This window comes from Pseudarthrobacter defluvii, from assembly GCF_030323865.1.
Taxonomy (GTDB): domain Bacteria; phylum Actinomycetota; class Actinomycetes; order Actinomycetales; family Micrococcaceae; genus Arthrobacter; species Arthrobacter sedimenti.
Genome location: NZ_CP066362.1, coordinates 3527177 through 3637990, shown reverse-complemented (window position 1 = coordinate 3637990; position 110814 = coordinate 3527177). Strand labels below are relative to the sequence as shown.

The window sequence follows — 110814 nt, the reverse complement described above, 5'->3', positions numbered from 1 at the left end:
GCACGGCATGATCAGGCTCCCGGAACTGCTGCCCGCCGGAATCCCGGATTCAGTGGCTGCGGCGCTGGAACTCATCGACGTGGTCCCCCAGCCGGGCGACCCCAAAACCGACCCCACCTGGGGTGACCGGTCCCTCAGTCCGGCCGAGCGGTTGTACGCGTGGAACACCCTGGAGGTCCTGGCCCTCGGTGCCGGCAACCCTGCCAAACCCGTGAACTCAATTCCCGGCTCGGCCACCGCCAGCCTGCAGCTCCGGTTCGTTCCCGGGACGGACACGGCAAAGATCGAGTCCGCCGTCCGGCGCCACTTGGATGCCGCAGGCTTCAGCATGGTGGAGGTCGAGGTGGGCCAGTCCTTCCCCGCCAGCCGGCTTGATCCGGACAGCCCCTGGGTTTCGTGGGCCTTGACGTCCCTGGCGGAGACCACAGGGCGCAGCCCGGTGCTGCTGCCCAACATCGGCGGATCGCTGCCGAGTTTCGTCTTCGCCGAAGTCCTTGAACTGCCCACGCTGTGGGTTCCGCATTCCCATCCCGGCTGCCAGCAGCACGCCCCGGATGAGCATCTCCTCAAATCGGTGGCGCGGGAAGGCCTGCAGATTGCGGCCGGACTCTTCTTCGACCTCGCCACCACCCCCACCCCAGCCGGCAACCCCCGCCCCGGAGCCGCCGTTCCCGCCGGCTCCGCTTCCTGAAATCCCTGGAGCCCCCATGACCATCCCGCAGCAAAAGAACCAGCCCGGCGTCGTCCAGGCGGAGGGCACGCAGTCCGCCACCCGCGGGATCGTTGCCGCCACCATCGGGAACGCACTCGAATGGTTTGACATTGCCATCTACGCACTCCTGGCCATCTACATTGGCCGGAACTTCTTCCCAAGCCGCGATCCCGGCGTCGAGCTGATCCAGGCCTTTGCCGTGTTTGGCGTCTCCTACCTCATACGCCCGCTCGGCGGCCTGGTGCTGGGTTCATTTGCCGACCGGCACGGCCTGAAAAAGGGCTTGACCGTCACCATCCGGCTGATGGTCCTGGGGACGGCCCTGCTGGCCTTCATGCCCAGCTACGGAACCATCGGCATCCTGGCTCCGATCGGAATCGTCCTGGCCCGCCTGATCCAGGGCTTTTCTGCCGGCGGAGAGTTTGGTGCCGCCACCGCCTACCTGATCGCGCAGAACGGCAAGCGGAAAGGGTTCCTGGGCAGCTTCCAGTTCGCGAGCCAGGGCCTGGGCAGCCTGCTGGCCGCGATCCTGGTGGCCGTTCTCACCACCGTTCTCTCGGATGCCCAGATGACCGAATGGGGATGGCGCATCCCCTTCCTTTTCGGACTGCTGGTGGGCCCCGCCGGCTACCTGATCCGCAAGGAGATGAAGGAGGTTCCCCTACCGGAAAAGCCGGAGGACGAAAAGCACTCGCCCATCCGGGACGTGTTCGCCACCCAGAAGGTGGGCATGCTGATCGCCGCTGGCGCGCTGGCGGTTTCCACCGCCCTGAACTTCATTCTTCAGTACATGCCCACGTTTGCCATCAAGGAACTCGGCCTGGAACCCGGCATTTCCTTCACCTCGCTGATCATCACAGGCGTCATCCTGACCTTTGGAACACCGGTGGTGGGTCACCTTTCGGACAAGTTTGGCCGGATGGCCATCATGGTGCCCACCGTGGTGGTGCTGCTGGTCGCCGTCGTTCCCTTGTTCCTCTGGGTGATCAGCGCCCGGTCCTTCCTGGTGCTGGCCCTGGTGATGACCGTCCTCGGTCTACTAAAGGCGGCGTATTTCGGTGCCCTGCCGTCTGTCATGTCGGATTGCTTTGATGCCCGGGCCCGTGCGACGGGGCTCTCCTTCAGCTACAACACGGCTGTGGTGGCCTTCGGCGGCTTTACCCCAATGATCGCCTCCTACCTGGTGCAGCAGACGGGACAGGCGGTGGCCCCCGGCTGCTACCTTGCCGTCATCGCGATTATCAGCATCGTCGCCCTCGTGGCGGGCGTGAAGTTCCGCGGCATCCGCTGACCCCATTAGATGCCCGCTCACCTCTGGCAGGCTCCCATCGGACGCCCGCTCTCCTTCCACTCAAAAGGAGAGCGGGCGTTTCCGGCTGGGTGTCAAAGGTGACAGAGCGTGATGTCCAGAAACAATCGTAAAAGAACAAATTCTCCCAATCCCTTTCGGTCAAACCCTTGACCTTGTTTGTCACGCGCTGGTAGACCTAAAGGGCAGAAAGCGCTTCCTCGTAGTTCACATCCCTCGAAATCACTCGCGAGGGGTCGGAACGCCGTACGAATGAAACGTTCCAAAACCAGCGGTGTCTAAGCCGCCGCTGCATCAAAGGAGATGTTCTTTTGGCATACCCCTCAATGTGTTCCCCGAAATCCCGGGCAGGCGGGGCGTGGAAGGCGGCGCCGGCGGCAGCGGCCACCCTCGCTGCCGCCGCCCTGGCCTTTACAGGCGTCCCGCTTGCCGCCGCTGACCCTGGTGCGGGAAACCCTGCCGCTCCCGTGGCTCCGGCAAATTCGGGCCTCGCCCGGCAGGTGGAAAACCTGGACCGCGCCCCGGTTGCCGTCCTGACCGACCAGGGTGTCTCTCTGGGCTGGCGCATGCTGGGCCTGGACAAGGACAGTGTTGCCTTCCAGGTCATCCGCGATGGTGTGATCATCACCGATCAACCAATCCGGGACACCACCACGTATCTGGACCCGGATGGCACGAAGGACTCCAAGTACGTCATCAAGACCGTGGGCAACGGCAACGGGCAGGACAAACTCAGCGCCGAGTTCAGCCCGCTGGCGCAGAACTACCTGCCCATCAAGCTGGACAAGCCCGCGGACGGCGTCAGCAAGGACGGTAAGCCATATACCTACAGCGCCAACGACTCCAGTGTGGCGGACCTGGACGGTGACGGCGCGTACGAGATCATCCAGCTCTGGAACCCGTCCAACGCCCAGGACAACTCCAAGTCCGGCTACACCGGCAACGTCTACGTGGACGCGTACAAGATGGACGGCACCAAGCTGTGGCGGATCGACCTGGGGCGCAACATCCGCGCGGGTGCCCACTACACCCAGATGCTGGCGTACGACTTTGACGGCGACGGCAAGGCGGAGGTGGCATTCAAGACGGCGGACGGCACCACCGACAACGCCGGCACTGTCATCGGTGATCCCACCGCCGATTACCGCAGCAGCGCCGGCTACGTCCTGTCCGGGCCAGAGTTCCTCACGGTGTTCAACGGCGCCGCCGGAACCATCATGGACACGGTTCCCTACGACCCGCCGCGCGGCAGCGTTGCAGCCTGGGGTGACAACTATGGCAACCGTGTGGACCGTTTTCTCGCCGGAGTGGCATACCTGGACGGTGAACACCCGTCCATGATGTTCAGCCGCGGCTACTACACCCGCACCGTGCTGGTTACCTACGACCTGGTGAACGGCAAGCTGGCCAAGCGCTGGAAGTTCGACTCCGATGCAGCCGGAGCTGAGTACAAGGGCCAAGGCAACCACAACCTGTCCGTGGCGGACGTGGACCAGGACGGCAAGGACGAGTTCGTCTTCGGCTCCATGACCATCGACGACGACGGCGCGCCGCTGTACAACACCAAGCTGGGGCATGGCGACGCCATCCACACCGGCGACCTGGATCCCTCGCGCCCCGGGCTGGAGACCTTTGCCGTGCACGAGAGCATGAAGGAAAGCGGCAACCGGGGCGCCACCTTCCGTGACGCCGCCACCGGCGAGGTGCTGTGGAGCATCCCGGCGTTCAAGGACACGGGCCGCGGTGCCACGGGCGACATTGACCCGCGTTTCCCGGGCTCGGAGAGCTGGGCAGTGGGTGGGGATGCTGCCTGGAACTCCACCGTCGGGTACCTGATGTCTGCCAAGGGTGAGCGGATCTCGGACAAGATCCCGGCCGCCAACTTCATGGCGTGGTGGGACGGCGATTTGCTGCGTGAGATCGTTGACCACGATTTCAGCGCCGAGGTTGGCTATGGCGTCCCCACCATCTCGAAATGGAACTGGGAAACCGAGTCCAGCGACCGACTGCTGACTGCCACCGGGGCACGTACCAACAACTACACCAAGGGCAACCCGTCCCTGCAGGCGGACCTCCTGGGTGACTGGCGCGAGGAACTGGTGTTCCCGTCGGCGGACAGCACCGAGCTGCGGATCTACACCACCACCTCGCCCACTGAGGTCCGGCTGCGCACCCTGATGCATGATCCGATGTACCGCACGGGCGTGGCCCGCGAAACGGTTGGCTACAACCAGCCGCCGCACCCGAGCTTCTTCATCGGCGAGGGAATGCAGGCTCCGGCCGCGCCGGCTGTCTTCTACGCGGGCAAGACGAAGTAAACCTGCCCGGACGCAAGAGCGCCGCCCGCCTTGGGGGAAGGCGGGCGGCGCTTGCTTGTGGGGGACGGGTCAGTGACCGCCGAGGTTGCCGCCGACGGGCGGCAGGCCGCCTTCGGTGCTGCGGTCACCCTCACGCCGTTCGCCTGCGCTCAGGTTCTCGCCTGCCACCGTGTCATCGGACTCGCCGGTGGTGTCCACCAAACCGTTGGTCTGGTCGAACTGGTGGCCGATCCTGCTGTCGTCCAGGTCGGCGACGGAACCGGTGGAGCCGGCTGCCGCCGTCGTGCCCGCTGCGGGGACTCCGGTGCCCGCGTCCGCCGCGCCGGTGGTGGCACCGGTGGTCAGGGGCTCTGCAGGAACCACCGGTTCCGCCGGAACCACGGGGGTGGTCTCCGTAACCGTCACGTCAGTGGTCTCGGTCTTGTCCTTGTTGCTGCTGGCCGCCATCGCTGCTGCCGCGCCCGCAGCAGCTGCGATGCCTACGCCGGCTGCAATCTTGCCGGAGACGCCAGCCTTGCCGGAGTCACCACGGGATGCGCCCGCGTGTTCAACACCGGGGGTACCCACAGCGGAACCGGCGTTGACAGATCCGCGCCAGGCGCCGCTGGCGTAGCCCTCATCCTCGATAAATTCCTTGAACTTCTGCAGGTCCGATTCGGCCTGGCGGTCAACGACGTTGAGCTTGTCGCCCACCTTCTCGACGATGCCTTCGGGCTCGTATTCGAGAGTCAGCTGGATGGAGGTCTGGCCGCCTCCCACGTCCTCGAAATCCACCGCGCCGGCGTTCGTGGCGCCTTCGGTGGCGGCCCAGGCAACCCTGCGGTCCGGGACCTGCTCAAGGACTTTGGCTTCCCACTGCCGGCGGACGCCGCCGATCTCGGCCACCCACTCGAGCCGGTCGTCGCTGAGTTGCGTAACACTCTTGACGCCGCCCATGAAGTGCGGGAACTCCTCGAACTGGGTCCACTGGTTGTAAGCCGTGCTCACCGGTACGTTCACCAGAATGCGTTTTTCCACCTTCGTGCTCATAACGTCTCCTTCGCTTTGTTACCGGGAACCGATGACGTGGTAAAAATCATCAGCATGCTTACCAACATACCTTTTGGTCGGTTCGGTTTCCAGAGCGGGCGGTGCAAAAGGTGAAACCGGCGGTGCCTGGCCTACCTATGGCGCCACCACGACGCCATACGAGCCTTCGTTGAGGGCATTGGCCGTTGGGGAGGGAGCAACCACGCCGAAGTCGTAGCCCTTGGCACGGATTGCGTCGATGGTGCCGGCCAGGTAGTCCCATTGGGAGGCGGGGCAGGACAGCACGTCGTTGGCGTCGTGGAGCAGGACGATTGCACCGGGGGAAACTTCATCCAGTACGTACTTCTGGACTGCAGCTGCGCCGGGGCACTCGTAGTCGCCGGGTTCGCCGACCTCCCAGTGCCACTGGATGCCGCCGCTCATACCGATGCTCCTGATGTAGTCCATCGTGTAGGGGGTGCTGTTTCCGAACGGGAAGCGCATCAGCGTGGGCGTTGTGCCGGTCACGGCCTTGATGGCGGCGTTGGTGCTGTCGATTTCCTGCTTCTGGTTGGCCTGGGTGAGTTCCGGGAAATTGGAGTGGTTATACGAGTGGTTACCAATGGTGTGGCCCTCGTCCTTGATCCGGCGGACGAGGTCCGGGTACTGCTGGACATGGGAACCTTGGAGGAAAAACGTGGCCTTGACGCCCTTCGCTTTGAGGGTGTCCAGGACAAAGGCGGTGCGCTGGGGCGACGGCCCGTCATCGAAGGTCAGGCCGATCAGCGGCTTGTCGGCGGCGTTTGCTGCGGGGGCGCCCGCCAGCAAGCCCAGTACCAGGCTCGCGGCTGCCAGAGCCACGACGGCGATCTTGCTCTTCATGGTGCTCTTTTCCCTTCCCAAGGTTGCTTTCAACCTTGTTTAGGTGAGCACCCTATGGCGGGCTTAAAGCGGGTGTAAACAGGTGGCAGGCGTCGACTGGGTAACTTCTGTTTACGCGCCAAAAGGGCGTTATGCAGGCGTTACCTTCCGGTCCAGGAGGCCGGGAAAACGGACGACGGCGGCACGCTGCTTTCCAGGGAAGGGAAAGCCAGGTGCCGCCGTCGTTGGTCCCGGCTGGGGACGACGCGTCAGTCCAGGTGGTCGCCCACCAATGCCAGGTTCTGGATTACCGCAAGCCCAAACTGCGCGGTGTCATTGGTGGAGACCGTGGGCGCTTCATCCACCGGCAGCAATACGTACGGCGGTTCGATCTTCCGCAAGGTGAACGCGGATTCGTGGTTAAGGTGCTCCCCGCCCTCGGCAAAGCTCACCCAGGCCCGGGCTGCCAGGTCACGGTCCTGCAACCTCGACGCCGCATAGGCCGTGAGCCGGCTGTGCGCCTGGGTGAGGTAGATGCCCTCCAGTGGCTGGCCCACAGCTTCCACCTGCTCCTCCTTGGTGGCCAGGAACAGCCGGCAGTACTGCAGCCAGGCGCGCTCGAACTCCGGATCATCCACGAGATCAACCAGTTCGCTGCAGATCTCCACCAACCCGAACACGGCGCTGAGGTGTGACACCGAAATCTGCTCCCGGCCCGTATCGAACCGGCCCTTGTCCAGGTCATACAGTGCTTCGCCGGTGAGGAACCCGTACTTGAGCGCCCCGATGTCCGCCATGGTGCCCAGCAGCCGGTCCCGTGAGCGCGGATTGCAGGTGCGTTCCCAGTCCGTCAGCCAGGTGGCGGCGAGCGATCCCCAGTCCGTGCCGAGCCCGACGCCCAGGGCGCCGCGGTTGGGCCGGTAGGTGGCGGCGTCCGGCCGGACCTTGCGGACCGGGTCCAGGCCCAGGAAGTTCTGGTCGCTGTCCACGAGCTCGGTGAGCAGGTCCCCGGTGCGCTCGTCCGCCGTCAGATAGTAGTAGAAGCGGCGGTATGCGGGGGTGCTGATCCGCAACTGCTTGGCGCTGCAGCCCCAGTGCTGGACATTGTGCCGGGAGCCCAGCCCCTTCCATGGGCCCAGGTGGTACACGTCCACCTCGCCGGTGTGCCGCGTCATGGCCTCCGCGAAACGGAAAATGTCCGCCCGGCCCGAGCGCAGGTAGGAGTACCAGAGCCAGAGATCGGGGGAGAGCTCGGAATTGTCCCAGGCATAGCCGCCCACGTCATAACGCCAGACGTGCCGGTCGAAGTCGTAGGTGTGCATCACGTCGCCGTAGTTCCAGAAGCCGTACCACCGGCGCTGCTCCACCTGCCCGGCGTAGAAGTCGAACAGGAAGTCCAGCCGGTCCTCCAGGCGGGCACGCGCCGGAGTGCTGCGGTCCACAGGGGCCCAGTCGCCGAAAACCCCCACGGAGTGCAGGTATTCCGGAGTGGCCTGGAGCAGGGCCGGGGTGGAGGCGGAGGCAGCATCCGCGGCCAGGCTTTCGGTGGACGGGGTGGCCTCATAGGCGAACATGGTCAACTCGTGGGTACGGGCAATGCCCGTGGGATTGCCGAACCCCGGTTCATAGTCCTCGTACGTGATCTCAAGGCCCTCAAGCTGTTCCTCAAACGTGTCCTGGCCCAGGCCATCGTGGTAGAACCGCAGGTCCATGGGCTGCGCTTCGGGCGAGTAGAGCCAGGCGGTGACCGTTGCCTCGCCGGTGGCGGCGCCGCGGATGTCCAGCTGCCCCGGATGGGACTGCCAGAAGTCCTTGATCCCCACGCCCAGGCCGCCCCGGGTATCGCTGAGGGAACAGAAGCCCGCCGAACGCGTTCCGCCGGAGATCCCCACCCAACCGTGGCCGGCGGCGGTGCGCTTGCGCAGTTCGAAACCGTCCGCGTTGAGCTGGCTGAGGGTGTAGTCGCCCCAGGTGGGGATCAGGTGCAGGCGGCCGGAGACTTCCGGGTTCCAGGCATCCGCCGGGGGAGTGGGGCGGCCGGCGATCTGCGCCTCCCGCACCTCCGCGCCGGGGTCCCGGCGCAGTCCCGTGAGTCCGCGCACCGCCTCGGTGAGGAAGCCGCCGTCTGCGCCCGCAATGCGGATATGCCGGTCGTGCAGGTCGGCCTCCAGCGGCACGGTGAAGCGCACGCCGAGTCCGGCCAGGAAGTCCTGCTCCGCGTCCCCGTCCCAGATAAAGGAGTGCACCATCCGCACGCTGCGGGCATTGGCGTAGAAGTAGAACCGCACCACGAATGGCAGCCACTCCCGCTTCCCGTTGTCCGGCGCGTCCGGGCGGTGGGCGCCTTCCAGCCGAACCACCGCGCGGACGGGGCCGCTTTGTTCCAGGGCGACGGCGGTGACCTCACCCGTGAAGGCCTGCCGGCCCACCGTGCCCTCGCCTTCCGCAACGCCGTCCTGCAGGAGGCTGACCAGTCGTGCGTCGCGGGCAACTTCCCGGCCGTCCCGGGCCAGGCTGCTGAACAGGGTGGAGCCGCTGCGGTTGATCATCATCTCCAGGACGCCGGTGTCCACAACCAGTGCGTCGGCACGTTCGGTGACTCTGACTGAAGCACCGTCCGACGCCGGCTGGCTGGCCGCGGTGGTTGTGTCGCCGTCGGACGCCACCTGGTAGCTGTCCGACGGTGCCTCTGTTGCCGGCAGGGCGATGCCTGCCCACTTCAATGAGGAGTCCGGCCAGGTGGCCAGGGGCCATGCCTGGCTGGGCACCCGGGTGCCGGCCGCATCGGTAACTGTCAGGGACTCCACTCCGGGCACTGTCCCGCGTGGGAACGGCATGCCCCAGGTGGTTCCGCCGATTTCCGTAGGGGCCTGTTCGTCGATCCACCGGATGAGACTGTCCGCCATGTATCCAACTCCGTTGTCCTGAAAGCGTTTTCTGATACGTTTCAAAATAGCCTCGGAGATTCATACCCGCAAGGGGTGTTCCACGGAGTGGGAGGGTTGAGTGGATCTGGGGGAGGCTCAGCTCTTCGTGGTCTTCCCGTCGTCGTCCGCCCCTTCGGCAGGATCCTGGGGGTGGACGCGCAGGTCGCCGGGGTTGGCATTGGGGTCGCCTTCGGCGGGGGCCTCGCTATGGACCCGGTCGTCGTCGTCCTTGGCTGGGTTCTCAGTCATGGCTGCTCCTGTCACTTGTAGAGCGGGGATAGTTGGGTTGGCGCATCCCTCATTCAGCGCTTCGCTCCCGGACCTGTCAAGGATTACGACGCCGGCTTGCCAGCGGAAGGACGTGCGCGCGGGCGTCCTTCCGGGCGTACGGATGCCCGCCGTCCCAGCGACGGTGGGCATCCGAGCCTCTTGGCGCCTTGGCTGTGTAGCCGTACGTTCAGTCCAGCGGCAGCGTGACCGTGACGCTGCTGCCCCGGCCGGGGCTGGAGGTGATCTCCACCGTTCCGCCCGCTTCCTGAACGGCTACTGACATGAGCCGGAGACCGTAGCCGTGGTGCCGTCCGCTGGTGGCAAGGTTGCTGTCAAAGCCTGTGCCGTCGTCGGACACTGCCAGGCGGATGCCGTGGTCAACCGCCGCAAGCTGGATGGTGAGCGTGTGCGCGGAGGAGTACTTGAACGCGTTGCTCAGTAACTCGCGGGCCGACTGGTACAGGAGGGATGCGGACTCTGCAGGGATCTCGAGGCCCCAGTGCGGAGTGTCCCATTGAACGGCCGTCCCGCGCTGGCGCAGGGGTGCCGTCAGCCGGTCGATGCACCCTGCCACCCCCAGCATGTGGAAGTCCAACGGCTGACGATCTGTCAGCACGCCGCCAACGGTTGTGACTTCGCTGTCCAACGCTGTCTTGCTTCCCATGACTTCCTGCTCCCCAAAAGCTGGTTTTGCCTATGACTCCAGCGTGGACCCGCAACGTCTAGGGAGGGCAAGGTTTGCCTCAAGATCCCATCAATTTTGCGTGTGGCGGGGACGGGCCGGGCCCCCACCTGCCTGTCCCACCGACACGCGGGGTTGGGGTGAGGTCTCTGGTGTAGCGTTCAGGGAGTTCACCAGCCTGAGGGGGCAGCGCTTGACCATCGTGACCGTCCAAAAACCCGCGGAACCACTGACGCTGTTTTGGAAACTCATCATCACCCTCGCCGCGGTTGTTGGCGTTGGCACCTGCGCGGTCCTGGGGTTCCTCTACGTGAAGTTTTTCGTCCCAGTTCCCGGGACGGTGGAAGTGCTGGAGCGGCAGTTGACCAAGCTGGATGCCGTCCACGCCATCCAGGATGAGGACGGGGACGCGAGGATCGGTGAGTCGCGGCTCCTGGCGGAGTACGAGTCGATGACCTATTACGCTGCCCCCGGAATGGTGCCCGGTGTGGTGTGCCTGGTGGGAGAGTACCCGTACGACGAACACAACTATTGGGAAGCGTGCAACAGTATCGGTGACGGCCGGGACATCCTGGTGGAGGTGCCGGACCCCGGCAATAGGACAGTTGTCTTCGTGCCTGACCAGTTCGACCACAGCCCGCTGGAACGGGACGGGTGGGTGACGCTGCACCGCAACCTTTTGATCCTGCCCCTGGCCGAAGCACCGCAACCCGCAGAACCGTTGACCAGCAGCGCTGTGCAGCAGGAGACCGGCCAGGGGCAGGCAGTTCCTATGTGACGCAGGAGCCTCCTGCAGGCTCACACATCCGTCAGGACCGGCGTCGTGAGCCTGCCGTCCCGCATGGTGGCCACCACGTCGGTCAGCGGCACGAACTCGGTGTCATGCGTGACCATCACTGTCGCCACCGAAAACTCCGTGGTCACCTGCCGCAGGAGGGCGATGATGGAGGCGCTCCGTTCGTGGTCCAGTGCCGCCGTCGGCTCGTCCACCAGCAGCACTTTGGGGCTGCCCATCAGCGCACGGGCGATGTTCACGCGCTGGCGCTGGCCGCCGGAGAGTTGGTGCGGAAGTTTCCCTGCGCTGGCGGACAGCCCGACGATGTCCAGCAGTTCTGCTGCCCTGGACCCGGCCGCTTTGGCCGACTTTCCGCGCAGGTGGTGGCTGATGGTGAGCTGTTCGACGGCGGTGAGCGAGGGGAGCAGGTTGGGCTGCTGGAAGATGATGCCCACCTTTTCGCGCCGGAGTGTGGTGAGTTCCTTGTCCTTGAGCCCTGCAGTGTCGGTGCCGTCGATGACCACCTGCCCCGTATTGGGGCGGACCAGGGTGGCGGCGGTGGCCAGGAGGCTGGACTTTCCGGACCCCGAAGGGCCCACGAGTGCCACCAGCTGGCCGGCTTCCGCGGTGAGGCTGACCCGGTCCAGGGCGGTGGTGGTGCCGCCGCCGTCGGGGTATTGGAGGGTGACGTTGAGCAAGTTCAGGGGCGCGGGAGTGGACATGGAGAGTTCCTTTCAGGGGAGGGAAGAGGTCAGTTGCCGCCGAGCGCGAGGAGCGCATCGACCTTTGTCACCCGGCGCACGGCCAGCGCTGCGCCGGCCAGACCCAGGGCAACGATCCCGACGACGGGAAGCACCGTGGTGCCCACGTTCAACTGGAATGGGGCCGCCTTGGCAGCGAAGAAGCCGGCGGCTACACCTACGGCGCCACCGACGCCGGCTCCCGCCAGCAGGACGATGGCTGCCTGGGCCATCGCATCCCGAAGGATGTAGGAGCTGGGCGCGCCCATGGCTTTGAGGACGGCGATATCCCGGGTCCGCTGGATGGTCCAGACGGTCAGGAAGGCCACGATCACCAGGGCGGAGATCCCGTAAAGGAACGCCTGCATCAGGGTCAATGAGCCGTTCTCGCTCTTGAAGGAGCCCAGGGCCTGAAAGGATCCGGTGCGGGATTCGCTCACCGTGTTTGCCGCGCCGTTCGCCGCTGCCTCGTCCATCGTGGCCCCGTCCGCGTAGGTGACGGCGACGACGGTGGCCAGCTGTCCGGCGTCGGACACGTGCGCAGCCTTGGCCCATGCGGGCAGGGCCGTCCACACCACGCTGGTGTGTGCGTACCACTGGTCCGGCACCACGGCGGCGACGGAAAGCTCCACCCCGCCCAGGGACACCTTGTCCCCCTGGCCGACCGCCAGGGCCTCTGCCACCGAGGACCCCACCGCGGCGGTTCCGGCGGATACGTCCACGGGCGCCAGCGGGCTGCCGGGTGATACCCCGAACAGTGCCACGTTCGCGGTGCCGGAGCCGTCCGCCGTCTGCGCCCTTGTCTGGGTGATGCCCAGCGGCTCGGCGGACTGGACTCCGGGCTGGCTCTCCCAGCTGTCCACCTGCGCGGCGGTGACTGAGCTTTCGGTGTAGGACGCCTTGGGGACGCCGGAGCCGGGGGCGCCAAACGCCACCAGGTCCACCGGCTTGGCAGCTGACGCGCCCAGCTTCCCGATGGCGGAGGTGGACTGCTCGGCCAGGCCGGCCGTTAGCCCGGAAAGCATGACCAGCAGGAGGGTGATCAGGGCTACGACGCCGCCCATCATGGCGAACCGGCCTTTGGCGAAGCGGATATCGCGGATTGCCAGGAACACGTTGTTTCTTCTCTCAGCAGGGGTGGATGGTTTCAGTACCTCCACTCTTCCGGCGGTTTCCCGCGCGGGCATCGCGGGGATGGTTGATCCGGGGGAATGGAAGGGTTGATCCCGGGGTCAACCTTTTGGTTGATCCCCTCCGCGCTGTCCCGGCATAAGCTGATGCAATGCCCTCCACGCCCCTGCCGCCAACTCCGGAGACGGCCCCATCCAGCGGGCTTCTGGGCGCATTGGAAAACGCATCGTCGGCGGCCATCCTCCGCGTGCTGCGGGTCACCCTGCACACCGGATTCGCCCTGCTGCTGGCCGTCGGCCTGGTCCGGATGCTGATGGCCGGAGGCCCGCTCCGCTGGGTGTGGGCGGGCGCCGCCGTCGTCCTCGCTGCCGTCTACCTGACCGGCACCGTCCTGGAGAAGCGGCACGCGGAAGGCCGCATCGCCTTCGACCCCCGCCGCCACGGCCTGCTGTGGTTGGGACTGGTGACGGTCCTGTGGGCGTTCCTGCTCGCCGGAAGTGCCGATTTCGCCTGGCTGGCCTTCCCCATCTTTTTCCTGCACCTGCACCTGCTTCCGCGGCGGCCGGCGCTGCTGACCATCGCTCTGATGACGGTGGCGGTGATCGCCTCCCAGTGGGCAGCCAGCGGTGCCCCCATACCCCATGCGGCCGCCGTGGTCGGGCCCGTCCTCGGCGCGGTCTTCTCGGTGATCACCGGTCTGGCGTACGCCGCGCTCTACCGTGAGGCCGAAAACCAGCGGCGCGCAGCCGACGAGCTGCGCCGCACGCGGGAGGAGCTGGCGCGGTCCCAGCACGAAGCCGGCGTGCTCGCGGAGCGGGAGCGGCTGGCCCGTGAAATCCACGACACCCTGGCGCAGGGCCTGTCCAGCATTGTGCTGCTGGGGCGGGCGGCGGAGCAGTCGCTCGCGGACGGAGATGCCGCTACTGCGTCCGGCCGGCTGGCGCTGATGCAGCAGACCGCGGCGGACAACCTGGCCGAGGCCCGCAGCTTTGTCCGAGGCCTCTCCTCGCCCCAGCTCGAAGGCACCTCGCTGGTGGAGGCCCTGCGCCGGCTCTGCGACACGACGGAGACCTCAGCCGCGGCTTCAGGCTTGGAGCTGCGCTGCCGGCTGGAGGTGGACGGCGAACCGCAGGAGCTGCCCCAGCCCGTCCGCGTCACCTTGCTGCGCGCGGCCCAGGCGTCCCTGGCGAACGTCCGCGAACACGCCAGGGCCGCCACCGCCGTCGTCAGCGTCGCCTTCCTGGGCACCGAGGTGACCATGGACATTTACGACGACGGCACGGGCTTTGATCCGTCAGCTCCGGAAGGTGCAGCGGGCGCAGCGGACGGCAGCGGATACGGGCTGCGCTCGCTGCACGAGCGGGTCACGGCTTTGAACGGCTCGCTGGCGGTGGAGTCGGCGGCGGGTGAGGGTACGGTGGTGGCCATCCGGCTGCCTGTGGAGGAACAGTGAGTGAAGTGCGTGTCCTGCTGGTAGACGACCATCCGGTGGTCCGCGCCGGGCTCCGCGCCATGCTCACAGGATTCGAAGGCATCTCGATTGCCGCCGAGGCTTCCGATGGCAAGGCCGCGCTGAAGGAACTGGCGCGGCTGACGGCACTGGGCGAGGGGCCTGATGTTGTCCTGATGGACCTGCAGATGGGGGAGGGGATGGACGGCGTCACAGCCACTGCCGAAATCCGGAAGCTCGCCGCGCCGCCGCCGGTGCTTATCCTCACCACCTACGACACGGATGCGGACATCCTCGCGGCGGTAGAGGCCGGGGCGGGCGGCTACATGCTGAAGGACGCCCCGCCGGAGCAGCTGCGGCAGGCCGTCCTGCAGGCCGCTGCGGGCGGCACCGTGCTGGCACCCCGCGCTGCCGCGCTGCTGATGGACCGGATCAGCAATCCGGGCACATCCCTGACCCCGCGCGAGGTGCAGCTGCTGGAACTGCTCGCCACCGGCCTGTCCAACCGGGCCATTGCAAAGCAAGTCTTCATCTCAGAGGCCACCGTAAAAACGCACCTGGTGCACATTTACGGCAAGCTCGGAGTGGACAACCGCACCGCCGCCATCGCCGCCGCCACCCAGCGGCGGATTATCCGGCCGCCGGGTGCCAACGGCTGACTTTCGCGAAAGCGCGAGGGCGTGGCCCGGCACCCTGCCGCGTCCCGCCGTCGTCCATCATCCGGATGGCGCGGAGGGCCCTACCCTGCAGTAGGTTTATGTCACTGCCCTTCAGGTGCCATTGCCCTTCCGGTGTAACTGTTCAAAGGAGAACGAATGTCCCGTCCGGTTCCAGCAGTTGATGCCCTTCTTGCCACATACGGTGCGGCCGACGCCTGCGCCGCGGACCTCCTGTGTGACAGCCACGATCCCAACAAGGTTGCCTTCACGGTGGTCGCGGCCGACCTTTCGGCGGAGGACATCACCTACGGCGAGCTCCGGGAGCGCTCGGAACGGGGAGCCGCGGCCCTGGCGGAGCTTGGCGTCGGTCCCGGTGATGCGGTGGCCACGCTGATGGGAAAGTCGGCGGACCTTGTGGTGATGCTGCTGGCCATTTGGCGGCGCGGGGCAGTCCATGTGCCGCTGTTCACGGCGTTCGCGTGGCCGGCCATCGAACTGCGCCTCAAAGCCTCCGGCGCAAAGGCGGTGATCACCGACGCCGACCAGCGGGTGAAGATCCAGGAAACCGCGGCCGCCGTGGTGGTGGTCGGTGCGGAAGCATCACAGCCGGACCTGGCGCTAACGCCGCTTCTGGCCAAGCAAGAGCCGGGAATCGCGTCCGAGGCGGTGGGCGGGGACGGCGCGCTGGTGCTGATCTTTACCTCCGGAACCACGGGTGCCCCCAAGGGGGTGCCGGTGCCCGTCCGTGCGTTGGCCGCGTTCCGCCAGTACGTCGAGCTGGGCCTGGACGTCAGTGAAGAGGATGTCTTCTGGAATGCGGCGGACCCCGGCTGGGCCTACGGCCTGTACTACGGCATTCTGGGGCCGATGGCGGCGGGGCGGCGGAACCTCCTGCTGCAGGCGGCGTTCTCGCCGGAGCTCAGCTTCAAAGTGTTGGAGGCATTTTCCGTCACCAATTTCGCGGCGGCTCCCACGGTGTACCGGACCATGCGCGCGAAAACCGACGCCGCAACGGGCCCTTTCGGCCTTCGACGTGCCTCGTCCGCCGGCGAACCGCTCACCCCGGAGGTGATCAGCTGGTCCCGGGAGGTGCTGGGCGTTCCGGTGCGGGACCACTACGGGCAGACCGAACACGGGATGATGATCATCAACGCCTGGCATGACGACGTGCGGACGGAGCTGAAGCCGGGTTCCATGGGCCGTCCCCTTCCGGGATGGAGTTGCGCGGTCCTCAAGGACAACGCAGATGAACCGGCTGCGCCGGGCGAACTGGGCCGGGTTGCGGTCAACGTGGCGGAAAGTCCCATGATGTGGTTCAGGGGGTACCAGGACGCGCCGGAGAAGACCGCCGAACGGTTCAGCCCGGACGGCAGGTGGTACCTGACCGGTGACGCCGGCATGGTGGACGAAGACGGCTTTTACTTCTTCTCCTCCCGGGATGACGACGTGATCATCATGGCCGGCTACCGGATTGGCCCGTTCGATGTGGAGAGCGTCCTGGCCACCCACCCGGCGGTCCTGGAAACTGCCGTGGTGGGCGCTCCGGATGAACTCCGCGGCGAAGTCCTGGAGGCCTACGTGGTCCTGGCGGAGGGGACCACGGGCAGTGATGCCCTGGTGGCCGAGCTCCAAAACATGGTCAAGACGCAGTTCGCCGCACATGCCTATCCGCGCCGCATCCACTTTGTTAAGGACCTGCCCAAGACGCCGTCGGGAAAGCTGCAGCGCTTCATCCTGAGGCAGCAGCGGGCCGCCGAACTGGGGAGCTGACAGGGGCGGAAGGGACGACGGCGGGCAGAAACTTCCAGCCGTTCCGGCGCCTTTTGCTTTGGGTGCTGTTAGCGTGGAGGCCCAGCCACAGAAGGAGGAGCGATGTCCATCAATTCACCTGATTCACTGCCTGAGGATGAGCCGCAGGAGGATTCGCCAGCCGGCAAGGGCAAGGCCGACGGCGGGATCCCGGGCGGGAAGGACGGCGTCGGCATTTCCGATGGCGCCGCGCCGAACACTTTCGAACCTGAAGAGGACCCGGACGCTGCTGCCGATCCCGCCGACTAGGGGGCCTGAAAATCACTGCTCAAGGTTGGATCAAGATTGGCCCAAGGCGTCAGTTTTTGGTCTAGGCCCAACCTACTGGCCGGTAATTTGTAATTGCTTCCGCGTCAGTTCCCCGGCAGGAAGCATCAGGAGCCCTCGCGCTGGAGCTTGACTCGCGCGGGGGCTCCCCCCAATTAAGGCTCTGGTTTTTAGCGGGCCTGTTCCACCCGATTGAAGTGCTCAACCACTGGAAACGGCTCGTAGAAGCGGTGCAGCAGCGCGCGCCACTGCTGGTATTCGGGAGATTCGCGGAAACCAACAGTGTGGTCCTCAATCGACTCCCACTCCACGAGGAGCAGATAGGTGCTGGGCGTTTCGACCGACCGGGAAAGGGACAGCGAGAGGAAGCCTGGCATGGAAGCGATGATGGGGCGGGCCTGTTCGAATGCGGCCTCGAATTCCTCTTCCCGGCCCGCAATGACAGGGAGCAGCGCATGTTCAGTGATCACGGGAGCCAGTCTTGCAGATATGTGCGTGCGGGATCCGGCTGCACCGTGCTGAAACGTGTTCGCGGGCGCTCACGATGGCCGGTACTATCGCTCCGGGACCCATATTGCGGTCTGGAAGGGGACTACTAGTGACGGGCACTCACACAGCAACGCCAGCTCTCATCGATCCGGTTGGGCGGGACGAGTTACTGCGGGACTACGGCTTGGCCACCCGGCTCGACGAGGCCCCGCTGGCCGCAGTCGCGGAATCGTCCACCGGGCCCCTTGAGAATCTCGTCGAGCTCGCTGTTAGGCTCTCCGGCGTCCCCTACGGCGTGATCAACGTGGTCACGTCCGACGAACAGCGCCAAGTGGCCGCCGTCGGGATTGATGCCGGGATCTGTTCCCGGAACGACTCCATGTGCTCCAAGGTCTTCCTCTCGGGGGAGGCCACCGTGGTTCCGGATGCCTCCCTGGACCCGCGCTTCGCGGCAAACCCCTTTGTGACCGGAGAAATCGCCGCCGTCCGGTTCTATGCGTCCGTGCCGCTGGAAACGTCCTCCGGGTTCGTTATCGGGTCCCTGTGTGTCTTCTCCGATTCGCCTGCGGTGCTGAGCAAGGAACAGCAGGACATGCTGGAGGTCCTGGCCCGCCAGGCCGTGCAACTGCTCGAACTCCAGCGCCGCACCCTGCAGCTGCACACCGCGCTGAATGACGTGCGGGAAAGCAACGCCAAACTGGCGGAGTTCGCCGGCCGCGTCAGCCATGACCTTCGCGGCCCCCTCACCACCATGCTGGGCTACGTGGAAATGGGCGAGGACGACTTGGACACCGACCACCCCGCCGCAGAGTATTTCCAGCTCATCGGTGCCAGCGGCCACAGGATGCTCGCGATGCTTGAAGACGTCCTGAGCTACTCACGGATGGGCGGAATCATCCAGCGGCAGCCCGCATCCCTCCATACCGTGGCCGTTGAGGTGGCCAATGACCTGGGCCTCCCGTTCGGACCCGACGCTGCCGTGGACAGCGAGGACCTGAAGCTTCACGTGGACCCCGGCCAGCTGCGCACCCTGCTGCAGAACCTGGTGGCCAATGCCGTGAACTATCCGAGCCCGGACCGGGACCTCAAAGTGCGTATCAGCGGCATCTCCAACTATCACGGGGTCACGGTCCTGGTGGCGGACAACGGCAAGGGCATTGCCGTGGAGCACAGGCAGCGTGTGCTGGAGCCTTTGGTCCGGCTCTACCGGGAGGGCGACGGACAAGGGTCCGGTCTGGGACTGGCGATCTGCCGGCGCATTGCCGAGGCGCACGGCGGAGAGCTGACGCTCAAGGAGACGCCGGGCGGCGGAACCACGGCAGTGATCAGCTTCCCGGCTGACTTGTAGGGACTTTAAACGGCTCCGGGCCGGCCGCGGAGTGCGGCCGGCCCGGAGGCTCGTGGTGTTGCTTAGTTCAGGTCGAAGCGGTCCAGCTCCATGACCTTGGTCCAGGCGGCCACGAAGTCGTTCACAAACTTCTCCCTGGCGTCCCCGCTCGCGTACACCTCTGCCAGCGCCCGCAGCTGCGAGTTGGAACCGAAGACCAGGTCAACCGAAGTGGCCGTCCACTTGAGTTCGCCGGTGGCAACGTCGGTGATCTCGTAGGCGTTCTCCTCGGACTCGGAAGCCTTCCACTTGGTGCCGGGCGAGAGCAGGTTGACGAAGAAGTCGTTCGTCAGGACCTGCGGCTTGTCCGTCAGTACGCCATGGCTGGAACCGCCCACGTTGGTGCCCAGCGCGCGCATGCCGCCCACCAGCGCCGTCATTTCCGGTGCGGAGAGGTCCAGCATGTACGCCTTGTCCAGCAGGAGGGTTTCCGGCTGGAGCTTCAGCCCCGGGCGCAGGTAGTTGCGGAACCCGTCGGCCTTCGGCTGCAGGTAACCGAAGGATTCGACGTCGGTCTGCTCCTGTGCCGCGTCCGTGCGGCCCGGACGGAACGGCACCGTGACGGGGAACCCGGCGTCGGCCGCTGCCTTTTCCACGGTGGCGGCGCCGCCCAGGACAATCAGGTCCGCAAGCGAAACCTTCTTGCCGCCGGACTGTGCCGCGTTGAACTCCTCCTGCACCCGCTCCAGCACCGGAAGCACGGCATCCAGCTGCTCCGGCTCGTGCGCCTCCCAGCTGCGCTGCGGCTCCAGCCGGATGCGCGCGCCGTTGGCACCGCCGCGGCGGTCGGTCTTGCGGTACGTGGCGGCCGATGCCCAGGCCGTGCCGGCCAGCTGCGGGATGGTCAGGCCGGAGTCGAGGAGCTTCGCCTTGAGCTGGGCGATGTCCTGCTCATCGATCAGTTCATGGTCGACGGCGGGAACGGGATCCTGCCAGAGCTGCGGTTCCGGAACCCACGGGCCCAGCATGTGCGGGCCTACGGGGCCCATGTCGCGGTGCAGCAGCTTGTACCAGGCCTTGGCGAAGGCCAGCGCGAATTCGTCCGGGTTCTCCAGGAAGCGCCGGCCGATCTTCTCGTAGGTGGGGTCGAAGCGCAGCGACAGGTCTGTGGTCAGCATGGTGGGGCGGTGCTTCTTGTTGGAGTCGTGCGCGTCCGGGATGATCTCGGGGGCGTCCTTGGCCACCCACTGGTGGGCGCCGCCGGGGCTCTTGACCAGTTCCCATTCGTACTCGAACAGGATCTCGAGGAAGCGGTTGCTCCACTGCGTGGGCTTGTCCGTCCAGGTGACTTCCAGGCCGGACGTGATGGTGTCGCCGCCCTTGCCGCTGCCGTAGGTGCTGAGCCAGCCAAGGCCCTGCGCCTCGAGGTTGGCACCCTCGGGCTCGGGGCCCACGTGTGCGTCTGCAGGGCCGGCGCCGTGGGTCTTACCGAAGGTGTGGCCGCCGGCGATCAGCGCGAAGGTCTCTTCGTCGTTCATGGCCATGCGCTTGAACGTCTCGCGGATGAACGCGGCAGCAGCCACGGGATCCGGGTTGCCCATGGGGCCTTCCGGGTTGACGTAGATGAGGCCCATTTCGGTGGAACCGACGTTGTCCGCCATGGTGCCTTCACCGGTATACCGCTCGTCACCGAGCCAGGCGTCCTCGGGGCCCCAGATAATCTGTTCGGGCTCCCATACGTCCTCACGTCCGAAGGCGAAGCCGAACGTCTTGAAGCCCATGGACTCAAGGGCAACATTGCCCGCGAGGACCAGCAGGTCGGCCCAGGACAGTTTCTGGCCGTACTTCTGCTTGACGGGCCACAGCAGGCGGCGGGCCTTGTCCAGGTTGGCGTTGTCCGGCCAGCTGTTCAGCGGCGCGAACCGCTGGCTGCCGTCGCCTGCGCCGCCGCGGCCGTCATGGACGCGGTAGGTTCCGGCGGCGTGCCAGCTCATGCGGATCATCAGGCCGCCATAGTGGCCGAAGTCCGCCGGCCACCAGTCCTGGGAAGTGGTGAGGACCTCAGTGATGTCCCGCTTGAGCGCCTCGACGTCGAGCTTCTGGAATTCCTCCCGGTAGCTGAAGGAGGGGCCCAGCGGGTTGCTTGCCTGGCCGTGGGTGTGCAGTACGGAGAGGTCCAGCTGGTTGGGCCACCAGTCCTGGTTGGTCCGCGGCCGGTGACCCTTGGGCTGGGGCGAATCGATTGCCGGGTTTTCACTCTCACTGCCCTGGGCGGTGGCACTGCCATGGGCCACCGGGCACCCGCCCTCAACCTTCTGGTCCAGGCCCTGTGCGCTCCCGGGAGTGGGGACCGGAGGATGGTCTTGGGGTTCGGTCATGTGCTTTTTCCTTCCGTTGGGCCGAGGCCGCGGTTGGACTCGGGCAGCCGGTGCAACCCTCCTATTTGAACATGGACCGCTGACAGCGCAAGTCACGCCTACGCCATGGGTGAAACCTGTGGGCGAATCGTCCTGATCGAACGCAGCTGGCTCCTCGCTTCCGAAGCGATTTCCTACGAACGGAATATCTGCCGGACGCCGTGGCTTGTCGCCAGTGGGTCCTCGTTGGCCCATTGTCCCGGCGCGATGCAGCGCGCGGGCCTCCGCCAAAGCGTGAGGCCGTGCTGACGCGCGGACACACCCAGCACCCAAACCAAGAGGAGTACCATGACCATCGAATCAGGAACAGCAGCAGGCAACGGACGGACGGCCCTGGTGGTAGGCGCCACCGGCATCGCGGGGTCCGCCCTGGTGGATACCCTGGTTGGTGCAGGCTGGGGCGTCCTCGCCTTGTCCCGGCGGCCCGGACCGGAGCGTGCCGGCGTCAAGTGGCTTTCCGCGGACCTGACCTCGGCTTCCTCCCTCGCCGCCGCGCTTGCTCCGGAGAACCCCTCACATGTCTTTTTCACCGCATGGTCCCGGCGCGCCACCGAGGAGGAGAACATCGCCGTCAATGCGGGCATGGTGCGTGACCTCCTCGCCGCACTGCGGGGAAAGGACGTGGCGCACGTCGCCCTGATGACCGGGCTCAAGCACTATCTGGGACCGTTCGAGGCGTACGCCGCCGGGGAAATGCCGGAGACACCCTTCCATGAGGAGGAACCACGCCTGACGGTACCCAACTTCTACTATGCCCAGGAAGACGAGCTTTGGGCCGCGGCCGGGGAGCAGGGGTTCACCTGGTCGGTACACCGCGCCCACACCGTAATTGGCCATGCGGTGGGCAACGCCATGAACATGGGCCTCACACTCGCGGCGCAGGCCACCCTTTGCCGGGACAGCGGGGAGCCGTTCGTCTTCCCCGGATCCGAAACCCAGTGGAACGGCCTGACGGACATGACGGACGCGGGCCTGCTCGCCGAGCACATGGTCTGGGCCTCCACTACTCCCGTGGCCGCCAACGAAGCCTTCAATATCGTCAACGGCGATGTGTTCCGCTGGCGCTGGATGTGGCCCAAGCTGGCCGCCTACTTCGGCGTGAAGTGGGAGGGATACCAGGGGGAGCCCCGTCCGCTGGAACAGTCGATGGCCGGCCGGGAGGACCAATGGCGGCGAATTGCCGGGGAAAACAACCTTCGCGAACCGGAGCTGGACCGCGTGGCGAGCTGGTGGCACACGGACGGCGACCTGGGGCGGAATATCGAGGTGGTGACGGACATGGGCAAGAGCAGGGATGCCGGCTTCACAGGGTACCGGCGGACGCTGGACGCGTTTACCTCACTGTTTGACCGCTATCGTGCCGATCGCCTGATTCCCTGATCACCCGGTCACGGCCGGCCAGCAGACCCATCAATGCCAGCACCGCCATGGCACCGGCGGTGGCGAACAACGGAAGCGTCCAGTCTGCGGTGACGTCATGGAGTGCGCCGAAAACCACTGGACCCGCGGCGCCAAGCGCGTAGCCCACGGATTGGGCCATTCCGGACAGTGATGCCGCCTGCGGGTGGCTCACGGTCCGGAGGCTGAACAGCGACAGGGCAATGACGATGAGGCTCCCGCAGCCCAAAGCACCCAGGACAACCCACAGCAGGATGAGGTCCGGGGCCAGGGCCAGGCCGAGGAAGGTCACGAACACCAATGCCCCGCTGGCAAAGGAGACCAGCCGTTGGTCCGATCCCCGGTGGAGGACGCCGCCTGTCCCCAGGCTGGCGAACACGCTGATCAACAGGAAGACGGAAAGGTGCACGCCGGCAGTGGTGGCGGGGGTCCCGCGGCTTTGTTCGATGGTGGGCAACCACGCCATCAACACGTAAAAGGCGATCGACTGCAGCCCCATGAAGGCAGTCACCTGCCAGCCCAGGGCCGATCCCCAGGGCGACCGGTAGGCGGCTTCGGGCTTGGCGGATTGCTGCTTGCTTGCCGTGTGCCGGCGAAGCCAGGGCAGGAGCACCGCCATGGCGAAGAGGGCCAGTCCCGCCCAGACTCCCAGGGCGAGTCGCCACCCTGCCGGGGACGTCTGCGCCACGGGTACGACGACGGCGGCCCCCACTGCTGCGAAGGCGGCCTGGGCAGCGGTGTAGCTTCCGGTGACCTGGCTGACCCGCAACGGAAAGTCCCGTTTCACGAGGGAGGGCACCAAGACGTTGAGAAACGCTATGGCCACGCCGATCAGTATCGTCCCCGCCCAGATCAAGCCGGGCACGGGCAAGGAGCGAAGCACGATGCCCCCGGCGAGGATCAGCAGGGACATCCACAGTGCCCGGTCCAGGCCCAGGCGGGAAGCGAAACCGGGAGCCAATGGCGAGAAGACCGCGAAAGCGATCAGCGGCAGGCCGGTAAGGAACCCGGCTGCGGCGCTGGAGAGTCCCAGGTCGCTGCTGATGTTGACCAGGACCGGCCCCACGCTGACAAAGGACACCCGAAGGTTGACGGTGATGAGCAGGACACCGATGAAGGCCATTCCAAACCTGGCAGTGCGTTGTGGGGCGTTCTTTGTGGCGGCAGGCATCGTTCGTTCTTCCATCCTTCGGTGAGCGGAGCGCTCCCAGCGCCCCACCGGTTCTCTCACATGGACGTACCCACCGGCGCCTCCGAATCTCCCGCAGGACCGTTGCAATACGCCGTGGGAGAACTGCCGTTTTTCCCAGCCATCTGGCAGGATCAACTGCCCTTTCCGGACGTACACTGACCTTCGCACGAGGTTTTGTGGACACTCCGTCAGGTGAGGGCTCTGCGTATGCTCTGGAAGTTGCTTGTCGAATACCTGCGGCCGCACCGGCCGCTGCTGGCCGCCGTCGTGGTTTTCCAGCTGGCGCAGTCCATCGCGTCGCTGTACCTGCCCACGCTGAACGCGGACATCATCGACCAGGGCGTGGCCCGGGGCGATACCGGCTACATCCTGTCCACCGGCGGCGTCATGCTGCTGGTCACGCTGGCGCAGATCGCCTGCACCGTCATTGCCGTGTACTTCGGTGCCAAGGCCGCAATGGGGCTGGGCCGGGACTTGCGCGGCGCCATCTTCGAGCGGGTGGGACAGTTCTCCGAGCAGGAAGTCACCAAATTCGGTGCCCCCAGCCTTATCACCCGCTCCACCAACGACGTGCAGCAGGTGCAGCAGCTGGTCCTGATGTCCGCCACGCTGATGGTTGCGGCGCCCATGCTCAGCATCGGCGGGGTGATCATGGCCATCCGGCAGGACGCCCAACTTTCGTGGCTCATCGCTGTGTGCGTCCCGGTGCTGCTGATCGCCGTCGGGCTTATCGTGACGCGGATGGTGCCGCTGTTCCGGAAGATGCAGGCCCGAATCGACACCGTGAACCGCGTGCTGCGCGAGCAGCTCACCGGCATCCGCGTGGTGCGGGCGTTCGTGCGCGAGGACGTGGAGACGGAACGCTTTGCCGGAGCAAATACCGACGTCACCGACGTGGCACTCCGCGCCGGCCGGCTCATGGCCCTGATGTTCCCCACGGTGATGCTGGTCCTGAACGTCTCCAGCGTGGCGGTGATCTGGTTCGGCTCGTTCCGGATCGAGGACGGGTCCATGCAGGTGGGCACCCTGATCGCGTTCCTGAGCTACCTGATGCAGATCCTGATGTCCGTCATGATGGCCACATTCATGGCCGTGATGATCCCTCGCGCCTCGGTGTCCGCGGACCGCATCGGCGAGGTGCTGGGCACCAGTTCCAGCGTCCTGCCGCCGGAACGGCCGGTCACCAGCGCGGTCCGGCGGGGTGAGTTGGAAATGCGCGACGTCGGATTCGCCTACCCGGGTGCCGAGCATCCGGTGCTGTCGGGCATCAATTTCACTGCCCGTGCGGGGGAGACGACGGCGATCATCGGCAGCACCGGTTCGGGCAAGACCACCCTGGTGAACCTGATGCCGAGGCTCTTCGACGTCACTTCCGGAGCCGTGCTGATGGACGGCGTGGACGTGCGCGACCTGGACCCGGACCTGCTGTGGGGGCACATTGGCCTGGTGCCGCAAAAGCCCTACCTGTTCTCCGGCACCGTCCGCACCAACCTGTTGTACGGCAACCCGGACGCCACCGAGGAGGAGCTGTGGACCGCGCTGGAGATTGCGCAGGCGCGCGATTTCGTGGAGCGCATGGAAGAGGCGCTCGACGCGCCCATCTCGCAGGGCGGCACCAATGTTTCCGGCGGCCAGCGGCAGCGGCTGGCCATCGCGCGGGCACTGGTGAAGCGGCCCGAGCTGTACATCTTTGACGATTCGTTTTCCTCCCTGGACACGGGGACGGACGCCCGGCTGCGGCAGGCACTCAAGCGCAATATCGCGGGGGCCACCCTGGTGATCATCGCCCAGCGCGTGTCCAGCATCGTCGATGCGGACCAGATCCTGGTGCTCGACGACGGCAGGATCGTTGCGCACGGGACGCACCATGAGTTGCTGGAGACGTCGGAGACGTACCGCGAGATTGTTTCGTCCCAGCTCGCAGCGGAGGAGACGGTATGAGCCAGCGACCCACTCCGGGGCCCGGCGCCAAAGCCGCGCCTGGTTCCGGAAGCGGCCAGGCCGCCGTCGTACGCATTCCAAGGCCGCGCGGCGGCCCCGGGCACGGTGGACCTTTTGCCGGGATGAACGTGCCCGCGGAGAAGGCCATGAACTTTGGCGCCTCTGCCAAGCGCCTGTTGGGCACGCTTCGGCCGGAACGGTTCTGGCTGATGCTGGTGTTGCTCATGGCCGTGGCGGGCGTGGTGCTGCAGGTGATCGGGCCGCGGCTGCTGGGCGAGGGCACCAACCTGATATTCGCCGGCGTGGTGTCCAAGCAACTGCCGCCGGGAATGACGCAGGCGCAGCTGATTGCCATGCTGCGGGCCTCGGGGGAGAACCAGAAGGCGGACATGCTCAGCGCCATGACGCTGACGCCGGGCATGGGGATCGACTTCGGGGCGCTGGCGGGCGTGCTGACGTGGGCGCTGGTGCTGTATGTGCTGGGGTCGGCGTTCATGTGGGGCACGGCGTATGTGCTGAACGGCGTGGTGCAGCGAACGGTGTTCGGGCTGCGCGAGCAGATTGAGGCGAAGATCAACCGGCTGCCGCTGCGGTATTTCGACTCGATCCAGCGCGGCGAGCTGCTCAGCCGGGTGACCAACGACGTGGACAACATTTCGCAGAGCCTGCAGCAGTCCATCAGTCAGGCGGTGACGTCGGTGCTGACGGTGGTGGGCGTGCTGGTGATGATGTTCATCCTCTCGCCCACCCTGGCGCTGATCGCGCTGGTGACCATCCCGCTGACGCTGGGGATCACCACGCTGATCGCCAAGCGCTCGCAGAAGCTGTTCGTGCAGCAGTGGACCAACACGGGCGAGCTGAACGGGCAGATCGAGGAGACCTACACCGGGCACGCGCTGGTGAAGGTGTTCGGCCGGCAGCGTGAGGTGGGGGAGCGGTTCCGGCAGAAAAACGCCGAGCTGTATGAGGCGAGCTTCGGCGCGCAGTTCATTTCCGGGCTGATCATGCCCGCCATGACCTTCATCGGGAACCTGGTGTACGTGGGAATCGCCGTGGTGGGCGGCCTGCAGGTGGCGTCCGGAGCAATGCAGCTGGGCGACGTGCAGGCGTTCATCCAGTACTCGCGGCAGTTCACGCAGCCGTTGGCGCAGCTGGGGTCGATGGCCAACCTGCTGCAGTCCGGGGTGGCCTCCGCCGAGCGCGTGTTCGAGCTGCTGGATACTGAAGAGCAGTCTTCGGATCCTACTGGGGCTTCGTTGCAGAGCCCGGACGGTGCTTCGCGTGGGCGGCTGGTGTTTGAGGATGTGTCCTTCTCGTACTCGCCGGACAAGCCGCTGATTAGTGGGCTTTCCCTGGTGGCGGAGCCCGGGCAGACGGTGGCCATTGTTGGCCCGACCGGGGCGGGCAAAACCACCCTGGTGAACCTGATGATGCGGTTCTACGAGCTCGACGGCGGCCGGATCACGCTGGACGGGGTGGACATCACCACCATGAGCCGGCACGACCTGCGCTCGCGGATGGGGATGGTGCTGCAGGATACGTGGCTGTTCGGCGGCACCATTCGGGACAACATTGCATACGGGCGGCCTACTGCTACTTCTGCCGAGGTGTTGGAGGCGGCGCGGGCGACGTATGTGGACCGGTTCGTGAAGTCCCTGCCCGAGGGGTACGACACCGTGCTGGACGACGAGGGTTCCAACGTGTCCGCTGGGGAGAAGCAGCTGCTGACCATTGCACGGGCGTTCCTGGCTTCGCCTTCTGTCTTGATCCTTGACGAGGCGACGTCTTCCGTGGATACCCGGACCGAGGTGCTGGTGCAGAAGGCGATGAGCGCATTGCGGTCCGACCGGACGTCCTTTGTGATCGCGCACCGCCTGTCCACGATCCGCGACGCCGACCTCATCCTGGTGATGGAGGCCGGCCAGATCGTGGAGCAGGGGACGCATGCTTCATTGCTGGCCGCATCCGGGGCCTACTCACGCTTGTACGAGGCCCAGTTTGCGGCGCCGGTGGCGGAGGTCTAAGCAGAGGGTTCAAGCCGCGGTTGCATGCTTACAAGTAACCCTTGACGGTGGCTCGAAGTGCCTCAGTGTGCTCATATATTTCCTCGAGGGAATTAATGGGGACCCGGGTTTCTTCCTTGCTGTCGTTAAAGATACCGAGATACTTCTGCGTCCGGTTGAAGTGAAGACGGGCAATGGGCTTGCGGTTGTTATCGTCCAGAAGAACTGCGAAGTAAGACTTCGCGTCGCGCTGAGCGACGCGAACTGGCTTCACCTCGCTGCAAACAATGGCGCGAACGATCTGGTAGCCCTCAATCTCCTCAAGTGTCGTCTCCAAACCATCAGCCTCAGCGAGGTCAGCCTCTGCAACTGGAGTGCTGGTGACAGCAGCGGGTACCGTGGCTTCATCGGTCTGGGGGAACCCGGGGTTTCCAAGGGCCTTTTTCAGCCGCTCGTTGACCTGGTCATTCAGGAATTGCTTGGTGGCTTTTCCGACCAGCGTGGTGAATTGCTCTCGAACCTTTTGTGTATACGGTCCGGAGTAGACCCGCGCCGTCAGGAACTTGACCCATTCATCCTCTGGCTCCTTGAACTGTGCGGCCAGAGTCCGTTTAAGTTCACCAATGTATTTCAATTCGCCAGCGGCGCTGATGATCGAGTCCAGGTCGAAGACGTCTTTGGAGAGTTTTTGGAGCTCGGGGATCAGGGACTGGTCGATGTCGTTCAAATCCAGCACGAGGAAGGGCTTCGCATCCATGCGGTTTGGTGCGTCCAAGTCAGTGAAGAACTGATAAACCTCGCCGTTGGTCAAGATGGCTATACGAGCGTTGGTAACCGCGAAGTACCGGAAGAGCTGTGAGGCATGTTCGATCTTCACGGGTTCGGTCGACTTCTTGCACTCGATCAGAATTTGGACTTCGCCGTCCTTGACGATGGCGTAGTCGATCTTCTCGCCCTTTTTGAGGCCCACGTCTGCGATGAACTCCGGGACGACTTCTAGGGGATTGAAGACGTCGTAGCCGAGGATTGTCGAAATGAAGGGCATTACGAAGGCGTTCTTCGTTGCTTCCTCCGTCTGAATAACGCCTCGCTGCTGGCGCACCTTTGCCGCCAGCGCTGAAAGTTTCTCTGCAAACTCCATGACTTACCCCCAGTAAGGCCGTTAGTGATGGACACAACTGTGTGTCCATCAAGTTCAAGCTGATGAACCAAAAACTTACATCTGTACAGCGAAATTTCCATGCATTGGCGAAAGACCGTCATCATGTTGCAAGCCGCCCCTAGTGATGGCAGCCGGATAATTCGAACCCGTCCACAAACAGGGCGAGGCGGACGGCCCCAAGGAACCTTCGTCGGCCTCTGGGCCCACGCCGGGAGGGGCATGCCGTGCCCCGCGTGCAGGGCTGTGGGCGTCGGAATCAAAATGTCGGACCCTAGTGGCAGGCTTTGGTTATGGAAACCAGGGCGGTTCTGGAAAGTGGAAGCAAGGTCGATCTGGCCGCTGCTGTCACATCCCTCGCCTCGCTGGCTGGTGAGCTTGCCGCCGTCCTGGCTGGCTCCACGGCCACCCCGGATCACGCTGGTCGGGTCGAAGCGGATCCGCTTCGCGAACTTGCTGATTCGTGCTTGGACGGTCTGGGCGTTGTGGCCCGGATTGAAGCCGTCACTGCAGCGACAAAAGTTCACCTGCTGGCGACCTATGCAGACGCAGCAGACGCGCTAGAGGCGCCGGCGGAGAGTGCGTACGAGTCATCAGCGCGTGAGATGAGCCTGGTAGCGGAAGTCGCCTGCGTGCTGACTGTTGGGGAACGGGCTGCAGCGGCTTTGCTGGGTGACGCCCACGCTTTGACCACTTCCTTACCGGCCGCACTCGATGCCTTGCAGGCCGGGGAAATCTCATGGCAGCATGCCCGGATCATCGTTGATGAAACCAGCGGTCTCAAGAACGCCGCTGCCGCTGCACTTGTTGCGCACTTCCTGGACCCGGAAGCCCCAAACGCAGCCAGGGGCGCCGCGGCGGGGGAGTTGGCACCAGCCCGGTTCCGGCGGAAGGTGCGTGCTTGGCGGGAGCGCCATCATCCCGAGTCACTCGAAAGCAGGCATGCGAAGTCGGTTGAAGACCGGCGGATGGAGTACAGCCCGGACCGCGACGGCATGGCATGGGTCTCCCTCTACATGGCTGCGAACAAGGCGTGTGCCATCTGGAACAAGTCGTCTGCCTTGGCCCGCGGACTGCAGGGGCCGGATGAACCCAGGACCCTTACCCAACTCAAGGTCGACGAGGCGGCCCGATTGCTGCTCGGCGAGACCGGCCAGCTCGCCGGAGGCGGACCGTCTATCAAAGCGGACGTGCTGGTTACGGTCCCGGCCTGCTCCCTCCTCGGTGCCACCGACGAACCAGCCGAACTCGATAACTACGGGCCGATCCCGGCGTCGATGGCCCGCAGGCTCGTCGCTGAGGGTGCCGGCTCGTTTTACCGGGTCCTGGTGGACCCCAGCGACGGAACTCCGCTTGAACTTGGCCGCACAAACTATCGGCTCACGGAGCCGCTCAAACGGTGGTTGCGGATGCGCGATGGAAAATGCACCTTCCCCGGCTGCAGCAACCCCAGCCCGGACAATGAGGCGGACCATCTCAAGGCCTGGGAACATGGAGGATCCACCGGAATCAGTAACTTGGGACAGTTGTGCCCCAAACATCATCGACTCAAGCATCGAACCGGCTGGAGCCCGGGTCCGGCAACAAGCAATGAGCCACCCGGTTGGATCTCGCCCACCGGCCGCCGCTACAACGCCGAACAACCGGACCGGGAGCCACCACTCTGGCCACCAGGCTTCCTACCGGAGGGAACAAGCCCACTGGAGTCAATTGTGGACTTCCTTATCGCCTTATAGGACGCCGCCCGTCGGCCCGGTCCCTGCGTTCTGGTGCCTCCGTGCTGCTGCGTTGCCCGGATTGGCGCGCGGTCGGTCCAAGCGGTATCGGCCATGCCCCAGTTCCGTTGTTCCCTCTCGTTCACCACTCAGCAACCAAGGGGCCTTACGCCGTTTCGGCAGGTCAAGCAGTCTTTTCACGCACCCTTCCGCCCGTCGCGTCAACCGGGCAACAAATCCCGAGGTACCAGGAGTACTCCCGTGTTCGTGAAAAGCACCCTCGCCGCCGTCGCCCTGCTCGCCACCCTGGCTGGGGCGGCACCAGCTCCAGCCCAAGTGCAGGCCGAGGCACCCAAGCCCGCGCCCGTCGTCGTCGGCCAACCGCTTGCCGGGACGCACGCCCACAACGACTACGAGCATGACCGCCCCCTGTTCGACGCACTGGAACACGGCTTCACCAGCGTTGAAGCGGACGTCTGGCTCGTAGACGGTGAACTCCGCGTGGCCCATGACCTGGCCGACGCCAAGCAGGGGGTCACACTCGAAAGCCTCTACCTCGGTCCGCTCCAGGACCTGGTCCGCAGCCAGCCCGGCCACAGCGTCTACCCCAAATGGGACGGCAGCCTTCAGCTCCTGATCGACATCAAGAGCGAAGGCGAGGCCACCTACGCCGCCATCGAGCAGGAGCTGACCGACCACCGGGACATCATGAGCCGCTACACCAACGGCAACGTCAAGACCGGCCCGGTCACCGCGGTCATCAGTGGCAACCGCCCGCTGACCACGATGCAGGCGCAAACCCAGCGCTTCAGCTTCTACGACGGCCGCGCCACCGACCTTACGTCCGGACTGCCCGCGGCCCTGATGCCGCTGGTCAGCGACAACTGGACCAAGCTCTTCACCTGGCAGGGCGTCGGCCACATGCCGGAGGCGGAGCGCACCAAGCTCCGCAACTTCGTCGCCACCGCGCACGCCAACGGCTACCGCGTCCGCTTCTGGGCCACCCCCGACCAGCCCGGCGCGGCACGCGACGCCGTCTGGACCGAACTCGCCGATGCCGGCGTGGACCACATCAACACCGACGACCTCGCCGGCCTGCAGCAGTTCCTCACCGCCCGCGGCGCATAAGCCCCCGTCCAGACCCTCACGAGAAACAGGACCACCACCTTGCCTTCAAAGACAGTCAACATCACGACGGCGGCGCTCACCCTGGCGTTCGGCCTCCTTGCCTCGCAGCCCGCCTTCGCCGAAACAGCACAGGCGGACAGCACCAGCGACGGCAACCAGGCCTTCACCTTCGCCGCCATCGGCGATATCCCCTACGGAGCCAGCGAGATCGCCAAATTCCCCTCCCGGATCCAGGATCTCAATGCGGACAAGGACCTGAAGTTTGTAGCACACGTGGGCGATATAAAGAACGGTTCCTCCGTCTGCTCGGACGAGTACTTCTCCTACATCCGCACCCAGTTCGACACCTTCACCCATCCGCTGGTCTACACCCCCGGTGACAACGAGTGGGTCGACTGCCACCGCACCAACAACGGCGCCTACAACCCGCTGGAGCGACTGGACAAGATCCGGGAGGTCTTCTTCAACCAGCCCGGCAAAACGCTTGGTACCACCATGCCGGTGAAGTCGCAGGAGAACCTGGGCCTTCCCGAGGACGTCCGCTTCGACAAGAACCGGGTGGCGTTCTCCGTCCTGAACGTCCAGGGCAGCAACAACTCCCTCCTGCCGTGGACCGGCCTGGGCAAGACCGCACCAACGCCGGAGCAACTGGCCGAAGTGGAGCACCGGACGGACGCCGTGATCGCCCAGATCCACCAGACCTTCACCGACGCGAGGCGCAGCAACGACCGCGCCGTGGTGCTCATGCAGCAGGCCGACATGTTCGATCCGTCGCTCCTGGCCGACGCCACCGCCAACCCGGACACCGTCTCCGGCTTCCGCGGGATCGTGCAGGCCATCGTCCAGGAAACCAACAACTTCGACGCCCCGGTGTACCTGGTCAACGGCGACAGCCACGTCTTCGCTGAAAACCAGCCTCTCGCCGCCAGTTCCCCGTGGCTGGAGATTTACGGCTCACCGGCCGCGGACAACCTGCAGCGCATCACCGTCGACGGCGCCAACAATGCTGTGGACTACGTCCGCTTCACGGTGGCGGGCAACAGCGCCAAGGGCGCAGACGTCCTGAGCTGGGAAAAGGTCCCCTTCAGCCAGTAGGCGCCACCGGAAAGCGGACGACGGCGGCGCCCACCCGCCGTCGTCCGCTTTGGTATTTAAGGCTCTGGACACAGCTGGCCCCCGGATCTATCGTGCAGGGGTGGCGGCTGCCTGGCTGGCAGGAAGGCCAGATCTGCCGGTCCGCCGTTGCGGCCGTCCGTGATGAGGAGGAAGCAGATGGAACACTTTCAAGAGGTTGAAGAGACCGTTGACGTCGCAGTTCCGGTGCGGACCGCGTACAACCAGTGGACCCAGTTCGAATTCTTTCCGCATTTCATGTCCGGAGTGGAATCGGTGATCCAACTGACCGACAGAACCAACCACTGGGTCACCAAGGTGGGTGGCGTCCAGCGGGAGTTCGACACCGAGATCGTTGACCAGGAGCCCGACGACCGCATCGCCTGGCGCAGCACCGACGGCAGGTCGCACGCCGGCATCGTCCGGTTCACGCCGCTGGACGCGGGCCACACCAAGGTCAAAGTCCATCTTGAATGGGCGCCCGAGACCGTCACCGAGAAGGCGGGGGCGGCACTCAAGGTCGACGAGATGCAGGTCAAAGCCGACATGCGGAAGTTCAAGGACTTCATCGAATCGCGCGGCTCGGAAACCGGCGGCTGGCGCGGTGACGTCAAGGACAGCGGGCCCGGCGGGCAGCTATAGAAATTAGGCAATTGCAGCAAGCGGACGACGGCGGGTGCCCACCAGCCGTCGTCAGCTTTCCTGGGTGCCGGGGGTGGGTCGCTGGAGGCGAAGCTCCATAAAGACGCTGTTCGGGTCCAAGACGTAGTCCGCAAAGGGCATGCACTCGGTGAAGCCGTGCCGCGCATACAGGCGGCGGGCGGGAGCAAAGTAGTCCTCAGTTCCGGTTTCCAAAAAGACGCGCTCAAGGTTTCGCTTCCGGGCGTCCTCGAGGATGTGTCCGAGCATGAGCGTGGCCACGCCGCGGCCCCGTGCAGTCGCGGTGGTGCGCATCGACTTGATCTCGCCGTGCCTTTCCGTCCCGGCGGGGGAGGCCAAGAGCTTGAGGGCGCCGCACCCCAGCAGGTTGCCGTCCTCGCGGGCCGTCCAGAACGAGATTGACGGTACGGACAACGCGGAATGGTCCAGGGCGTGCACGCTTTCGGCCGGCGAGGTGGCGTACATGTCGGCCAGGTGTTCACTCAGGAGCAGTTGGACATCGTCACGTGCGGGGTCGTCGCGGTCAATGGAAATCACCGCTCCAAATTTACCCGTTGCGGACCGTGCGGGCGGTGTGCCAAGATTCCCATGATCGTGACACGAGCCGAGGAGGTGGGACCCATGAAAGCTGTATCCGTAATGGGTGCTCCCTCGCAGCCTACGATCCGCGGCTGACCCAGCCGCTACCGGGAGCGCCGAACAGGCAATTCGCGAAAGGCGACTCCCATGAACACAACATCTTCTTACCTCCCGCACGCCACGCCGGCGGGGAATTCCCGCCGCGCACTGGTCCTCGGCGGCGGCGGCTCCACCGGCAACGCCTGGTTGATTGGCGTCCTGGCCAGCCTGGCTGATGCCGGACTGGACGTGACCAATGCCCACATGGTCATCGGAACATCTGCAGGATCCACGGCTGCCGCCCAGATCGCCGGCTCAACTCCCGCGGAACTCTATGCCGCCGTCCTCGATGCTCCCCTTCCGCAGCGGCCCCGTCCCGCAGGAACCCCGGCTCGCGGGGGCCCGGTGCCGAACCATCTAGAGCGGACCGGCAGGATCATCGCCGTCTCCACGGACGCCTCCGACATGCGACGCAGGATGGGTGCGGCCGCACTCGACCTGGCGGCTGACTACGACGGCTCCGAGCGGTGGCGGGCAACTGTCGCCGCGCGCCTGCCCCGGCAGGAATGGCCAGACCACGAGCTGCTGATCACTGCGGTCGATGCCAGTACCGGGGAACCGGCGGTGTTCCACCGCAACAGCGGCACCGATCTGGTGGACGCTGTGGCGGCCAGCTGCTCCAGCGCCTCCGCGTACCGGATCGGGGACAACAGCTATATCGACGGCGGCTACCGGCGCAACGAGAACGCCGATTTGGCCGCCGGGTACGGTCTGGTCCTGGTGCTGTCACCCTTCGGCGGCAGGACCCGCATGCCACTTGAGTGGGGAATGCAGTTGGCAGCGCAGGTTGAGGAACTGCGTGCCGGCGGCAGCAGAGCCGAGGTGATCGGTCCGGACAAAGATGCTGAGCACATGTTCGGACCCAACGCCATGGACCTGTCCCTGCGGCCGGCCGCGGCCCAAGCTGGACATAACCAAGGCAAAGCCCTCGCCGGGAGGCTTACGGAATTTTGGCAGTGAGGGGAAGGGGGAAAGAAAGAGCCTCTTTTCGTGCGTTCCCTGAATAGTCATCTGCATTTCCGCAAAAGGGAAGAATAAGGTGCTGGGCTGGTCGCCGGAAATAAACGGCAAGGCGATGTTCTCTGCCGGGTTGTACTTCGTGACAAGACGTTGGGTGCCTGAAGTGCCGGATTTGCGGGGGCGCTTGCAGGACTGGATAAAGAAATAAAAGTGGGTATGGTATTGGGTAACGCAAGCAAAGAAAGGCGTGATTCCGATGTCCGGAAAATCCCCCAAAAGCGGCGCCGCTAAAAAGGTCGGCAAGTCAATTCTCGAAAAACGTGCCGAAAAAAGAGCCAAAACTGAAAACAGTGAGCTGAATTTCACCAAACCGCGCAAGAATCAGCGCTGACCATGCCAGCGGGCGGCCGCCGGGACACCTAGCCTGGGGCCGCCCGCGCCAACACGGCAGAAACGAAGGGCAGCCATCAATGGCGTGACCCCCAAGGACAACACCATGCTGACCCCATTCAACGCGCTCGTCGTCCCCACGCGCCTCACCCAACCGGTCCACATCAAGCCGATCCACCTCGACGAGACGGCCTTCCAGAAGATCGCATCAGGCGGCATCGGCCTCCTCGCGGGCACCGATTGGCACGTCTACCTGGACAGCCACACTGACAGGACGTTCATGAATCCCCGCGCTGAGGTGCTCATTCGGGAGGCTGGAACCGACCTCGACGGAACGATCCAGGGGACGGCCCTTTTCTTGGGCCTGGACAGGCGGGATAAAGAATGCGACGCTCCCCGCCACCTCATCAGGCTTGCCGAGCAGCTGTTCGACCTGCCGCTCGCCGCCTAGCCGGCCCAGCGCTCAACGGCGCGTGCTGGGCCACACTGCCGGGAGAGCGGACGACGGCGGGTTCCCACCCGCCGTCGTCCGCGCCCTATGGCCGTTAGTCCTCGATGGTAACGCCGCGCCAGAAAGCGATCCGGTCCTCAATGTGCTTGGCGCGCGGCTTCGCCTCGGGGTAGTACCAGGCCGCGGCCTCGTTCAGCTCACCGTCCACGTCCAGAGTGTGGTAGCTGGCCGTGCCCTTCCACGGGCAAAACGTGTTCTTGTCGCTGTCCCGCAAATAGGCGGGATTGACGGCCTCGCGCGGGAAGTAGTGGTTGCCCTCCACCACCACGGTGTCCGACGATTCGGCGATGACTTTTCCGTTCCAGACAGCCCTGACCATGAGTTCCCTTCCGTCGCTGCCGCCCCGTGAAGGATGCGGTTGTACGGATGCCAACGGGTTGGTCGGAGGCATTGTTCCCGGGCGGCGCTAGCGCGGGCTTTTGTCGATCACGCAGAACCGGTTGCCGTCCGGATCTTCCAGGACCACGAAGTCGGGGTCGTCCGGGTACGAATCCCAATCAACCCGCTGCGCACCGATCGATACCAGCCGCTCCACCTCCGCGGACTGGTCGTCCGCATAAAGGTCCAGGTGGATCCTTGGATGGTGCTGGACAGGAGTTTCACTGAGCATCAGGGACAGCTCCGCACCGGGGCCCGACGACGGCACAAGGGTCACCCAGGTTTCGTCGCCTTCTTCCCGGGGGACATAGCCAAGGGCGTCATGCCAGAACTTGGTGGCAGCGGCGACGTCGTTGACGCCGAGGACAATGGTTCCGATGGTCAGCATCCGCCCAGCCTAGACCCGGCCGGTGCGGCCCGGCTAGGGATGGCCGGCAGGGGAAAGGCCCGGTTCCGCGGTGGAACCGGGCCTGCCCCTGCCTGTCGTTACGCTGCCGGTGCCGACGGCACTACGCTGCAGTCCGCCGTCGTTCCTTCCAGCTGGGGTGCCCAGCCGTCCGTACCCTGCAGGTAGTTCCGGACCGTGTAGTTGCCCGCCTCCGGCCCGGGCAACTGCGGGCGGTCAGGGGTCACCTGGGCTCCCGGTCCGCGGTTGTTGTACTCGTGGAACCGAGCCTCCCGCCAGGAGAAGCCGCTCATGTCCGTCCACGGGCTGCCGGAAATATGCGCCCCGAGCCACGAATCCCGTACCAGGACCTGGGCCACTGCCTTCGGGTCGCCACTTGGATGCCACGGCCTGCCGAGGTGGACGCTGTCCCTGGCGGCGTCGGACACCAACCGGCACTGGTCGAAAAGGTAGCCGTACTTGATGGACAGATCCTGGCTTCCGGCGGTGACATACCCGTTGTTCGTGGTGGAACCCCGGTCCAGTGACTTGATCTCGCAGGCGCTGAACACGGCGGTGCCGCGGCCGAAGATGAAGTCGACGTCCCCTTCCACATAGCAACGGTCGAAATAGAAGCGGGCCGGGACGCCGGCGCCGGGCGAGTTGACCAACAGGGTGTCCTGGTTGCCCAGCAGCCTCACCTGCGAAAGCACGGACCGGTCGGCAGTGATGTGCAGTGCCACGGCCTGGCGGTCCTTCATGCCCATATTCGCGGCTTCATCGAAATCATTGCTGATGGTCAGGTTCCGGGCCACAAAGTCCGGCCCGTCGATCCGGACCGACGCGCTGCCGGACGTCCCGTAATTCCCGCTGCCGTCCGGCTTGGGCGTGCCCGACGCGTTGTTGAACACGAGCAGAACGTCCTCCGGCCTGCTGCCCTGCCCCACCAACGAGACCCGGGGCTTGTTCGCCGGCACCCGGAGTGCTTCGCGGTAGGTTCCGGGCTGGATCCGGATGACTGTCCGCTGCGTACTGCCGGATGGAATGGAGTCGACGGCCGCCTGGACCGTAGCGAACGCTTTGCCAGGCCCCACGTCCAGGGTTCCCGGCACATCCACCGGGCGCTCGCTGGGCCAGAACATTGCCATCAGGGGGTCTGTGCCGGCGTCAATGTTCAGGAAGTAGCCCGGCGGCACAATCTCTTTCTGCTGCAATTCGCGTGCCACAAGGCGTGCAACGGAGAGTGCCCCTGCCGCCTGGAAATGGGTATTGTCCTCCGAACCCTGCGGATACTGCGGGTGTTCGCCGGGAGCCAGGAACAGGAACTGCCTCTTGGTCCCCTCCGGACCCATCTTCTGCCACAGCTCCTTGGAAGAGACCGTCAGGTCCACCAGCGGCGTCCCCGTCGCTGCGGCGAGGTCCCGCACTGCCTGTGGGTACGCGCCGTGCGAATCCTGGGCAGTACCGAAGGAATCGAAGCGCCGCCGTTCCACGGACGTCACCAGGACCGGCTTGCCGCCGCGTGCCCTGGCACCGTCAATGTACCGGCCCAGGTACTCCTTGTAAGTGGAGTCCGGAAGCGTTCCGCGGCTGGGGTCTGAAACTTTTTCATCGTTGTGGCCAAAGGAGATCAGGAGGTAGTCGCCCGGCTGCATCAGGGCGAGCACCCTGTCCAGCAGCCCTGCGTCGGCGAAGCTTTTCGAGGAGGCTCCGGACCACGCGTAATCGAACACCGTGGCCTGAGGCCCCAGGAGGAGGGGGAGTGCCTGGCCCCACCCCGCGCGGGGCCGCTCCGACTGCTGGTACGCCGACGACGTCGAGTCCCCCACCACGAAGATGACCGGTTTGGTGCGGGGTTTGGTGGGGTCGGGGCTGGTTTGGGCAAGCGCGCTCGCCATACTTGTTCCCGACAAGGCCACGGACCCCGCGGTAAGGGCCAGCGTTGCCAGGACGCTGCGCCGGCTGGGTTGCATGGCAGCCATCAGGAGTCGGCCCCCGAGGTAAAGATGGGGCCGGTGGAGTTCTGCAGCAGGGCCGGCACAGCCTGGGCCGGGTGGACTTGGGTGCGGAAGGCGGGTGCCCAGGAGGTGTCTGCTGCCAGCTGGTCTGCGGGCGCGGCAGCGGCGTTGTACTCAGCACGAATGTCAGTGATCTTGCCGTTCACAGCATTGCCGATGGTGGTGATCTCGGTTCCCTTATAGCGGCCGATAATGTCCGCGGCGGTGATCCCGTGCGGCAGGGTGAAGGCGTTGGCTTCCGCATACAGATGGGAGCTGAAGCCGGCGCCGAGGCTGTACTCGTAGGGGATGGGGCTGTCCGCCGCTACCTTGTAGTGGTTGTTGTAGACGTCCACCTGGCCAAAGCGGACCCGAGGAGCGCGCTGGCCCACGTTCTCGAAGACGTTGTGGTGGATGGTCACCCGGAGCTTGCCCGGGTCGCCCCGCGTGGCTGAGTCGGTGGAGCCGATCAGGAGCAGCTTGTCGTGGTCGGAGAAGCGGTTGTAGGACATGGTCACCAGGTCCGAACCGTTGGTGACATCCACTGCCCCGTCGTGCACCTGGTAGGGGCGGCCGAAGTAGAGTGGCTGCGAGCTGTCCAGGTTCGGGGCGTCCGTGAACGAGGAGTGGTCGATCCAGACATGCGTGGCTTTGTTGATGACCTGCAGCAGGTCGTATTCGCTGTTCCAGTTGCCTTCGGCCCCGTCTGTGGGGTCCCAAGCGGGGAAGCAGTCGGCGGAGTCCCGCAGTGTGAGGTTGCGGACGATCACGTTGGTGGCACCGTTGATGCGCATCGCCGCGCCCGTGATGCTGCTGTCCGGAGTGGCTCCTACGATGGTGGTGTTGCTGGGGATGTCCCAGCGGATGGTTTTCGCCTGCTTGGCGGCGGCCAGTCGGCGGGCGGCCTCTTGCGGGCCCGCGGGCTCCTGGTCGCGGCCGTAGGTCGCGGGGTCGAAGTCGGTCAGGTACTGCTCCAGGCTGTACCCGGTGCCCTGTGCGTAGTCCTGGCAGGTCAGGGGTGAACCATCCGCTGCCGTGTTCGCGTTGATGGTTCCGTGGACACGGACGATCTTCGGCTGGGTACCGGCTTCCGCGAAGGCCGCCAGCATTTCGGCCTTGTTGTGCACGTCGTATACATGGGCAGCTGATGCTGTTGAACCGCCGGTGGTTCCTGGTCCCTCGGCCGCCCAGCCATCGCGCGGAGCGAGGATCTGGCGTTCCAGTGGTGTCTGCGCCGTCTGGGCTGCGGGGTCGGCAGCAGGGTTTGGAGCCGCCCATGCCTGGGTTGGAATGATGAGGGCGCCGGCTACTGCCATTGCTGCGGCTAAAGACAGGTGGGCATGGCGTTTTCGCATGTTCTCTCTTCCGTCATTGGAATGAACTGCGCCCCCGGTCCGCGGTCCACTATGACGCCGATCACTGGAGGGCGCTGACAAGGACCCTACCGAGAAAGCGGTTTCTCGGCAATAGAAGTGGCTGATGTTTTTGGAGAGGCGAAAGGGGCGGCCCTCCTCCTTGGTGGGCGGGCTGTGCTCCCAGCTAGACTCGCGGGCATGGGGGAAAACACCGTAAATCATGAACGCCAACCGTCGCATCGGGGCAAAGTTGCTGCCGCCGTCGTGCCCTTATGCGGACTGGTGGCGGTGCTTGCCGGGGGCCTGATCGCTTACCTGAACCGTGACTTTGTGGGCTGGTTCGCGTACGCACCGCTGAGCAATCAGCCGTTCAGCGTGCCCGGTGCCGCCTTTATCACGCGGGGCACCCAGTTCGGCCTGACCCTGGCAGTGGCGGGGCTGCTGATTCTCGCGTTCTGGGCGGGATACAGGCTGGGCCGGAGGGGATCTACGCGGCCGTAGCGAAGGGTCGAATCTCCGGCAGGGTCTCGAACTCCGGTTTGGCGAACCAGTAGCCCTGGAACAGGCGGATCCCGGCTGCCTTGAGCACCCGGAACTCTTCCTCTGTCTCGATGCCCTCCGCGAGGACCTTGATGCCGAGTTCCCTGGCGATACCCCCAATGCCGGCCACCACTGCCTGCCGGGCCGGGCTGGTGTCGATGCCCCTGATCAGCTTCATATCGATTTTCATCAGGTCCGGCTGGAAGTCCACCAGCAGCCCCAGTCCCGCATGCCCGGCGCCGAAGTCGTCGATGGCCGTGGTGAAGCCGTGCTTGCGGTACTCGGTAATGATGTTGGTCAGATGGCCGGTGTCGGTGACTTCCTCGTTCTCTGTGAACTCGAACATGATGGACGACGTCGGGAAGCCGCAGCGTGTCGCAGCCAGGAGCGTGGCGCGGAGGCAGGCTGCCGGCTCATAGACTGCGTTGGGCATGAAGTTGATGGACAGCATCAGCTCTTCATCCGCCGGGAACAACCGGGATGCCAGTTCGATGGCCTTCACCCGGCAGTCCTGGTCAAAACGGTACCGTTGTTCCGGCAGCACTCTTCCCAAGACCTCGTACGCACCCTCGCCGGACAAGCCCCTGACCAGGGCCTCATAGCCCCAGACGCGGCCCGCCTCGGCGTCGTAAATCGGCTGGAAGGCCATGCTGAAAGCGAAGTCCAGCCGGGAAGATGCGGTGCAGCCGTCACAAGCCAAAGTGGGGTCCTCTCTAGGGTTACTCAAGAGTAGGACACCACACCACCTGCTGGGAGAGGTCCCGGACAGGAAGGAGCAGAGGTCAGGGACTGGGTTTGTTGATGGGCTTGTCCAACGCCAGGCTGATGGTCTGGCCCGGCACCAATTCGCCGCTGGGCAGGTCGGTGAAGTCATACCAAGCCCCGGCGGTGCCCGAGCTCGGACGGTTGGCTGAGCGCAGCTGGTCAACACCGAAGCGGAAGGCAACTTGCCGCTCGATGTCGCCCGGCGCGGTGGTATAGGTCAACGGGATGCCGTTGGCGTCGGTGGTGAAGGTTCCCTGGGCACCCTTGATCTTCAACTCGCCCGGAATCAGGCGAACCTTCGTACCGGCAGGAATGGGCTGGTCCCCCGCCAAGGATGGGTTGTACAGCAGGATCTGTGCAGTGGTGGACCGGTATTTGTAGCCAAGGCTGTCGAACGAATCGCCTTCCACCGTGGTGTAGTAGACGGTTTGGCCGAACGAGTTCTTGATCTCGGCTCCGGCCCCCGAGCGGCTGTCCACCGGGTTTTTTTGCAGGCGGATGGCCCTTCCGGCCTGGATGAAGAAGACGTTCCCCTTTTCGTAGGCGAACGGAACCTTATTGGCTTCCGCCAACTGCTCCTCGGTCAGGTTGAACCGGTAGGTGATGCCGGCCAGGCTGTCGTCGGGTTCCACTGTGTAATCCATTGGAATGCCGTTTACTTCGCCCGTGGCAGCGCCCATTGCGCCCCGCGTTGGACCGGCCGGCATCAGCCGGAGCTTCGTGCCCGCAGGGATGACGGCTCCGGGCTGGAGCCCGTTGAACCCGGCCACCTTCGCCTCCGAAAGCTTGTAGGCCCTGGCCACTGCCGCGAGCGTGTCGCCGGAAACGGTGGTGTAGAAGTCCACGTTGCCAAACGAGTCCCGAACAGTTTCCCCACTCAGCGAGGGCTTCGCGGCCGAAGACGCAGTGGGGGCGGTGGGGGCCGGGGTGGACTGGACGGCTGCCGCAGGCTCTGCCGGGTGATCGGAGTAGGTGCATCCGGCCAGCCCGAGCGACAGAGCAACGAGGAGCGCCGCCGGCCGAGTCAGGGGCACGCCCGTCGTCGTCTTTGAAGTACTGCTTCCCGCCATGAATATGCCCCCAATAAGTCCAGCTGCGCCCGGCCAAGGCCCACAACGGACCAAAGCGAGCCTAGCGGATGAACCGTGGGCGCGCTGCAGGAGCCGTCAAAAAAGCAAGCGGACGACGGCGGGACGCGCCCGCCGTCGTCCGCCGGGGAAGCTGCGAAGCGGCTTAGTCCTCGTAGACCGCGATGAAGCGGCCCACCACGCCGCCCCTGCGCAGCTTGTCGATGGCGCCGGGGATATCCGACTGCTTGATGAGGTTCATCGGGGGGTTCAGCTCGCCGGACTTCATGAGGGCGTAGAGGTTCTCGAGGTCCTCCTTGGTGCCGGACTTGGAGCCCTTGATGGACAGCTGGTTGATGATCAGCGGGTAGGTGTTGATGGTCGCTTCGAGGCGTCCCATGCCTACCTGGACCAGCGTGCCGAACTCGGCGAGGGTTTCAAGCGCCGCGGACGTGGTGGTGCCGAAGCCGGCGTAGTCCACGATAAGGTCCAGGTTCTTGTCCTTGAAGGCGGTAATGGATTCGGCCACTCCGGCGAGGCCGATCTCGCCGGCGAGCTTTTGCGTCTCGGGGTTCACCTCGGCGCCATAGACCTCTGCGCCTGACAGTGCTGCGACGCGGGCACCGATGTAGCCCAGTCCACCGAGGCCGATCACGCCGACCTTCATGCCCGCCTTGGCCCCGCCCACAGCCATGATCGCGTGGTAGGCGGTGAGGCCGGCGTCGGTGGCCATGGCACCCAGCTCGAAGGAGACCTCGTCCGGCAGCTTCACCAGGTTGTCATCGGTGGCGAGGAGTTTGGGTCCGAAGCCGCCGTCCCATTTGCCGTAACCCAATGCGTCGCCGTCCTTCATGACGGGGGAGAGGCCAACCCGGTCGCCAACCTTCCAGTGCTCCATTCCGGGACCCACTTCCGTGATGACGCCCGCATTCTCGTGGCCCATGGTGCGCGGGAGCTCAGGGAACAGCGGCATCCAGCCGGCGTCGTCGATGGCGGTGACGTCGGAGTGGCACACCCCGGCGGCCTTGACGCTGACCACCACCTGGCCAGGACCTGCACTGGGGTCAGCCACTTCGTTCAGCGTCAGGGGGTTATTGGTACCGGTGAACTGCCATGCCTTCATGGGGCATCTCCTTCGGATCCGTTGGATAAGTTCATGCATTTGCATGCAATTCCACACTACGCCTGTTCCGGCCCAGCGTAGTCCGGCCGTGACGGAGGGAACATGGCTGCTGGTCGTGATCAATGCGTCGGATATTTCCGACGTATACTGGGCTGGTGCTTCCCGATGTCTTCGCCGCCGTGTCCAACCCGGCGCGGCGCGTCATCCTGGACGAACTGCGGCAGGGGTCACGCACCGCCGGTGAACTCACCGGCCTGCTGCACCTCAGCCGTCCGGCCGCGTCCGAGCACCTTGCCGTGCTCCGGGGAGCCGGCCTGGTGCGGGAGGAACGCCAGGGCAGGAACAGGGTGTACTACCTCCAGCCTGCCCGGCTCGCCGAGATCGGCGGCTGGGTAAAGCACTTCGAGCAGTACTGGAACCAGCGGCTGGACGCCCTGGGGGACCTTTTGGACGAGGAGAAACCTAAATGACTGAGAACGCCATCAGGCTGGAACGCCGCTACCCACACCCCGTTGCCGCTGTCTGGGCCGCGCTGACGACGCCGGAACTCCTGGCCCGCTGGTGGGCTCCGGGCAACATCGCGCCCGTGGTGGGCCACCGCTTCAGCATGGACATGGACGCCTGGGGCCAGCAGCAGTGCGAAGTGCTCGCTGTTGACCCCGGCACGTCCATCAGCTTCCACTTCTCCGAAGGCCAGCTGGACACCACCATCACCTGGCGCCTTGAGCCCGTGGACGGCGGCACCATAATCCACTTCGAGCACGCCGGCTTCCAGTTGGACACCCCTATGGGCCGCCACGCCATCGAGGGCATGGGTCATGGCTGGCCCGGCCTCCTGGCCCGCATTGACGGGGTTCTTGCGGGGGTGTCCTGACCTCTCTGCCTGCTGCTACGCTCCACGTAGTTGGCCCGTCGTTGCGCCTTTGGGTTGACCATCAGCTTCGGTTGTGAGCGAAGGAACCACCATGACGGTTGCCCAGATCCAAGTGGACCAGCGCGTGATCGGGATCGATTCCCGGCGCTTCGCATCGGTTGAGAAGGCGCTGGTGGAGCTCATCACCAACAGCGATGACAGCTACGCGCGGCTGGAGAGAGCCGGCGACACCGTCACCGGCACGATCGTAGTCGGCTACCAGCGGCACCACTCAGGGGCGGTGCTGATGGTGACCGACCAGGCGGAGGGCATGTCCTTCGAGCAGGCCGGCCGGATCCTCAGCTACGGCGGCGCCCACAGCCCGCTGGCCCGCGGGGAGGGATCAGGCCGCGGCTACTTCGGGCGCGGGCTCAAACAGGCCATCTTCGGACTGGGCCACGGCTGGATCGAGACCATTCGAAGTGGCCGGTTCACCCGGATCGACATCTTCCGGGGCCGGAATGGCGGCTACCTTTATGACGACGACGGTACGGACCGCCAAGCGTTCGCTGCGGACTACGCCCGGCTGGATCTTCCAGACGGCGCCAACGGCACCCGGGTCACCATCGTTGTCGACAACCCGCACGCCACCATCACCCAGCAGGCAACACTGCTGCAGCTCCTCGCGGACAACATCTACCTGCGGGACGTACTGGACCGGCGCACGGTGGAGTTCGTGCACGGGCACCCTGGTGACGGGGATTACGCCAGCCACAGCGTCCGCTTCATGGAACCGCCGGCTGTCACGTTAGTGGGCCCGGATGAGCCGGGCAGCTTCAGCGTTGACGGTGCGGAGTACGCGTTCACCGTCACGCTTAAGCGGGCGCAGGACGTCGAACTGACACTGAAGGGCGATGAACGGACCGCTGGCCTGGTGGTGGAGTCCGGCATGGCTGTGCTCGACTGCCAGATGTTCGAATACGAGAACCAGGTGGGCACCGAGTATCTTTTCGGGACGGTGCGTTGCCCCGCGCTGACCGAAATGCTTGGCAAAGGTAGGGCCATCATCAGTGACGAGCGTGAAGGCCTGAACCCCAAGGACCCGTTTGTCGCGGCGTTCTCGCGGGCTGTGAGCCGGATGATCGCGGCCCCTGTCCAGGCAGAGAAGGAAAAACTCACTCACCTGGAACGGGCCACTACATCCGGGCGAACCGCCGAGATGATCGAGCACCTGCTTCAGCACATGAGCGAGGCCGCCATCCTGGACCTGGGCCTGGAGACGGCACCTGGTGTCCGGAACGGGGACGGCGCGCAGCCGCCAGAGTCACCATTACCGGCGGCACTGCGGTTCACAACGCCCTTCTATTACCGGCCGCCGGTGCATCCGTTCCACGTTGCCCTGCTGCTGGATCCACACCAGCTGCCCGTTGGCGAAACTTTGGCTTTCGAACTGGACCTTCCGCCCTCGATCCACCTTGACCCGCTGCCTGCACCGGTTCCAGTCGGCACCTTGGCGGAAACCCTTCGGCTCGAATGGACGGCAACGGGGGACAAGGCTGGAGACCACGGGGAAATCACCGCCCGTGCCGGAGACTACTGGGCGCTGTGCGAAGTGGTCATCGCCGAGCACGCCTCACACCGCAGCGCAAACCAACCTCCGCACCAAGCCGTCGCCGCCCCCGGAAGGCCGCCGGGACCGCACCGCCAGGTCCGCCATCCGAGCAGAGACCACGGCGTGGACCTTTTTACGGGCTACGACTTCCGCAGCCTGCACAACAGCACGGACCGTGCCGTGTACAGCGAAGTGGAGCGAAAAGTCATCATCAATACCGCAGCCCCCACCGTCTAGCTTTATGTCGACGGGCGGGGCCGCTTCCGCGACTCCGCCCGTTTGTTGCTCGCAGAACTCTTTCTTGACGTGATTTCGGACGAGCTGGCAAGGCGCAGCGTTGAGCAGCATGGCCATGCCGGGGACCTCGAAGCTTTCAGGAACGCCAAACGCGCAATCATCGGCCGCTACGGCAGCGAAATACACCGCACCTTCCTGAACTGAGGCGGGGCGGGACCGGCGCATCAATGAGTGCGGGGCGTTTACTGCCCGACCGGGAAGGGTAACGATGGGGTATGACTGATACCGGAGACGGCGGCGCCAACGACCCCTTTGACGGCAATGACGAGCTCGTGGCCGGAGCGGATCCCGAAGCAACGCCTGAAACCATTGCCGAGGATGTCCGCCACGACATCCAGCTGGGCCAGGTCCAGGACGACGTAAGTCACGTCCTGGAAGAACGCTTCGAGGAAGCAGGCATCGATGCCCGTCCCGAAGAAGTGGACGACCTGGCTGAGGAAATCGAGCGGGACGCATCGAGTTGAACCACGGCGCCTAAAGCCGGCTCAAGCGGGCGGGCCTGAAACGGCGGGTAACGACCTGGACCAGTGCGCTGGCCGTGTTGGGCGCATGGCTCTGAGGAGTCATACCGGTGGTCCAGGTGGCCCGTCCCGTCACATGCCCGGTCAACTGCAGGCCAACCTGAATTGGGGAGAATTACTGCATGTGCGGCAGATACGTGATGTCCAAGGCCACTGGTGACCTTCTGAGTTACTTTGACGCCCAAGAAGTGGAAGGCACTCCGCCCCCGCCAAGCTGGAACGTGGCCCCAACGGAGCCGGTGCCGATCGTGGCTGAGCGGCTGGACGAAGGCAGCATGGAACGGCACCTGCTGGTGGCCCACTGGGGCCTGGTCCCGTCCTGGGCCAAGGACATCAAGATCGGCAACAAGCTGATCAATGCCCGCAGCGAGAGCATCCTGGAGAAGCCGGCATTCCGCAAGGCAGCTGTGAAAAGACGCGCCATTCTTCCTGCCGACGGCTACTACGAGTGGCAGAAGACGGAAGACGGCAAGAAGATCCCCAACTACCTTTACTCCGAGAAGGAGCCGATGCTCGGCTTTGCCGGCCTGTACGAATGGTGGGCCGATCCTTCAGTGCCGGAGGATGACCCGGGCCGGTGGCTCCTGAGCTGCACTGTCCTGACCACCACCGCCCAGGACGCCTTGGGCCATGTCCACGACAGGTCCCCGGTGATCATCCCCCGCGACCGTTTCGCTGAGTGGCTGGACCCGGACCTGACGGACAAGAACGATATCCAGCACCTGCTGGACTCGCTTCCTGAACCTGTCCTGGTGCCGCGCGTAGTGAGCACCAAGGTGAACAGCGTGCGGAATGACGGGCCGGAACTGATCGAGCCTGCTGAGTGACGACGCTGTCGCGGACCCGGAGCCAGTCAACTGCTGCTTAGGGCCAGTCGGCCCGGGTGAAGCGGATCGGGCTGCGCATGGTGAGCAGGCAGTCGGACGTCCAGTCCGCCACTTTGTGCTGTACATCCAGTGATTCCGGCGCGGCAACCTGCTGCGCGTCGCGGTTTGCGGCGTCCGTAGGACTTTCAACTGTGCTTTTCATTTGTCCCCCTTGGCAAAGCATGTGTGCCAACCCTAGGCAGCGCTGAATGCCATGGGAAGAGGGTTAATCCACCAGCGGGATAAACTGCGCAAATCTTGAGGAAGGATGCAATCTCCCCGGGCAAGGAGCCCCAGCCCGCTCACTTTCCCGCACGTGAGAAAACGGCGTCGAAGAAGGATGCGAAGGCATCGGCCTTGGCCTGTGCCTCGGACTGCGAAGTTGTCTGGCTGCTTGCCTCAATGGACAACGTCCCCCTGCGTGCTCCACTGCGGACAGACCATGCACCCGTTCCGTCGGCCAGCTGAAATGCGACGGCATAGGTTGAGTCGGCGGTGATGGTGCTGGTGAGTGCGGCAACAGAGGACCAGTCCCGGCTGCCGCCACCGAATGTTTTCTCCTGGATGCTGGTGCAGCCTCGAATATGCTCTGCCCGGGAGTCGAACGGATAAGGCGGAGCCAAAGATGATGGCATGTTGATTACGGTGAAGTCGGTGTAGTCCATCTTGCTGGCGCCCTGGATCTGGCCCTGGCCATAGACGGAGCCGGCCAGGGCGGCGGTGTAGGACTCGTCATCAAAGGTGCAGGGGGAATCGGACGAGGGAACTGATGCGCCTGGGGTAAAGCCGGGAGGTGGGCCGATTATCGTCGCCTGCGGCAGGCTCACCGGTTCCCCGCCGGGGCCCGTCATGCCTTTGAGCAGCGCCACCATCTGGTCAGGCGTCATTGAGTTTGGTGCCGGCGGAGGTGCCGACGGGGGGCCTATTGCGGCCTGGTCAATGAGCTCCCTGGCAAGGCCGGCCATGGCGTCCAGCGCGGGCTTGGCGTCGGCCTCCGAGTTGAGGTTTGCGACTGCGAGGTTGAGCGTAATGGACAAGGTGCCCCGAAGGACGCGCAGTCCCACGGAGCCGAAGTCCCCCTGGCCTTTCGGCTTGGAAACCTGCGTGAAAGCGTGCTGCTTTTCCCCTATTGGGGGAGCGGCCAGCAGCCGGATTGCCGACGTGGAGGCGCGCCCGGACTCTGTGTATGTCAGGTCGAACCGGCCGCAGCGGGACACCAGGTCGTCCGTATAGCCGAAGTCGGCCTTGCTGATGGCATCCTTTTCCGCGCTCCTCAGGACCACCGTGATGGTGGTGGTTGGCCCCGACTGACCGCCGGCCGGCGGCATGCCGCCCTCAGCGAAGTTGATGTCCTTGTCTGCCCATCGTTTAAAGGGGTCCTGCGGAACGAAGGCAATGCACTCGCTGGGCGTCGACTCCATCGTCGTTGAGGGAAACGATCCGCTCACCGCGCCGCTGCGCAGGCGGGTGGAATCCTGGGCTGCGGGAAAGGGCAGGTTCCGGCTCTTGCCCACTCCGTTGATGATGGCTGTGAGTTCCGCGTCGGAAAATGCCTTGGACGGCCCCGCCGGCGCTGTTCCTGACGGCGGCGAGGACGTCTCAGGTGCAGGAGCCAGGCTGCCGGAAGGACTGCCGGTTGGCGCGCCGCCGCCGGAGGAGCATCCGGCCAAAACCAGCAGGACGGCCGCCATGCAGCCGAGCCGGCGCCTGCTGCTTCCTCCTGCGGCAGCACCGCCACGCTTCGCGGCTCCACGAGCAGCCATCGCCGGCCTCCTTTGCCTGCACCAACGCTAGGCTCCGGCTCCCCAAGGTAGCTAGGGCCGTAGGACCCGGCCGGGCGCAGGGCCGGCAGGAACCGCAGCGCCGGGAGCCATCAGCGGGACAACCTCCAACCGGGTTCCAGGCCCCGCGATCACCAGGACCTGCTGCCCGGCAGTGGCCTGCAGTGCCGCCACGACCTGCCGGAGGACGTCCCCAGCCGCTGGCGAAAGCTCGGACGACGGCGGAAGCCCGGCGCCGCCGTCGTCCGCCCTCAGCCACGTGGTCACCTTCGCCCCGGTAGCGTCAGCGATGCCGCGCGCCAGGGCCTCCGGGTCCAACGCATCAGGGCGGTAGCCGCTGACCAGGGTGACCCGCTCGATCACCCGCTTGTGTGCAGGGGCCGCCGCGGCAAGAAGGGTGCGGTCACGGCGCCACAGCGCGAAGTGGTAGCCCGCCACGAGCCCGGCAGCCACCAGGAGGCCCAGGGGCGCCCGGATGCGGTCCAGGACGCTGCCGCCGGTGACCTCGCCCAGCAGGTATTCGAAGAGCCGGTAGCCAATCACCAGCAGCGTAATGAGAGCGACCACGGCGCTGACGCCAAAGAACGCCACCAGGTACACGCGCCGGCCGGGCGGAATCTCGTCCGCGCTCCGCGGCTGATGCCGGGGCTTCCACGCCAGCCACCACACCGGTGCACCCACCGCGAGGGAGCTGATGCCGCCCAGGAGCAGGGTCCGGGTTGCCCCGCCCGCCAAGGGCGATACGGCTGCAGCCAGCAGCGCGTTGACCACCACGCCAATGCCCGACGCCGCAGCGGCAAGCGCCACCGCGGACGTCACCAGGAGGCTGGCCCGCCGGGTCCTGGTGGAGCGGTGCACGGACGTGCTGCGGTGGTAGCGCCACACCAGCGCCCCGATGGCGGCAGCGGCGATGGCCGGGGCGAGTGGTTCAAGCAAGTTGTCCATGGGATCGCTGCGGTCGAACGCCAGCCGCAGGAGGACGAACAGGATGACGCCCAGCCCGCCAAGGGCGGTGATACCGGCCAGGAAGATGCCCACGCCAATGATGGCGACGTCCACCAGGCCGGTCTGGAAGCGCCGTCCGCCCTCCCGGAACCAATGCCACCACCACACCAGCGCGCCGCCAGCTGCCCAGACCAGGGACCGGAGTACGTCAAACCACCAGGGCTCAAAGGCGGCGGTTGCCGTGAAGCCGCGGATCGCGACGTCCAGCAGTGCGCTGAGCGCAGCGATCGCGGCACCGGTGCCCAGCAGCAGCCCAAAGACCGAGCCGACGACGGCGCGCACGTCCTCGAGGTGGCGCGATGCCTTGACTGGGTGCTTCCACATCCACCGGTGCCACCACCAGATGGCGCTCCAGACAAGTCCGTTGGCCAGTGGGGACGGCCATTGGCTCTCCTGGGTGCCAATGAAGGACGTGGCAAGATCCAGCAGCGACGTGCTGGCGATGATGAGCGAGACGGCGTACATGCCGGTCAGGTAGAGGCCCCAGCCGGGCGCCCGCCGCTCGGCTTCGTCGTCGAGCCGCCGCCACACAAACCACCACAGCAGCAGTGCCAGCGGGCCGCCGATCAGGGTGAAGGCCAGGGACAGGGCCAGTCCGGTCACGTCCCCGGAAACCAAGGTGGTCGCTGTACGGAAAAGGCGCTCCAGCAGCCCGCTTACACCTGACGCCGTGATGACCACCAGGGCGAACAGCAGGACGTAGAGGATCAGCCGGCGGAGGGTTGCCAGACCGCCCGCCGGGGCGGGGACCGTCGGTGCTGCCGGCGCCGTCATTGCTTCACCGGCGCAACGGTGCAGTCCACCAGTGGGTACGGCGGCTGGTCGATCAGCCATTTCCCGTTCACCCTGAGGAGTGAGAACGCGTCCTCCACTTCATACTCAGAGGGGCCAAAGGGTCCGCCCTGGGACGACCTGACAATCGAAACCCGCACTGTGGCTGAATCGGTGCGTTCCGTCGTCGAAACCAGGACGACGCGGGCCGGTGCCGGCTCGCTGACGTAGGTACCCCGGCACCGGCTCTTTGCATTCTCGGTGAGGTACGAGGCAGCCGTGGCGGCGTCGCCGTCGATCAGTGCTTTGCTGTATCTCTGGACCACACCGGCCGGGCTTGCCTCATCAAGCGCGGCAGGCTCGCCGCGGGTGAAGACCACGGCCAGCGCCACCACCACCAGCACCACCACCACGCCCACCAATGCGAGCAGGACCCTGTCCGGTCTTCGCGCAGTGCGCTCACTGGCGGCAGTCTCGTCCATGGCGACAGTATGGGGCAGCGGGAGCTGTTCCGCTCGTGTCTTTAGGCCCGTTTTTGCCGCGCCGCGGCGGAATCTTCAAGATAATTAGGAAAAAGGGTTGTTTGAGTAAAAATCTTCACTATAGTTGTGTGAGTAAGCTCACCCAGTGAAAGACAACCGATGACCACCGAGAGTAGCACCACCGCACCGCCGGCCACCAGCGAACTGCTGGCGACGGTTGGCAACAAAGTGCGGGCCATGCGCAAGGAAAAGGGCATGACCCTGGCCAAGCTCTCGGACGTCACCGGGCTCAGCCAGGCGATCGTCAGCCAGATCGAACGCGGCATGGCCAACCCGTCCTTCACAACCCTCGCCCAGCTGGCCCATGGACTGGACATTCCCGTGGGAAGGTTCTTCATTGGCCAGGACCAAACCAAGTCACCCGTCGTCCGCAGATCCGCACGGCGGAACCTGAAAAACGTCACCCGCGAATCCGTGGGGGAGGCAGTTCACGAACTGCTCACCCCGGACCGTGACGGCACCATCGAAGCGCAATGGATCATGACGCCCCCAGGGCATGACACCAGCGCAACACCCTTTACCCACAGCGGGGAAGAGTTCTGCTACATCATCTCGGGCCGGAAGGACGTCTACTTGGACGGCGTCTGCTACAGCCTGGAAGAAGGCGACTCGATCACCTACCCGGCAGAAACCCCGCACTGGTACAAGAACAGCTACGAAGAGGTATGCGTAGCCATCTGGGTAAACGCACCACACAAGTGGTAGGCCTGCCGGTCCCCGCCGGCGCCTGCGTTTCCCCCTAACTGTCCGGACCCAATCTGTGGCCCCGGGCAATCCTTGCCACCTTCGCATCCTGCGCCTCCTCCAACAGGCGTCGCTGCGTCATACCCTCCTGCGCCCTCCCCGGCGCCAGCGTAAGGACACTTCCATGCTCGATATCCAAGCGACGGACAACGCCGTACCGTCACCCCGTTCCGCCACTCCATCCCCCCGCAACCGCGACAAATTCACCCCCGAAGTGCGTAAGGGACTCCTGGGCCTCGGCCTGGGAAACGCCCTGGAATGGTACGACTGGATGGTCTTTGGCCTCCTGTCCGCCTTCATCGGCCCGAATTTCTTCCCCAATACCGAACCCCTCTCCGCCACCCTGAACGCGCTGGCCGTGTTCGCCGTCGGATTCGCCTTCCGTCCCCTCGGCGGCATCCTGCTCGGCACTCTGGCCGACCGGATCGGCCGCCGCCGCGTGATGCTGCTGTCCATCATGCTGATGGCCGGCACCACGCTGGTCATCGCCGTCACGCCCAGCTACGCCACCATCGGCGCCTGGTCCGGCATCATCCTGGTGGCCTGCCGCGTCCTGCAGGGCATCTCCACCGGCATCGAAGCCCCGCTGTCCACCTCCCACGCCGTTGAACTGGCTCCGGAAGGCCGCGAAGGCTACGTGGCCGGCATCATGTCCTTCTACGTCAACATCGGCATCCTGCTCGCCTCCCTGGTCAGCTTCGTCTGCAGCCTGGTGATCGGCGGCTCGGCCATGGGGGAGTGGGGCTGGCGCATCCCGTTCATCATTGGCGCACTCTTCGGCTTCGTGGTGCTCTACCTCAGGCGCTCGCTGCCCGAAACACTCAAGGAAGAAGAGCGCGCCGCCAACACCGCCAAGACCGTGTGGTCCGGTGTGGGCAAGCACTGGCTCTCCGTCCTGGCCATCATCTTCGTGGTGGGCGCCGCACAGGCCTACAACTACGCCTGGAACGTGGGCCTGCCCAGCGCCGCCCGCAGTGGCTTCAAGGAAGACCCCACCGCCGTCTTCGCCCTCACCACCATCCTGGGCGTCGTCCTGGTGGTGGGCAGCTGGATCATCGGCAAGCTGGCCGACGGCCGGTCCATGTCCCGCTGGTTCCTGGTGACCCGCGTCCTGGCCATCCCCTCCGTGTTCCTCATGCTCCTCTACGTCCAGCCCGGCATCGGCGGGTTCGCAGCAGTCCTGCTGGGCGGCTCGATCGTCCTGGTCCTGAACATGACCCTCTACAACGTGGTCAGTTCCTCCCTGATGCCCAAGAACATCCGTGGCACCGGTGTGGCCCTGGGCTACGGCATCGGCGTGGCCGTCTTCGGCGGCACGGCCTCCTACCTCCTGGTCTGGCTGCAGTCCCTCGACCTCACCTGGGTCTTCCCGGTCTACGTAGCCGTCCTCTCCATCCTCAGCATCGTTTTCTACCTCGCCGCACGCTGCACCAACGGCATCTTCGTCGGAAAGTAAGGACTTCCCCCATGAACAACACACCCAGCTTCGCCGCGCCCAAAACCGGGTCCCTGGAGCTCTCCACCACCACGGCAGACCTCACCGCGCCGGTGATCTCACGGTCCAATGTCCTGGTGGTTGGTGGTGGCCCCGCAGGCGTGGCCGCCGCCGTCACCGCTGCCCGCTCCGGTGCAAAGGTCACGCTCCTGGAGCGCTACTCCTCCCTGGGCGGCCTGGCCTCCGGCGGCATGGTGCTTGTCCTCGATGACATGATCAACGGCCAGGACATCACCGTCACCGGCATCGTGTCCGAATACGTGGAACGCCTGCAGAAACTGGGCCTGGCCGTCGTCCCGCCGGCGGAGGACCGCCGTACTTCCGAGGAACTCTGGAACAAGTGGGGCCGCTACGGCACCTTCGACTTCCACTCCCACACCAACCCCAAGCCCATCTGCTACGCCGCCGCTTTCGACCCGGACGGGTGGAAGCGAATCTCCAACGACCTGGTCCGCGAGGCCGGCGTGGACCTGCGGCTGCACTCCTGGTTCTCCCGCCCCATCGTGGACAACGGCGTCATCAAGGGCGTCATCTGCGAAACCAAGCTGGGCCCCCAGGCCTTCATGGCGGACGTGGTCATCGACACCACCGGCGACATCGACGTTGCCTCCCGCGCCGGCGCCAGCTACGCCAAGGACAACTACCTCACCACCCTGGTGTTCCGGCTGGGCAACGTGGACACCGCGGCCGCTGAGGCCTTCGAACAGGCCAACCCCAAGGAAGCCCGCGCCATCAACCGCAAGATCAAGCGGCTCCTGGGCGGTGCCTGGGAGCTGTGGTGGCTCAAGACCCCCATCGACGGCGTGGTGTGGTGCAACGCCCCGCACATGACCGGCTTCGACGGCGTGGACCCGGCAGACATGACCGCCGCAGAGTTTGCCGCCCGTGACAAGATCTCCGAGGCCGTGGACTACGTCCGGGCCAACCTGCCCGGCTTCGAAAAGTGCTACATGCTGGACGTCGCCTCCCAGATGGGCGTCCGCCAGACCCGCCTGCTGCAGGGTGAGTACGTCATGACCAAGGAAGACGTCACCTCCCGCCGCCACTTCCAGGACAGCGTGGCCCGCGGCCGGGACTACTACTACCCCTACCGCTCGCTCCTGCCCAAGGAAGTGGATCAGCTCCTGGTGGCCGGCCGCCACTACTCCGCCACCCCCGACGCGCAGAAGATGTCCCGCGAAATCCCGCCCTGCATGGCCATGGGCCAGGCCGTCGGCGTCGCCGCAGCGCTCGCCGTCGAGTCCGGCGTGCTGGTCCGCGACGTGGCGGCAGCCGACATCCAACTGGGTATGCGCCGGCACGGTGCGGACCCCGGCGACGTCCCGTCGTCGAACGCCACCCTGGACACCGAAGCGGCGGTCCTGGCGTGAGCGCGGCAACGGTAGAGCGGGTGGACGAACGCACGACGGCGCCAGGCGGCAGTGCGGCCGGCTCGCCGGTGCCCCTTCCGCTGGAGGGCATCCGGATTGTGGACTTCACCCAGGTGTTCATGGGCCCGTCCTGCACCCAGCTGTTGGGCGACTACGGTGCCGACATCATCAAGGTGGAGCGGCCCGGCGCGGGCGACATTTCCCGCAACTCATTCCCCGACCAGGACGGCCAGGACAACCCGATCTTCCTGTCCATCAACCGCAACAAGCGCAGCGTCTCCGTGGATACCCGCACCGATGAAGGCCGCGAGGTGCTGCACCGGCTGTTGGCCGACGCCGACGTGGTGGTCAGCAACTTCCGCTCCGGCGTGATGGAGCGGATGGGCTTCGGCTACGAGGAGCTCAAGGTTAAGAACCCGGGAATTATCTGGGCCTCCGGCACCGGCTTCGGCCCCGTGGGACCGTACTCGCACAAGGGCGGGCAGGACGCGATCGCGCAGGCCTACTCCGGCGTGATGTGGCGGCGCGAATCGGATGACCAGAAGCCGGCCATCTACCCCACCACGCTCTGCGACTACATCACGGGCATGCACCTAATGCAGGGCATCCTGCTGGCGCTTCGCACCCGGCAGGCGTCTGGTGTGGGGCAAAAGGTGGAGGTGACCATGTACGACTCCATGCTGCACCTGCAGATGCAGGAGGCCTGCATGCAGCTCAACCGCGGCTACGAGGTCAACTGGGGCGCCATGCCGCTGAGCGGCGTCTTCGAAACCACCGACGGTGCCGTGTGCATGGTGGGCGGCTTCACCCCCGACCCGCTGGCACGGATCTCCGACGCCCTGGGCCTGGACGAGGACCTCACGGAACGGCCCGGATTCGCCACCCTTGAGCAGCAGTTCAAGAACAAGCCCGCCCTGCAGGCCATCTTCCGGGAGCATTTCGCCACCAACACCACCGAATACTGGACCGGAAAGCTGGAGGAACAGGGGCTGCTCAATGCTCCTGTCCACACCCTGGAACAGGCGCTCGCCGATGCGCAGACCGAGGCGAACGGGATGATCGTGGAGGCCGAACATCCGGGGGTGGGGACCGTGAAGATGCTGAACGCCCCCATCCGGCTCTCCGCCACCCCGCCCGTTGTCCGCCGCGTCGCACCCCGCCTCGGCGAGCACAACGTGGAGGTCCTGCTGGAAAACGGCTTCGACGCGGACACCATCGCGCGGCTGCAGGAACTGGGGGTGCTGCGGTGAGCGCTTCCGTGGAAGAAAAGGTGGACCAGGTCACCCTGACCATCGATAACCACGTTGCCACGGTGGTTATCGACCGGCAGCACGTCCTGAACGCGGTCGACGGCACCGCGCAGGCCCGGCTCAACGACATCTGGGAACAGCTGGAGCAGGATGCGTCCGTGCGGGCTGTGGTCGTCACCGGGGCAGGGCCCCGCGCGTTCTGCGTGGGCGCGGACATGTCTGCCTCCGCCGTGGACAAGACCGGCCTGGAGTACTGGGCCGGCCTGGACCCCAACGGGTTCGGCGGCCTGAGCCTGCGCACCACCCTGGACATCCCCGTGATCGCCAAGGTCAACGGCTACGCCCTGGGCGGCGGGATGGAAATCGTCCTGGGCGCGGACATCGTGGTGGCGGCGGACAGCGCCAAGTTCGGATTGACGGAGCCCAGGGTTGGGCGGTTGGCGCTCGACGGCGGCATCCACCAGCTGCTGCGCCGCGTCCCCTACACCCAGGCCATGGGCATGCTCCTCACCGGCCGGAAAGCCGACGCGGCCGAGATGCAGGCCATGGGCTTGGTCAACGAAGTGGTGCCGGCCGAGGAGCTCGACGCCGCCGTGCAGCGCTGGGTGGACCAGATCCTCGCCTGCGCCCCCACCTCCGTCCGGGCGGTCAAGCAGATGGCTGCCCGGACTTCGCACCTCACGGCCGCCGAAGCGCGCGGCCTCCGGCTGCCGGCCCTCATGGCGGCCCTGGACAGCGAAGACTCCGCCGAAGGCGTCCGTGCGTTCCAGGAAAAGCGGCCGCCGGTGTGGCCGGGCCGCTGAACACACGTTTCCCACTAAGAGTTCCAACAGAAGAAGGACCACTCATGCCGCAATCCGCCGCGCCTGAAAAGCGTGAATCCCTGCCCCCGGGCGTGTGGGGCGTCGTTGCCACCCCGTTCCAGGGAAGCACCCTGGACGTGGACCTGGATAGCCTCTCGGACCTCGTGGAGCGCTACGAAACCATCGGCGCCACCGGCCTGACCGTCCTGGGCGTGTTCGGCGAAGCAGCCGCACTCACGGCAGAGGAGCGGCGGCAGGTCCTGGAAATCGCCGTCGAATGCACCAACCTGCCTTTGGTGGTGGGCGTGACGGCCCTGGCCACGCGGCCAGCCATCGAGGAAATCCGCGCCGCCCAGGAAGCGGCCGGCCAGCGGCTCGCGGCCGTCATGGTGCAGGCCAACTCGCCGAAACCGGACGTGGTGGCCGCGCACCTGGACGCCATCCACCGTGCCACCGGTGCCAAGGTGGTGCTGCAGGACTACCCCCTGGCCAGCGGCGTCAGCATTTCCACCGACGTGCTGGTCGCTGTGGTCAAGGCAAGCCCCGCCGTCATCGCCATCAAGGCCGAGGCGCCGCCCACCAGCGTGGCCATCGCAACCCTCAGCGCCGCCACGGGCATCTCGGTGTTCGGCGGACTTGGCGGTCAAGGCCTGCTGGATGAACTCCTGGCCGGCGCGGCAGGAGCCATGACCGGCTTCTCCTACCCGGAAGCGCTCATTGCCTGCGTCCGGGCCTGGCAGCGGGAGGGTTATGCAGCCGCCGCAGCCCAGCTGGTGCCCTACCTGCCGCTCATCAACTTCGAACAGCAGGCCAAGGTGGCACTGGCCATCCGCAAGGAATGCCTGCGGGAACGGGGCTGGATCAAGGACTCCGGCGTCCGTGCCCCTGCGGCCGCATTCCCGGAAAACCTGCGGCACGCCATGTCCGCACACCTCCGCGAAGCTGCCACGGCATTGAAACTGACCCGTACCCCCGTTTCGGCCGGGAGCCTCTGATGGATTTGGGTATCGCAGGACGGACAGCCCTGGTGGCGGCCTCCACCGGGGGACTGGGGCTCGCAGTGGCGCGGGCTCTCGCCGCCGAGGGAGCCAAAGTTGCCATCGTGGGCAGGCGCCGGGAACGAGCACAGGAGATCGTGGCGGAGCTGCAGGCCGATTCCGGGGATCTGCAAGGCTTCAGGGCCATCGCCGTCGAAGCCGACCTCACCGCGCCCGGGGGAGTGGAGGCGGCCGTAGCGCAGACCGAAACCGGCCTGGGGCCCATTGACATCCTGGTCCTCAACGGGCCAGGACCCAAGCCCGGCGCGGCCGCCACGCTCGGGTCCGAGGACATTGCCGCGGCGTTCGAAACCTTGGTCAGGCCGCACCAGGCGCTGGTGTCCCTGACCCTTCCCGGCATGCGGGAGCGGCGGTGGGGGAGGATCCTGGCCGTCGGCTCCAGCGGCGTGGCGGCACCCCTGCCCAACCTGGCCATCTCCAACACCGGCCGCGCCGCGCTGGCCGCGTACCTCAAGACGCTGGCTGCCGAAGTGGCGCTGGACGGGGTCACCGTCAACCTGCTCCTGCCGGGCAGGATCGCCACCGACCGGGTCACCGAACTGGACCAGGCCGCCGCCAAACGCCGCGGCACCACCCTTGAGGAGATCCGGCTCGAATCCCGCAAGACCATCCCCGCGCGGCGGTATGGGGAACCCGCCGAATTCGGTGCCGCTGCCGCCTTCCTGTGCAGCGCCCCGGCGTCGTACATCACCGGCGTGGCACTCCGGTGCGACGGCGGCCTCATCCGCAGCCTCTAGCCCCACCCACCATCTTCCAAAGGAACGCCATGACCTCCACAGCACTCGACCCACACACCACTACCCACGCCCACCTGACGGCCCAGCACCTCATCAACGGCCAGTGGCTGGGCGAGGCAGAAACCCGGCGGATGAACCCCGCCCGGCCGGATGAGCTGGTGGCGCTGTCACCCAGCGGGACCGCCGCAGACGTTGACGCCGCCATCGCCGCCGCTGCAGCGGCGCAACCAGGTTGGGCGGCACTGCCCGCGCCCTCCCGCGGCGCCATCCTCCTCGCCGCCGGAAACCTGCTGATCGAACGCCAGGCCGCCATCGCCGAAGACCTGGTCCGCGAGGAAGGCAAAACCCTGGCCGAAGCCAAGGGCGAAGTAAAGCGTGCCTCCGACGTGCTGCGCTTCTTTGGTTCACTCGGCTGGGCCGCCACCGGCGAAGTACTGCCCAGCGGCCTGCCGGACACCACCATCACCACCCGCCGCGAACCACTGGGCGTCGTCGGCCTGATCACCCCCTGGAACTTCCCCATCGCCATCCCGGCCTGGAAGACGGCGCCCGCGCTGATCAGCGGCAACGCCGTGGTGATCAAGCCCGCCGAGCTCACCCCACTGTCCGCCACGCATCTGGCGCGCGCCCTGCAGGACGCGGGGCTGCCGGCCGGCGTGTTCAACGTGGTCCACGGCAAGGGCCGCGTGGTGGGCGACGCCCTGGCCCGCGACCCCCGCGTTGCCGGGATGTCCTTCACCGGATCCACCAAGGTGGGCCTCGGCCTGCAGGAAATCCTCAACGGGCGGCGCGCCCGGGTGCAACTGGAGATGGGCGGCAAGAACGGCGTCCTGGTGCTTGACGACGCCGATCCCTGCAAGGCAGCCCAAGTGGTGGCGGCCGGTGCCTTCGGCCTTACCGGCCAGGCCTGCACCGCCACGTCCCGTGTGTACGTCACCCCCGACATCCGGCCCGCATTCCTCGAGGCGCTGTTGGCGGAAGCCGCCAAGTACGCGCCGGGTGACGGCCTGGAGTCCGCGATGGGTGCTGTGGTGAGCCAGCAGCAATTCGAGCAGGACCAGGCAGCGGTGCGTGGCGCCGTCGACCGCGGCGCAACACTCCTGCACGGAAAGTACGACGGCGACTCCTCCGAAGCGCTGTTCTTCCCCGCCGCCGTGCTCACCGACCTGGCCTTCGACGATCAAGCCGTGACCGAGGAGATCTTCGGGCCTGTGGTGGCCGTCCTGGAAGTGCCAGACTATGAGGCGGGCCTGGCCGCCATCAACGACTCCCGCTACGGCCTGACCGCCGGCATCTGCACCGACTCGCTGGCCCTGGCCACCGACTTCTCCGCCCGGGCCCAGGCGGGCGTCATCAAGGTCAACCGGCCCACCGCCGGGCTGGACCTGAACGTCCCTTTCGGCGGCGTCAAGGACTCCTCCACCAACACGTTCCGCGAACAGGGCAGGTCCGCCCTGGAGTTCTTTACCTGGGGCAAAACCGTCTACACGGGTGTGTAGCCTCCATGACGTACGTGATCGCCCAGCCCTGCGTGGATGTGAAGGACAAGGCCTGCATCCAGGAATGCCCGGTGGACTGCATCTACGAGGGCGAACGCTCCCTCTACATCCACCCGTCCGAATGCGTGGACTGCGGTGCGTGTGATCCCGTGTGCCCGGTGGAAGCCATCTACTACTCGGACGACGTGCCGGATGAGTGGGCCGACTACGTATGGGCCAACGTGGAGTTTTTCTCCGAGCTGGGGTCACCGCAGGGGGCGTCAGCCCTGGGGAACCTGCACCGGGACCATCCGGTGATAGCAGGGGAACCCGTTCCTGCCCGGTAGCTACCCCTCACTTCACCCGCCGCAATGGCCGCCAAGCCCTCCCGCTTGGCGGCCATTGCTGCGTTGGGCCCCATGTTTCGCACTTATTACAACGCGGTTGCTTTTAGTGCAACGGACTCCGTTTGGGCTAGCTAGGCACCGAGGCGTCGCGACTCCAGTCAGGACGCCCGCCATTTCGACCATTAATCATTCAGCAACCTATTGACTGTGGTGCGCGTCACGGCCTATCTTGAAACAACCACGTTGCAAGCAATGCAACTCCAACTTTTATTGGTGGTTTCATGAGTACCGAACAAAACTCACCCTGGGCAGGAGTGGTTGCCGCTGACGCCAACCCTTCGGCCCGGGCTGGCCAGGGCGCGGACAACGCTGTGGCCAGCAAGGATGTCCGACGCCGGGTGGTCACCGCGAGCTTCATCGGCAACTTTGTCGAATGGTTCGATTACGCGGTGTACGGCTACCTGGCCGCAGTCATTTCCTCAGTGTTCTTCCCCGAAGCCGACCGGCAGACCGCGCTGCTGGCTACCTTCGCCGTCTTTGCCATCTCGTTCTTCGTCCGTCCCCTGGGCGGATTCTTCTGGGGCCACATCGGTGACAAGCTCGGCCGGCGCAAGGCCCTGTCCCTGTCCATCGTCATCATGTCCGTCTCCACCTTCTGCATCGCCCTCATCCCGGGCTACGGAACCATCGGGCTGCTGGCCCCGGTGCTGCTGCTGCTGGTCCGCGTAGTCCAGGGCTTCTCGGCCGCAGGTGAGTACGCAGGGGCATCCGCCTTCCTGGTGGAATACGCACCGGCCCACCGCCGCGGCCTCTACGCCGCCGTCGTCCCCGCCAGCACCGCGGCAGGCCTGCTCCTGGGCTCGTTGATCGCGGCACTCCTCAGCTCGGTGCTGAGCACGGACCAGCTGCACGAATGGGGCTGGCGGCTGCCATTCCTGCTGGCGGCTCCCATGGGCCTGATCGGCCGCTACATCCGCACCAAGCTGGAGGACACCCCGGCCTTCCGCGCCCTGGCTGATCAGGAAGAATCTGCTCCCAAAGCGCCCGCGCTGGCCATGTTCCGGACCTACCGCAAGCAGCTCATCATTGCCTGCGGCGCGGTGCTGCTCAACGCCGTCGGCTTTTACGTCATCCTCAGCTACATGCCCACCTACCTCTCCGAGGAACTGGGCTTCGGCCCCACCGAATCCTTCCTGGCCACCACCATCGCCCTGGCCAGCTACATCGGCTTCATCTTCCTGACCGGCATCGCGTCGGACCGCTTCGGCCGCAAGCGCATGCTGATCACTGCCTCCGTGCTGTTCATGCTGCTGACCGTTCCCGCTTTCATGCTGCTGGACACCGGCAACTTCCTGGTGATCGTCCTGGTCCAGATCCTGCTGGGCGGCATGCTCACCCTGAACGACGGAACGCTGCCCAGCTTCCTGGCCGAACTGTTCCCCACCAAGGTCCGCTACAGCGGCTTCGCCGTCAGCTTCAACCTCTCCAACGCGCTCTTCGGCGGCACCGCACCGTTCATGGCCACCCTGCTGATCGGCATGACCCAGAGCAAGCTGGCCCCCGGCTGGTACCTCGTGGCCGCCTCCGCCGTGTCCCTGATGGCCGTGCTGTTCGCGGCCGAAACCTCACGGAAGCCCCTCAAGCACCTCTGACCAAGAGGTCTCCACAAACCATCCTCATTACGCAAACCAACACCGGCTGCACAACCGTGGCCGGCACCCATTAGAAAGGCACACCTTCGTGACTATCACCGCTGACAACGCGTCCTCCATCGCCGAACTCGAGCGCCTCAAGGTCCTGCACATCGGTTCCAAGGGCAAGCTCACGTTCTCCGACGCGGAGTTCGAGCGCCGCCTGGGCGGCCTGCGCAAGATCATGGCCGCCAAGGACCTGGACGCCGTCATCCTCACCAGCTACCACGGCATCAAGTACTACTCCGACTTCCTGTACACCACGTTTGGCCGCAACTACGCCCTCGTCGTCACCGCAGACGACTCGGTCACCGTCACCGCCAACATCGACGCCGGCATGCCGTGGCGCACGTCCTACGGCGAGAACATCGTCTACACCGACTGGCGCCGCGACAACTTCTACTTCGGCCTGCAGGAGGCCCTGCGCCAGCGCGGCGTCAAAGCCAACCGGATCGGCGTCGAGGATGACTTCCTCCCCGGCCTGACCCGCGAGAAGATCGCCGCCGCCTTCCCGGGCGCCCAGCTGCTGGATGTTTCCCAGGACGCCATGCGCCAGCGCATGATCAAGTCCGCCGAGGAAATCGAGGTCATCAAGCACGGCGCCCGCATCGGCGACCTCGGCGGCGAAGCCATCCGCAACGCCATCCGCGAAGGCATCAGCGAGTACGAGGTTGCCCTGATCGGCACCGAAGCCATGGTGCACGAGATCGCCCGCACGTTCCCGCACCGCGAGGTCCGCGACACTTGGGTGTGGTTCCAGTCCGGCATCAACACCGACGGCGCCCACAACTGGGCCACCACCCGCAAGCTGCAGCAGGGCGACATCCTCTCGCTCAACTGCTTCCCCATGACCTCCGGCTACTACACCGCACTGGAGCGCACCCTCTTCCTGGGCCAGCCGGACGAGCGGTCGCTGGAGCTGTGGAACATCAACGTGGAGGTCCACAAGCGCGGCCTGGAACTCATCAAGCCCGGCGCCGTCTGCAAGGACATCGCTGCCGAACTCAATGAGATCTACATCAGCCACGGCCTGCTGGCCAACCGCACCTTCGGCTACGGCCACTCCTTCGGCGTCCTCAGCCACTACTACGGCCGCGAAGCCGGCCTGGAGCTGCGCGAGGACATCGACACCGTCCTGGAACCCGGCATGGTGGTCTCCATGGAGCCCATGATCACAGTGGCGGACGGCCTGCCCGGCGCCGGCGGCTACCGCGAGCACGACATCCTGGTCATCGGCGAGGACAACTCTGTCGAGAACATCACCAAGTTCCCGTTTGGTCCCGAGCACAACATCATCGAGGGATAACCCATTGAAGAGTGAGAGCGGCGCCGTGGACTGAGCAGTTCAGGCCACGGCGCCGCTTTCGGCGTCTGCCGCCAACGATAGGGAAAGATGGTATCCACCATGACTCCTGCAAAGACCCCCGACAGCAACGGCAACGGAAGCGGCACCAACGGCGGGCCGGACGCGAAGGGCGCCTCCGTCGTCGTCAATGCCATCGCCGTCCTGCGCACCTTCACCGCGGATGAGCCGCTGCTGGGTGTCACGGAGATTGCCAACCGGGTGGGCATGCACAAAAGCAGCGTGTCCCGGATCCTGGCCACGTTCGAGCAGGAAAACCTGGTGGAGCGGGACCCGGAGACCAAGCGCTTCCGGCTGGGCCTGGGGCTCATCGCCGTCGCCGGACCGCTGCTGGCGGAAATGGAGGAACGCCGCGTTGCCTACCCGGTCCTGCGGCAATTGACCGAGCAGACCGGCGAGACCAGCGCCCTCATGCTGTGGAACGGGGATGAGGCCATCTGCGTGGAGCAGATCGCAAGCCACCACCAGATCAAGCACACCACGCCGCTGGGCGCCCGCTACCGGGACGCCATGAGCGCCTCCGTCCAGGTCTTCCTGTCCACCCTTCCGGCCGAGCGGGTGCGGGAGCTGCTGAGGAGCGGCACCATCACCTTCCCGGGAATGGACGACGACGGCCTGGCGGCTTACGAAACAAGGCTCCGGGACGTGGAGCAGCGGGGATGGGCGGGAAACTACGGCGAATCGTCCATGGACGAGGTGGGCGTGGCCGCGCCCGTCCGCGACCACCGCGGTGACGTGGTGGCCGCCGTCCTCATTCCCGCGCCCCGGTTCAGGGTGTCCAAGGAGCAGTTCGAGAGCCTGGGCGAGGCCTGCGTTGCGGCGGCCGCCAAGGTGACCACGCGCCTGGGCGGCAGGCCGGCAAACTGACGCCGGCAGGCCTGTACAACTCATAGCCGCCCACGGGAGACTGACGCCATGCGTAAACTGGCCTTTGGCATGAACGTGAGCCTTGATGGCTACATCGCTGCACCCGGCGACGACCTCAGCTGGAGTACGCCGAGTGACGAGCTGTTCCAGTGGTGGTCCGACCGGGTGGGGGCGACGGGCCTGGCGCTGTATGGGCGAAGACTCTGGGAGACGATGAGCTCCCACTGGCCCACCGCCGACCAGCAGCCGGGCGCCACACCGGCGGAGGTCGAGTTTGCCCATCGCTGGCGCGACATGCCGAAGGTGGTCTTCTCCTCGACGATCAGCACGGTGGACTGGAATACCCGTTTGGTCACCGGCGACGCGGTCACCGAGATCAGCCGGCTCAAGGCCGACGACGGCGGGCCAATGGATATCACCGGTGCCACACTCGCCGCGGCGGCCATGCGGGCCGGGCTGATTGACGAGTACGCGATGGTCACCCATCCGGTCCTGGTGGGCGGCGGCACACCGTTCTTCACAGCCTTGGACAAGTGGGTGAACCTGAGCTTGCTGGAAACCCGGACGTTTCCCGACGGTGTGGTCCTCACCAGGTATGAGACCAGGCGCTGAGCCGGGTGCCTGACACCGCATCAGCTCCACCGCAGTGCCCGCTTTCTCGCCTGACCCCGGAAGTCGCTTAGTTCCCGGCGAACTTCTTGAGGCAATCCGGGGCTACAACCCTGTTGGTGCTGGCCGGGTTGTTGACCAAGGCGGCGGCCGGCCGGGTGGGACGTCGCTGAAGGTCTCCTCCGCAGTTGGGACAAGAACCATTCGGAAAGCGTCCGACGCAGTCCGGACACCACGTGCACTCGAACGTGCAGATGTACGCCTCGTCGGATGGAGAAATGTCGCGGTCGCAACACTCGCAGTTCGGGCGGATCTCAAGCATCAGGCAACTCTACAGGGGCCCACCTGACCCGCCGTTCACCCGCAGAAGCCTAAGCGCAGGCAGGCATTGCAGCGCACCCGCCGCAGCTTCCCCAAAACGGCTGGTAGTTTGAAAGACGCCGATCACAGCAGGGGGACTTGTGAAAAGTATGCGCAGCGCAGTCGTCGCGACCGGGATGGCCGTGTCCGTGGCCTTGGCTGGTTGCAGCGGACCATGGGGAAGCCCGCCGGAGTCAGCGCCACCTACTGACGGCGGAACGTTTGAAACCCTTGAGGACTTGAGGGTGGCCTTGGAAGGAGCAGGCTTTCAGTGCCCGGAACTCCAATTGGCCAACCATGCGAAGTACGCATCCACATCAGGGTACTGCGGGGAGATCGGAATGGCCCTGTATCCGAACGATGCCTCCCAGGACGCCCAGTTGGCGATGAGGACGCCCCAGGATCAGACGGCTGTGAACGTCGGCAGGAACTGGACGGTCACAACGGCTGCGCCCGACCAGGTCAAGAAGTGGCTGGGCGGCGCCATCGTTGGTGCTGACGGGTAACACGCTCCCGTCTCCCTTTTGGTGAAACAGGGGATGACGGCCCGTCGCGGACTCGATCATCACGGCAGCCCGGCCATCCTGGCCGCCAGGTGCAGTGCCGCCAGCCGGCCCGTGCCGCGCGGATCACCGCCGCACAGCTCGAAAATCCGCTGCAGCCTGTGGTGCATCGACTGCCGTTCCAGGTGCAGTTCGCGGGCGGACTGGGCCGTATTGCACCCGGAGTCCAGCCACACCTGCAGAGTCTCCAGAAGCTGGGATTGCCGCTGGGCATCATGCTCCAGCACGGCCCGCAGCTGCCGGTTGACGAACGCCTCACGCGCGGAGGTATCGAGGCACGTGAGGGCGAGGCTTTCCACGGCGGTATCCTGGGCGTCAACCACCACCAGGGCGCGGGCCGTAGACCGCCGGCGCGGCGAGGCATTGCGGCGCCGGATCTGCCGCACGTCCAAGGCCCGGCGCGCCTCCGCCAGTGACCAGGCCGCTTCCGCAACACGGGCTACGGGGGGGCCCACCGCGATCACGGCATCATGGTCGCCCTCCAGTCCCCGCAGGGATTCCAGAAGCTGCCGCCGCTCACCCGGGGGCTCGGTGCAGGGCAGGCCGATCATCACCACCAGCTCGGCGTCGTCCAGGTACGCGGCGCAGGGGATCCGCCGTGAGCTCAGGAAGTTTTCGACGGCGCCCCGCAGCTCCTGCGGTGCCGCGGCATGGATGGCCGCCACCACAGCCGGGGAATCCGTGGGAAACCCGGCCCCGGGAGCCAGCTGCTCGAGGCGCCACTCCGGAGCTGAATTAAGCACTGCCCGCATCAGTTCCGCACCTGCGAGGGCATGCAGCCCGGGAGGCGTATGCTGCAGCAGCGCCAGGCCCAGGATGTCGACGGCGCGTTCCCCGGCCACCTGCGCCAGCGCCGTATCAGCCGTTGGCGGGACCAATACCTCCAGCCGGCCCATCAGGACGCCGCGTACGGGGATGTCCACGCTGATCACTCTTCCAGCAGCAGCCCCGCTGAAGTCGCCATGCCCGCCCGGCCCGGAGCCGGCGTCGTCCGCTGCTCCTTCCTCCACCGCCCGGGCCCCGCCTCCGGCAGTGACCTCGCCGTTCCACCCCTCCGGCACTGCGCTTCCCATGGTGACGCCCCACGGGGATGTGAGCTTCACGGCGGAACCGGTGATTCCCGCCAGCACAGCCAGGATCTTGTCCAGCGAGGCGCCGTGGGCCAGCTCCGCGGCCATGGCGCGGGTGGCGGCATCGGCCTGCTGCAGGTGACCCACGGACTCGCTGACCAGCATGGAGTTGATGGCCTGCATGACGCCGACGAAGGGCACCACCTTGCGCAGCTCCACCACGGGCAGGCCGAACTCCTCTGCCTTGTGAAGCATGTCGGCCGGAATCTCCGGCAGCGCCCCGCCGGTCTCGATGGCCAGGGCCGCAATGCCGCGCTGTGCCAGCTCGCGCACGTAATCTTCACGCCTGGCGGGCGTGGCCGTGGCCAGCGTGATGCCGCCGCAGAGCAGCAGCTCGCCGCCGCGGAGCAGGGGAGCGATGTCCAGTACTTCGCTCGAGTGCACCCAGCGGACGGGCTGCGCGTCGGCCACCACGCCCAAGGGGTGGACCACGGGGTCGGCGGCGGCGAGGGCGGGATGGGCGAGTATTTCGCCAAGAAACACTGACACGACGTTCCGTAACGTAGTAGGAGATTCTGCTAGACAGATCGTATCTTGTTCCTTGTGATGGGGGCCACATAGCCTTTTGGTACTTATCCACCTCACGGAGGCCCCCATGCAAGAAAAGCTTTCAACAGCCACGCACGGCCAACCTGCCCAGGCAACCGAGGACCACAACGCCGTGGACCACGAAGCCTGGCTGCAGCCCATTCCCGAATCCGCACGCACACGCAAGGTATCCGGCCAGTTCTGGATCTGGGCGGGCGCCAACCTGGCTCCCATCAACTGGGTGCTGGGGGCGCTCGGTATCCAGCTGGGGCTCGGGCTCGCGGACACCATCACCGTCCTGGTGCTGGGCAACCTGATCGGCATGCTGCTCTTTGGCTGCTTCGTCCTTTTGGGCCAGCGGACCGGAGCCACCGGCATGGTCCTGGCCCGGGCAGCATTCGGACGGCGCGGCAACTACCTGCCGGCCGCAATCCAGGCCCTGCTGGTCATCGGCTGGTGCGCGGTGAACACCTGGATCATCCTGGACCTGGTCATGGCACTCTTCGGAACCCTGGGCTGGGTTGACCCGGAAGCGCCCAACTACGGCTGGAAGATCGGCGTCGCCACCTTCATCATGGCCCTCCAGGTGGCCATCGCCTGGTTCGGCTACAAGGCCATCGCCGCCTTTGAAAAGTGGACCGTGCCGCCCACCATCCTTATCCTCGCCGTCATGTCCGCCGTGGCCTGGTTCGGAATGGACATCAACTGGGGCTACGCCGGACCGGCCGGCGCCATCCTGGAAGGCTCCGAGCGCATCGCCGCCATGAGCGCCGTCATGACCGCCATCGGAATCGGCTGGGGCATCACCTGGTTCACCTACGCCGCGGACTACTCCCGGTTCGTCAGCACCAGCGTCCCCAAGAAGAAGGTCTACCTGGCCTCAGTCCTGGGCCAGTTCATCCCCGTGGTGTGGCTCGGCGTCCTGGGCGCCAGCCTGGCCACCAACAGCGGCGAGATCGATCCCGGCAAGCTGATTGTCCTGAACTTCGGCGCCATGGCGCTGCCGGTGCTGCTGATGGTGCTCCATGGGCCCATCGCCACCAACATCCTGAACATCTACACCTTCTCGGTGGCCACGCAGGCTCTGGACATCTCCATCAGCCGCCGCAAGCTCAACCTGTTCGTCGGCGTCTTCTCGCTCGCCGCCGTCGTGTTCTTCATCTTCCAGGAGGACTTCGCCGCGGTGCTCGACGCCTGGCTGATCGGCCTGGTCGCCTGGGTGGCAGCCTGGGGCGGGATCATGCTGGTGCACTACTTCTGGCTGGAGAAGCGCTGGCCCGGCGGCACGGAGCGGCTGTTCGACGGCGTTGGCACCAAGCGGCTGCCCGTCGTCAACTGGGCGGGGGTCATCTCCCTCGTGGCCGGGATCTTCGCGACGTGGCTGTTCATGTACGGCCTGATCCCCGTCATGCAGGGCCCCATCGCTGTCGCGTTGGGCGGCTGGGACCTGTCCTGGCTGGCCGGCGGCCTGACGAGCGCCGGGGTGTACGCCATCCTGGGCCCGCGGCAGCACATCCGCTACCTCGCCCTGGAACCGCGCACCACAGCTGAAGTAAAGAGCCCGACGGCGGACAGCACGCCCGCCCTTCCCGCCCTCTAATTCCTTCTCTTCGCACACCCTGGCGGGCGCCCTGCGCCCGCCAGAAAGGATTTTCCCGTGAAACAGCCCGCCATCGCGGATCCCCTGCACCCCATCATCTGGCCCAACGGCGCCAAGGCCGCCGCGTCCTTCACGTTCGATGTGGACGCCGAGTCCTGCACCATCGCCCACGACCCCACCAGCACCCGGCGCATGTCGCTGATGACGCACCAGTCCTACGGACCCAAGGTCGCGGTGCCGCGGCTGCTGAAAATCCTCGAGCGACAGGACATCAAAGCCACTTTCTTCATCCCCGGCTTCACCGCCGAGTCCTACCCGGACGTAGTGCGGCAGATCGTGGACGGCGGCCACGAGGTGGCGCACCACGGCTACCTGCACGAACCCATGCAGGGCATCGACGCCGCCACCGAGGCCAGCTACATCGACCGCGGCCTGGAGGCGCTGGCCAAGGTGGCCGGCATCCGGCCAGTGGGCTACCGCGCCCCGTGGTGGGAGTTGAACTGGCACTCTCCGGGCCTGCTGGCGGACCGTGGCTTCCTCTACGATTCCAGCCTGCTCGACGGCGATGCGCCCTACCGGTTCGCAGTCGCCGCCGACGATCCCCGCGACATCGTGGAGATTCCCGTGGACTGGACCCTGGACGACTGGGAGCAGTACGCCTTCTACCCGGGAGTCACCGGCAGCGGCGTGATCGAGAGCCCGGCCAAGGTTTTGGAGATGTGGACGCTTGAGGCCGAGGCACACCACTCCCAGGGCAGCTGCTTCGTCCTCACCAACCATCCGTTCATTTCCGGCCGGCCGTCCAAGGCGGTGGCGCTGGAGCAGCTGATGGAGCGGGTGAAGGCCATGGACGGCATGTGGGTCACCACAATGAAACAGATCGCCCTGCACACCAAGGCCACGGTGAACGAGGTCCACACCCACGCGCGGATTGAGGTGCCGGTATTCCCGGGCGCAGGTGCACAGTTTGAGCCGGCCGTGGTGCGGCAGGGGGTGCTGGCCTAGAGTGGCCGAAGGGGCTGGCGCCGCCGGCCGGGAGGAGTTCTCGCATGGACGTCAAGGACAGCGATATGGAGCAGGAACTTGCCTGGCAGGTCCCGCTCTACGAGCAGATCCACCGGAACCCGGAACTTGGCCTCGCCGAGCACGCAACATCCGCCGCGGCAGCGGACTTGCTTGCCCGCTGGGGCTTTGACGTCCGGCACTTTGGCCGCACCGGCGTCGTTGGCGTTCTTGCCAACGGCGCCGGTTCCTGCGTCCTGGCCCGGGCGGACATGGACGCCCTCCCCGTCACCGAGGCCACCGGCGCAACCTATGCCTCCGCCAACCCGGGGGTGATGCACGCCTGCGGCCACGACATGCATGTGGTGGCCCTGCTTGGTGCGGCAAAGTACCTGGCCGAGCACCGGGAAGCCTGGCAGGGCACCTACATTGCCCTGCTCCAGCCGGCGGAGGAGACGGCGGCGGGCTCGCAGGCAATGCTCGACGACGGCTTGGCCGCCGGAATCCCGCGGCCGGACATTGCGCTGGCCCAGCACGTCATGCCCACCCAGGTGGGAACCATCGGCACCACGCCGGGGCCGGTGCTGTCGGCGGGTGATTCCATCCGGATCACCGTCCACGGCCGCGGTGCCCACGGGTCCATGCCGCATAAGTCGGTTGACCCCGTGGTGCTGGCAGCCTCTATCGTCCTGCGCCTGCAGACAGTGGTGTCCCGGGAAACCACACCGGGGGAGTTCGCCGTCCTGACCGTCGGCTCGGTGAATGCCGGGGCCACGGCCAACATCATCCCGGACCGCGCCGAACTGCTGCTCAACCTCCGCACCTACAGCCTGGAGGTGCGGGCCGGCATGATTGCCGCCATCGAGCGGATTGTCCGCGGCGAGTGTGCGGCGGCCGGCTCGCCGCAGGAACCGGAGTTCGAGTACTACGACCAGTACCCGCTGACCAGCAACAATCCGGAAGCCAACGCCCGGGTCACGGAGGCGTTCACCAGGACCTTCGGCGCGGATGCCGTCTACCGCACCGCACCGCAGACGGCCTCCGAGGATTTCAGCCGGATCCCCGACGCCTTCGGTATCCCCTACGTGTACTGGATCGTGGGGTCCGTGCCGCCGGACATCTACCGCCGGGCTGTGGAAGCGGGCAGGGTGGACACGGACATTCCGGCCAACCACTCGCCGTTCTTCCTGCCGGCGGTGGATCCCACCCTTCGCATCGCCACCCAGGCGCAGGCCACAGCGGCGCTGGCTTACTTGGGCGCCGACGCCGGCTGACTGGTTGCCGCCAGCAGCGACTGCATCTGCGCCGCGGCGTCGCTTCCGGGCGCCGGCGTGTAGACCACGATGTGCAGGTCCGGCCGGTCGGACGGGGACACCTGGTGGTGCTCAAGCTGCAGCACTCCGACGGCGGGGTGGTGGAAGAGGCGCTCGCGGGACTCGAAGCCCAGGATGTCGTAGAGGTCCCAGCCCTGCCGGAAATCCGGGCTTGCTTCCTTGAGCCGGTCCACCTGGTACTGGATGTCAGGGTCGCCCAGCCGCTGCCCTGTTTCGGCCCGGAACTCGGCCAGGAACCGCTTGCTGGTGGTCTCCCAGTCCGGCAGCAGGTTCCGGACGTAGGGGTCGGTGAACACCAGCCACAGCAGGTTCCGGTCCGCTGGCGCCACAGTATCGATGTTGGGGTAGAGGGCCGCATACGCCCTGTTCCAGCCCGCCACGCGCCAATCCGGGAACAAGGCAAAGGACGGATTGGGATCCAGAGCATCCATCAGCCGTTGGATGTGGGGCGGGGCGGTATCGGCGGCGGGGCTGGCTGGGGCGGCGGAAGCGTAGCCGCCAAGGGACAGGACGTAGCCGAGGCCGGTACTTGAAAGGTGCAGGGCACGGCTGACTGCTTCCAGCACCTGGCGGGACGGGCTGATATCCCTGCCCTGCTCCAGCCAGGTGTACCAGGTGACACTGACGCCGGACAGGAAGGCCACCTCTTCGCGGCGCAACCCCCGCTCGCGGCTGCGGCCAATTGGCGGCAGGCCGTAGTCCGCCCGCAGCGCCTGGTCCCGGCGGGCCCTCAGGAAGAGGCCAAGTTCTTTGCGCCGCCCGGGATCACTCACCGGTAAATACTATTACTCTGGTACTCCCACTACTAGTAGCAGCGCTGTCTTCCGTCCGCGTCGCCCAAGCAAGAGGATGGTAAGCATGCCCGCACTTCGCTCAAAAACAGTCACCCACGGCCGCAACATGGCCGGAGCCCGCGCACTTTTACGCGCCTCCGGCGTCGCCAACTCGGATATCGGCAAGCCGATCATCGCCGTGGCCAACAGCTTCACCGAATTCGTTCCCGGCCACACCCACCTCGCTCCGGTGGGCCGGATCGTCTCGGACGCGATCCTCGCCGCCGGCGCCGTGCCGCGCGAGTTCAACACCATCGCCGTGGACGACGGCATCGCCATGGGCCACTCCGGCATGCTCTACTCGCTGCCGTCCCGCGACCTGATCGCCGACTCCGTGGAGTACATGGTCAACGCCCACTGCGCCGACGCCCTGGTGTGCATTTCGAACTGCGACAAGATCACCCCCGGCATGCTGATGGCCGCGCTGCGCCTGAACATCCCCGTGGTCTTCGTCTCCGGCGGCCCCATGGAAGCCGGCCGCGTCACCCTCACCGACGGTTCCGTCCGCTCCCTGGACCTGGTGAACGCGATCGCCGACGCCGTGGACGAGTCCATCTCCGACGCCGACATCAACCTCATCGAAGAGAACGCCTGCCCCACCTGCGGTTCCTGCTCCGGCATGTTCACCGCCAACTCGATGAACTGCCTGACCGAGGCCATCGGCCTGTCCCTGCCGGGCAACGGCTCCGTGCTGGCCACCCACACCGCCCGCAAGGCGCTGTACGAGAAAGCCGGCGCCACCGTCGTCGAGCTCGTCAAGCGCTATTACGAGGGCGGCGACGACTCGGTGCTGCCCCGCTCCATCGCCACCGCCAAGGCGTTCGATAACGCCATGGCGCTGGACATCTCCATGGGCGGGTCCACCAACACCATCCTGCACCTGCTGGCCGCGGCCCAGGAGGCCGGTGTGGACTACGGCCTGGCCGAGATGGACGCCAAGTCCCGCCAAGTGCCCTGCCTGGCCAAGGTGGCACCCAACGTGGCCAAGGACAAGACCTACTACATGGAGGATGTGCACCGTGCCGGCGGCATCCCCGCCCTGCTGGGCGAGCTGAACCGCGGCGGCCTCCTGCACAAGGACGTCCACTCCGTGCACTCCAACGACCTGGACGGCTGGCTGGACGACTGGGACATCCGCGGCGGCAAGGCCACCGAGGAAGCACAGGCCCTGTGGCACGCTGCCCCCGGCGGCGTCCGCTCCTCCACCGCGTTCTCGCAGTCGAACGAATGGACCTCCCTGGACACCGACGCCGAGGGTGGCTGCATCCGCTCCGTGGAGCACGCGTACTCCAAGGACGGCGGCCTGGCCGTGCTCCGCGGCAACGTGGCTGTCGACGGCGCCGTGGTGAAGACCGCCGGCGTGGACGAGTCCATCTGGACGTTCTCCGGACCGGCAGTGGTGTGCGAGTCCCAGGACGAGGCCGTGGAGAAGATCCTGAACAAGTCCATCAAGGAAGGCGACGTGGTGGTGATCCGCTACGAAGGCCCCAAGGGTGGTCCGGGCATGCAGGAAATGCTGTACCCGACGTCGTTCCTCAAGGGCCGCGGCCTGGGCAAGAAGTGCGCCCTCATCACGGACGGCCGCTTCTCCGGCGGCACCTCCGGCCTGTCCATCGGACACATCTCTCCCGAGGCTGCCTCCGGCGGCGCCATCGCACTGGTGGAGGACGGCGACATCATCAGCATCAACATCAGCGAACGCTCGCTGCAGCTGGAGGTCTCGGATGAACTCCTGGCGGAGCGCCGCGAAAAGTTGCTGATCAACGGCGGCTACAAGCCCAAGGACCGGGACCGGCAGGTGTCCGCCGCGCTGCGCGCGTACGCCGCGATGGCCACCTCCGCGGACAAGGGCGCCGTCCGGGACGTGTCCCTGCTGGAGCGCTAGCGCACGCGCCGGGCGGGGGGAGGGGCAGGTCCTCTGGCCCTCCCCCCGCCCGGGCATACAGCGCCACACTTAAGGGGTCAACGTCAGGCCCAAGGAGGGTGTGGTGCGCAGGTTTCCGGCAGCCCTTGTCCTGGTCACCTTTGCCCTCGCCGGGTGTGCGCCGCAGCAGGGAACCCCGCAGCCGGCCCCTTCAGCTTCCGGCCCTGCCAGTACCTCCACGGCGGCGACGGGCGCACCTGCCGCGCCAACGCCGTCGAACGTTCCCTCCACGCAAGCTCCGACGGTGCCCGGCAACGCCGAGGAAAAATGGACAACGTTTACGACGGCGGATGGCGCCATGGCGTTCGACCTGCCGGCCGCCTGGAGCGTCAAGGATCCGGCGGGGGAATTGGCCGAAGGCGGCGGGGCTTACGCGGAGGTTCGCAACCAGGCCGGCAAGGTGATGGCGACGCTGCGCACCAACATGGCCATCGGATCGTCCTGCACGCAGAAGTACCCCTACGAAGTCCTGGACACGGCGGACCTGCCTGCCCTGGCACAGGACGGTGTGGTGCCGCAGTTCGCCTTCGAGACCCGCGGGAATGCCGGCACGCCGGTGCCTCCGGGCGTCCAGGCGGCAGGATACGGCATCACCTCCGGCCCCATGCCCAGCGGCCCTGACGCCTGCCCCATCCTGCATTTCTTCCACTGGCCGCCGAACAGTGCCATGTTCGGCGCGTTTTACGATCCGGCCAACAACGCAACCCCCGGCGACCCGTCGTTGCCCTATCCCGAACTGGCGAAAAAGTACAGGGAAACCGCTGAGTACGCAGACATCAGGAGGATGATCACCTCGCTGCGGCCTGTTGCCAAGTGAACCGGATACCCGCACTGGCCAGCCACGACAACGGGCCGAAGGGCCCCATCCGGTGTCATACCGCTCCGGTACCCTTTTCACATGGCGGGCGGAGCGGTTGACTATGGAGCGGAAGTCATCCTGCTCGCCGGGGCCGGCCGCGCCATCCTGCTGCAGCTTGCCAACCCGTCGGTAGGGCGGGGGGTCGCGGAGAACAGCACCTTCGCCCAACGCCCGCTGGACAGGCTCAACAGCACGCTGACCTACGTCTACGGGACTGTGTACGGCAATGAAGAGCAGGCCAATGAGGTCCGCCGCCGGGTCAACCGGGCCCATGCGCCGGTCCGCCGGGCTGGGGATGGATCTTCCGCCGGTTACAGCGCCTTCGACCCCAAACTGCAGTTATGGGTGGCGGCCACGCTGTACGACACCGCCAGGACCGTCATCGAAAAGATTTATGGACCGCTCGACGGCGACACCGCCGACGCCGTGTACCAGCACTACGCCAGGCTCGGCACCGCCTTGCAGCTGCCGCCGGACATGTGGCCAAAAGACCGCGCGGCGTTCGCCCGCTACTGGCAGGAACAGCTCACGTGCCTGTCCGCAGGGGACGGCGCATTGAGTGTTGCCAAGGACCTGCTGCACCCGGCCAACGTCCCGTGGTGGTACCACGCCATCATGCCCACGGCCAGGTTCCTGACGGCCGGCTTCCTTCCGGCCCCCTTGCGGCAGGACTTCGGCCTCCAGTGGAGCGGCCGGCATGAGCGGCGCTTTCACCGGACCATGCGTGTCCTGGCCTTTGCCTATCCCAAACTGCCGGCACGGCTCCGGCACTCCTACCGGGATTACTGCCTCAATAAGCTCGACCGGGACCTGCGGGGAAACCGCCCGGCAAGCCAACGTCAGGGGATTAGTGCGTAATTCAACTCCAGTGGAGCAGCGGATCGACGAACGCGCCCGCCGCTTCCTGGCTACCGCCCCCGCGGGCGGTGCCAAGGCGAAGCTCACCGAGTTCGTGGTCTTTGGCCTCAAGCAAGGGTGGGCCTGCATTTTCGGCGCCACCCTCCTGGCCGTGCTGATGACCGCCAGGCTCTGGTACCAGGATGATGCTGGGCTGGCGCGCAACGACTTCCTGACCGTCGCCGCCGTCGTAATCCAGGTCCTGATGGTGGTTTTCAGGCTGGAAACCCTTCGCGAACTGCGGGTCATCGTCCTGTTCCACCTGGTGGGGACCGTCATGGAGCTGTTCAAAACGGACATGGGTTCCTGGTCCTACGAGGCCGAAGGCGTCCTGCGCATTGGTGCCGTGCCGCTCTTCAGCGGGTTCATGTACGCCGCTGTTGGCTCCTACATGGTGCGCGTCTACCGGCTCTTCGACCTGAAATTCGCGGCCTACCCCCGCCGCTGGATCACCGCAATCCTCGCCGCAGCGATTTACGCCAACTTCTTCACCCACCACTACATTTGGGACCTGCGCTGGGTGCTGCTTGCCGCCGTCGTGGTGGTCTTTGGCCGGTGCGTGATGCACTTCCGTGTATTCCGCCGGGAATTCCGCATGCCGCTGGTGGTCTCGTTCCTGCGGGTGGCGCTGTTCATCTGGCTCGCGGAGAACATCGCCACGTGGTCCGGAGCCTGGCAGTACCTCAGCCAGCTGGACGGCTGGCATCCCGTGGGCCTGGAGAAACTGGTGGCCTGGTTCCTGCTGATGATCATCTCCGTGGTGCTGGTGGCGTGGGTCTACAAGCCGCAGCCGCCGGAAACAGGCACCACATCACGCCCGGAGGTTTCGCCGGCCGCGGTGCCATAAAGGGGTTCTGCCAAAACCGGTTTCAGCAGGGCCCTCGCTAGGGTTCCGTACTCCCTGTTTCATGGAGGCATGGCCCCCGAAACAACTGTCACCAGGACGCGTGCGCCCCAAGATCCGGCCGGGCAGCACCCGGCCCACTGGGGCGGCGTTTATGCGATGTCGCTGTGCGTGTTCGCCCTGATCGCCTCCGAGTTCATGCCCGTCAGCCTGCTGACGCCGATGGCCGCTGAGCTGCAGGTCTCGGAAGGGATGGTGGGCCAGGGCATCGCCATCTCCGGCCTGATTGCCGTGCTGACCAGCCTGTCGGTGTCCACACTGGCTGGCAGCCTGGACCGCAAGACCCTGCTGCTGGGGCTGACCGGGGTCATGGCGGTCTCCGGTGCAATGGTTGCGTTGGCTCCGGGGTACCTGCTGTTCATGATCGGCCGGGCCCTCATCGGGGTAGTGATTGGCGGATTCTGGTCCATGTCCGCAGCGACCGCCATGCGGTTGGTCCCGCCCCACGAGGTGCCGCGTGCCCTCGCGATCTTCAATGGCGGCAACGCCTTGGCCACCGTCCTGGCCGCGCCCCTGGGCAGCTACCTTGGGTCGGTCATCGGCTGGCGTGGAGCGTTCTTTTGCCTGGTCCCCGTGGCGCTGCTGGCACTCGCCTGGCAGTGGATCAGCCTTCCATCCATGCCGGGCAGGACACGTCCTGCGGGAACCGGGGGCATCTTCGCGGTTTTCCGGGAGCTCAAGTGCAAACCCGTCGCCTGGGGGATGGCCGCCTGCGGGTCCTTCTTCATGGGGCAGTTCGTCCTGTTCACCTACGTCCGCCCGTTTCTGGAGACGGTGACCCGCGTGGATGCGGCCACGGTATCCCTGGTTCTCCTGGTGATTGGTGCCGCGGGATTTGCGGGCACCCTGCTAATCGGCCGTTTTTTGGGGAAGCGGCTGTACCGGACGCTGGTTGCCATCCCGGTGCTCATGGCGATCATCGCCGCCGCCCTCGTTCCTACCGGTGACTGGCTCGCCGCCGTCGTGGTTCTCCTGGGACTTTGGGGCCTGATGTCCACCTCCGCGCCGGTGGGGTGGTGGAGCTGGATCGCCAAGGCCATGCCGCACAACGCCGAGGCCGGTGGCGGATTGATGGTGGCCGTCATCCAGACCTCGATCGCCCTCGGTTCAACTCTGGGCGGAGTCCTGTTCGATTCCGCCGGCTACCGCGGCACCTTCCTCGCCAGCGCAGGGATCCTTGCGGCGGCGTCCGTCCTGGCGTTCCTGACGTCCCGCGTTACAGACCGAACTGCCGGAACATCCAACACACTGTCCAGCAACCCCGACTAACAGGAGGAGAACATGAAGTACACCAAAAGCGGCGGCCAGACCGGCGCCGGACCGGCGGAATGGTTCACCGGAACCGTTCAGATCGACGGCATCCGGAACCCTGACGAGCAGTCGGCCATCGGCTGTGCGCATGTGCGGTTCGCCCCCGGTGCCCGCACCGCCTGGCACCACCATCCCAAGGGCCAGACCCTCTACGTGACCGACGGGGTTGGGCTCGTGGCCCGGCGCGGCGGCGAAGTCCAGGAGATCCGTCCCGGCGATGTGGTCTACATCGAGCCGGGCGAGGAGCACTGGCACGGGGCCACCCCGGAGCGGTTCATGGCACACGTCGCCATGCAGGAGGCCGATGCGGATGGGCAGGTGGTCACGTGGCTCCACCACGTTACCGACGAGGAATACGGCGCCTGACCCCTCTGCAGATGAAAGTGGGCGGACGACGGCGGGAGGTCCCGCCGTCGTCCGCCCACCTTTGCTGCGCGGTAGGTCAGTCCTCGTAGGTGTTCGCGATGTAAACATCGCACGGGGCGTTGTGCGCCACGCTGTTGGCCACGCTGCCCAGGAGCCGGCCAATGCCGCGCATCCTCCGGTTGCCCACTACGATCAGGCGCGCGTCCAGGCGGATGGCCTCCTTGATGAGGGAATCGGCCGGCTTGCCGCGGGAGGCGAAGTGCGTGATTTCCACCCCCGGATGCGATGCGGCCAGGGACTTGGCCACCATCTCCGAGCTGTCGGCGTTGGAGATCCGGACCTTGTCCGATCCCACGCCAAAGGTCTCCGCGTTTTCAATTTCAAAACCTGTCACCACGTGCAGTGACGCTCCCAGCGATTCGGCCAGGCCAAGGGCTACTTCCGCAGCCTTCCGTGCTGACGGGCTGGCATCCACACCTACAACAACTACATTGGCCATTCACTCGCTCCTTCGTATCGTCCTGCTAAACGTCCATCTGTCAGTCTAGGGACTACCCGCGTGGAGCCCGCCTAATCGTAGACTCTGAAAGCGGGTCCCGACGGGACGGACGGGAAAGCACGATGGTTATGGGGGGAACATGGGTAAGGTGGCCAACCAAGCTGGGCAGGACCTGACGGGCCTGCCGCCGGTCTACGTCGACGTTCCGGACAAATCCGGCATGCCGGGCCCTGGCACCCAAAAGCTCCTGAATGTCGGGCTCACCGAAGAAGAGGCATTTGTTGCCGCGGAACCGGCCCCTGCCATGTTCGGCACAAAGGCGGAGAAGCGACGAAGCGACATATTGGGCGTCACCTGGATCCTGCTGTGCATCATGGGCGGAGCCCTGTTTGGGGTGTACGGGGATGCAGTCGGGGACGGCGACACCGGGCAAGCGGCCTGGGCAATGACGGTGCTGGCAATCCTCGTTCCGTGCACGCTGGTGCTCAGCTTCTATCCCCACTGGAAGAGCCGGCAGCGCAGGAAGGATTACGGGAAGCGCCACCAAACCTGGGTGGCCCGATTCATCGACAAGTGGCCCCTGCGGGAGCGGCTACTGGACGTGGACGCCATCCCAGACGTCTGGCAGCGGGTCAGCAGCAAATCCATGGCGGACACCTTGGAGGCGGACCGGGCGGCGATCCTGGCGCAGGCATCACCAGGAGACTCTGCAAGGCTGCTGGCGGAGGCCCTGGCTGCGGTGGCAACTTGGGCGGTGGCGTCGTGGTCGGATCCCGCGCTGTATCGCGCTGCCCAGCAGGCTGTTGACCGCTTCGGCGAGCTGGCAGGATGGCGGCCGGCGGACGCTAAGCCGCTCGATCCGCCGTCGAACCTTTCCTAGCCTTCGCGCCTGTGCAGCAGTGGGTCACGCCGAAGCCTCATGTCTGTAGGCTGGCGGAATGACCGCACCCCAGATCTACGTCAGCTTTCCAGGAACGGCGCGTGAGGCACTCGGATTCTATGCGTCCGTTTTCGGTGGTGAGCTTACCCTCCACACAAATGCGGAGTTCGGCCGGGCGGATGGTGCCCCGGATGCGATAGCGCACGGCGAACTCAGCGGCGTTGTTGCCTTGGCGGGGTCGGACACGCCTCCGGGCGGGACGAGCGTCCGGTTTGAAGGCCTAATGCTCTCCTTGCTCGGTACTGCCGAGCCTGCAATTCTCCACGACTGGTTCAACAAACTCAGCCTTGGCGGCCGGGTGGTTGACCCTCTTGCGGCCAAGCCTTGGGGCGCCTCTGATGGCCAGGTCATCGACCGCTACGGGCTCCACTGGCTCATTGGCTATGAGCCCGGCGCCGACGCGTAGTGCCAGCCCAAGGGCTGCGGGGCCGCCGAGCTCCTAGCTGCCCACCTGCGCCTGCGCCGTTTCGACGATATTTTCAGTGACCGCCCACGACGCCAGGAGCTTCAGGGCCTCAGCGGACGGGCTGCCCGGGGTCGCGGGATAGACGGTAAGGGTATGTCCGGGGTCCTCTTCCAGCCCCAGGACCTGGTAGTTCAGCTCAAGAAGGCCCACCACAGGGTGCTGGAAGAACTTGGTCCCGGCGTAGTGGCGGCGGACGTTGTGGGCGGCCCACAGGGTGCGGAACTCGTCGCTGCGCATGGACAGCTCCCCAATCAGTTCGGCGATGCCCTTGTCATGCGGGTTGCGGCCGGCCTCGCGGCGGAGGATGGCCACGTTGGTGTTAGCCGCCCGGTCCCAGTCCGTGTAGAAATTGTGGGCGCGCGGATCCAGGAAGATGAACCGGGAGTGGTTGGCCGGCCGGGACGGATTGCGGTACATGTCCGAGTAGAGGGCGTAGCCCAGGGTGTTGGCGGCCACGATGTCCAGCCGGTTGTTGCCGATGAAGGCCGGCGCGTCCGTGATGGCGTCCAGGAGGTACTGCAGCTCCGGCCGAACCTTTGACGGGGACGCAGCACCCCCGCTCGCCGCCCGCTTGCGGCCCGATGTGTTGGCCGCGCGGGCCAGGTCGTAGAGGTGGTCGTGCTCGGCGCGGTCCAGTTCCAGGGCGCCGGCAATGGCATCCAGGACGCTGTCCGAAACACCGCTGAGGTTTCCCCGTTCCAGGCGCGTGTAGTAGTCCACGCTGACACCGGCCAGCCGCGCCACCTCCTCGCGCCGCAGCCCCGGCACCCGCCGCCGGCCACCGTACGGTTCGATGCCTGCCTGCTCCGGGGTGATGCGCCCACGGCGGGAGGACAGAAACTGCCGGACCTCGGCTCGGTTATCCATAAGGAAAACGTTACGACGACCGGCGCAACGCTAAGGAGGTACTGCCAGAACCAGTTTCAGCAGGACCCTCGCTAACGGTTCACGGGCCGGGTTTGATGGGATTGTCCGCTTTCAGCCTTTCACTCTTTGGAGGACCCAGCATGCGCGCAACCATCATGCACGCCCCCGGCGACGTCCGGGTCGAGGACCGGGACAAGCCCGCCATCCAGCAGCCCACTGATGCCGTCATCAAGGTTGTTGCGGCCTGCGTCTGCGGGTCGGACCTGTGGCCCTACCGCGGCGCCGACGTCCTCCACGAGCCCAGGGCCATGGGCCACGAGTACGTGGGAATCGTCGATGATGTGGGCGCGGACGTGAAGAACATGCAGCCGGGCCAATTCGTTGTGGGGTCCTTCTTTGCCTCGGACAACACCTGCGGGATCTGCCGCTCCGGCTACCAGACCGGCTGCGTGCACCGGGAGGGCGTGGGCGGCGCCCAGGCCGAGTACCTGCGCGTCCCGCTGGCAGACGGCACCCTGGTCGCCACCCCGGAGATGCCCGACGCCGGCAAGGTTCCGTCGCTGCTGGCCGCCTCCGATGTCCTGGGTACAGGATGGTTCGCTGCCAAGGCGGCCGAGGTGGGGCCCGGCAAGACAGTGGCGGTAGTGGGCGACGGCGCCGTAGGGCTTTTGGGAATCCTGGCGGCAAAGCAGATGGGCGCCGAGCGGATCATTGCCATGTCCCGGCACGCTGACCGGCAGGCGCTTGCCCGGGAGTTCGGGGCCACTGACGTGGTGGAAGAGCGCGGCGATGCGGGGGTGCAGAAGATCAAGGAGCTCACCGAAGGGCTCGGGGCGCACTCCGTAATCGAAGCTGTGGGCACGCAGGAATCAATGATGCAGGCCATCCAGGCCACCCGCGCCGGCGGCCACGTCGGTTTCGTGGGCGTATCGCATGACGTGGCGCTGCCCGGCCGCGAGCTGTTCTCCTCGCTCGTGCACCTGCACGGCGGTCCCGCTCCGGTCCGGGAGTACCTGCCCGAGCTGATCAACCTCATCCTGGCCGGCGACATCAATCCCGGAAAGGTGTTCGACCTCGAACTCCCGCTCGACCAGGCCCCCGACGCCTACAAGGCCATGGACGAACGGCGGGCCATCAAGGTGCTCCTCCGCCCATAACCAGGTTCCGCCCAGGAACATCGCCAAAGGTAGGACTCAGAAGACCAGGCACAACAGGGCCACCCTGGCCCACCCATTTCCGGGGTTTGCTCCGAACAAACCCCGGTAGCATTTAGAAGTCCCCCCAACAGATCACAGGAGAACCATGACTACCGTCAAGGCTTATGCATCCCCGTCCGCCACGGAGGACCTGGTGGCTACCACCATCGAACGCCGCGAAGTGGGCCCCCACGATGTCCTGATCGACATCAAGTTCGCCGGCATCTGCCACTCGGACATCCACACGGTCCGCGGCGACTGGGGCCCCCAGCAGTACCCCCTGGTTCCCGGCCACGAAATCGCCGGCATTGTCACCGAGGTTGGCTCCGAGGTGACCAAGCACAAAGTAGGCGACCGCGTTGGTGTTGGCTGCATGGTCAACTCCTGCAAGGAGTGCGTCAACTGCCAGAAGGGCGAGGAGCAGTACTGCCTCAAGGGCAACGTCGGAACCTACGGCGCTGTTGACCGGGATGGCACTATCACCCAGGGCGGTTACTCCACGCACGTGGTGGTCACCGAGGACTTCGTGGTGAACATCCCCGAGGGCATCGAGCTCGACGTCGCCGCACCGCTGCTGTGCGCCGGCATCACCACCTACTCCCCGCTGCGGCACTGGGGTGCCGGCCCCGGCAAGAACGTCGCCGTCGTCGGCCTCGGCGGCCTGGGCCACATGGCCGTCAAGCAGGCGCACGCCATGGGCGCCGAGGTGACTGTCTTGTCACAGTCGCTGAAGAAGCAGGAGGACGGCCTGAAGCTGGGCGCCGACCACTACTACGCGACCAGCGACGAGAACACCTTCTCCGATCTCGCCGGCTCCTTCGACCTGATCATCAACACGGTCAGCGCCTCGATCGACATCAGCGCCTACCTGGGCCTGCTTAAGCTCGACGGCGCCCTGGTCAACGTCGGTGCCCCCGCCGAACCGCTCCCTGTCAACGCCTTCGCGCTGATCGGCGGCCGCCGCTCCTTCGCCGGCTCCATGATCGGCGGCATCCGCGAGACCCAGGAGATGCTCAACTTCTGCGCCGAGCACCACCTGGGCGCCGAGATCGAGGTCATCCCGGCAGAGAAGATCAACGAAGCCTACGAGCGCGTCCTTGCCTCGGACGTCCGGTACCGGTTCGTGATCGATACCGCCACCCTCTAAAGCACCACCGCGTTCGGCGGGCCGGCTCCCAAAAGGGGCCGGCCCGCCGTCGTTATTTGAGGCGTCAACGCAGCTTCGCTCCGCGCCCGGCGCACCCAGCGTGACCCCGCACCCTCCGCCCCTGCAGCATCGCCGGGGTTCATGGGCCCGGCCCGCGGAGACCCAGCGTCACCTCCAGCGGCCGTGGGAGAACCGCTCGTTCGATGCGGCCCTGACCAGCCTTTCCCACCTGCGGGGAGGGGCCGGGCCCCGCAACGTCACGGTGCGAGGCTTTTCAGGATTGACGCTGCCGGGCCCTCTACCGCGTATCGGTAATTCATGCCGGCCCATAGGTTCAGCCAGTCCGGTTCCCCTGCCGCCGCGGCCGCGGCGCGCAGGGGAGTGGTGAGGTGGTGGATTTCGGGATAGCCGTAGGGGGCGTCGCCGTCGTGGCGGCGCATGAATTCGTTGTGCAGGCCCCTGGCGCTGCGGCCCGAGAAGACCCGGGTGACGGCCGTGGTGGTGAAACGGTGCGACGACGACAACGCGGCCCGGTGCGTGGCCTTGGTTCCGGCTTCGTCCGCGCAGAGGAACGCGGTGCCGGCCTGGACCGCCGCGGCACCCACGGCGAGCGCGGCGCGGGTGTGCTCCGCAGTGGCGATGCCGCCCGCGGCGATGAGCGGCACCTCAAGGTCGGACAGGTCGCCCAGGATCCCGTGCAGGGGTACCAGCGGAGGGGGTGCATCGGCCTTGAAGGTGCCGCGGTGGCCGCCGGCTTCCGGGCCCTGCACGCAGAGGGCGTCGGCGCCTGCCGCCAGCGCCCGAAGCGCCTCTTCACGGCCCGTGACCGTGGCGATGACGTACATCCCGCGCTGCCGGAGTTCCTCCACCACGCTGGATTCAGGGAAATCGAAGGTGAACGAGACAACGGCCGGTGCGAGCTCCAGCAGTGCTTCGAGCTTTTGGCCCCAGTCGTCATCGTCGTGCTTCGGCTCTCCCAGGCTGACACCAAACCGTTCAGCGTCAGCGGCCAGCGAATCGGCGTACTGCTGCAGTGCTTCGGGGCTGATGATCGAGGGCTGGGGGACAAAGAGGTTGACGCCGAAAGGGTGCGTTGTGAGCGACCTGGCGGTTTCGATCTCTGCGCGCATGGCTGCGGCGCTCTTGTAGCCCGCCCCAAGGAAGCCGAGCCCGCCCGCGGAACTCACCGCAGCCGCCAACTGCGCTGTGGAGGGTCCGCCGGCCATCGGAGCCTGGACCACGGGCAGCGCCAGTGACTTAAGACTGAATCTTTTACCGTGGTGCTGCGTGTCCATCTGCCCTCCCGGTCGTCTGGGCGTACCTGACGAATGCTACGCCGGTACGCGCCGCCGTCCGACCCGGCAGGGGGCAGTTGCCAGGGTCAGCGCGGGCCGGCTTCGACCAGGAGCTTGAGGTTCTCAAGCGTCTGCTCGCGTGCCCGCTCCTGCATGCGCTCGATGATGAGTTCATCGGCAAACTTCCCCACGGCGCTTCCCGGGACGTTGTAGTCAAACTCCGCGGTCACCACCGTGGTGTTGTCTCCATCCGGGCTGTAGTCCCACGTCTGCCATCCCTTGAGGGGGCCATTGAACTCCAGCTGCAGCCGCTGGCCGCCGTTGGGGGTCTGCTCCCTGCCGGTCACACGGGTGGTGACGTGGAAGGGGACACCCGCCATGAGGTACTTGTGCTCGACGACGGTTCCCACACCGCCGTCGCCCTCGATCTTCTCTGGCTCGCCCAGGTTGACCCACCACGACGCCCAGTGCCTGGGGTCCGACGCTACCTCCACGACGCGGTCCACCGGAGCGTTGATCGCTGTGCTCACCTTTATATGGCCCATGGGAAACTCCTTGTACTCGCGGCCGGAAAGTTGGTGATGACCAGACGCTATCGGCACCGTGCCGGGCCAAACAGGGGCAAAGGGCCTGACAGGTATGGCGGCTAAACGCCTGCGCCGCCCCGGGCGGGTGCGATCCGCACCACCGTCACTTTGACCGCGGCTTCGGCGGGGGAGAGGCTGCTGTGCACCGCCGCGGCCACGGCCCGCACCACGTCGGGCGTCCGGGCGTCGGGGCTGACGCCGATGCGGACATTGACCTCCGTGCGGCCGCCTACGTCCCGGACTTCGACCAGCTGCCCGTCGCCGGCGGCGTCCTCGCAGGGCTGCACCAGGGACGCCACCCGGCCCGGAAGCCGCTGCCAAAGGTTCCGGGCGGGAAAGACCTCGGTGACGCCGTCGACCGCCAGGATGGCTGCTTGCAAGAGGCTGGTCACATTTCCTCCCGGGGAGCTTCGATGACGTCGGTGATGGTGATGTCGATGGCGGCCACATTCAACTCAGTGTGGCGCGCCAGCGCTTCCGCCAGGTCCTCGCGGAGGGACGCGGCGCTGGGCATGAGCGGGTGGCCGAACAGGACAGCGAGGTCCAGCCGCACGCTCACCGGCTCTCCGGGTACGGTGACGTCCCCATCCAGCCGCACCTTTCCGGCCACGGCTCCGGGCAGGTTGTCCGTCACGGAGCGCACCAGGGCAAGGACCGACCTCTCGGTTTGCGACAGCGTATCCGCTGGATCGTCCGCGCGCAGCGGGATGCTTCGGCCCGGGCGCAGCTCCAGCGCCAGATGGGCCAGGATCTCCTTCATCCAGTCATCGTTACCGCTGCCGGCAGCCGCAAGGTCACTGGCAAACAATTTTTCTCCGGCAGCGGAGAGCCGGCGAAGCGAATCGAGGCCGCTGCGGCATTCCGGGCAGGACTCGAGGTGGGGCGGATCGGGGAACTCACCGGTGTCCAGGTAGAGGCTCAGTTCCTCGAGCGTGTGGCCGCACTCGAACGTCTCGTGGGGCATGCTCATCGCCAATCTTCCATTTCGCGGACCAGTGTAATCCGGGCCCGGGCAAGCCGCCCCCGGACACTGGCTGGGCTGATGTTCAAGGTCCGGGCAATCTCTTCATAGCTTTGGCCGTTGATTTCCTTCAGGATCCAGCAACGACGCTGCTCTTCCGGCAAGGTCGACAAGGCAGCCTTCAAGGATCGGATGCCTGCGCCGGCCACTACCGCTGTTTCCGGCCCGGCTCCCGGGGAAACAGTGTCCGCCGGCTGGTCATCCTCCGGTCCGGTAAGGGTGGCGTGGTTCCGGCGCCTGCGCAGGAGGTCAATGCTCCGGCTGCCGGTCAACCGCAGGAGCCAGGCCTTCACGGCGGCAGGTTCCCGGAGGGTGTCCAGCTGCTGCCACGCCTGGACCAGCACCTCCTGCACAACGTCGTCCGCGTCGGCGTAGGAGCCGGTCAGCCGGCGGGCTGAGGCGCGCAGGTGTGGGCCGTAGCGGCGGGCAAGTGTTTCGAACGCCGCCGTATCGCCGTCGGCCGCCCTGCCTGCCAGGATGGCATCGGGGACCACGTCCAGCTGGTCCCGCATCAAGGGTGCTCCTGTCACCGGTTTCTGCTTTCACTATCGGCGCTAGCGCCTGAGGGGCGGCAGGCGGGCCTGCGCGCCGGGAAGGCAGCGCAGGCCTGCCGCTGGGAGAGGAAGCGGCTACTCTTTGCTGAAGCCCTCTTTGACCTTGGCCGCAGCATCCTTGAGGTTGCTGCCGATGCCCTTGGCGGCATCCTTGACCTTTTCGCCCGCCTCCTGCAGCTTGGCCTGGGCCTGGTCGCGCTGGCCTTCGCGTTCCAGTTCCCCGTTGCCGGTCAACTTCCCGGCGCCCTCCTTGGCCGCGCCAAGGTGGTTGGTGGCCGCGTTGTTGACCTTGTCGTCGAGTCCCATGGTCAATTCCTTTCAATCGGTTCGTGTTTTCTAGCCCGCGCGGTGTGCGCGGGCCAGCTTTGTCCTGGGTCCACTTCCTATTGGGACCAGGACGGTGCTGCGATGACCCAGCAGCGCGTCAATCCCGCTGACCAGTCCTTCGGCCAGGTCTGCCACCTCCCGCGGGGAGGCGCCCTTCCGTGCCTGCAGCCTGAGCCGGAGTTTGGGGGACGTGTTCCGTTTGTTGCGGCGGTTTCCCCGTCCTCGCCACGCTGTCAGGGAGCTCCCGACGACGGCCCGGTTGCCTTCCAGCGCTTCCTCGACTGCCGCTGCGAGGTAGGAGACGTCCACTGCCGTGTCCCCGAGTTCCGGATCCTGTGCCAGGGCCGCTGTGCCGGTCCGCCCGCCGCCCTGCCGGGTCAGCCACACGACACTGGCCACCGCGCCGAGGAGCGGCAGCGCCGGCACGGCGAGTGCCCACCAGCTGCCCAGGGGATCCGGCGCAGGGGCCGTGGCCAACAGGTGCCGCCACCTTTCCAGCAGGCCTGAGGTGACGATGCTCCACTGCTCCCCAAGGGCCGGGACCAGGGCCGCACCCGCCGCCATTACTCCCGCCGGCAGCAGTACCAGCCCAGTGATGGCCAGGAGGATCCTGTTCAATGCCCTGTTGGTGTTGTTCACCGTCCCACCGCTCCTTTCGTGGCAATCCGCACGTGCGGCGCCAGGGCCTTGCGCAGGCGGAGGGCAGTGACTTCGTCCGTTGCCGCTGCGGTGAGGGCATCCGGGTCGACCGTGATGCCCGACGTCGGACGGACGCTTACCAGCGCCCGGTTCCGGGTCACGGCGGTGGCCACCTGCTCCGGGGCCAGGTTGGCGGCCAGGCGCACCCTGCGTGAGATGGCGGCGGCGATTACTTCGTCGTCCACCACCAGGGCACTCCCGTAGCTGTGCATGGCACGCCGGCCGCGTCTCCCGCCCGTGACCGCGGCGAGCAGCAGCGCGGCACCCGCGAGGGCAACAGCTGCCCCGCCTGCCACCATGCCTGCCGGCGTGACCGCTTCCGGCACTCGGGCGATGAGCGATGCGGTCATCCCGGGGGATGCCAGCAGTGCGGGTTGCCCCAGCAGGGAGAGGATGCTTTCAGTCCCGAGCCACAGGCATGCGGCCAACACCAGCACCGCTGTGAGGGCGGACAGTCCGGCGCGCGATGAATGCGTTTCCCGGCGGATGATCCGCCTGTTGGTCCCGGCCTGGTTCACGGTTTCCTCCTGTCCTGTTTGGCGTCCACACGGGGTTCAGGGGTGGACCGTCCTGCTCCGGCAATGCGGATGCTGATGCGGCCACAGTCCAGGCCGGTGATCTGCTGACCCAGGGACGAGATCTTCAGCCGGGCGATGCTTGCCCGTTCGATCACTGACTGCCGCCCCCGCCCCGCGGTCCCGAGCAGCGGTGGCGGCGGCAGCCTGACCGAGAGGTCCACTCCCAGCTTTGCGGCGTCGTCCGCCAGGGTGGCGGACACGTCGCCGCGCCTGACGCCGAAGGCGCCCGCGGCCACCGCCTCGATGGTGTGCCGCAGTGCTGCCGGTGCGATGCGGGTGTGGCCCTGCGTGGCCGGCCGTGGCGCGGTCACGATGACGAGCGGCGGCCGCGCAGGGCGTCCAGCACGGCGCCGAGGTCCAGCCTGCCTTCCGCGGCCCTGCCCAGGACGGCTCCGATTCCCATGAAGACCGCCGTGAGCAGGAACCCCCAGAAGCCGAAGGCCAGGGCGGCCAGAGCCAGGACGGCTCCGGCTGCGGTGCCGGCTGCCAGGGGGCTCATGCAACCCTCGGTTCGCGGGCGGCGTCATCCGAGTCGTCTTCGTCGGACGGGACGTGGATGTCCGTGATGGTGATGTTGACCTCGGTGACCTCCATTCCCACCAGGTCCTCCACTGCCGAGTAGACGGCGTCCCGGGCGTTGTCCGCCACCTGCTGCAGGGGGTGCGGGTACTCCACGACGAGGGTCACGTCCACGGCAACCTGGGTCTGGCCCACCTCGACGCTGACGCCCTGGGTGAGGTCTTTCTGGCCCACCTTTTCGCGAAGGGTTCCCAGGGCCCGGGCTGCGCCGCCGCCCAGGGCGTGCACCCCTTCGATCTCCTGGATGGCGATGCCGGCGATCTTGGCCACCACGCCGTCCGCCACGGTGGTACGTCCACGGCCGTCCTGGCCGTTGCCGGAGGAAAGTTCGTGGGTGGGGGCGGCAGCCGCCGTCTTCTGCTGGACCGTTGCGGGGGTTTGGGTCTGCGTGGTCATTTCCGTCGCTCCTTTTCGTTCTGGAACAGCGTTCCAGGGCGCCTCGTGCGCCCTCACAGGTAAGGACGCAGGCAGGAAGGGAAACGTCACGCAGAAAGTTATGTGATCGTTGTCACTTTTGTTTCGGGGCAGCAGAAAGGGCGCGGCCGACGCCGGGTGGGTCCCGCCGTCGTCCGCGCCCTTTGCTTGGGGCTGCTTAAAGCGCCAGTGCCGGCTCGTCGCCGCGCACGCTCAGCGTGAAGGTGTTCGGCCCGCTGCAGTGGACTGCAATGCGGCAGGTGGTGGTGTTGTGGCGGGAGGAGAGGTCGGAGACCGCGGAATCGAGGGTCTCGTGGAGCGACGCGCGGTCCCAGATCTTCAGCGTCACGGATTCGGCAGTGTTAAACGTCATTGTTCAGTACTTTCCTGTATCTAGCCGGTTGTCTGCCGGCGGTGGCCTGTCCGCGCTCGGAGAGTCGGTGGCCTGCGCTCACCGGTGGGCCTCGTTGCGTCACCAGGATGTCAAGGGCGGATGGTTTCCGGCCCTGCGCATCCATAGTGCCCATGCCGATTGAGAGGCCACAACCAAATGCGGCGTTTATTGCAAGTGAATCTCATCACGTGTGAGCGGCGACACAGCTGCTATTCCTCGAAATGGGTGGAGATCCCTGCTTCCCCTGAGATGGACATGATGACCGCTGCGGCCACCTCCCGGAGCTTGGCGTTCCTGGCGCTCGAGGTCCGCGTCAGGATGGTGAAGGCGGTGTCCCGGTCGCAGCGGTTCTGGGCCATGATTGCCCCGATGGCCATGTCGATCACAGTCCGCGACTGCATGGCAGCGGACAGGTCATTCCGGGCGTCGCTGAGCTGGGAAATCCGCAGGATCAGCCGCAGGGAGCTTGCCGCTTGTCCGGCGAACAGCTCCGCAGCGGCTATGTCCTCGCTGCTGAACCCGTTGCTGCAGCCCGAGTAGAGATTCAGCACTGCTTCGGCGTCCCCCGCAAGGTCCAGCGGGACCGCAAGGATTGATGACACACCATGCTCCATGGCCGTCCGCACGTAGGGCCGCCAGCGGGTCTCGGCGGCGAGGTCAGGCACAAGGAGGGTGGTCTTGCGGCGGAGCGCAGTGAGGCACGGACCCTGGCCAAATCCGTTCTGCAGCTCGTCAAGTGCTTTGGCGGCGGCGTCGCTCGCTGCCACCGCCTCGGGCTTCCGGTGCCGGAGGACCGTGACACCGCTGTGAATCGTGTTGCCTGGGACGGAGAGCCGCGAAGCCGCCAGGATGGCCAGGTCCGCAAGGAAGGCCTGGATGTCCCGGCTTTCCAGCACCAACTCCTGGAGTGACGGATCGGTGGTGGCCGGGGCCGTGCCGTCAAGCTTCCGGGGAGAGCCTTCGTTGCCGGTCATTCGTCTTCATCCGGGGTCAACTCCGTCATGGCAGTGGAAATCAGCCCCACCTGGGCGGCCGGCAGGTGCAGGGCCTCGTTGAGGTAGGCGTCCAGCGACATTTCGTCGGCATCGCCGCCGAGGCCGAAGTAGTAGGTCCACAGTTTGATCAGCGGGACCCCGCCCTGATGGAAACGCTGGGCTACTGCCCGCCGCTGCTCGTCGGCTTCCAGCAGGTGGTCCGGGCCCCCTGTCCAGTCGGCGTTCACGAGTGCGCTCCGGTTGCGGGCGCGGCAACTGCCGCTGCCCCCGGCGAGGACCCGGGCAGCGGTGCGCCGGCGCGGATGAAGGCATCTTCAGGCGGAAGGCTCGGGTGCCCTTTGCGGGCTGCTGGTGGATGGTAGGTGGCCATAAGGCCTCGATCCTGGTTACGCCTGAAAGTTTAGGTCCCGGCTAGCGGCCGCCGCTCTTGGCGCGGGACGGCCCGTATATTCAACCCCCGGACCGTGTCCCCCATCCCGAAATCTCCTACCTTGGACACTACGCCCCTTGGCGGGTTTCTGATACAGGAACTTATTTGCTTCAGGTTCGCCGGGCAGGAGCAGCCCCCAGCCGCGTGAACTCACGTAAGCTTGGCGAATGTCGAGTTCATCTGACCATGGATCTGTGCAGGAACTTCAGAGCATCCTGGTGGGCTCGGAGAATGGGGTTGAGTTCCTTTCCGGCCTGTCCAGCCTTGCCGCCGCCGCGGTGTCTGAAGCTGCCGGGGACACGATTGAGTGCGCAGTCACGCTAAAAGTAAAACGCAGGCCTGCAACGGCTGCCGGCAGCAGTGCACGGGCGATTGAGCTGGACCATATCGAGCAGGAGTTGGGTGACGGCCCCTGCATCCGGGCGCTCAGGGAGATGGCCCCCGTAATCATCGACGACGTCGACAGGGACCCGCGGTGGCAGGCACTGAACCGCCGGCTCGCTGAGCATAACGTGCGCAGTACGTTGGGTGTGCCGCTGGAGATCACGGGCGACGCCAGTGCTGCCCTGAACTTCTTTGCCACGAAGCCCGGCGTGTTCACCGCTGACGTTTATGACAAGGCCGTGGGTTTCGCCGCTGCCGCCCACAACACCCTGAATCTTTCCGTTCGCATCAACAACGCGCAGAGCAGGGCCGACGACCTCGAAGCGGCAATGCAAAGCCGCACCGCCATCAACTTGGCCTGCGGGGTGATCATGGCGCAGAACCGGTGTTCCCAGGAAGAAGCGATGGAAATCCTCACCAAGGTCTCCAGCAACCGCAACCGGAAGCTCCGGGATGTGGCCGGCGAGCTGATTGAGCAGTTGTCGGGCAGCAGTGCCAGGACCCACTTCGACGGATAGCCCGGATGGTCCGGGAAACCATCCCGCGGCTAACTCAGTCGCCTGTCCTGACGGAGACCTCCGTGGCGCCCCCGGTGCCGCGGATGTCCCAGCAGTTCCCGGTGCCCATGACCTTGTAGCCCTCGTCGCCCGCTGATTCCACCACCACTGCCGTGTCCTCGTCGATGGCCACTGCCCACTCCGCCAGCCCGGCAGCCACGGCACCAACGGCCCGGCTCAGCGTGCCGGCCTGGGCGGCGTGCACATCCACTGTGAACGGGACCAGCCCCAGGCCCTTACGGAGAGCCACGGAATCCAGGCCTTCGGAGCATTCTTCCCCGCAGACCTCCATCCCGTTGATCTGGTAGCCGCCGATCAGGGCCAGGGCAGGCGCCACCATGGCCCCGGCGGAGAATCCCAGGTAGGGAACGCCCCCAGTGACGAGTTTGGAAATGGCGGTGGCCGCGGGGTGGAGGCCTTCCCAGTAACCGGGCGTCAGCCCGCCGCCCACCACCACGCCGTCGACTCCGTCAAAAGCGGCGGGATCCGCAGGCTTGCCCGGCACCAGCGGAACAATCACTATCCCGCACTCCATCCGCGACTGCAGGGGTTCTGTGTAGGCGGCCGCCACATCCTGCAGGTTGACCCCTGCGCCAAACACGGCCATGGCAATGCGGGAAGCCTGGTCCTGCCCGGCGCGCTGCCGGACTTCATCCGCGAACGCGTCAAAGACGCCCGGAAAGGCCTCCGGATCCGGGCCGGCACCGGCAAGGAAGATGCTCATGTGCCCCAAGATACCGGCACGGCTCTCCGTCCTTCGGGCACCGCCGCGATTTGTGCACGAATCCCGTTGACGCCACGCCCGCGCGGGACTATCGTACAACCAAATGGTTGTAGATCAGCTCAGTGAGACCGAAGTGGACCGCCTCTTCCAGGCGTTCGCGGATTCCACCCGGCGGGACATTGTCCGCCGGGTCACCGTGGGCGAGTACTCCGTCTCCGGCTTGGCGGCCCTCTACGCCATGAGTTTTGCCGCCGTACAAAAGCATGTGGCGGTGTTGGAGCGCGCATCTTTGGTAACCAAGGAAAAGCGCGGAAGGGAGCAGATCGTGCACGGCAATCATGAAGGACTGCAAAAGGCCCGGCGGCTGCTCGACGAATATGAACAGGTCTGGCGGCAGCGCGCCGCCACGATGGCAGACATTCTCGCTGAAGGTTAGGACGGCATTGCCATGACAGTCATCAGTACGGAAAAGAATCCGGAGGCCCTGAGCCTCACCGTTGTTGCCGAGTTCGACGCCGGAGTCGAACGCGTCTGGCAGCTCTGGGAAGACCCGCGCCAGCTTGAGCGGTGGTGGGGACCGCCCACCTATCCCGCCACGTTCCATCACCACGACTTCGTGCCTGGCGGCAAGGCCAAGTACTACATGACAAGTCCCGAAGGGGAAAAGTTCCACGGTTGGTGGGAATTCACTGCCATCGAGGCGCCGCGGCAGCTGGAATTCAACGACGGCTTCGCGGACAGCGACGGTAACCCGACAGGGGAGTTCGGCGTCAGCCACGCCACGGTGACCCTGGAACCTCTGGCTGAGCGGACGCGCATGACCATCCTGTCCAGGTTCGAGTCCGAGGAACAGCTGGATCAGATGATGCAGATGGGCATGGAGGAGGGCCTCAAGGAAGCCGTCGGCCAGATCGATGGCATCCTCGCCGAGCACGCCAACGCCTGATTTCACCGCGCTGCCAACCGGTGCCGTGGCGCCCGGTGAGCGGACGACGGCGGGCACGTCCCGCCGTCGTCCGCTCACCCCGGGCGTTGAACGTGCAAGCTGCCCGCTGAATACTGGAAGGGGATTGAGCGAGGGAAGGCGGTGGGGGCGATGAGCGGCGGTGCAGGGGATTTCCGGAAGCGGCTGGAGCGGGCGGCCGAGGTGCGTTCATACCGCGGCGCCGGTATCAGTGCCGAGGAGGAAGCCGCGCTGGATGCCCTTGACGCCCAGGAGCGGGAGAAGCGCAGGAAGGTCAGCGACGCGGCCCGCGCGGAGTACCTGGTCCGGGACGCCATGGCGCAGGGCAAGTTCGACAACCTCAAGTACGCGGGCAAGCCGATTCCCGGCCTGGGTGAAAGCTATGACCCAGACTGGTGGGTCAAGGGGCTCATCCAGCGCGAGAACATCAGTGGCCTGGGCCCGGCCGCCATCCTGCTCCGCACCGAGGACGCCGAGCTCGACGCAAAGCTGGACGTCCAGTACACGGAGCAGCAGGTGCGGGACGTCCTGGAGGATTTCAACCGGCGGGTGATCGATGCCCGCCGCCAGCTGCAGGGTGGGCCGCCGGTGATTACCAAGACCCGCGACGTTGAGGAGGAAGTGCAGCGCTGGCGGGGGCGGCGTGCCGCGCGCGTCCAGGAGGCTTCTGCCGAGCCGGAGCCCGAGCGCTCCTGGTGGAAGCGGCTCTGGAAGGGAACCGGCTAGGAATTCGGGTTCACGCCCTCATAAAGCTCGCACAAGGCGTTGTAGTACTTGTCTGTCTGCCCACGGTGGCTCAGCCCGATCCTGGTGCACACCCGCTGCGACGCTGCATTCGCCGGGTTCGTGACCGCAACAACCCGTGGCAGGCCGCGTGCGAAGGCGTGGTGGAGGACCACCTGGGCGGCCTCCGTGGCGTAGCCGTTTCCCCAGTGGTCCGGGTGGAAATGCCATCCGATCTCCGTGTCGCCTGAGGGCTGCAGCGGCAATTCACTTCCCGACGCCGGGATGGACTTCAGGAGCAGCGTTCCGGCGAGTCGGGGCCTGGCTGTTCTTTGTTGGGCTGGCTCCGGTTGGGCGGACTCGGGCTGGGCCTTGAGTTGGACAGCCCAGATCCCGTGGATGGGGTGGTCAATTGTTTGCCACTTGGTTATGAGTTCCCCGGCCTCGGCAATGCCGGCCATGACGCGGGGGTGGTTGCCGATGTAGCGCTGCACCTCCCAGCGCGAGTAGAGGTCAAATACGAACTCGGCGTCATCCGGCTGCCAGGGACGCAAAATAAGCCGCTCAGTCTCGAAGATCGTCACGACACACATCGTGCCAGAGGACTCGGAATATCGGCGGAGCCTGCGTTTTCCACATAGGTTTTTGGGTGGGTGTCGATGTCACACCCTGGTGGAAGACTTTGGTTATGGAAGCAGTTGTGGGGGCGGCGGGAGTGCTGGAGGTAGAGCGTCCAGCGCCCTTTGTTGCTGATTTGCCGGACTCATCGCCCCCGTTGTCTGCAGTATCTTCTGCTGTTGATGCGCGGCATGTCCCACCTGCCGTCCCTTCCGTTTCGCCGGCCGCCCCTTCCGTTGGTGATGTCCTGAGCCTGTTGGCCCGTGTTCCGCTGGCTGCCGATCCGGCAGGGATGATTGATCAGCTGCGCGGCTTAGAGGACCTGAAAGCATTCGCCGGTGCCAGGCAGGCCAGCACCGCTGTGGCGTTTGATCTTCAGCAGCGCCATGAGCAGGCCGCCGCCGGGGTCCCGGTCGATCAGCAGGGTGCCGGGGTGGCGGCGCAGATCGCGCTGGCCAGGCGGGAGTCACCGGCGAAGGGCTCCCGGCTGCTGGGTATGGCCAAGACCCTCACAGGGATGCCGCGCACCTATTCTGCGTTCCGGAGCGGGTTTCTAAATGAGTGGCGGGCAACGCTGGTGGTAAAGGAAACTATTTGCCTCTCCCCGGAGGACCGGGCCGGGGTGGATGAGGAACTCGCCGCCGACACCGGGGCCCTCGACGGCATGGGCGACAAAGCCATCGTCGCTGCCGTCCGGGCCGCCGCGTACCGGCGGGATCCGGCCTCGGTCGCGAAGCGCGCTGCACACGCGGTCACGGAACGCAGCGTGAGCTTGCGCCCGGCCCCGGACACCATGACGTACCTGACCGCGCTGCTCCCGGTCGCTAAGGGGGTTGCCGCCTACGCGGCACTGAGCAAGGAAGCCGACACGCTACGTTCCACCGGCGATGACCGGTCACGGGGCCAGGCCATGGCCGACACTCTCGTCGAGAGGATTACCGGCACCCCCGGTGGGATCACCGGCGTGGAGGTCCAGCTCGTCATGACCGACCGCACCCTCCTCCAGGCCGACTCCGAACCCGCACGGCTGTCGGGGTACGGCATCATCCCGGCAGCTTGGGCAAGGGAACTCGCCCTCGCTGGTCCATCTACGCGAATGCCGGTAACAGGCACTGGCACCAGCAGCCGTGGTTCTGCTGCCGCTGCCGACACTGCCACGGATGCCAGGGCCACCGCTGATGAGGCTGGTGACGCCGCCCCGGTCGCTTCCGGCCGCGGCGGCCTGGATCTTTGGGTCCGACGGCTTTACACCGCCCCCGGCAGCGGGGAGTTGGTGGCGATGGACGCGAAAGCACGCTTGTTCCCGACGGGTTTGAAGCGCTTCCTTCAGGTCCGGGACGACACGTGCCGGACCCCGTACTGCGACGCTCCGATCAGGCACCACGACCACATCACGGCCTGGCACAGCGGCGGACCTACCACTGCCGGAAACGGCCAGGGCCTCTGCGAAGCCTGCAACCACACCAAAGAAACACCCGGCTGGAGGGCCAAACCCGTCTCCGGCCCACGCCACACCGCGGCCACCACCACCCCAACCGGACACACCTACCACTCCACTGCACCACCACTCCCCGGGACACCGACCAGGGAATTAGGTGCCCCTCCGGGCACGACCGCCGTCGTGCCCTCCAGATCAGTTGCAGCTGACTGTGCCGCGGTTCCAAAGCGGCGACGCGTGCCTCGTCGGCAGTGAGAAACGGCGGCAATGAGTGGCGCGTCCCAGCCTATGGTTTGTAATTGGGGTTGGGCCCGATCATCGAAGCGGGAGGCGGTGCGAATGGGCCTGCTGGGTAGAGCGGCGCCACCTTGAGCATGTAGTTGGCCCACTGCGGGCCGGCAATCATGTACCCGTCCAGGCGGGGGTAGAAGGTGCCGTTAATGGTCACGTTCTGGCCTGCCCGTTTTTGGCCTTCCAGCGCGTCACCGAAGAAGGACGCGGTCACCAGGCCCGTGGTATACCCCAACACCCAGGTGGAGCCATTGTTGTTGGACGTACCGGTCTTGGCAGACGTGGGAACCTTGTCCTGCACTTTCGGGTTGATCCAGACGCCTGAACCCTTTTTCAGGACATCCTGCAGTACCGAGTTGACCCCGCGGGCCACATCCGGCTTGACGGCGTCGTGGCAGTCCGGGGCCTGGGCGGGAAGCTTCGCCCCGGATGCATCCTTGATCTCAACCAGCGCGATGGGAGCGCAGAACCGGCCGTCGGTGGCGAAGGTGGCAAAGGCGTTTGCAAGCGTGAGGGGAGCGACGCCCGTGCCGCCCAGCAGGTTGCCCAGCTGGTGCATGTTGACGGGCGAGCTGTCCAGGCCGCTGTGCAGGCCCACGGCATCCACCATCTTTTGGATGCCGCAGAAATCCAGCTGGGATGCGGAGGCGAAGGTGGCGGTGTTGATGGAGTTGTAGAGGCCGTAGTTGACGGGCATGGGCCGGTAGAAACCGTCTTCGGCATTCTGCAGGTCATCGGCAGCGCCAAGGGCAGGATTCGCCTGGGCCGTGCTGTAGGCCCCAAGCACCTTTCCGCAGCTGTCCCTCCAAGGGAACCCCAGCGGATAGACCCGGCGTGAAGCGTCCACTTCGGCGGTGAGCGTCTTGCCCTCGTTCAGCCACTCGGCAAACGTGAAGGGCTTCATGGTTGATCCCGGCTGGAACCCTCCGGCACCGTTGAGGTCGTTCCCCTGCGCGTCCCTGGCATCCACGTTGAAGTTCAGGTTGGTATCGAACTTTCCGGGCTGCGGAAGGAAAACCGTGTTTTGGGCCATCGCCAGGATCTTGCCGCTGCCGGGTTGGATGCTGAGCAGCGATGCCGCCCAATGGTCCGGGTTTGCCCCTGCCGTTCCGTCCACCTGTGCCTGGGCAGCGGCCTGGAGCCGGCTGTCCAGGGTGGTGACGATGGTCAGGCCGCCGCGGTAGAGCAGCCGTTCGCGTTCAGCCTCAGTGGGGCCATACGCGGGATTGTTCAGGATCAGGTGGGAGATGTAGTCGCAGAAGTACGGGGCCATGGTGGCATTGGCGCAGCCCTGCTGTTGAGGGCTGATCTTCAGTTGAATGGGCGTGGCTACAGCTTCGTCGTGCTGTGCCTGGGTGATCTTGCCCAGCCGCAGCATCTCGCCCAGGACCTGGTTCCGCCGCACGATGGACTTGTCCGGGTTGGTGACCGGGTTGTACAGGGTGGGGCTGTTGACCACGCCGGCCAGCAGGGCCGCCTGGGGGAGCGTGAGGTCCTTCGCGGTGGTGCTGAAGAGGTGGCGTGCTGCGGCTTCGATGCCGTACGCGTTGTTGCTGAAAAACACGATGTTGAGGTAGCCCTCAAGGATCTGGTCCTTGCTGTATTTCTTTTCCAGGGTGATGGCGAGCTTCATCTCCCGCAGCTTGTCGCCGAGGTTCTTTTGCCCGTTCAGCACCACCGCGTCCGGCCGGTCCTGGGCGAGTTGCGCCTCGTTCAGGACGTTTGTCACGTACTGCTGGGTAATGGTGGACGCGCCCTGCTCGCCGCCCTTGGTCAGGTTGGACACCAGCGCCCGCAGTATCCCCTGCGGATCCACGCCGGCGTGCTCATAGAAGCGGCTGTCCTCGATGGCGATGATGCCGTCCTTGATGAAAGGCGACATCTGGTCCAGCGGCACCTGCACCCGGTTTTCCGCATAGAACGTGGCGATTGGCTGCCCATCCGCGGTCAGGACTTTCGTGGCCTGCGACGGCGGCTGCACCGTGAGTTCCGACGGCAGCTTTTCGAAGAAATCAATGGAGGAACTGACCCCCATCCCCGCTGCGGCGACGGCGGGAACCACCAGGCTCGCCACGAGGACGCCGCACATGATGCTGGCTGCCAGGAACCCCAGGATCCTTCCCAAGGCCGCGTTGAAACCGTGCCTGCGCTTCCGCTTCTTCGCCATTTCCTCAGCCCTCGTGCTCGGAGGTGGGACCAGAATACGCTCACGCCAAGGACGGAAACAGGGGCGAAAGGGTCAGGATTTGGTCACGTCCATCCATTGACGGGCGATAGTTACCGATATATCTTTTAAATATCGCTGAAGATAAAGCGACTCTCTATCAATGGAAGGACGATGCCACCATGAACGGCATGTTTGATGACAAAAAACCCGGCCCGGAGTTCGGCCGGGGACGCTTCGAGCGGGGGAGGGGCCACAAAGGTCCGCACGGGCACAGGGGTCCCGGCTTTGGCCCGGGATTCGGTCCCGGTTTCGGGCCAGGCTTTGGCCCGGGTTTTGGTCCCGGCTTCGGGCGGGGCGGCCGGCGGGCCAACCGCGGCGATGTCCGCGCAGCCATCCTCTCGCTGCTGGCCGAGGCCCCTTCGAATGGTTACGGACTGATCAAGACCATCGCCGCAAAGACCGGCGGGATGTGGCGCCCCAGCCCCGGATCCATCTATCCCACCCTGCAGCAGCTGGTGGACGAAGGCCTGATCGAGGCCCTCAGTGAAGGCCGCGGGACCGAGTTTGCCCTGACCGACGCGGGCAAGGCCTACGTGGCGGAGCATGCGGAGGAAATGGAGAACGCGTGGAACGCCGAGCCGGACAGTGCGGACCGGGACTTCCACCAGAGCATTGGCAAGCTCATGGGTGCCATCCACCAGTTCCGCAGCGGAGTGTCGGAAGAACAGCGGGCTGCCGCCATCGAGAAGATGGATGAAACGCGGCGCGCGCTCTACAAGATCCTTGCCGACTAGCTGCTACGCGAAGGAATCTTCCTTTGCGCGCCGATCCGCGGGGACAACAGCAGGAGCGGCTGCGTGGTGGCCCAGCATGTGGCCCAGGCTGCTGAAGCCGGAGCCCATCTCCCCGAAGGCGTATGCGGTCTCGGCGTGCTCGGACAGGTCCACGCCGGCGGTTTCGGCCTCTTGGCTGACGCGGAAGCCCACGCTCTTGTTGATGATTCCGGCAATAACCGCCGTCCCGATGCCGGACAGGAGCAGGGTGATGACGACGGCGGCTGTTTGGGCGATGAGCTGCTGGGCACCGCCGCCGTAGAAGAGTCCCCCGCCCTTGCCGTCTACGGGCAGGGCGATGAAGCCGAGCGACAGGGTACCGATGAGGCCGGCGCCGAGGTGGACGCCCACCACGTCAAGGGAGTCGTCAAGGCCGAAGCGGTATTTGAGGTCCACGAACACGCAGCACGCGGCTCCCGCCACCAGGCCCAGGCCGATTGCTGCCACCGGGCTGATGTTGGCGCAGGACGGGGTGATGGCCACCAGGCCGGCCACAACGCCGGAGGCGGCGCCCAGCGACGTCGGGTGCCCGTGGCGGATCTTTTCGGTGACCAGCCAGCTCAGCATGGCTGCAGAAGGGGCTACCAGGGTGTTGATCCAGATGAGGCCGGCCTGTTCGACGCTGGTTGCCGCCCCGCCGTTGAAACCGAACCAGCCAAACCAGAGAATTGCCGCGCCCAGCATGATGAAGGGGATGTTGTGGGGGCGGTGGTTGGGGTCCTTGGCGAAGCCGTGGCGCTGGCCCACAATGACGGCGAGCACCAGGGCTGCCGTGCCTGAGCTGATTTCGACGACGGCGCCGCCGGCGAAGTCGATAACCTGGCCGAAGATCCGGGTGACGGCCCCGCCGGCACTCATCAGTCCGCCGCCCCAGATCATGTAGGCAAGCGGGCAGTAGATCACCGTGATCCATACCGGCACAAACAACGCCCAGGCGCTGAACTTGGCGCGGTCGGCAATGGCACCGCTGATCAGGGCCACGGTGATGATGGCGAAGGTGGCGCTGTAGCCGGCCTTGAGCAGGTCAGGGGAACCCATCAGGTTCTGTAGTCCGAAGCTGGTGAAGGGATTGCCGAACAGCCCAAGGAAGCCGTTGCCGGTGGTCATCGAGTAACCCCAGAGGACCCACACCACGCCGACAATCCCTGCCGAGATGAAGCTCATCATGATCATGTTGAGGGCCGCCTTGGCGCGGGTCATGCCGCCGTAGAAGAGGCCAAGCCCGGGGGTCATCAGCAGTACCATTGCGGCCGAAATCATCAGCCAGACGTGTTGGGCAGTGATTTCCACCGGTGGGTCCCTTCGCAACGTGATCTTGGTGCGGGACCTGGTTGGCCCCGGAGCATTTCCCCCGGGATCCATTTTTGGCGCAGCGTGTTTCAGCCAATGCCCTCTAAAGTTGCGCCCACGTTACACAAATCGCGCGGGCGTGAAGTTCACGTGTCGGCCATGTTTCCGGAATGTAAACGGCCCCTCCACCGCGGGTGGGCGCAAAAGGCGGGTACCCCTCCAGTTCCCCGTAACGGCGGGCCAAACGGCCCGCCGACCGGTGAGAACCGCCGTCGTCCGCTTTTGTGGCCTCTGTTTCGGGGCCATGAACAGCGCCTCACCAATGTCAGAAGGTACGGGCGTTGGCCAGGACCGGCAGCGCGGCGCGGACGTCGTCCACTGTTGAGGGATCGATATCGACGACGGCGAGTTCCGGCTTGCCGCCCAGAGCCACCACCGGCTTACCCAAGGGGGTGACGACGGCGCTGTGTCCGATTCCGGTGGGTGCCGTTCCTGCCGGGCCCGCGCCGATGGCTTCGGGGTCGCCCTGGCCACAGGCAACCACGAAGGTGGTGCTGTCCAGCGCGCGGGCGCGCACCAGGAGGTCCCACTGTTCCGCCTTGCCGGGACCCGCGCCCCAGGACGCGCACACGATGTTCACCTGCGCTCCCGCATTGGCGTTGGCCGTGAACAAGCCCGGAAAGCGGACGTCATAGCACGTGGCCAGACCGAAGACTGTCCCGTCCAACTCGAAGGTCACAGGCGCTTCCCCCGCATCCACTGTCTTTGACTCCGTGAAGCCGAAGGCGTCGAAAAGGTGGACCTTGTCATAGGAGGCCTCCACCCGGGGGCCGGTGACCAGCAGCGTATTGCGGACCCGGCCGTCCCGGCCCGGAGTGAACATGCCTGCCACGACCGTAATCTCCAGCTCCCGCGCCATCCTGCGGACCTCGCTGGCCCACGGGCCGTCGACGGGTTCGGCGATGTCCTTCAGGGAGTGGCCGAAGGCGCGCATGGTTGCCTCCGGGAAGACCACCAACTGCGCGCCGGCGTTCTTTGCCTGGGCAGCGTAGTCCCACACCAGTTCAAGGTTGGCGGCGGTGTCGGCGCCGCTGATGATTTGGGCAACTGCGATGCGCATTACTGCCGGTAGCCCTCAACCTCGCTGATGGGGCGGGCTTCGGCGTCGTCCGGGTTCTCTCCTGAGTCCTTCTTGGCGCGGCGCTGGCGCAGCAGGTCCCAGCACTGGTCCAGGCTCTCTTCCACGTACTTCAGCCGCGCGGGGTCCGGCTGGCCACCTTCTGAACCCTCCCGCAGCGAGTGCTCCTCCTCCACCAGGGCCTGGATGTGCGTCAAAATATCCTGATCATTCATGGTTTCCCCTTACTCCGGTCCGGTCCCCTTCAGCGTACGTATCAGCTGCTGAAGCCACCAGTCCCCGCGCTGTACCATCAATTTCATGCCCACTGCGCTTGATATGGCAGGTCCCATCCTGGAGGTCCTCACCTGGTTGTGCCTGCCCGCCGGGCTGGGACTGCTCTTCTACACCGGGTTCCTTCGCCGTTTCGTGCACCCCTGGGATGTGGCCGAGGCTGTGGTGTACTCCGATTCCACCGGGGTGGGGTTCCGCTGGTTCGACCGGAAGCACCAGGTGCACAACGCCCCCATGTCCCCGTACGACATCAGGGACATGGCAGTGGGGGACACCCTGCCCATCTACTACCACCCCAAGCGCCCAACGCAGTGGCAGACCGCCAGGCCTGAGGAAGCCGGCAGGACTGCTTCGGTCTTGGGCCGCTGCCTGACCGCAATCGGCTCGGTGGCGTTGCTGGCCGGCTTCGTCCTGCCGATGTTCTAAGGCTGTTGGCTGACCCGCGCCGCTAGCTGACGAAGACCACCAGGATGCCGAGGACGCCCAGGAGTACCCCGGCCAGAGAGGTCCACAGTACGGCGGGCAGGTCCGCCTCGATGCTCTCGCCTGCCAAACCGTGGGACCTCTTCAGGTAGCGGCGGCGCTGGGTGAGGTAGATGGCAAGGGCAGCGCCGCCGGACACCACCGGCAGCATCAGGATGGGCGCCCCGTAGGTGGGAAGCCAGCGCAGGAAGAATGCGCTCGCCGTCACCAGCGCCAACATGGTCCGGCCCCACGCGAGGGCGGTCCGCTCGGGCTGCAGGCCGGGATCACCGTGGGGGCTGGGTGCGCGGGAAGCCACAGGATCAGCGCCAGAGAATAAAGACCAGTACGACGGCGGCCGCCAGCGCGCCTGCCCCGGCCAGCAACGGCACGAAAAGCGGCAGGGGGAGCGGGGCCTTGCTGCGCATGCTGCGCTCCACGCGAAGCCACCGGACCGCGGCGCCGCCGCTGAGCATCATGCCCAGCAGCAGCAACAGTACCGCCAAGCCCTTCCGGACCGGCTCGATGAAAAGACCCGAAGTGAATGCCTCGAGGGCGATGCCGCCCGCCAGCAGTGCCAAGGATGTGCGGATCCAGGCCAGGAAGGTGCGCTCGTTCGCAAGGGTGAAGCGCGGGTCCGGTTCCTCGCCACCCGGCAGCAGCCGTTCGGCGATTCTTCCGCGCGACGGCGTAGTTTCACGCCTGCGCGGCTGCTCACTGTTGATCACCGGGTCAGTTTAGCCGTGCGTGAATGGTGCGTACGGACACCCGATTTGGAAACTAAGCATGCTTGCTATTAGTTTGGTTCCAGCCTCTCCGTTTTGGCCCCCCAATCAAGCGGAGAGGCTTCCACTTTCAGGCGGCGTGCCGGAGCGCAGCTTTGCCTGCCAAATGCTCGCCAATCGGCAGGGCGGCTGTGGCGGCGGGCGACGGTGCGTTCAGCACGTGGATCATCCGGTCCGTCTCAGCCAGCAGGAAGTCATGGAGGAGCGTACCGTCACGGCGCACGGCCTGGGCCCTGATGCCGGCCTCGTAGGGCAGCAGGTCCGCCTTGGCCAGGCCGGGTGCGTATTTACGGCACTCCTGCAGGTAGCTTCCCTTGAACAGCGAGTTCCTGGCTTCGCGCACCGCGGTGGCGGCGTTGGACCAGGCCACGTGCCAGAGTCCTGGGAAGCGCACAAAGCGGGCCACGTCCTTCATGTCCACGGAAAACTTGGGATACCCCTCGCGGGCCAGGCCCAGCACCGCGTTGGGTCCCACCGTGATGCTGCCGTCGATGGTTGGGGTGAGGTGCACGCCCAGGAAGGGCAGCTCCGGGTCCGGTACGGGGTAGATGAGGTGGCGGACGTAGTCCGATTTGGCTGCGGGCAGCTCAAAGTACTCGCCGCGGAAGGGGATGATCTGGACGTCGATGGCCATTCCGGCCAGTTCCGCCAGCCGGTCCGACTGCAGGCCGGCGCAGGCCACCAGCCGGCGGCAGGAATAACGTTCCTGGCCGGTGCCCACCTCCACGCGGTCCGGATGTTCCACGATGGAGCTCACCTTGGCTCCCGTGACAACGCGTCCGCCGGCCTCCGTGACGAGTTCCGCCAGCCTGCGCGCCACCTCCCGGTAGTCCACGATGCCGGTGCTGGGAATGAACAGGGCGCCCAGCCCTGAAATGTTGGGCTCGCGCCGGCTGAGTTCTGCCTGGTCGATGCGTTCGCAGTCAAGTTCGTGGACGGCAGCCCGTTCCTCCAGGCCGTCCAGCCGGGCCAGCTCCACCTCTGAGGCAGCCACCAACAGCTTGCCCGGCTCGGCGTACCTGATGCCGTGCTCCCGGCAGAAGTCCTTGGTCTGCTGCGCCCCGGCCTTGCTGAACCGCGCCTTCAGGCTGCCCGGGGCGTAGTAGATGCCCGAATGGATCACGCCGCTGTTGTGGCCGGTCTGGTGGGATGCCAGCGTTTCCGCGGCCTCGAGCAGGACCAGCGAGGCTCCCGGCTGCTTCCGCAGCAGCTGGTAGGCGGTTGCCAGGCCCACAATCCCGCCGCCGATAACGCAGTAGTCTGTCCGCTCCACAGCCCCGCCTTTCGTTGTGGCTAGATCCTAACCACCAGCCTGCCGTTTTGCCCCCGCTGTTTTATCAGCCGTCCCACTGCTTATCCGCCGCTCCGCGGGGCAAACATAATCACCGCTACGCCCAGCAGGCACACCAGGGATCCGGCGATGTCCCACCGGTCCGGGCGGAAGCCGTCAAAGGCCATGCCCCATGCCAGGGAACCCGCCACAAACACTCCGCCATAGGCAGCGAGGATCCTCCCGAAGTGCGCATCCGGCTGGAGGGTGGCCACGAAGCCATAAACGCCAAGCGCAATGACCCCGAGCCCCGCCCACCACCAGTCCTTACCTTCACGGACGGCCTGCCACACCAGCCACGCCCCGCCGATTTCCGCGCCGGCGGCAAGCACGAACAGCACAATCGTTTTGAAAATGTTGATGGTTTCTTCCGGAATGCCCACGCAGCCATCATGCCAGCCGGGAATGCGGCCGCCGCCCGGGCAGTTGGGGGAGGTATGGAGCGTATTGGATTCCTTTCATTTGGCCACTGGGGCCCCGGCCAGGGTTCCCGCACCAGGACAGCGGCGGACGCCCTGCTCCAGGGAATTGACCTGTCGGTTGCCGCTGAGGAACTGGGAGTGGACGGCGCGTTCTTCCGCGTCCACCACTTCGCGCGCCAGCAGGCATCGCCGTTTCCGCTCCTGTCCGCCATCGCCGCCCGCACCAGCCGGATCGAGATCGGTACCGGCGTCATCGATATGCGCTACGAAAATCCGCTGTATATGGCGGAGGAGGCCGCAGCGGCGGACCTGATCAGCGGCGGCAGGCTGCAGTTGGGCATCAGCCGTGGTTCACCCGAGCCCGCGCTGGAAGGCGCCTCAGCTTTTGGCTACCGCCCGGAGCCGGGGGAGGCCGACGCTGACATGGCCCGGCGCCACACCGAAGTCTTCCGCAAGGCCATCACCGGTGCCGGTATGGCACAGGCCGATCCCCGCTACGCCGGCGGCGCCACGGGACTCCTGCCTATCCAGCCGCAGTCCCCGGGACTGGCGGAACGGATCTGGTGGGGTGCCGGCACCAGGAAAACAGCGGTGTGGGCCGCGAAACTGGGCATGAACCTCATGAGCTCCACCCTGCTCACCGAGGACACCGGCGTTCCCTTCCATGAGCTTCAGGCCGAACAAATCCAGCTGTTCAGAGATGCGTGGGCCGCGGCAGGACACCCCCATGCCCCACGTGTTTCGGTCAGCCGGAGCGTCCTGCCAATTGTTGATGAAGAGGACAACTACTACTTCGCAGGCAGCGCCCTCCGCGACGGCCGGGACCAGGTTGGCGTCATTGACGGCACCACCGCCCGGTTTGGCAAGAGCTATGTGGGGCCGCCGGACCACCTGGCGGAGCAGCTCGCTGCCGACACTGCAGTACAGGCGGCGGACACCCTGCTGCTGACCGTCCCCAACCAGCTGGGCGTGGATTTCAACGCCAAGCTGCTGGGCACCATCGTGGAGCACGTTGCCCCGGCCCTGGGATGGAGCCGATAGGACGCTGGGAACTATTTGCGAGACCTAACCGTTACTCTTGAAGTGCGGTGTGGGGGCTTCGCGCCCCAACTACACTGTGACTGCTGAACGGTCATATGACGGAGAGAGAGAAATATGGCTCGCGCCGCCCTAGGCTTTGACGCATGATCCGGCTACGACAGCTGGCCCAGGCGGCTTCAGTACTCACCACCCCCTTGGCGCCCGAGGACATCCTCTCGCTTTTCAACCCGGTCTACTCTGCCCGGCAGCTGCGGGGCGTGGTCACCCGGGTGGTCCAGGAGACCGCCCAGTCCGCCACCATCTTCTTCCGCCCCGGCCGCGGCTGGAAAGCGCATCTTGCAGGGCAGTGGGCGCGCATCGGCGTCGAACTCGACGGTGTCCGCCACTGGCGGTCCTACTCGCTCAGCGCCCCCGCCGGCAAGGACCCGGCCATCACCGTGACCGATGTCGGTGCGGTATCCGGCACCCTGGTGCGCACCACCAAGCCCGGCGATGTCCTGTTCCTGGCCCCGCCGCAGGGTGATTTCGTCCTGCCGGAGCATCCCCGTCCGCTCCTGATGGTCACGGCCGGCAGCGGCATCACCCCGGTGATGTCCATGATCCGTACCCTGGTCCCACGGCGCCCGGATGCCGACGTCGTGCTGGTCCATTCAGCCCGCACGCGGGATGACAGCCTGTTCCGTGAGGAACTGGCTGAGCTTGCCGACCAGTTCCCGAATTTCCGGCTGGCGCACTGGTACACCGGGGAGCAGGGCCGCATGGACTTCTCCAGCACCAAGGAGCTGGACGAGATCTGCCCGGACTGGAAGGAACGGGCAGCCTACGCCTGCGGCCCGGACAGCTTCCTTGATGACGCCGAGGCGTTGTGGAAGCGGGCTGCCCTGACCACACGGGCGCCCGGCACTGACGTCGCCGTGGCGGGAGACGCCGGCAATCTGATGATCGAACGCTTCAACACCACCTTTAGCGCCGCTGTGGGGCACGACGGCGGCCTGGTCACCTTCGAAGCCAGCGACCGGGAGGTGGAGGCCGACGGCGACACCCCCATCCTGGACATCGGCGAGGACGCCGGGGTGCTGATGCCCAGCGGTTGCCGTATGGGCATCTGCCACAGTTGCCTCACGCCATTGCTGGCAGGGCAGGTCCGCGACCTCCGTACCGGAGAAATCCACGGCGAACCCGGCCAACTGATCCAAACGTGTGTCTCGGCAGCCGCCGGACCCGTCAACCTCGAACTCTGAGGAGCAGTACCGTATGTCTGTCATCTCACCCACCAAAACCACCGCCGCAGGTGCCAACGCGGGCTCCTCACGCACTCGCCCCGGAAAGCTGGCCGAATCGGGCAGCCCCACCGTCAGGCCGCCGGCAGCCGCGCACCTTTCGGATGAACAGGTGGCGGAACTGGGCCGCGAGCTCGACGCCATCCGGGACGAGATCCTGGCCAAGCGGGGCGCGGAGGACGCCGCCTACATCCGCCGCATGATCAAGATCCAGCGCGGCCTGGAGCTCTCCGGCCGCGCCGCACTGCTGGTGGGCAAGAACAAGGCCGCCTGGGTCACAGGCACAACGCTGCTGAGCCTGGCCAAGATCCTGGAAAACATGGAACTGGGGCACAACATCCTGCACGGCCAGTGGGACTGGATGCGGGACCCGGACATCCACTCCACCACCTGGGAATGGGACTTCGTCACTCCGTCCCGGTCGTGGCAGCACACCCACAATGACCTGCACCACCGCTGGACCAACGTGGTGGGCAAGGACAACGACGTCGGATACAACCTCCTGCGCATGGACGAGCAGCAGCCGTGGAAGCCCATCAACCTGGCCAACCCGCTGTTCAACGCCATCCTGGCACCGGTCTTTGAGTGGGGCATTGCCATCTATGACCTCGAGCTGACCGAGTACAGGGAAGGCACCAAGTCCAAGGAGGCCCTGCTCAAGGACCTTCAGGCGCTGGGCAAGAAGGTCATCACCCAGTTCACCAAGGACTACGCCGCAACCCCCGCCCTGGCCATGCTGACCGGCTCCGCCAAGCAGGCCCTGTTTGGCACCATTGCCGCCAACGCCATCCGCAACGTCTGGGCCCATGCGGTGATCTTCTGCGGCCACTTCCCGGAAGGCACCGACACCTTTACCGAGGAAATGGTTGACGGGGAGACCCGCGGAGACTGGTACGTGCGCCAGATGATCGGTTCGGCGAACATCTCGGGGTCGAAGTTCATGCACCTCATGACCGGAAACCTCTCGCACCAGATCGAGCACCACCTCTTCCCGGACCTGCCTTCCAACCGGTATGCGGAGGTGGCGCCCAGGGTCCGCGAGATCTGCCAGCGCTACGGCCTGAAGTACACCACCGGTCCGCTGGTGAAACAGGTGGGTTCGTCCTGGGCCAAGGTCTTCAAACTGGCGCTGCCCGGAAAGACCGCCCGCGCCTAGCGGAATCCATTAATACAGAAGTGACCCGGCTGGCCCTGCCAGCCGGGTCACTTCTGTTTTAGTGCCGCTGTTACCGCCGGCTGGCTGGGGCCAGGAGCATATGGTCCAGTTTGGGCAGCGCATGCCGGAGCTGGTGCTCTGCGCGGTGAAGGGTTTCTTCCGCCTCCGACAACGCGGTGTCCGCCAGTTCGACGCGGACCGACCCCTGCAGCCGGTGGCCGGACCAGCGCAGCTGCAGGTGCTGGACTGAAAGCACGCCCGGCGTCTGCGCCAGCGCGGCCTCCGCACGTGACACCAGTTCCGGCTCGATGCCGTCCATCAGCCGGCGCCCGATGCTGCGGACCGTGCCCCACAGCAGCACCATGATGGCAGCGGAGATGACGAGCCCGACGATCGGGTCCGCCAGCGGAAAGCCGAGCATGACGCCCACGGCGCCGACCACCACGGCCAGCGAGGTGAAGCCGTCCGTCCGGGCGTGCACGCCGTCCGCAACAAGCGCGGCGGAACCGATCCTGCGGCCGACCCGGATCCGGTAAATCGCCACCGCTTCGTTTCCTGCAAAGCCGATCAGGCCTGCCGCCATGACCCAGCCCAGGTTCTGCAGCGGCTGCGGATTGATCAGCCGCTGCACCGACTGCCAGCCGGCCACGACGGCCGAGAGGGCCACCAC

At 65.9% G+C, this 110814-nt stretch carries 115 protein-coding genes (2 of these 115 only partly in view); 62 read left to right on the top strand and 53 right to left on the bottom strand.

Annotated elements, in window-relative coordinates; translation table 11 throughout:
* The 3 genes from JCQ34_RS16960 to JCQ34_RS16950 form a co-directional block, all read left to right on the top strand.
* A protein-coding gene (locus JCQ34_RS16960; RefSeq protein WP_286399517.1) for a M20 family metallopeptidase crosses the window boundary here: on the top strand, window positions 1-691 show its end. 743 nt of this gene lie to the left of the window's left edge; 691 of the gene's 1434 nt are visible here — the last part of the coding sequence; its start codon lies off the left edge, out of view; the stop codon is at window positions 689-691.
* A 16-nt stretch (window positions 692-707) separates the two neighbouring features.
* A complete protein-coding gene (locus JCQ34_RS16955) occupies window positions 708-2003 on the top strand; it encodes an MFS transporter (RefSeq protein ID WP_286399514.1) in 1296 nt (431 codons plus the stop codon).
* Between the two features lie 344 nt (window positions 2004-2347).
* Entirely contained in the window at window positions 2348-4339 is a 1992-nt protein-coding gene (locus JCQ34_RS16950; protein WP_286399511.1) for a rhamnogalacturonan lyase, read from the top strand.
* A 69-nt stretch (window positions 4340-4408) separates the two neighbouring features.
* Here the strand turns inward: JCQ34_RS16950 and JCQ34_RS16945 are convergent, their stop codons facing one another.
* The 5 genes from JCQ34_RS16945 to JCQ34_RS16925 form a co-directional block, all read right to left on the bottom strand.
* A complete protein-coding gene (locus JCQ34_RS16945; protein ID WP_286399508.1) occupies window positions 4409-5368 on the bottom strand; it encodes an SRPBCC family protein in 960 nt (319 codons plus the stop codon).
* A 135-nt stretch (window positions 5369-5503) separates the two neighbouring features.
* Window positions 5504-6229, bottom strand: a complete 726-nt coding sequence (locus tag JCQ34_RS16940) for a polysaccharide deacetylase family protein (protein WP_286399505.1) — start codon at window positions 6227-6229, stop codon at window positions 5504-5506.
* Window positions 6230-6477: 248 nt separating this feature from the next.
* The gene (locus JCQ34_RS16935; RefSeq protein ID WP_286399503.1) at window positions 6478-9114 is read right to left on the bottom strand and encodes a Tat pathway signal sequence domain protein; all 2637 of its coding nucleotides are present in this window, start codon (window positions 9112-9114) and stop codon (window positions 6478-6480) included.
* A 117-nt stretch (window positions 9115-9231) separates the two neighbouring features.
* Window positions 9232-9384, bottom strand: a complete 153-nt coding sequence (locus JCQ34_RS16930) for a hypothetical protein (protein ID WP_286399501.1) — start codon at window positions 9382-9384, stop codon at window positions 9232-9234.
* Between the two features lie 208 nt (window positions 9385-9592).
* Window positions 9593-10069: a sensor histidine kinase gene (locus JCQ34_RS16925; protein ID WP_286399499.1), complete on the bottom strand. Its 477-nt coding sequence runs from the start codon at window positions 10067-10069 to the stop codon at window positions 9593-9595.
* Window positions 10070-10289: 220 nt separating this feature from the next.
* Between JCQ34_RS16925 and JCQ34_RS16920 the strand changes: the two genes are divergently transcribed.
* Window positions 10290-10865 carry a hypothetical protein gene (locus JCQ34_RS16920; protein WP_286404621.1) on the top strand — a complete coding sequence of 192 codons (576 nt, stop codon included), beginning with the start codon at window positions 10290-10292 and terminating at the stop codon, window positions 10863-10865.
* 20 nt (window positions 10866-10885) lie between these two features.
* On the opposite strand, the gene JCQ34_RS16915 is transcribed toward JCQ34_RS16920, so the two are convergent.
* Together JCQ34_RS16915 and JCQ34_RS16910 are read right to left on the bottom strand one after the other, a co-directional pair.
* Window positions 10886-11584, bottom strand: coding sequence for an ABC transporter ATP-binding protein (locus tag JCQ34_RS16915; protein WP_286399496.1), 699 nt, complete (start codon window positions 11582-11584; stop codon window positions 10886-10888).
* Window positions 11585-11613: 29 nt separating this feature from the next.
* Window positions 11614-12717 carry an ABC transporter permease gene (locus JCQ34_RS16910; RefSeq protein ID WP_286399494.1) on the bottom strand — a complete coding sequence of 368 codons (1104 nt, stop codon included), beginning with the start codon at window positions 12715-12717 and terminating at the stop codon, window positions 11614-11616.
* Window positions 12718-12884: 167 nt separating this feature from the next.
* Here JCQ34_RS16910 and JCQ34_RS16905 point away from each other — a divergent pair, with 167 nt between their 5' ends.
* The 4 genes from JCQ34_RS16905 to JCQ34_RS16890 all read left to right on the top strand — a co-directional run bounded on the left by JCQ34_RS16905 (window position 12885) and on the right by JCQ34_RS16890 (window position 16900).
* A complete protein-coding gene (locus JCQ34_RS16905; protein ID WP_286399492.1) occupies window positions 12885-14186 on the top strand; it encodes a sensor histidine kinase in 1302 nt (433 codons plus the stop codon).
* A complete protein-coding gene (locus JCQ34_RS16900) occupies window positions 14183-14842 on the top strand; it encodes a response regulator (protein ID WP_286399490.1) in 660 nt (219 codons plus the stop codon). Before JCQ34_RS16905 ends, JCQ34_RS16900 begins: the two co-directional genes overlap by 4 nt.
* Before the next feature lie 156 nt (window positions 14843-14998).
* Window positions 14999-16612: an AMP-binding protein gene (locus JCQ34_RS16895; RefSeq protein ID WP_286399487.1), complete on the top strand. Its 1614-nt coding sequence runs from the start codon at window positions 14999-15001 to the stop codon at window positions 16610-16612.
* Window positions 16613-16714: 102 nt separating this feature from the next.
* Window positions 16715-16900 carry a hypothetical protein gene (locus JCQ34_RS16890; protein ID WP_286399485.1) on the top strand — a complete coding sequence of 62 codons (186 nt, stop codon included), beginning with the start codon at window positions 16715-16717 and terminating at the stop codon, window positions 16898-16900.
* Window positions 16901-17088: 188 nt separating this feature from the next.
* On the opposite strand, the gene JCQ34_RS16885 is transcribed toward JCQ34_RS16890, so the two are convergent.
* Complete coding sequence (locus JCQ34_RS16885) at window positions 17089-17388, bottom strand: antibiotic biosynthesis monooxygenase family protein (RefSeq protein WP_286399483.1); 300 nt, start codon at window positions 17386-17388, stop codon at window positions 17089-17091.
* A 128-nt stretch (window positions 17389-17516) separates the two neighbouring features.
* Between JCQ34_RS16885 and JCQ34_RS16880 the strand changes: the two genes are divergently transcribed.
* Window positions 17517-18755: a sensor histidine kinase gene (locus JCQ34_RS16880; protein ID WP_286399481.1), complete on the top strand. Its 1239-nt coding sequence runs from the start codon at window positions 17517-17519 to the stop codon at window positions 18753-18755.
* A 62-nt stretch (window positions 18756-18817) separates the two neighbouring features.
* On the opposite strand, the gene katG is transcribed toward JCQ34_RS16880, so the two are convergent.
* Window positions 18818-21112 carry a catalase/peroxidase HPI gene (katG, locus tag JCQ34_RS16875; protein ID WP_286399478.1) on the bottom strand — a complete coding sequence of 765 codons (2295 nt, stop codon included), beginning with the start codon at window positions 21110-21112 and terminating at the stop codon, window positions 18818-18820.
* 327 nt (window positions 21113-21439) lie between these two features.
* Here katG and JCQ34_RS16870 point away from each other — a divergent pair, with 327 nt between their 5' ends.
* A complete protein-coding gene (locus JCQ34_RS16870) occupies window positions 21440-22531 on the top strand; it encodes an SDR family oxidoreductase (RefSeq protein WP_286399477.1) in 1092 nt (363 codons plus the stop codon).
* Here JCQ34_RS16870 and JCQ34_RS16865 read toward each other — a convergent pair.
* Window positions 22485-23720 (bottom strand): MFS transporter, encoded by a 1236-nt coding sequence (locus JCQ34_RS16865; RefSeq protein ID WP_286399475.1) that lies wholly within the window; start codon window positions 23718-23720, stop codon window positions 22485-22487. The two genes, JCQ34_RS16870 and JCQ34_RS16865, sit on opposite strands and share 47 nt — an antisense overlap.
* Window positions 23721-23948: 228 nt before the next feature.
* On the opposite strand from JCQ34_RS16865, the gene JCQ34_RS16860 reads away from it, so the two are divergent.
* Window positions 23949-25682 carry an ABC transporter ATP-binding protein gene (locus JCQ34_RS16860; protein ID WP_286399474.1) on the top strand — a complete coding sequence of 578 codons (1734 nt, stop codon included), beginning with the start codon at window positions 23949-23951 and terminating at the stop codon, window positions 25680-25682.
* Window positions 25679-27706: an ABC transporter ATP-binding protein gene (locus JCQ34_RS16855; protein WP_286399472.1), complete on the top strand. Its 2028-nt coding sequence runs from the start codon at window positions 25679-25681 to the stop codon at window positions 27704-27706. The genes JCQ34_RS16860 and JCQ34_RS16855 overlap by 4 nt, the downstream gene beginning before the upstream one ends.
* Window positions 27707-27734: 28 nt before the next feature.
* Here JCQ34_RS16855 and JCQ34_RS16850 read toward each other — a convergent pair whose 3' ends face one another.
* A complete protein-coding gene (locus JCQ34_RS16850) occupies window positions 27735-28826 on the bottom strand; it encodes a type I restriction endonuclease (protein ID WP_286399470.1) in 1092 nt (363 codons plus the stop codon).
* A gap of 311 nt (window positions 28827-29137) precedes the next feature.
* On the opposite strand from JCQ34_RS16850, the gene JCQ34_RS16845 reads away from it, so the two are divergent.
* From JCQ34_RS16845 to JCQ34_RS16830, 4 genes are all read left to right on the top strand, one after another.
* Window positions 29138-30580: an HNH endonuclease signature motif containing protein gene (locus tag JCQ34_RS16845; RefSeq protein ID WP_286399466.1), complete on the top strand. Its 1443-nt coding sequence runs from the start codon at window positions 29138-29140 to the stop codon at window positions 30578-30580.
* Window positions 30581-30820: 240 nt separating this feature from the next.
* On the top strand, window positions 30821-31687 hold the full coding sequence (locus JCQ34_RS16840) for a phosphatidylinositol-specific phospholipase C/glycerophosphodiester phosphodiesterase family protein (protein WP_286399464.1): 867 nt from the start codon (window positions 30821-30823) through the stop codon (window positions 31685-31687).
* A 39-nt stretch (window positions 31688-31726) separates the two neighbouring features.
* Window positions 31727-32782, top strand: coding sequence for a metallophosphoesterase (locus JCQ34_RS16835; protein ID WP_286399461.1), 1056 nt, complete (start codon window positions 31727-31729; stop codon window positions 32780-32782).
* A gap of 177 nt (window positions 32783-32959) precedes the next feature.
* On the top strand, window positions 32960-33442 hold the full coding sequence (locus JCQ34_RS16830; protein WP_286399458.1) for an SRPBCC family protein: 483 nt from the start codon (window positions 32960-32962) through the stop codon (window positions 33440-33442).
* Between the two features lie 51 nt (window positions 33443-33493).
* On the opposite strand, the gene JCQ34_RS16825 is transcribed toward JCQ34_RS16830, so the two are convergent.
* Window positions 33494-33997 carry a GNAT family N-acetyltransferase gene (locus tag JCQ34_RS16825; RefSeq protein WP_286399455.1) on the bottom strand — a complete coding sequence of 168 codons (504 nt, stop codon included), beginning with the start codon at window positions 33995-33997 and terminating at the stop codon, window positions 33494-33496.
* A 189-nt stretch (window positions 33998-34186) separates the two neighbouring features.
* Between JCQ34_RS16825 and JCQ34_RS16820 the strand changes: the two genes are divergently transcribed.
* The 3 genes from JCQ34_RS16820 (at window position 34187) to JCQ34_RS16810 (ending at window position 35939) form a co-directional block, all read left to right on the top strand.
* Window positions 34187-35098: a patatin-like phospholipase family protein gene (locus tag JCQ34_RS16820; RefSeq protein ID WP_286399452.1), complete on the top strand. Its 912-nt coding sequence runs from the start codon at window positions 34187-34189 to the stop codon at window positions 35096-35098.
* Between the two features lie 256 nt (window positions 35099-35354).
* Complete coding sequence (locus JCQ34_RS16815; RefSeq protein ID WP_286399450.1) at window positions 35355-35489, top strand: hypothetical protein; 135 nt, start codon at window positions 35355-35357, stop codon at window positions 35487-35489.
* Window positions 35490-35594: 105 nt separating this feature from the next.
* Entirely contained in the window at window positions 35595-35939 is a 345-nt protein-coding gene (locus tag JCQ34_RS16810) for a hypothetical protein (protein ID WP_286399448.1), read from the top strand.
* 94 nt (window positions 35940-36033) lie between these two features.
* On the opposite strand, the gene JCQ34_RS16805 is transcribed toward JCQ34_RS16810, so the two are convergent.
* From JCQ34_RS16805 to JCQ34_RS16790, 4 genes are all read right to left on the bottom strand, one after another.
* Window positions 36034-36318 carry a DUF427 domain-containing protein gene (locus tag JCQ34_RS16805; protein ID WP_286399447.1) on the bottom strand — a complete coding sequence of 95 codons (285 nt, stop codon included), beginning with the start codon at window positions 36316-36318 and terminating at the stop codon, window positions 36034-36036.
* Between the two features lie 87 nt (window positions 36319-36405).
* Window positions 36406-36765, bottom strand: a complete 360-nt coding sequence (locus JCQ34_RS16800; RefSeq protein ID WP_286399446.1) for a VOC family protein — start codon at window positions 36763-36765, stop codon at window positions 36406-36408.
* Window positions 36766-36863: 98 nt separating this feature from the next.
* Window positions 36864-38744 carry a pectinesterase family protein gene (locus JCQ34_RS16795; protein WP_286399443.1) on the bottom strand — a complete coding sequence of 627 codons (1881 nt, stop codon included), beginning with the start codon at window positions 38742-38744 and terminating at the stop codon, window positions 36864-36866.
* Window positions 38744-40075, bottom strand: coding sequence for a pectate lyase family protein (locus JCQ34_RS16790; RefSeq protein ID WP_286399440.1), 1332 nt, complete (start codon window positions 40073-40075; stop codon window positions 38744-38746). The genes JCQ34_RS16795 and JCQ34_RS16790 overlap by 1 nt, the downstream gene beginning before the upstream one ends.
* Window positions 40076-40312: 237 nt before the next feature.
* On the opposite strand from JCQ34_RS16790, the gene JCQ34_RS16785 reads away from it, so the two are divergent.
* Complete coding sequence (locus JCQ34_RS16785; protein WP_286399438.1) at window positions 40313-40615, top strand: hypothetical protein; 303 nt, start codon at window positions 40313-40315, stop codon at window positions 40613-40615.
* On the opposite strand, the gene JCQ34_RS16780 is transcribed toward JCQ34_RS16785, so the two are convergent.
* The 3 genes from JCQ34_RS16780 to JCQ34_RS16770 all read right to left on the bottom strand — a co-directional run bounded on the left by JCQ34_RS16780 (window position 40602) and on the right by JCQ34_RS16770 (window position 43609).
* On the bottom strand, window positions 40602-41303 hold the full coding sequence (locus tag JCQ34_RS16780; RefSeq protein WP_286399436.1) for an EAL domain-containing protein: 702 nt from the start codon (window positions 41301-41303) through the stop codon (window positions 40602-40604). The genes JCQ34_RS16785 and JCQ34_RS16780 overlap by 14 nt on opposite strands.
* A 133-nt stretch (window positions 41304-41436) precedes the next feature.
* Window positions 41437-42453 carry a LysM peptidoglycan-binding domain-containing protein gene (locus JCQ34_RS16775; RefSeq protein ID WP_286399433.1) on the bottom strand — a complete coding sequence of 339 codons (1017 nt, stop codon included), beginning with the start codon at window positions 42451-42453 and terminating at the stop codon, window positions 41437-41439.
* 199 nt (window positions 42454-42652) lie between these two features.
* A complete protein-coding gene (locus JCQ34_RS16770; RefSeq protein ID WP_286399430.1) occupies window positions 42653-43609 on the bottom strand; it encodes a zinc-binding dehydrogenase in 957 nt (318 codons plus the stop codon).
* Window positions 43610-43764: 155 nt separating this feature from the next.
* Here JCQ34_RS16770 and JCQ34_RS16765 point away from each other — a divergent pair, with 155 nt between their 5' ends.
* From JCQ34_RS16765 to JCQ34_RS16745, 5 genes are all read left to right on the top strand, one after another.
* On the top strand, window positions 43765-44079 hold the full coding sequence (locus JCQ34_RS16765) for an ArsR/SmtB family transcription factor (protein WP_286399428.1): 315 nt from the start codon (window positions 43765-43767) through the stop codon (window positions 44077-44079).
* Window positions 44076-44483, top strand: coding sequence for an SRPBCC family protein (locus JCQ34_RS16760; RefSeq protein WP_286399426.1), 408 nt, complete (start codon window positions 44076-44078; stop codon window positions 44481-44483). The genes JCQ34_RS16765 and JCQ34_RS16760 overlap by 4 nt, the downstream gene beginning before the upstream one ends.
* A gap of 91 nt (window positions 44484-44574) precedes the next feature.
* The gene (locus tag JCQ34_RS16755; RefSeq protein WP_286399424.1) at window positions 44575-46311 is read left to right on the top strand and encodes an ATP-binding protein; all 1737 of its coding nucleotides are present in this window, start codon (window positions 44575-44577) and stop codon (window positions 46309-46311) included.
* 275 nt (window positions 46312-46586) lie between these two features.
* Window positions 46587-46835: a hypothetical protein gene (locus JCQ34_RS16750; protein ID WP_286399423.1), complete on the top strand. Its 249-nt coding sequence runs from the start codon at window positions 46587-46589 to the stop codon at window positions 46833-46835.
* Window positions 46836-47014: 179 nt separating this feature from the next.
* A complete protein-coding gene (locus tag JCQ34_RS16745; protein ID WP_286399421.1) occupies window positions 47015-47719 on the top strand; it encodes an SOS response-associated peptidase in 705 nt (234 codons plus the stop codon).
* Window positions 47720-47756: 37 nt separating this feature from the next.
* Here the strand turns inward: JCQ34_RS16745 and JCQ34_RS16740 are convergent, their stop codons facing one another.
* From JCQ34_RS16740 to JCQ34_RS16725, 4 genes are all read right to left on the bottom strand, one after another.
* Window positions 47757-47921 (bottom strand): hypothetical protein, encoded by a 165-nt coding sequence (locus tag JCQ34_RS16740; protein ID WP_286399419.1) that lies wholly within the window; start codon window positions 47919-47921, stop codon window positions 47757-47759.
* Window positions 47922-48060: 139 nt separating this feature from the next.
* Window positions 48061-49521 (bottom strand): hypothetical protein, encoded by a 1461-nt coding sequence (locus JCQ34_RS16735; protein WP_286399416.1) that lies wholly within the window; start codon window positions 49519-49521, stop codon window positions 48061-48063.
* Between the two features lie 51 nt (window positions 49522-49572).
* Window positions 49573-51318, bottom strand: a complete 1746-nt coding sequence (locus JCQ34_RS16730) for a DUF5671 domain-containing protein (RefSeq protein WP_286404618.1) — start codon at window positions 51316-51318, stop codon at window positions 49573-49575.
* Entirely contained in the window at window positions 51315-51797 is a 483-nt protein-coding gene (locus tag JCQ34_RS16725; protein ID WP_286399414.1) for a hypothetical protein, read from the bottom strand. Before JCQ34_RS16725 ends, JCQ34_RS16730 begins: the two co-directional genes overlap by 4 nt.
* Window positions 51798-51956: 159 nt before the next feature.
* On the opposite strand from JCQ34_RS16725, the gene JCQ34_RS16720 reads away from it, so the two are divergent.
* From JCQ34_RS16720 to JCQ34_RS16660, 13 genes are all read left to right on the top strand, one after another.
* Window positions 51957-52562 carry a helix-turn-helix domain-containing protein gene (locus tag JCQ34_RS16720; RefSeq protein WP_236799710.1) on the top strand — a complete coding sequence of 202 codons (606 nt, stop codon included), beginning with the start codon at window positions 51957-51959 and terminating at the stop codon, window positions 52560-52562.
* Window positions 52563-52725: 163 nt separating this feature from the next.
* Complete coding sequence (locus tag JCQ34_RS16715) at window positions 52726-54057, top strand: MFS transporter (protein ID WP_286399412.1); 1332 nt, start codon at window positions 52726-52728, stop codon at window positions 54055-54057.
* A gap of 11 nt (window positions 54058-54068) precedes the next feature.
* Window positions 54069-55466, top strand: coding sequence for an FAD-dependent oxidoreductase (locus JCQ34_RS16710; RefSeq protein ID WP_286399410.1), 1398 nt, complete (start codon window positions 54069-54071; stop codon window positions 55464-55466).
* On the top strand, window positions 55463-56716 hold the full coding sequence (locus JCQ34_RS16705) for a CaiB/BaiF CoA transferase family protein (RefSeq protein ID WP_286399409.1): 1254 nt from the start codon (window positions 55463-55465) through the stop codon (window positions 56714-56716). The genes JCQ34_RS16710 and JCQ34_RS16705 overlap by 4 nt, the downstream gene beginning before the upstream one ends.
* Window positions 56713-57519: an enoyl-CoA hydratase-related protein gene (locus tag JCQ34_RS16700; protein ID WP_286399406.1), complete on the top strand. Its 807-nt coding sequence runs from the start codon at window positions 56713-56715 to the stop codon at window positions 57517-57519. Before JCQ34_RS16705 ends, JCQ34_RS16700 begins: the two co-directional genes overlap by 4 nt.
* A gap of 44 nt (window positions 57520-57563) precedes the next feature.
* On the top strand, window positions 57564-58514 hold the full coding sequence (locus JCQ34_RS16695) for a dihydrodipicolinate synthase family protein (protein WP_286399403.1): 951 nt from the start codon (window positions 57564-57566) through the stop codon (window positions 58512-58514).
* Entirely contained in the window at window positions 58514-59314 is an 801-nt protein-coding gene (locus tag JCQ34_RS16690) for an SDR family oxidoreductase (RefSeq protein WP_286399400.1), read from the top strand. The genes JCQ34_RS16695 and JCQ34_RS16690 overlap by 1 nt, the downstream gene beginning before the upstream one ends.
* A gap of 29 nt (window positions 59315-59343) precedes the next feature.
* On the top strand, window positions 59344-60813 hold the full coding sequence (locus JCQ34_RS16685; RefSeq protein ID WP_286399397.1) for an aldehyde dehydrogenase family protein: 1470 nt from the start codon (window positions 59344-59346) through the stop codon (window positions 60811-60813).
* Window positions 60814-60818: 5 nt separating this feature from the next.
* On the top strand, window positions 60819-61139 hold the full coding sequence (fdxA, locus tag JCQ34_RS16680) for a ferredoxin (RefSeq protein WP_286399396.1): 321 nt from the start codon (window positions 60819-60821) through the stop codon (window positions 61137-61139).
* Window positions 61140-61420: 281 nt separating this feature from the next.
* A complete protein-coding gene (locus JCQ34_RS16675) occupies window positions 61421-62791 on the top strand; it encodes an MFS transporter (protein WP_286399393.1) in 1371 nt (456 codons plus the stop codon).
* Window positions 62792-62879: 88 nt separating this feature from the next.
* Window positions 62880-64136, top strand: a complete 1257-nt coding sequence (locus tag JCQ34_RS16670) for an aminopeptidase P family protein (RefSeq protein WP_286399390.1) — start codon at window positions 62880-62882, stop codon at window positions 64134-64136.
* 87 nt (window positions 64137-64223) lie between these two features.
* On the top strand, window positions 64224-65060 hold the full coding sequence (locus tag JCQ34_RS16665) for an IclR family transcriptional regulator (RefSeq protein WP_376977592.1): 837 nt from the start codon (window positions 64224-64226) through the stop codon (window positions 65058-65060).
* 48 nt (window positions 65061-65108) lie between these two features.
* Complete coding sequence (locus tag JCQ34_RS16660; RefSeq protein WP_286399386.1) at window positions 65109-65672, top strand: dihydrofolate reductase family protein; 564 nt, start codon at window positions 65109-65111, stop codon at window positions 65670-65672.
* 67 nt (window positions 65673-65739) lie between these two features.
* Here JCQ34_RS16660 and JCQ34_RS16655 read toward each other — a convergent pair whose 3' ends face one another.
* Window positions 65740-65991 (bottom strand): DUF1272 domain-containing protein, encoded by a 252-nt coding sequence (locus JCQ34_RS16655; RefSeq protein ID WP_286399384.1) that lies wholly within the window; start codon window positions 65989-65991, stop codon window positions 65740-65742.
* Window positions 65992-66370: 379 nt separating this feature from the next.
* On the opposite strand from JCQ34_RS16655, the gene JCQ34_RS16650 reads away from it, so the two are divergent.
* Window positions 66371-66535 carry a hypothetical protein gene (locus JCQ34_RS16650; protein WP_286399382.1) on the top strand — a complete coding sequence of 55 codons (165 nt, stop codon included), beginning with the start codon at window positions 66371-66373 and terminating at the stop codon, window positions 66533-66535.
* A gap of 59 nt (window positions 66536-66594) precedes the next feature.
* Here the strand turns inward: JCQ34_RS16650 and JCQ34_RS16645 are convergent, their stop codons facing one another.
* The gene (locus tag JCQ34_RS16645; protein WP_286399379.1) at window positions 66595-68211 is read right to left on the bottom strand and encodes a PucR family transcriptional regulator; all 1617 of its coding nucleotides are present in this window, start codon (window positions 68209-68211) and stop codon (window positions 66595-66597) included.
* A gap of 106 nt (window positions 68212-68317) precedes the next feature.
* On the opposite strand from JCQ34_RS16645, the gene JCQ34_RS16640 reads away from it, so the two are divergent.
* The 3 genes from JCQ34_RS16640 to JCQ34_RS16630 are packed head-to-tail and all read left to right on the top strand — an operon-like array spanning window position 68318 to window position 72126.
* Window positions 68318-69850: a purine-cytosine permease family protein gene (locus JCQ34_RS16640; RefSeq protein ID WP_286399376.1), complete on the top strand. Its 1533-nt coding sequence runs from the start codon at window positions 68318-68320 to the stop codon at window positions 69848-69850.
* A 57-nt stretch (window positions 69851-69907) separates the two neighbouring features.
* Entirely contained in the window at window positions 69908-70855 is a 948-nt protein-coding gene (locus JCQ34_RS16635) for a polysaccharide deacetylase family protein (RefSeq protein WP_286399373.1), read from the top strand.
* Window positions 70856-70899: 44 nt separating this feature from the next.
* A complete protein-coding gene (locus JCQ34_RS16630; RefSeq protein WP_286399370.1) occupies window positions 70900-72126 on the top strand; it encodes an amidohydrolase in 1227 nt (408 codons plus the stop codon).
* On the opposite strand, the gene JCQ34_RS16625 is transcribed toward JCQ34_RS16630, so the two are convergent.
* Window positions 72102-72959 carry a helix-turn-helix transcriptional regulator gene (locus tag JCQ34_RS16625; protein ID WP_286399368.1) on the bottom strand — a complete coding sequence of 286 codons (858 nt, stop codon included), beginning with the start codon at window positions 72957-72959 and terminating at the stop codon, window positions 72102-72104. The genes JCQ34_RS16630 and JCQ34_RS16625 overlap by 25 nt on opposite strands.
* A gap of 85 nt (window positions 72960-73044) precedes the next feature.
* Between JCQ34_RS16625 and ilvD the strand changes: the two genes are divergently transcribed.
* The 6 genes from ilvD to JCQ34_RS16595 all read left to right on the top strand — a co-directional run bounded on the left by ilvD (window position 73045) and on the right by JCQ34_RS16595 (window position 79280).
* Window positions 73045-74904, top strand: coding sequence for a dihydroxy-acid dehydratase (gene ilvD, locus JCQ34_RS16620; RefSeq protein WP_286399366.1), 1860 nt, complete (start codon window positions 73045-73047; stop codon window positions 74902-74904).
* Between the two features lie 103 nt (window positions 74905-75007).
* Window positions 75008-75760 (top strand): hypothetical protein, encoded by a 753-nt coding sequence (locus JCQ34_RS16615; protein ID WP_350310797.1) that lies wholly within the window; start codon window positions 75008-75010, stop codon window positions 75758-75760.
* Window positions 75761-75841: 81 nt separating this feature from the next.
* Window positions 75842-76660 (top strand): oxygenase MpaB family protein, encoded by an 819-nt coding sequence (locus tag JCQ34_RS16610; RefSeq protein WP_286399361.1) that lies wholly within the window; start codon window positions 75842-75844, stop codon window positions 76658-76660.
* On the top strand, window positions 76653-77546 hold the full coding sequence (locus tag JCQ34_RS16605; RefSeq protein ID WP_286399359.1) for a DUF817 domain-containing protein: 894 nt from the start codon (window positions 76653-76655) through the stop codon (window positions 77544-77546). The genes JCQ34_RS16610 and JCQ34_RS16605 overlap by 8 nt, the downstream gene beginning before the upstream one ends.
* 69 nt (window positions 77547-77615) lie before the next feature.
* A complete protein-coding gene (locus tag JCQ34_RS16600; protein WP_286399356.1) occupies window positions 77616-78872 on the top strand; it encodes an MFS transporter in 1257 nt (418 codons plus the stop codon).
* A 12-nt stretch (window positions 78873-78884) separates the two neighbouring features.
* Window positions 78885-79280, top strand: a complete 396-nt coding sequence (locus JCQ34_RS16595) for a (R)-mandelonitrile lyase (RefSeq protein ID WP_286399353.1) — start codon at window positions 78885-78887, stop codon at window positions 79278-79280.
* A gap of 76 nt (window positions 79281-79356) precedes the next feature.
* Here the strand turns inward: JCQ34_RS16595 and JCQ34_RS16590 are convergent, their stop codons facing one another.
* Window positions 79357-79779, bottom strand: coding sequence for a universal stress protein (locus tag JCQ34_RS16590; RefSeq protein WP_286399351.1), 423 nt, complete (start codon window positions 79777-79779; stop codon window positions 79357-79359).
* A gap of 148 nt (window positions 79780-79927) precedes the next feature.
* Between JCQ34_RS16590 and JCQ34_RS16585 the strand changes: the two genes are divergently transcribed.
* Window positions 79928-80659 (top strand): hypothetical protein, encoded by a 732-nt coding sequence (locus tag JCQ34_RS16585; protein WP_286399345.1) that lies wholly within the window; start codon window positions 79928-79930, stop codon window positions 80657-80659.
* A 58-nt stretch (window positions 80660-80717) separates the two neighbouring features.
* Window positions 80718-81125, top strand: a complete 408-nt coding sequence (locus JCQ34_RS16580) for a VOC family protein (protein WP_286399341.1) — start codon at window positions 80718-80720, stop codon at window positions 81123-81125.
* Window positions 81126-81158: 33 nt separating this feature from the next.
* Here the strand turns inward: JCQ34_RS16580 and JCQ34_RS16575 are convergent, their stop codons facing one another.
* Entirely contained in the window at window positions 81159-82052 is an 894-nt protein-coding gene (locus JCQ34_RS16575) for a helix-turn-helix transcriptional regulator (protein ID WP_286399338.1), read from the bottom strand.
* 140 nt (window positions 82053-82192) lie between these two features.
* On the opposite strand from JCQ34_RS16575, the gene JCQ34_RS16570 reads away from it, so the two are divergent.
* Together JCQ34_RS16570 and JCQ34_RS16565 are read left to right on the top strand one after the other, a co-directional pair.
* A complete protein-coding gene (locus tag JCQ34_RS16570; RefSeq protein WP_286399335.1) occupies window positions 82193-83209 on the top strand; it encodes a zinc-dependent alcohol dehydrogenase family protein in 1017 nt (338 codons plus the stop codon).
* A gap of 145 nt (window positions 83210-83354) precedes the next feature.
* Complete coding sequence (locus tag JCQ34_RS16565) at window positions 83355-84395, top strand: NAD(P)-dependent alcohol dehydrogenase (RefSeq protein WP_286399332.1); 1041 nt, start codon at window positions 83355-83357, stop codon at window positions 84393-84395.
* Window positions 84396-84652: 257 nt separating this feature from the next.
* On the opposite strand, the gene JCQ34_RS16560 is transcribed toward JCQ34_RS16565, so the two are convergent.
* The 14 genes from JCQ34_RS16560 to JCQ34_RS16495 all read right to left on the bottom strand — a co-directional run bounded on the left by JCQ34_RS16560 (window position 84653) and on the right by JCQ34_RS16495 (window position 92065).
* Complete coding sequence (locus tag JCQ34_RS16560) at window positions 84653-85690, bottom strand: nitronate monooxygenase (protein WP_286399329.1); 1038 nt, start codon at window positions 85688-85690, stop codon at window positions 84653-84655.
* An 86-nt stretch (window positions 85691-85776) separates the two neighbouring features.
* On the bottom strand, window positions 85777-86235 hold the full coding sequence (locus JCQ34_RS16555) for an SRPBCC family protein (protein WP_286399326.1): 459 nt from the start codon (window positions 86233-86235) through the stop codon (window positions 85777-85779).
* A gap of 101 nt (window positions 86236-86336) precedes the next feature.
* Entirely contained in the window at window positions 86337-86669 is a 333-nt protein-coding gene (locus JCQ34_RS16550; protein WP_286399322.1) for a hypothetical protein, read from the bottom strand.
* Window positions 86666-87247 (bottom strand): Asp23/Gls24 family envelope stress response protein, encoded by a 582-nt coding sequence (locus JCQ34_RS16545; protein WP_286399319.1) that lies wholly within the window; start codon window positions 87245-87247, stop codon window positions 86666-86668. The genes JCQ34_RS16550 and JCQ34_RS16545 overlap by 4 nt, the downstream gene beginning before the upstream one ends.
* Window positions 87244-87810: an RNA polymerase sigma factor gene (locus tag JCQ34_RS16540; protein WP_286404615.1), complete on the bottom strand. Its 567-nt coding sequence runs from the start codon at window positions 87808-87810 to the stop codon at window positions 87244-87246. The genes JCQ34_RS16545 and JCQ34_RS16540 overlap by 4 nt, the downstream gene beginning before the upstream one ends.
* Window positions 87811-87927: 117 nt before the next feature.
* Window positions 87928-88158, bottom strand: a complete 231-nt coding sequence (locus JCQ34_RS16535; protein ID WP_286399316.1) for a CsbD family protein — start codon at window positions 88156-88158, stop codon at window positions 87928-87930.
* Between the two features lie 30 nt (window positions 88159-88188).
* The gene (locus JCQ34_RS16530) at window positions 88189-88818 is read right to left on the bottom strand and encodes a hypothetical protein (RefSeq protein WP_286399313.1); all 630 of its coding nucleotides are present in this window, start codon (window positions 88816-88818) and stop codon (window positions 88189-88191) included.
* The gene (locus tag JCQ34_RS16525; RefSeq protein WP_286399310.1) at window positions 88815-89396 is read right to left on the bottom strand and encodes a hypothetical protein; all 582 of its coding nucleotides are present in this window, start codon (window positions 89394-89396) and stop codon (window positions 88815-88817) included. The genes JCQ34_RS16530 and JCQ34_RS16525 overlap by 4 nt, the downstream gene beginning before the upstream one ends.
* Window positions 89393-89767 (bottom strand): hypothetical protein, encoded by a 375-nt coding sequence (locus JCQ34_RS16520; RefSeq protein ID WP_286399308.1) that lies wholly within the window; start codon window positions 89765-89767, stop codon window positions 89393-89395. Before JCQ34_RS16520 ends, JCQ34_RS16525 begins: the two co-directional genes overlap by 4 nt.
* Window positions 89764-89955, bottom strand: a complete 192-nt coding sequence (locus JCQ34_RS16515; RefSeq protein WP_286399305.1) for a DUF2273 domain-containing protein — start codon at window positions 89953-89955, stop codon at window positions 89764-89766. Before JCQ34_RS16515 ends, JCQ34_RS16520 begins: the two co-directional genes overlap by 4 nt.
* A complete protein-coding gene (locus tag JCQ34_RS16510; protein WP_286399303.1) occupies window positions 89952-90431 on the bottom strand; it encodes an Asp23/Gls24 family envelope stress response protein in 480 nt (159 codons plus the stop codon). The genes JCQ34_RS16515 and JCQ34_RS16510 overlap by 4 nt, the downstream gene beginning before the upstream one ends.
* Window positions 90432-90627: 196 nt before the next feature.
* Complete coding sequence (locus JCQ34_RS16505; RefSeq protein ID WP_142132572.1) at window positions 90628-90822, bottom strand: hypothetical protein; 195 nt, start codon at window positions 90820-90822, stop codon at window positions 90628-90630.
* Between the two features lie 230 nt (window positions 90823-91052).
* On the bottom strand, window positions 91053-91817 hold the full coding sequence (locus JCQ34_RS16500; protein ID WP_286399300.1) for a GAF and ANTAR domain-containing protein: 765 nt from the start codon (window positions 91815-91817) through the stop codon (window positions 91053-91055).
* Window positions 91814-92065, bottom strand: coding sequence for a hypothetical protein (locus JCQ34_RS16495; protein ID WP_286399297.1), 252 nt, complete (start codon window positions 92063-92065; stop codon window positions 91814-91816). The genes JCQ34_RS16500 and JCQ34_RS16495 overlap by 4 nt, the downstream gene beginning before the upstream one ends.
* 370 nt (window positions 92066-92435) lie before the next feature.
* Between JCQ34_RS16495 and JCQ34_RS16490 the strand changes: the two genes are divergently transcribed.
* Window positions 92436-93170 carry a GAF and ANTAR domain-containing protein gene (locus tag JCQ34_RS16490; RefSeq protein ID WP_286399293.1) on the top strand — a complete coding sequence of 245 codons (735 nt, stop codon included), beginning with the start codon at window positions 92436-92438 and terminating at the stop codon, window positions 93168-93170.
* A 34-nt stretch (window positions 93171-93204) separates the two neighbouring features.
* On the opposite strand, the gene JCQ34_RS16485 is transcribed toward JCQ34_RS16490, so the two are convergent.
* Window positions 93205-93933 carry a Type 1 glutamine amidotransferase-like domain-containing protein gene (locus JCQ34_RS16485; protein ID WP_286399291.1) on the bottom strand — a complete coding sequence of 243 codons (729 nt, stop codon included), beginning with the start codon at window positions 93931-93933 and terminating at the stop codon, window positions 93205-93207.
* A 103-nt stretch (window positions 93934-94036) separates the two neighbouring features.
* Between JCQ34_RS16485 and JCQ34_RS16480 the strand changes: the two genes are divergently transcribed.
* From JCQ34_RS16480 to JCQ34_RS16470, 3 genes are all read left to right on the top strand, one after another.
* Window positions 94037-94369, top strand: coding sequence for an ArsR/SmtB family transcription factor (locus JCQ34_RS16480; protein WP_286399288.1), 333 nt, complete (start codon window positions 94037-94039; stop codon window positions 94367-94369).
* A 12-nt stretch (window positions 94370-94381) separates the two neighbouring features.
* Entirely contained in the window at window positions 94382-94879 is a 498-nt protein-coding gene (locus JCQ34_RS16475) for an SRPBCC family protein (protein WP_286399284.1), read from the top strand.
* A gap of 150 nt (window positions 94880-95029) precedes the next feature.
* Entirely contained in the window at window positions 95030-95623 is a 594-nt protein-coding gene (locus tag JCQ34_RS16470; protein WP_286399281.1) for a DUF1992 domain-containing protein, read from the top strand.
* Here the strand turns inward: JCQ34_RS16470 and JCQ34_RS16465 are convergent.
* Window positions 95620-96204 carry a GNAT family N-acetyltransferase gene (locus JCQ34_RS16465; protein ID WP_286399279.1) on the bottom strand — a complete coding sequence of 195 codons (585 nt, stop codon included), beginning with the start codon at window positions 96202-96204 and terminating at the stop codon, window positions 95620-95622. The genes JCQ34_RS16470 and JCQ34_RS16465 overlap by 4 nt on opposite strands.
* Before the next feature lie 326 nt (window positions 96205-96530).
* Here JCQ34_RS16465 and JCQ34_RS16460 point away from each other — a divergent pair, with 326 nt between their 5' ends.
* Complete coding sequence (locus JCQ34_RS16460) at window positions 96531-97931, top strand: HNH endonuclease (protein ID WP_434738916.1); 1401 nt, start codon at window positions 96531-96533, stop codon at window positions 97929-97931.
* Between the two features lie 31 nt (window positions 97932-97962).
* Here JCQ34_RS16460 and JCQ34_RS16455 read toward each other — a convergent pair whose 3' ends face one another.
* Window positions 97963-100134 (bottom strand): transglycosylase domain-containing protein, encoded by a 2172-nt coding sequence (locus JCQ34_RS16455; protein WP_286399276.1) that lies wholly within the window; start codon window positions 100132-100134, stop codon window positions 97963-97965.
* Window positions 100135-100313: 179 nt separating this feature from the next.
* On the opposite strand from JCQ34_RS16455, the gene JCQ34_RS16450 reads away from it, so the two are divergent.
* The gene (locus JCQ34_RS16450) at window positions 100314-100928 is read left to right on the top strand and encodes a PadR family transcriptional regulator (protein ID WP_286399273.1); all 615 of its coding nucleotides are present in this window, start codon (window positions 100314-100316) and stop codon (window positions 100926-100928) included.
* 3 nt (window positions 100929-100931) lie between these two features.
* Here JCQ34_RS16450 and JCQ34_RS16445 read toward each other — a convergent pair whose 3' ends face one another.
* The 3 genes from JCQ34_RS16445 to JCQ34_RS16435 all read right to left on the bottom strand — a co-directional run bounded on the left by JCQ34_RS16445 (window position 100932) and on the right by JCQ34_RS16435 (window position 103610).
* Window positions 100932-102257 carry an ammonium transporter gene (locus JCQ34_RS16445; protein ID WP_286399270.1) on the bottom strand — a complete coding sequence of 442 codons (1326 nt, stop codon included), beginning with the start codon at window positions 102255-102257 and terminating at the stop codon, window positions 100932-100934.
* A gap of 325 nt (window positions 102258-102582) precedes the next feature.
* Window positions 102583-103377, bottom strand: coding sequence for a carbon-nitrogen hydrolase family protein (locus JCQ34_RS16440; RefSeq protein WP_286399267.1), 795 nt, complete (start codon window positions 103375-103377; stop codon window positions 102583-102585).
* Window positions 103377-103610, bottom strand: a complete 234-nt coding sequence (locus tag JCQ34_RS16435; RefSeq protein WP_142132584.1) for a DUF2630 family protein — start codon at window positions 103608-103610, stop codon at window positions 103377-103379. The genes JCQ34_RS16440 and JCQ34_RS16435 overlap by 1 nt, the downstream gene beginning before the upstream one ends.
* A gap of 85 nt (window positions 103611-103695) precedes the next feature.
* On the opposite strand from JCQ34_RS16435, the gene JCQ34_RS16430 reads away from it, so the two are divergent.
* Complete coding sequence (locus tag JCQ34_RS16430; protein ID WP_286399264.1) at window positions 103696-104094, top strand: hypothetical protein; 399 nt, start codon at window positions 103696-103698, stop codon at window positions 104092-104094.
* Between the two features lie 22 nt (window positions 104095-104116).
* Here JCQ34_RS16430 and JCQ34_RS16425 read toward each other — a convergent pair whose 3' ends face one another.
* The 4 genes from JCQ34_RS16425 to JCQ34_RS16410 form a co-directional block, all read right to left on the bottom strand.
* Window positions 104117-104449, bottom strand: coding sequence for a DUF202 domain-containing protein (locus JCQ34_RS16425; RefSeq protein ID WP_286399261.1), 333 nt, complete (start codon window positions 104447-104449; stop codon window positions 104117-104119).
* Between the two features lie 4 nt (window positions 104450-104453).
* Window positions 104454-104858, bottom strand: coding sequence for a YidH family protein (locus JCQ34_RS16420; RefSeq protein WP_286399259.1), 405 nt, complete (start codon window positions 104856-104858; stop codon window positions 104454-104456).
* A 127-nt stretch (window positions 104859-104985) separates the two neighbouring features.
* On the bottom strand, window positions 104986-106188 hold the full coding sequence (gene lhgO / locus JCQ34_RS16415; RefSeq protein ID WP_286399256.1) for an L-2-hydroxyglutarate oxidase: 1203 nt from the start codon (window positions 106186-106188) through the stop codon (window positions 104986-104988).
* Between the two features lie 80 nt (window positions 106189-106268).
* Window positions 106269-106628, bottom strand: coding sequence for a YnfA family protein (locus tag JCQ34_RS16410; protein WP_376977542.1), 360 nt, complete (start codon window positions 106626-106628; stop codon window positions 106269-106271).
* Window positions 106629-106682: 54 nt separating this feature from the next.
* Between JCQ34_RS16410 and JCQ34_RS16405 the strand changes: the two genes are divergently transcribed.
* From JCQ34_RS16405 to JCQ34_RS16395, 3 genes are all read left to right on the top strand, one after another.
* Window positions 106683-107708, top strand: a complete 1026-nt coding sequence (locus JCQ34_RS16405; protein WP_286399253.1) for an LLM class flavin-dependent oxidoreductase — start codon at window positions 106683-106685, stop codon at window positions 107706-107708.
* 143 nt (window positions 107709-107851) lie between these two features.
* The gene (locus tag JCQ34_RS16400) at window positions 107852-108949 is read left to right on the top strand and encodes a ferredoxin reductase (protein ID WP_286399251.1); all 1098 of its coding nucleotides are present in this window, start codon (window positions 107852-107854) and stop codon (window positions 108947-108949) included.
* A gap of 13 nt (window positions 108950-108962) precedes the next feature.
* Window positions 108963-110144, top strand: coding sequence for a fatty acid desaturase family protein (locus JCQ34_RS16395; RefSeq protein ID WP_286399249.1), 1182 nt, complete (start codon window positions 108963-108965; stop codon window positions 110142-110144).
* A gap of 70 nt (window positions 110145-110214) precedes the next feature.
* Here the strand turns inward: JCQ34_RS16395 and JCQ34_RS16390 are convergent, their stop codons facing one another.
* Window positions 110215-110814 carry the 3' portion of a cation diffusion facilitator family transporter gene (locus tag JCQ34_RS16390; protein WP_286399246.1) on the bottom strand. It continues 489 nt past the right edge of the window, so the window shows 600 of its 1089 coding nt (coding positions 490-1089); its start codon lies off the right edge, out of view; it ends in the stop codon at window positions 110215-110217.

Coding starts and splice junctions, on each gene's coding strand:
- JCQ34_RS16675 (WP_286399393.1), top strand. CDS start 61,421: ATGAGTACCGAACAAAACTCACCCTGGGCAGGAGTGGTTGCCGCTGAC.
- JCQ34_RS16915 (WP_286399496.1), bottom strand. CDS start 11,584: ATGTCCACTCCCGCGCCCCTGAACTTGCTCAACGTCACCCTCCAATAC.
- JCQ34_RS16810 (WP_286399448.1), top strand. CDS start 35,595: ATGCTGACCCCATTCAACGCGCTCGTCGTCCCCACGCGCCTCACCCAA.
- JCQ34_RS16855 (WP_286399472.1), top strand. CDS start 25,679: ATGAGCCAGCGACCCACTCCGGGGCCCGGCGCCAAAGCCGCGCCTGGT.
- JCQ34_RS16955 (WP_286399514.1), top strand. CDS start 708: ATGACCATCCCGCAGCAAAAGAACCAGCCCGGCGTCGTCCAGGCGGAG.
- JCQ34_RS16535 (WP_286399316.1), bottom strand. CDS start 88,158: ATGGGACTCGACGACAAGGTCAACAACGCGGCCACCAACCACCTTGGC.
- JCQ34_RS16505 (WP_142132572.1), bottom strand. CDS start 90,822: ATGACGTTTAACACTGCCGAATCCGTGACGCTGAAGATCTGGGACCGC.
- JCQ34_RS16640 (WP_286399376.1), top strand. CDS start 68,318: ATGCAAGAAAAGCTTTCAACAGCCACGCACGGCCAACCTGCCCAGGCA.
- JCQ34_RS16710 (WP_286399410.1), top strand. CDS start 54,069: ATGAACAACACACCCAGCTTCGCCGCGCCCAAAACCGGGTCCCTGGAG.
- JCQ34_RS16575 (WP_286399338.1), bottom strand. CDS start 82,052: ATGGATAACCGAGCCGAGGTCCGGCAGTTTCTGTCCTCCCGCCGTGGG.
- JCQ34_RS16400 (WP_286399251.1), top strand. CDS start 107,852: ATGATCCGGCTACGACAGCTGGCCCAGGCGGCTTCAGTACTCACCACC.
- JCQ34_RS16435 (WP_142132584.1), bottom strand. CDS start 103,610: ATGAATGATCAGGATATTTTGACGCACATCCAGGCCCTGGTGGAGGAG.
- JCQ34_RS16780 (WP_286399436.1), bottom strand. CDS start 41,303: ATGGCCTTCCAGCCGATTTACGACGCCGAGGCGGGCCGCGTCTGGGGC.
- JCQ34_RS16895 (WP_286399487.1), top strand. CDS start 14,999: ATGTCCCGTCCGGTTCCAGCAGTTGATGCCCTTCTTGCCACATACGGT.
- JCQ34_RS16760 (WP_286399426.1), top strand. CDS start 44,076: ATGACTGAGAACGCCATCAGGCTGGAACGCCGCTACCCACACCCCGTT.
- JCQ34_RS16830 (WP_286399458.1), top strand. CDS start 32,960: ATGGAACACTTTCAAGAGGTTGAAGAGACCGTTGACGTCGCAGTTCCG.
- JCQ34_RS16935 (WP_286399503.1), bottom strand. CDS start 9,114: ATGGCGGACAGTCTCATCCGGTGGATCGACGAACAGGCCCCTACGGAA.
- katG (WP_286399478.1), bottom strand. CDS start 21,112: ATGACCGAACCCCAAGACCATCCTCCGGTCCCCACTCCCGGGAGCGCA.
- JCQ34_RS16730 (WP_286404618.1), bottom strand. CDS start 51,318: ATGACGGCGCCGGCAGCACCGACGGTCCCCGCCCCGGCGGGCGGTCTG.
- JCQ34_RS16395 (WP_286399249.1), top strand. CDS start 108,963: ATGTCTGTCATCTCACCCACCAAAACCACCGCCGCAGGTGCCAACGCG.
- JCQ34_RS16755 (WP_286399424.1), top strand. CDS start 44,575: ATGACGGTTGCCCAGATCCAAGTGGACCAGCGCGTGATCGGGATCGAT.
- JCQ34_RS16800 (WP_286399446.1), bottom strand. CDS start 36,765: ATGCTGACCATCGGAACCATTGTCCTCGGCGTCAACGACGTCGCCGCT.
- JCQ34_RS16555 (WP_286399326.1), bottom strand. CDS start 86,235: ATGGGCCATATAAAGGTGAGCACAGCGATCAACGCTCCGGTGGACCGC.
- JCQ34_RS16715 (WP_286399412.1), top strand. CDS start 52,726: ATGCTCGATATCCAAGCGACGGACAACGCCGTACCGTCACCCCGTTCC.
- JCQ34_RS16940 (WP_286399505.1), bottom strand. CDS start 6,229: ATGAAGAGCAAGATCGCCGTCGTGGCTCTGGCAGCCGCGAGCCTGGTA.
- JCQ34_RS16540 (WP_286404615.1), bottom strand. CDS start 87,810: ATGCGGGACCAGCTGGACGTGGTCCCCGATGCCATCCTGGCAGGCAGG.
- JCQ34_RS16430 (WP_286399264.1), top strand. CDS start 103,696: ATGCCCACTGCGCTTGATATGGCAGGTCCCATCCTGGAGGTCCTCACC.
- JCQ34_RS16740 (WP_286399419.1), bottom strand. CDS start 47,921: ATGAAAAGCACAGTTGAAAGTCCTACGGACGCCGCAAACCGCGACGCG.
- JCQ34_RS16545 (WP_286399319.1), bottom strand. CDS start 87,247: ATGAGCATGCCCCACGAGACGTTCGAGTGCGGCCACACGCTCGAGGAA.
- JCQ34_RS16570 (WP_286399335.1), top strand. CDS start 82,193: ATGCGCGCAACCATCATGCACGCCCCCGGCGACGTCCGGGTCGAGGAC.
- JCQ34_RS16785 (WP_286399438.1), top strand. CDS start 40,313: ATGGGGGAAAACACCGTAAATCATGAACGCCAACCGTCGCATCGGGGC.
- JCQ34_RS16500 (WP_286399300.1), bottom strand. CDS start 91,817: ATGACCGGCAACGAAGGCTCTCCCCGGAAGCTTGACGGCACGGCCCCG.
- JCQ34_RS16485 (WP_286399291.1), bottom strand. CDS start 93,933: ATGAGCATCTTCCTTGCCGGTGCCGGCCCGGATCCGGAGGCCTTTCCG.
- JCQ34_RS16515 (WP_286399305.1), bottom strand. CDS start 89,955: ATGAGCCCCCTGGCAGCCGGCACCGCAGCCGGAGCCGTCCTGGCTCTG.
- fdxA (WP_286399396.1), top strand. CDS start 60,819: ATGACGTACGTGATCGCCCAGCCCTGCGTGGATGTGAAGGACAAGGCC.
- JCQ34_RS16510 (WP_286399303.1), bottom strand. CDS start 90,431: ATGACCACGCAGACCCAAACCCCCGCAACGGTCCAGCAGAAGACGGCG.
- JCQ34_RS16860 (WP_286399474.1), top strand. CDS start 23,949: ATGCTCTGGAAGTTGCTTGTCGAATACCTGCGGCCGCACCGGCCGCTG.
- JCQ34_RS16470 (WP_286399281.1), top strand. CDS start 95,030: ATGAGCGGCGGTGCAGGGGATTTCCGGAAGCGGCTGGAGCGGGCGGCC.
- JCQ34_RS16455 (WP_286399276.1), bottom strand. CDS start 100,134: ATGGCGAAGAAGCGGAAGCGCAGGCACGGTTTCAACGCGGCCTTGGGA.
- JCQ34_RS16590 (WP_286399351.1), bottom strand. CDS start 79,779: ATGGCCAATGTAGTTGTTGTAGGTGTGGATGCCAGCCCGTCAGCACGG.
- JCQ34_RS16610 (WP_286399361.1), top strand. CDS start 75,842: ATGGCGGGCGGAGCGGTTGACTATGGAGCGGAAGTCATCCTGCTCGCC.
- JCQ34_RS16650 (WP_286399382.1), top strand. CDS start 66,371: ATGGCCCTGTATCCGAACGATGCCTCCCAGGACGCCCAGTTGGCGATG.
- JCQ34_RS16805 (WP_286399447.1), bottom strand. CDS start 36,318: ATGGTCAGGGCTGTCTGGAACGGAAAAGTCATCGCCGAATCGTCGGAC.
- JCQ34_RS16580 (WP_286399341.1), top strand. CDS start 80,718: ATGACCGCACCCCAGATCTACGTCAGCTTTCCAGGAACGGCGCGTGAG.
- JCQ34_RS16820 (WP_286399452.1), top strand. CDS start 34,187: ATGAACACAACATCTTCTTACCTCCCGCACGCCACGCCGGCGGGGAAT.
- JCQ34_RS16660 (WP_286399386.1), top strand. CDS start 65,109: ATGCGTAAACTGGCCTTTGGCATGAACGTGAGCCTTGATGGCTACATC.
- JCQ34_RS16795 (WP_286399443.1), bottom strand. CDS start 38,744: ATGGCTGCCATGCAACCCAGCCGGCGCAGCGTCCTGGCAACGCTGGCC.
- JCQ34_RS16925 (WP_286399499.1), bottom strand. CDS start 10,069: ATGGGAAGCAAGACAGCGTTGGACAGCGAAGTCACAACCGTTGGCGGC.
- JCQ34_RS16655 (WP_286399384.1), bottom strand. CDS start 65,991: ATGCTTGAGATCCGCCCGAACTGCGAGTGTTGCGACCGCGACATTTCT.
- JCQ34_RS16750 (WP_286399423.1), top strand. CDS start 46,587: ATGACTGATACCGGAGACGGCGGCGCCAACGACCCCTTTGACGGCAAT.
- JCQ34_RS16685 (WP_286399397.1), top strand. CDS start 59,344: ATGACCTCCACAGCACTCGACCCACACACCACTACCCACGCCCACCTG.
- JCQ34_RS16450 (WP_286399273.1), top strand. CDS start 100,314: ATGAACGGCATGTTTGATGACAAAAAACCCGGCCCGGAGTTCGGCCGG.
- JCQ34_RS16560 (WP_286399329.1), bottom strand. CDS start 85,690: ATGGACACGCAGCACCACGGTAAAAGATTCAGTCTTAAGTCACTGGCG.
- JCQ34_RS16770 (WP_286399430.1), bottom strand. CDS start 43,609: ATGAAGGCATGGCAGTTCACCGGTACCAATAACCCCCTGACGCTGAAC.
- JCQ34_RS16735 (WP_286399416.1), bottom strand. CDS start 49,521: ATGGCTGCTCGTGGAGCCGCGAAGCGTGGCGGTGCTGCCGCAGGAGGA.
- JCQ34_RS16600 (WP_286399356.1), top strand. CDS start 77,616: ATGGCCCCCGAAACAACTGTCACCAGGACGCGTGCGCCCCAAGATCCG.
- JCQ34_RS16790 (WP_286399440.1), bottom strand. CDS start 40,075: ATGGCAGTAGCCGGCGCCCTCATCATTCCAACCCAGGCATGGGCGGCT.
- JCQ34_RS16905 (WP_286399492.1), top strand. CDS start 12,885: ATGCCCTCCACGCCCCTGCCGCCAACTCCGGAGACGGCCCCATCCAGC.
- JCQ34_RS16945 (WP_286399508.1), bottom strand. CDS start 5,368: ATGAGCACGAAGGTGGAAAAACGCATTCTGGTGAACGTACCGGTGAGC.
- ilvD (WP_286399366.1), top strand. CDS start 73,045: ATGCCCGCACTTCGCTCAAAAACAGTCACCCACGGCCGCAACATGGCC.
- JCQ34_RS16870 (WP_286399477.1), top strand. CDS start 21,440: ATGACCATCGAATCAGGAACAGCAGCAGGCAACGGACGGACGGCCCTG.
- JCQ34_RS16460 (WP_434738916.1), top strand. CDS start 96,531: ATGATTGATCAGCTGCGCGGCTTAGAGGACCTGAAAGCATTCGCCGGT.
- JCQ34_RS16690 (WP_286399400.1), top strand. CDS start 58,514: ATGGATTTGGGTATCGCAGGACGGACAGCCCTGGTGGCGGCCTCCACC.
- JCQ34_RS16565 (WP_286399332.1), top strand. CDS start 83,355: ATGACTACCGTCAAGGCTTATGCATCCCCGTCCGCCACGGAGGACCTG.
- JCQ34_RS16490 (WP_286399293.1), top strand. CDS start 92,436: ATGTCGAGTTCATCTGACCATGGATCTGTGCAGGAACTTCAGAGCATC.
- JCQ34_RS16480 (WP_286399288.1), top strand. CDS start 94,037: ATGGTTGTAGATCAGCTCAGTGAGACCGAAGTGGACCGCCTCTTCCAG.
- JCQ34_RS16405 (WP_286399253.1), top strand. CDS start 106,683: ATGGAGCGTATTGGATTCCTTTCATTTGGCCACTGGGGCCCCGGCCAG.
- JCQ34_RS16630 (WP_286399370.1), top strand. CDS start 70,900: ATGGACGTCAAGGACAGCGATATGGAGCAGGAACTTGCCTGGCAGGTC.
- JCQ34_RS16695 (WP_286399403.1), top strand. CDS start 57,564: ATGCCGCAATCCGCCGCGCCTGAAAAGCGTGAATCCCTGCCCCCGGGC.
- JCQ34_RS16745 (WP_286399421.1), top strand. CDS start 47,015: ATGTGCGGCAGATACGTGATGTCCAAGGCCACTGGTGACCTTCTGAGT.
- JCQ34_RS16720 (WP_236799710.1), top strand. CDS start 51,957: ATGACCACCGAGAGTAGCACCACCGCACCGCCGGCCACCAGCGAACTG.
- JCQ34_RS16815 (WP_286399450.1), top strand. CDS start 35,355: ATGTCCGGAAAATCCCCCAAAAGCGGCGCCGCTAAAAAGGTCGGCAAG.
- JCQ34_RS16930 (WP_286399501.1), bottom strand. CDS start 9,384: ATGACTGAGAACCCAGCCAAGGACGACGACGACCGGGTCCATAGCGAG.
- JCQ34_RS16475 (WP_286399284.1), top strand. CDS start 94,382: ATGACAGTCATCAGTACGGAAAAGAATCCGGAGGCCCTGAGCCTCACC.
- JCQ34_RS16865 (WP_286399475.1), bottom strand. CDS start 23,720: ATGCCTGCCGCCACAAAGAACGCCCCACAACGCACTGCCAGGTTTGGA.
- JCQ34_RS16665 (WP_376977592.1), top strand. CDS start 64,224: ATGGTATCCACCATGACTCCTGCAAAGACCCCCGACAGCAACGGCAAC.
- JCQ34_RS16850 (WP_286399470.1), bottom strand. CDS start 28,826: ATGGAGTTTGCAGAGAAACTTTCAGCGCTGGCGGCAAAGGTGCGCCAG.
- JCQ34_RS16725 (WP_286399414.1), bottom strand. CDS start 51,797: ATGGACGAGACTGCCGCCAGTGAGCGCACTGCGCGAAGACCGGACAGG.
- JCQ34_RS16890 (WP_286399485.1), top strand. CDS start 16,715: ATGTCCATCAATTCACCTGATTCACTGCCTGAGGATGAGCCGCAGGAG.
- JCQ34_RS16845 (WP_286399466.1), top strand. CDS start 29,138: ATGGAAACCAGGGCGGTTCTGGAAAGTGGAAGCAAGGTCGATCTGGCC.
- JCQ34_RS16595 (WP_286399353.1), top strand. CDS start 78,885: ATGAAGTACACCAAAAGCGGCGGCCAGACCGGCGCCGGACCGGCGGAA.
- JCQ34_RS16440 (WP_286399267.1), bottom strand. CDS start 103,377: ATGCGCATCGCAGTTGCCCAAATCATCAGCGGCGCCGACACCGCCGCC.
- JCQ34_RS16950 (WP_286399511.1), top strand. CDS start 2,348: ATGTGTTCCCCGAAATCCCGGGCAGGCGGGGCGTGGAAGGCGGCGCCG.